Source organism: Enterobacter sp. 186315 (assembly GCF_053290175.1).
The window spans coordinates 1-115,343 of record NZ_JBPTTK010000012.1 but is presented as its reverse complement, the minus strand read 5'-3'; the positions used below and the strand labels follow the sequence as shown (position 1 = coordinate 115,343).

At 56.9% G+C, this 115,343-nt stretch carries 102 protein-coding genes and 1 tRNA gene (1 of these 103 running past the window's edge); 73 read left to right on the top strand and 30 right to left on the bottom strand.

Translation table 11 applies throughout. The features are described 5' to 3' along the window. A protein-coding gene (alaC, locus tag ACSVHP_RS14945) for an alanine transaminase (protein ID WP_234675370.1) crosses the window boundary here: on the top strand, positions 1 to 702 show its 3' portion. The gene continues 522 nt to the left of window position 1, outside the view; only the last 702 of its 1,224 coding nucleotides appear in the window; its start codon lies off the left edge, out of view; the stop codon is at positions 700 to 702. 59 nt (positions 703 to 761) lie between these two features. On the opposite strand, the gene ypdK is transcribed toward alaC, so the two are convergent. The 4 genes from ypdK to ACSVHP_RS14925 all read right to left on the bottom strand — a co-directional run bounded on the left by ypdK (position 762) and on the right by ACSVHP_RS14925 (position 3,480). Beyond that, on the bottom strand, positions 762 to 833 hold the full coding sequence (ypdK, locus tag ACSVHP_RS14940; protein WP_099458937.1) for a membrane protein YpdK: 72 nt from the start codon (positions 831 to 833) through the stop codon (positions 762 to 764). A gap of 333 nt (positions 834 to 1,166) precedes the next feature. Further along, positions 1,167 to 2,084, bottom strand: coding sequence for a kdo(2)-lipid IV(A) palmitoleoyltransferase (gene lpxP, locus ACSVHP_RS14935; protein ID WP_265178234.1), 918 nt, complete (start codon positions 2,082 to 2,084; stop codon positions 1,167 to 1,169). Between the two features lie 319 nt (positions 2,085 to 2,403). Continuing rightward, positions 2,404 to 2,475 (bottom strand) — tRNA-Arg (locus ACSVHP_RS14930). Positions 2,476 to 2,550: 75 nt separating this feature from the next. Then, entirely contained in the window at positions 2,551 to 3,480 is a 930-nt protein-coding gene (locus tag ACSVHP_RS14925; protein WP_447552298.1) for a formate/nitrite transporter family protein, read from the bottom strand. Positions 3,481 to 3,796: 316 nt separating this feature from the next. On the opposite strand from ACSVHP_RS14925, the gene mlaA reads away from it, so the two are divergent. Continuing rightward, positions 3,797 to 4,549, top strand: a complete 753-nt coding sequence (mlaA, locus tag ACSVHP_RS14920) for a phospholipid-binding lipoprotein MlaA (protein ID WP_234675372.1) — start codon at positions 3,797 to 3,799, stop codon at positions 4,547 to 4,549. Between the two features lie 44 nt (positions 4,550 to 4,593). Here the strand turns inward: mlaA and fadL are convergent, their stop codons facing one another. After that, positions 4,594 to 5,940, bottom strand: coding sequence for a long-chain fatty acid transporter FadL (gene fadL / locus ACSVHP_RS14915; RefSeq protein WP_447552297.1), 1,347 nt, complete (start codon positions 5,938 to 5,940; stop codon positions 4,594 to 4,596). A 371-nt stretch (positions 5,941 to 6,311) separates the two neighbouring features. On the opposite strand from fadL, the gene ACSVHP_RS14910 reads away from it, so the two are divergent. From ACSVHP_RS14910 to sixA, 4 genes are all read left to right on the top strand, one after another. Further along, complete coding sequence (locus ACSVHP_RS14910; RefSeq protein ID WP_234675374.1) at positions 6,312 to 6,596, top strand: YfcZ/YiiS family protein; 285 nt, start codon at positions 6,312 to 6,314, stop codon at positions 6,594 to 6,596. 228 nt (positions 6,597 to 6,824) lie between these two features. Then, a complete protein-coding gene (gene fadI / locus ACSVHP_RS14905) occupies positions 6,825 to 8,135 on the top strand; it encodes an acetyl-CoA C-acyltransferase FadI (protein ID WP_447552296.1) in 1,311 nt (436 codons plus the stop codon). Then, on the top strand, positions 8,135 to 10,282 hold the full coding sequence (fadJ, locus tag ACSVHP_RS14900; RefSeq protein ID WP_447552295.1) for a fatty acid oxidation complex subunit alpha FadJ: 2,148 nt from the start codon (positions 8,135 to 8,137) through the stop codon (positions 10,280 to 10,282). The genes fadI and fadJ overlap by 1 nt, the downstream gene beginning before the upstream one ends. 209 nt (positions 10,283 to 10,491) lie before the next feature. Continuing rightward, positions 10,492 to 10,977: a phosphohistidine phosphatase SixA gene (sixA, locus tag ACSVHP_RS14895; protein ID WP_234675377.1), complete on the top strand. Its 486-nt coding sequence runs from the start codon at positions 10,492 to 10,494 to the stop codon at positions 10,975 to 10,977. 36 nt (positions 10,978 to 11,013) lie between these two features. Here the strand turns inward: sixA and smrB are convergent, their stop codons facing one another. After that, positions 11,014 to 11,565, bottom strand: coding sequence for an endonuclease SmrB (gene smrB, locus ACSVHP_RS14890; protein ID WP_447552294.1), 552 nt, complete (start codon positions 11,563 to 11,565; stop codon positions 11,014 to 11,016). A gap of 145 nt (positions 11,566 to 11,710) precedes the next feature. Between smrB and prmB the strand changes: the two genes are divergently transcribed. From prmB to ACSVHP_RS14860, 6 genes are read left to right on the top strand one after another with little or no spacing between them, the layout of a single operon-like run. Continuing rightward, positions 11,711 to 12,643, top strand: a complete 933-nt coding sequence (prmB, locus tag ACSVHP_RS14885) for a 50S ribosomal protein L3 N(5)-glutamine methyltransferase (protein WP_010433217.1) — start codon at positions 11,711 to 11,713, stop codon at positions 12,641 to 12,643. 60 nt (positions 12,644 to 12,703) lie between these two features. Beyond that, positions 12,704 to 13,789 (top strand): chorismate synthase, encoded by a 1,086-nt coding sequence (aroC, locus tag ACSVHP_RS14880; RefSeq protein ID WP_447552293.1) that lies wholly within the window; start codon positions 12,704 to 12,706, stop codon positions 13,787 to 13,789. Between the two features lie 2 nt (positions 13,790 to 13,791). Beyond that, complete coding sequence (gene mepA, locus ACSVHP_RS14875) at positions 13,792 to 14,616, top strand: penicillin-insensitive murein endopeptidase (RefSeq protein WP_447552291.1); 825 nt, start codon at positions 13,792 to 13,794, stop codon at positions 14,614 to 14,616. After that, positions 14,616 to 15,425, top strand: coding sequence for a sulfite exporter TauE/SafE family protein (locus tag ACSVHP_RS14870; protein ID WP_447552290.1), 810 nt, complete (start codon positions 14,616 to 14,618; stop codon positions 15,423 to 15,425). The genes mepA and ACSVHP_RS14870 overlap by 1 nt, the downstream gene beginning before the upstream one ends. Beyond that, the gene (locus tag ACSVHP_RS14865) at positions 15,425 to 15,970 is read left to right on the top strand and encodes an elongation factor P hydroxylase (protein ID WP_234675382.1); all 546 of its coding nucleotides are present in this window, start codon (positions 15,425 to 15,427) and stop codon (positions 15,968 to 15,970) included. The genes ACSVHP_RS14870 and ACSVHP_RS14865 overlap by 1 nt, the downstream gene beginning before the upstream one ends. 13 nt (positions 15,971 to 15,983) lie before the next feature. Beyond that, positions 15,984 to 16,262, top strand: coding sequence for a YfcL family protein (locus ACSVHP_RS14860; protein ID WP_417315264.1), 279 nt, complete (start codon positions 15,984 to 15,986; stop codon positions 16,260 to 16,262). Between the two features lie 58 nt (positions 16,263 to 16,320). Here the strand turns inward: ACSVHP_RS14860 and mnmC are convergent, their stop codons facing one another. Further along, positions 16,321 to 18,318, bottom strand: a complete 1,998-nt coding sequence (gene mnmC / locus ACSVHP_RS14855; protein ID WP_447552289.1) for a bifunctional tRNA (5-methylaminomethyl-2-thiouridine)(34)-methyltransferase MnmD/FAD-dependent 5-carboxymethylaminomethyl-2-thiouridine(34) oxidoreductase MnmC — start codon at positions 18,316 to 18,318, stop codon at positions 16,321 to 16,323. 157 nt (positions 18,319 to 18,475) lie between these two features. On the opposite strand from mnmC, the gene fabB reads away from it, so the two are divergent. Together fabB and ACSVHP_RS14845 are read left to right on the top strand one after the other, a co-directional pair. Then, entirely contained in the window at positions 18,476 to 19,693 is a 1,218-nt protein-coding gene (fabB, locus tag ACSVHP_RS14850) for a beta-ketoacyl-ACP synthase I (protein ID WP_447552288.1), read from the top strand. Positions 19,694 to 19,760: 67 nt separating this feature from the next. Beyond that, positions 19,761 to 20,939, top strand: coding sequence for an MFS transporter (locus ACSVHP_RS14845; protein ID WP_417315260.1), 1,179 nt, complete (start codon positions 19,761 to 19,763; stop codon positions 20,937 to 20,939). A 90-nt stretch (positions 20,940 to 21,029) separates the two neighbouring features. On the opposite strand, the gene flk is transcribed toward ACSVHP_RS14845, so the two are convergent. Continuing rightward, positions 21,030 to 22,034, bottom strand: a complete 1,005-nt coding sequence (gene flk / locus ACSVHP_RS14840; protein WP_234675453.1) for a flagella biosynthesis regulator Flk — start codon at positions 22,032 to 22,034, stop codon at positions 21,030 to 21,032. A 113-nt stretch (positions 22,035 to 22,147) separates the two neighbouring features. Between flk and pdxB the strand changes: the two genes are divergently transcribed. The 15 genes from pdxB (at position 22,148) to hisP (ending at position 36,243) form a co-directional block, all read left to right on the top strand. Then, positions 22,148 to 23,284 carry a 4-phosphoerythronate dehydrogenase PdxB gene (gene pdxB, locus ACSVHP_RS14835; RefSeq protein WP_447552287.1) on the top strand — a complete coding sequence of 379 codons (1,137 nt, stop codon included), beginning with the start codon at positions 22,148 to 22,150 and terminating at the stop codon, positions 23,282 to 23,284. 67 nt (positions 23,285 to 23,351) lie between these two features. Further along, positions 23,352 to 24,365: an aspartate-semialdehyde dehydrogenase gene (locus ACSVHP_RS14830; protein WP_447552286.1), complete on the top strand. Its 1,014-nt coding sequence runs from the start codon at positions 23,352 to 23,354 to the stop codon at positions 24,363 to 24,365. Then, complete coding sequence (gene truA, locus ACSVHP_RS14825; RefSeq protein WP_447552285.1) at positions 24,365 to 25,177, top strand: tRNA pseudouridine(38-40) synthase TruA; 813 nt, start codon at positions 24,365 to 24,367, stop codon at positions 25,175 to 25,177. The genes ACSVHP_RS14830 and truA overlap by 1 nt, the downstream gene beginning before the upstream one ends. Before the next feature lie 28 nt (positions 25,178 to 25,205). Further along, positions 25,206 to 25,865 (top strand): DedA family protein, encoded by a 660-nt coding sequence (locus ACSVHP_RS14820; RefSeq protein ID WP_234675390.1) that lies wholly within the window; start codon positions 25,206 to 25,208, stop codon positions 25,863 to 25,865. A 154-nt stretch (positions 25,866 to 26,019) separates the two neighbouring features. Next, positions 26,020 to 26,925, top strand: a complete 906-nt coding sequence (gene accD / locus ACSVHP_RS14815; RefSeq protein WP_063145400.1) for an acetyl-CoA carboxylase, carboxyltransferase subunit beta — start codon at positions 26,020 to 26,022, stop codon at positions 26,923 to 26,925. 69 nt (positions 26,926 to 26,994) lie between these two features. After that, positions 26,995 to 28,263, top strand: coding sequence for a bifunctional tetrahydrofolate synthase/dihydrofolate synthase (gene folC / locus ACSVHP_RS14810; RefSeq protein WP_447552284.1), 1,269 nt, complete (start codon positions 26,995 to 26,997; stop codon positions 28,261 to 28,263). Further along, a complete protein-coding gene (dedD, locus tag ACSVHP_RS14805) occupies positions 28,253 to 28,948 on the top strand; it encodes a cell division protein DedD (protein ID WP_447552283.1) in 696 nt (231 codons plus the stop codon). The genes folC and dedD overlap by 11 nt, the downstream gene beginning before the upstream one ends. Positions 28,949 to 29,199: 251 nt before the next feature. Further along, complete coding sequence (gene cvpA / locus ACSVHP_RS14800) at positions 29,200 to 29,688, top strand: colicin V production protein (protein WP_045327894.1); 489 nt, start codon at positions 29,200 to 29,202, stop codon at positions 29,686 to 29,688. Between the two features lie 14 nt (positions 29,689 to 29,702). Next, positions 29,703 to 31,220, top strand: a complete 1,518-nt coding sequence (gene purF, locus ACSVHP_RS14795) for an amidophosphoribosyltransferase (protein ID WP_417315248.1) — start codon at positions 29,703 to 29,705, stop codon at positions 31,218 to 31,220. 89 nt (positions 31,221 to 31,309) lie between these two features. Then, a complete protein-coding gene (locus tag ACSVHP_RS14790) occupies positions 31,310 to 31,879 on the top strand; it encodes a UbiX family flavin prenyltransferase (protein WP_234675394.1) in 570 nt (189 codons plus the stop codon). A 290-nt stretch (positions 31,880 to 32,169) separates the two neighbouring features. Continuing rightward, on the top strand, positions 32,170 to 32,952 hold the full coding sequence (gene argT, locus ACSVHP_RS14785; protein ID WP_447552282.1) for a lysine/arginine/ornithine ABC transporter substrate-binding protein ArgT: 783 nt from the start codon (positions 32,170 to 32,172) through the stop codon (positions 32,950 to 32,952). A gap of 241 nt (positions 32,953 to 33,193) precedes the next feature. Continuing rightward, positions 33,194 to 33,976 (top strand): histidine ABC transporter substrate-binding protein HisJ, encoded by a 783-nt coding sequence (gene hisJ / locus ACSVHP_RS14780; protein ID WP_447552281.1) that lies wholly within the window; start codon positions 33,194 to 33,196, stop codon positions 33,974 to 33,976. Between the two features lie 88 nt (positions 33,977 to 34,064). After that, the gene (locus ACSVHP_RS14775; protein WP_234675397.1) at positions 34,065 to 34,751 is read left to right on the top strand and encodes a histidine ABC transporter permease HisQ; all 687 of its coding nucleotides are present in this window, start codon (positions 34,065 to 34,067) and stop codon (positions 34,749 to 34,751) included. Continuing rightward, the gene (locus ACSVHP_RS14770; protein WP_447552280.1) at positions 34,748 to 35,461 is read left to right on the top strand and encodes an ABC transporter permease; all 714 of its coding nucleotides are present in this window, start codon (positions 34,748 to 34,750) and stop codon (positions 35,459 to 35,461) included. Before ACSVHP_RS14775 ends, ACSVHP_RS14770 begins: the two co-directional genes overlap by 4 nt. Before the next feature lie 8 nt (positions 35,462 to 35,469). After that, positions 35,470 to 36,243 carry a histidine ABC transporter ATP-binding protein HisP gene (gene hisP / locus ACSVHP_RS14765; protein WP_028016220.1) on the top strand — a complete coding sequence of 258 codons (774 nt, stop codon included), beginning with the start codon at positions 35,470 to 35,472 and terminating at the stop codon, positions 36,241 to 36,243. A gap of 118 nt (positions 36,244 to 36,361) precedes the next feature. Here hisP and ACSVHP_RS14760 read toward each other — a convergent pair whose 3' ends face one another. From ACSVHP_RS14760 to yfcG, 4 genes are all read right to left on the bottom strand, one after another. Further along, the gene (locus ACSVHP_RS14760) at positions 36,362 to 36,871 is read right to left on the bottom strand and encodes a GNAT family N-acetyltransferase (RefSeq protein ID WP_234675399.1); all 510 of its coding nucleotides are present in this window, start codon (positions 36,869 to 36,871) and stop codon (positions 36,362 to 36,364) included. Positions 36,872 to 36,918: 47 nt separating this feature from the next. Further along, the gene (locus tag ACSVHP_RS14755) at positions 36,919 to 37,812 is read right to left on the bottom strand and encodes a TIGR01777 family oxidoreductase (protein ID WP_417315245.1); all 894 of its coding nucleotides are present in this window, start codon (positions 37,810 to 37,812) and stop codon (positions 36,919 to 36,921) included. A 12-nt stretch (positions 37,813 to 37,824) separates the two neighbouring features. Next, positions 37,825 to 38,193 (bottom strand): dihydroneopterin triphosphate 2'-epimerase, encoded by a 369-nt coding sequence (gene folX / locus ACSVHP_RS14750; RefSeq protein WP_234675401.1) that lies wholly within the window; start codon positions 38,191 to 38,193, stop codon positions 37,825 to 37,827. 73 nt (positions 38,194 to 38,266) lie between these two features. Further along, positions 38,267 to 38,896: a GSH-dependent disulfide bond oxidoreductase gene (yfcG, locus tag ACSVHP_RS14745; protein ID WP_234675402.1), complete on the bottom strand. Its 630-nt coding sequence runs from the start codon at positions 38,894 to 38,896 to the stop codon at positions 38,267 to 38,269. A 139-nt stretch (positions 38,897 to 39,035) separates the two neighbouring features. Between yfcG and yfcF the strand changes: the two genes are divergently transcribed. The 3 genes from yfcF to yfcD are packed head-to-tail and all read left to right on the top strand — an operon-like array spanning position 39,036 to position 40,910. Beyond that, on the top strand, positions 39,036 to 39,680 hold the full coding sequence (gene yfcF / locus ACSVHP_RS14740; RefSeq protein WP_447552279.1) for a glutathione transferase: 645 nt from the start codon (positions 39,036 to 39,038) through the stop codon (positions 39,678 to 39,680). Positions 39,681 to 39,736: 56 nt separating this feature from the next. Beyond that, the gene (gene yfcE, locus ACSVHP_RS14735) at positions 39,737 to 40,288 is read left to right on the top strand and encodes a phosphodiesterase (RefSeq protein ID WP_447552278.1); all 552 of its coding nucleotides are present in this window, start codon (positions 39,737 to 39,739) and stop codon (positions 40,286 to 40,288) included. Positions 40,289 to 40,343: 55 nt separating this feature from the next. Next, a complete protein-coding gene (gene yfcD, locus ACSVHP_RS14730) occupies positions 40,344 to 40,910 on the top strand; it encodes an NUDIX hydrolase YfcD (protein ID WP_234675405.1) in 567 nt (188 codons plus the stop codon). Between the two features lie 84 nt (positions 40,911 to 40,994). Here the strand turns inward: yfcD and pta are convergent, their stop codons facing one another. After that, positions 40,995 to 43,136, bottom strand: coding sequence for a phosphate acetyltransferase (pta, locus tag ACSVHP_RS14725; RefSeq protein ID WP_234675406.1), 2,142 nt, complete (start codon positions 43,134 to 43,136; stop codon positions 40,995 to 40,997). Positions 43,137 to 43,212: 76 nt separating this feature from the next. Beyond that, positions 43,213 to 44,415 (bottom strand): acetate kinase, encoded by a 1,203-nt coding sequence (gene ackA / locus ACSVHP_RS14720; protein WP_214605674.1) that lies wholly within the window; start codon positions 44,413 to 44,415, stop codon positions 43,213 to 43,215. A gap of 337 nt (positions 44,416 to 44,752) precedes the next feature. Between ackA and yfbV the strand changes: the two genes are divergently transcribed. The 4 genes from yfbV (at position 44,753) to ACSVHP_RS14700 (ending at position 48,382) form a co-directional block, all read left to right on the top strand. Then, entirely contained in the window at positions 44,753 to 45,208 is a 456-nt protein-coding gene (gene yfbV, locus ACSVHP_RS14715) for a terminus macrodomain insulation protein YfbV (RefSeq protein WP_234675407.1), read from the top strand. A 92-nt stretch (positions 45,209 to 45,300) separates the two neighbouring features. Further along, the gene (locus ACSVHP_RS14710; protein WP_447552277.1) at positions 45,301 to 45,795 is read left to right on the top strand and encodes a YfbU family protein; all 495 of its coding nucleotides are present in this window, start codon (positions 45,301 to 45,303) and stop codon (positions 45,793 to 45,795) included. A gap of 11 nt (positions 45,796 to 45,806) precedes the next feature. Further along, entirely contained in the window at positions 45,807 to 46,466 is a 660-nt protein-coding gene (locus ACSVHP_RS14705; RefSeq protein ID WP_447552276.1) for a sugar phosphatase, read from the top strand. Positions 46,467 to 46,549: 83 nt separating this feature from the next. After that, entirely contained in the window at positions 46,550 to 48,382 is a 1,833-nt protein-coding gene (locus tag ACSVHP_RS14700; protein ID WP_417315237.1) for an SLC13 family permease, read from the top strand. Between the two features lie 80 nt (positions 48,383 to 48,462). On the opposite strand, the gene yfbR is transcribed toward ACSVHP_RS14700, so the two are convergent. Then, complete coding sequence (yfbR, locus tag ACSVHP_RS14695; protein WP_234675410.1) at positions 48,463 to 49,062, bottom strand: 5'-deoxynucleotidase; 600 nt, start codon at positions 49,060 to 49,062, stop codon at positions 48,463 to 48,465. A gap of 115 nt (positions 49,063 to 49,177) precedes the next feature. Then, positions 49,178 to 50,392, bottom strand: coding sequence for an alanine transaminase AlaA (gene alaA, locus ACSVHP_RS14690; RefSeq protein WP_417315235.1), 1,215 nt, complete (start codon positions 50,390 to 50,392; stop codon positions 49,178 to 49,180). A gap of 937 nt (positions 50,393 to 51,329) precedes the next feature. On the opposite strand from alaA, the gene lrhA reads away from it, so the two are divergent. From lrhA to nuoN, 14 genes are all read left to right on the top strand, one after another. Continuing rightward, positions 51,330 to 52,268, top strand: coding sequence for a transcriptional regulator LrhA (gene lrhA / locus ACSVHP_RS14685; protein WP_234675412.1), 939 nt, complete (start codon positions 51,330 to 51,332; stop codon positions 52,266 to 52,268). A gap of 630 nt (positions 52,269 to 52,898) precedes the next feature. Next, positions 52,899 to 53,339: an NADH-quinone oxidoreductase subunit NuoA gene (gene nuoA / locus ACSVHP_RS14680; RefSeq protein WP_234675413.1), complete on the top strand. Its 441-nt coding sequence runs from the start codon at positions 52,899 to 52,901 to the stop codon at positions 53,337 to 53,339. Positions 53,340 to 53,354: 15 nt separating this feature from the next. Then, the gene (gene nuoB, locus ACSVHP_RS14675; protein WP_003861482.1) at positions 53,355 to 54,029 is read left to right on the top strand and encodes an NADH-quinone oxidoreductase subunit NuoB; all 675 of its coding nucleotides are present in this window, start codon (positions 53,355 to 53,357) and stop codon (positions 54,027 to 54,029) included. Positions 54,030 to 54,118: 89 nt separating this feature from the next. After that, positions 54,119 to 55,921 carry an NADH-quinone oxidoreductase subunit C/D gene (gene nuoC / locus ACSVHP_RS14670; protein ID WP_234675414.1) on the top strand — a complete coding sequence of 601 codons (1,803 nt, stop codon included), beginning with the start codon at positions 54,119 to 54,121 and terminating at the stop codon, positions 55,919 to 55,921. 2 nt (positions 55,922 to 55,923) lie between these two features. Further along, positions 55,924 to 56,424, top strand: coding sequence for an NADH-quinone oxidoreductase subunit NuoE (gene nuoE / locus ACSVHP_RS14665; RefSeq protein ID WP_119937089.1), 501 nt, complete (start codon positions 55,924 to 55,926; stop codon positions 56,422 to 56,424). After that, positions 56,421 to 57,758, top strand: coding sequence for an NADH-quinone oxidoreductase subunit NuoF (gene nuoF / locus ACSVHP_RS14660; RefSeq protein ID WP_343645728.1), 1,338 nt, complete (start codon positions 56,421 to 56,423; stop codon positions 57,756 to 57,758). The genes nuoE and nuoF overlap by 4 nt, the downstream gene beginning before the upstream one ends. Positions 57,759 to 57,812: 54 nt before the next feature. After that, the gene (gene nuoG / locus ACSVHP_RS14655) at positions 57,813 to 60,536 is read left to right on the top strand and encodes an NADH-quinone oxidoreductase subunit NuoG (protein ID WP_447552275.1); all 2,724 of its coding nucleotides are present in this window, start codon (positions 57,813 to 57,815) and stop codon (positions 60,534 to 60,536) included. After that, positions 60,533 to 61,510, top strand: coding sequence for an NADH-quinone oxidoreductase subunit NuoH (gene nuoH, locus ACSVHP_RS14650; protein WP_234675417.1), 978 nt, complete (start codon positions 60,533 to 60,535; stop codon positions 61,508 to 61,510). Before nuoG ends, nuoH begins: the two co-directional genes overlap by 4 nt. Positions 61,511 to 61,524: 14 nt before the next feature. Beyond that, positions 61,525 to 62,067: an NADH-quinone oxidoreductase subunit NuoI gene (gene nuoI, locus ACSVHP_RS14645; RefSeq protein ID WP_003861491.1), complete on the top strand. Its 543-nt coding sequence runs from the start codon at positions 61,525 to 61,527 to the stop codon at positions 62,065 to 62,067. A gap of 11 nt (positions 62,068 to 62,078) precedes the next feature. Next, entirely contained in the window at positions 62,079 to 62,633 is a 555-nt protein-coding gene (gene nuoJ, locus ACSVHP_RS14640; RefSeq protein ID WP_003861493.1) for an NADH-quinone oxidoreductase subunit J, read from the top strand. Further along, positions 62,630 to 62,932, top strand: coding sequence for an NADH-quinone oxidoreductase subunit NuoK (nuoK, locus tag ACSVHP_RS14635; protein WP_003861496.1), 303 nt, complete (start codon positions 62,630 to 62,632; stop codon positions 62,930 to 62,932). The genes nuoJ and nuoK overlap by 4 nt, the downstream gene beginning before the upstream one ends. After that, a complete protein-coding gene (nuoL, locus tag ACSVHP_RS14630; protein ID WP_447552274.1) occupies positions 62,929 to 64,770 on the top strand; it encodes an NADH-quinone oxidoreductase subunit L in 1,842 nt (613 codons plus the stop codon). The genes nuoK and nuoL overlap by 4 nt, the downstream gene beginning before the upstream one ends. Before the next feature lie 159 nt (positions 64,771 to 64,929). Then, the gene (gene nuoM, locus ACSVHP_RS14625) at positions 64,930 to 66,459 is read left to right on the top strand and encodes an NADH-quinone oxidoreductase subunit M (RefSeq protein ID WP_234675419.1); all 1,530 of its coding nucleotides are present in this window, start codon (positions 64,930 to 64,932) and stop codon (positions 66,457 to 66,459) included. Positions 66,460 to 66,465: 6 nt separating this feature from the next. Further along, positions 66,466 to 67,923, top strand: coding sequence for an NADH-quinone oxidoreductase subunit NuoN (nuoN, locus tag ACSVHP_RS14620; RefSeq protein WP_447552273.1), 1,458 nt, complete (start codon positions 66,466 to 66,468; stop codon positions 67,921 to 67,923). 89 nt (positions 67,924 to 68,012) lie between these two features. Here the strand turns inward: nuoN and ACSVHP_RS14615 are convergent, their stop codons facing one another. Together ACSVHP_RS14615 and rnz are read right to left on the bottom strand one after the other, a co-directional pair. Further along, on the bottom strand, positions 68,013 to 69,017 hold the full coding sequence (locus tag ACSVHP_RS14615; RefSeq protein ID WP_447552272.1) for a chemotaxis protein: 1,005 nt from the start codon (positions 69,015 to 69,017) through the stop codon (positions 68,013 to 68,015). 64 nt (positions 69,018 to 69,081) lie between these two features. Further along, on the bottom strand, positions 69,082 to 69,999 hold the full coding sequence (rnz, locus tag ACSVHP_RS14610) for a ribonuclease Z (RefSeq protein ID WP_447552271.1): 918 nt from the start codon (positions 69,997 to 69,999) through the stop codon (positions 69,082 to 69,084). A gap of 72 nt (positions 70,000 to 70,071) precedes the next feature. On the opposite strand from rnz, the gene ACSVHP_RS14605 reads away from it, so the two are divergent. The 10 genes from ACSVHP_RS14605 to ACSVHP_RS14560 all read left to right on the top strand — a co-directional run bounded on the left by ACSVHP_RS14605 (position 70,072) and on the right by ACSVHP_RS14560 (position 80,404). Continuing rightward, positions 70,072 to 70,533 (top strand): GNAT family N-acetyltransferase, encoded by a 462-nt coding sequence (locus ACSVHP_RS14605; RefSeq protein WP_447552270.1) that lies wholly within the window; start codon positions 70,072 to 70,074, stop codon positions 70,531 to 70,533. A 53-nt stretch (positions 70,534 to 70,586) separates the two neighbouring features. Then, complete coding sequence (elaB, locus tag ACSVHP_RS14600) at positions 70,587 to 70,892, top strand: stress response protein ElaB (RefSeq protein WP_234675424.1); 306 nt, start codon at positions 70,587 to 70,589, stop codon at positions 70,890 to 70,892. A 95-nt stretch (positions 70,893 to 70,987) separates the two neighbouring features. Continuing rightward, a complete protein-coding gene (gene menF / locus ACSVHP_RS14595) occupies positions 70,988 to 72,283 on the top strand; it encodes an isochorismate synthase MenF (protein ID WP_447552269.1) in 1,296 nt (431 codons plus the stop codon). 88 nt (positions 72,284 to 72,371) lie between these two features. Next, positions 72,372 to 74,042 carry a 2-succinyl-5-enolpyruvyl-6-hydroxy-3-cyclohexene-1-carboxylic-acid synthase gene (gene menD / locus ACSVHP_RS14590; RefSeq protein WP_447552268.1) on the top strand — a complete coding sequence of 557 codons (1,671 nt, stop codon included), beginning with the start codon at positions 72,372 to 72,374 and terminating at the stop codon, positions 74,040 to 74,042. After that, positions 74,039 to 74,815, top strand: a complete 777-nt coding sequence (gene menH, locus ACSVHP_RS14585; protein WP_447552267.1) for a 2-succinyl-6-hydroxy-2,4-cyclohexadiene-1-carboxylate synthase — start codon at positions 74,039 to 74,041, stop codon at positions 74,813 to 74,815. Before menD ends, menH begins: the two co-directional genes overlap by 4 nt. After that, complete coding sequence (menB, locus tag ACSVHP_RS14580) at positions 74,812 to 75,669, top strand: 1,4-dihydroxy-2-naphthoyl-CoA synthase (protein ID WP_014832749.1); 858 nt, start codon at positions 74,812 to 74,814, stop codon at positions 75,667 to 75,669. The genes menH and menB overlap by 4 nt, the downstream gene beginning before the upstream one ends. After that, positions 75,669 to 76,634, top strand: coding sequence for an o-succinylbenzoate synthase (gene menC, locus ACSVHP_RS14575; RefSeq protein WP_447552266.1), 966 nt, complete (start codon positions 75,669 to 75,671; stop codon positions 76,632 to 76,634). The genes menB and menC overlap by 1 nt, the downstream gene beginning before the upstream one ends. Then, positions 76,631 to 77,992 (top strand): o-succinylbenzoate--CoA ligase, encoded by a 1,362-nt coding sequence (menE, locus tag ACSVHP_RS14570; RefSeq protein WP_447552265.1) that lies wholly within the window; start codon positions 76,631 to 76,633, stop codon positions 77,990 to 77,992. The genes menC and menE overlap by 4 nt, the downstream gene beginning before the upstream one ends. Positions 77,993 to 78,125: 133 nt before the next feature. Further along, positions 78,126 to 78,665 carry a YfaZ family outer membrane protein gene (locus ACSVHP_RS14565; protein WP_417315823.1) on the top strand — a complete coding sequence of 180 codons (540 nt, stop codon included), beginning with the start codon at positions 78,126 to 78,128 and terminating at the stop codon, positions 78,663 to 78,665. Between the two features lie 539 nt (positions 78,666 to 79,204). Continuing rightward, positions 79,205 to 80,404, top strand: coding sequence for a nicotinamide mononucleotide deamidase-related protein YfaY (locus ACSVHP_RS14560; protein ID WP_447552264.1), 1,200 nt, complete (start codon positions 79,205 to 79,207; stop codon positions 80,402 to 80,404). 32 nt (positions 80,405 to 80,436) lie between these two features. Here the strand turns inward: ACSVHP_RS14560 and glpC are convergent, their stop codons facing one another. From glpC to glpA, 3 genes are read right to left on the bottom strand one after another with little or no spacing between them, the layout of a single operon-like run. Continuing rightward, positions 80,437 to 81,627 carry an anaerobic glycerol-3-phosphate dehydrogenase subunit GlpC gene (gene glpC, locus ACSVHP_RS14555; RefSeq protein WP_447552263.1) on the bottom strand — a complete coding sequence of 397 codons (1,191 nt, stop codon included), beginning with the start codon at positions 81,625 to 81,627 and terminating at the stop codon, positions 80,437 to 80,439. Further along, complete coding sequence (gene glpB, locus ACSVHP_RS14550; protein ID WP_447552262.1) at positions 81,624 to 82,874, bottom strand: glycerol-3-phosphate dehydrogenase subunit GlpB; 1,251 nt, start codon at positions 82,872 to 82,874, stop codon at positions 81,624 to 81,626. The genes glpC and glpB overlap by 4 nt, the downstream gene beginning before the upstream one ends. Further along, on the bottom strand, positions 82,864 to 84,489 hold the full coding sequence (gene glpA, locus ACSVHP_RS14545; protein WP_447552261.1) for an anaerobic glycerol-3-phosphate dehydrogenase subunit A: 1,626 nt from the start codon (positions 84,487 to 84,489) through the stop codon (positions 82,864 to 82,866). Before glpA ends, glpB begins: the two co-directional genes overlap by 11 nt. A gap of 250 nt (positions 84,490 to 84,739) precedes the next feature. On the opposite strand from glpA, the gene glpT reads away from it, so the two are divergent. Together glpT and glpQ are read left to right on the top strand one after the other, a co-directional pair. Next, complete coding sequence (gene glpT, locus ACSVHP_RS14540; protein ID WP_234675434.1) at positions 84,740 to 86,092, top strand: glycerol-3-phosphate transporter; 1,353 nt, start codon at positions 84,740 to 84,742, stop codon at positions 86,090 to 86,092. A gap of 11 nt (positions 86,093 to 86,103) precedes the next feature. Further along, positions 86,104 to 87,162 (top strand): glycerophosphodiester phosphodiesterase, encoded by a 1,059-nt coding sequence (gene glpQ / locus ACSVHP_RS14535; RefSeq protein ID WP_447552260.1) that lies wholly within the window; start codon positions 86,104 to 86,106, stop codon positions 87,160 to 87,162. A 103-nt stretch (positions 87,163 to 87,265) separates the two neighbouring features. Here glpQ and yfaE read toward each other — a convergent pair whose 3' ends face one another. From yfaE to ubiG, 4 genes are all read right to left on the bottom strand, one after another. Next, positions 87,266 to 87,520 (bottom strand): class I ribonucleotide reductase maintenance protein YfaE, encoded by a 255-nt coding sequence (yfaE, locus tag ACSVHP_RS14530; protein ID WP_234675436.1) that lies wholly within the window; start codon positions 87,518 to 87,520, stop codon positions 87,266 to 87,268. Continuing rightward, on the bottom strand, positions 87,520 to 88,650 hold the full coding sequence (gene nrdB / locus ACSVHP_RS14525; RefSeq protein ID WP_234675437.1) for a class Ia ribonucleoside-diphosphate reductase subunit beta: 1,131 nt from the start codon (positions 88,648 to 88,650) through the stop codon (positions 87,520 to 87,522). The genes yfaE and nrdB overlap by 1 nt, the downstream gene beginning before the upstream one ends. An 81-nt stretch (positions 88,651 to 88,731) precedes the next feature. Continuing rightward, complete coding sequence (gene nrdA / locus ACSVHP_RS14520; protein WP_234675438.1) at positions 88,732 to 91,017, bottom strand: class 1a ribonucleoside-diphosphate reductase subunit alpha; 2,286 nt, start codon at positions 91,015 to 91,017, stop codon at positions 88,732 to 88,734. A gap of 348 nt (positions 91,018 to 91,365) precedes the next feature. Continuing rightward, positions 91,366 to 92,094: a bifunctional 2-polyprenyl-6-hydroxyphenol methylase/3-demethylubiquinol 3-O-methyltransferase UbiG gene (gene ubiG / locus ACSVHP_RS14515; protein WP_234675439.1), complete on the bottom strand. Its 729-nt coding sequence runs from the start codon at positions 92,092 to 92,094 to the stop codon at positions 91,366 to 91,368. Positions 92,095 to 92,227: 133 nt separating this feature from the next. On the opposite strand from ubiG, the gene gyrA reads away from it, so the two are divergent. Next, positions 92,228 to 94,864 carry a DNA topoisomerase (ATP-hydrolyzing) subunit A gene (gene gyrA / locus ACSVHP_RS14510; protein WP_234675440.1) on the top strand — a complete coding sequence of 879 codons (2,637 nt, stop codon included), beginning with the start codon at positions 92,228 to 92,230 and terminating at the stop codon, positions 94,862 to 94,864. 137 nt (positions 94,865 to 95,001) lie between these two features. Then, positions 95,002 to 97,848 carry a two-component system sensor histidine kinase RcsC gene (gene rcsC / locus ACSVHP_RS14505; protein ID WP_447552259.1) on the top strand — a complete coding sequence of 949 codons (2,847 nt, stop codon included), beginning with the start codon at positions 95,002 to 95,004 and terminating at the stop codon, positions 97,846 to 97,848. 89 nt (positions 97,849 to 97,937) lie between these two features. Here the strand turns inward: rcsC and rcsB are convergent, their stop codons facing one another. Next, complete coding sequence (gene rcsB, locus ACSVHP_RS14500) at positions 97,938 to 98,588, bottom strand: response regulator transcription factor RcsB (protein ID WP_003859405.1); 651 nt, start codon at positions 98,586 to 98,588, stop codon at positions 97,938 to 97,940. Positions 98,589 to 98,604: 16 nt separating this feature from the next. Then, positions 98,605 to 101,277: a phosphotransferase RcsD gene (gene rcsD, locus ACSVHP_RS14495; protein ID WP_447552258.1), complete on the bottom strand. Its 2,673-nt coding sequence runs from the start codon at positions 101,275 to 101,277 to the stop codon at positions 98,605 to 98,607. A gap of 729 nt (positions 101,278 to 102,006) precedes the next feature. On the opposite strand from rcsD, the gene ACSVHP_RS14490 reads away from it, so the two are divergent. From ACSVHP_RS14490 to mgtE, 6 genes are all read left to right on the top strand, one after another. After that, positions 102,007 to 103,137, top strand: a complete 1,131-nt coding sequence (locus ACSVHP_RS14490) for a porin OmpC (RefSeq protein ID WP_447552257.1) — start codon at positions 102,007 to 102,009, stop codon at positions 103,135 to 103,137. 117 nt (positions 103,138 to 103,254) lie between these two features. Next, entirely contained in the window at positions 103,255 to 104,310 is a 1,056-nt protein-coding gene (gene apbE / locus ACSVHP_RS14485; protein ID WP_447552256.1) for an FAD:protein FMN transferase ApbE, read from the top strand. A 72-nt stretch (positions 104,311 to 104,382) separates the two neighbouring features. After that, entirely contained in the window at positions 104,383 to 105,441 is a 1,059-nt protein-coding gene (gene ada, locus ACSVHP_RS14480; RefSeq protein WP_447552255.1) for a bifunctional DNA-binding transcriptional regulator/O6-methylguanine-DNA methyltransferase Ada, read from the top strand. Continuing rightward, positions 105,441 to 106,091: a DNA oxidative demethylase AlkB gene (alkB, locus tag ACSVHP_RS14475; RefSeq protein WP_447552254.1), complete on the top strand. Its 651-nt coding sequence runs from the start codon at positions 105,441 to 105,443 to the stop codon at positions 106,089 to 106,091. Before ada ends, alkB begins: the two co-directional genes overlap by 1 nt. Before the next feature lie 76 nt (positions 106,092 to 106,167). Further along, positions 106,168 to 107,811, top strand: coding sequence for a multidrug ABC transporter permease/ATP-binding protein (locus ACSVHP_RS14470; protein WP_417314881.1), 1,644 nt, complete (start codon positions 106,168 to 106,170; stop codon positions 107,809 to 107,811). Positions 107,812 to 108,003: 192 nt separating this feature from the next. Continuing rightward, complete coding sequence (mgtE, locus tag ACSVHP_RS14465; RefSeq protein ID WP_417314880.1) at positions 108,004 to 109,440, top strand: magnesium transporter; 1,437 nt, start codon at positions 108,004 to 108,006, stop codon at positions 109,438 to 109,440. Here mgtE and ACSVHP_RS14460 read toward each other — a convergent pair. After that, positions 109,403 to 110,698, bottom strand: a complete 1,296-nt coding sequence (locus ACSVHP_RS14460) for a SulP family inorganic anion transporter (protein WP_447552304.1) — start codon at positions 110,696 to 110,698, stop codon at positions 109,403 to 109,405. The genes mgtE and ACSVHP_RS14460 overlap by 38 nt on opposite strands. 187 nt (positions 110,699 to 110,885) lie before the next feature. Here ACSVHP_RS14460 and mqo point away from each other — a divergent pair, with 187 nt between their 5' ends. Continuing rightward, positions 110,886 to 112,535 (top strand): malate dehydrogenase (quinone), encoded by a 1,650-nt coding sequence (gene mqo, locus ACSVHP_RS14455; protein WP_447552253.1) that lies wholly within the window; start codon positions 110,886 to 110,888, stop codon positions 112,533 to 112,535. An 86-nt stretch (positions 112,536 to 112,621) separates the two neighbouring features. On the opposite strand, the gene eco is transcribed toward mqo, so the two are convergent. Further along, entirely contained in the window at positions 112,622 to 113,125 is a 504-nt protein-coding gene (gene eco, locus ACSVHP_RS14450; protein WP_447552252.1) for a serine protease inhibitor ecotin, read from the bottom strand. A gap of 207 nt (positions 113,126 to 113,332) precedes the next feature. Between eco and ACSVHP_RS14445 the strand changes: the two genes are divergently transcribed. Together ACSVHP_RS14445 and ACSVHP_RS14440 are read left to right on the top strand one after the other, a co-directional pair. Beyond that, positions 113,333 to 113,590 (top strand): DUF2534 family protein, encoded by a 258-nt coding sequence (locus ACSVHP_RS14445; RefSeq protein ID WP_447552251.1) that lies wholly within the window; start codon positions 113,333 to 113,335, stop codon positions 113,588 to 113,590. Between the two features lie 339 nt (positions 113,591 to 113,929). Further along, the gene (locus ACSVHP_RS14440) at positions 113,930 to 114,304 is read left to right on the top strand and encodes a hypothetical protein (protein ID WP_447552250.1); all 375 of its coding nucleotides are present in this window, start codon (positions 113,930 to 113,932) and stop codon (positions 114,302 to 114,304) included. On the opposite strand, the gene ACSVHP_RS14435 is transcribed toward ACSVHP_RS14440, so the two are convergent. Then, complete coding sequence (locus ACSVHP_RS14435; RefSeq protein WP_447552249.1) at positions 114,301 to 115,146, bottom strand: DUF4225 domain-containing protein; 846 nt, start codon at positions 115,144 to 115,146, stop codon at positions 114,301 to 114,303. The genes ACSVHP_RS14440 and ACSVHP_RS14435 overlap by 4 nt on opposite strands. Positions 115,147 to 115,343 lie beyond the last annotated feature (197 nt).

The window sequence follows — 115,343 nt, the reverse complement described above, 5'->3', positions numbered from 1 at the left end:
ATGATCCTCGGCTTCCCGTCAAACCCGACGGCCCAGTGCGTGGAGCTCGATTTCTTCGAGAAGGTCGTCGCGCTGGCTAAGCGCTACGACGTGCTGGTGGTTCACGATCTGGCCTATGCCGACATCGTGTATGACGGCTGGAAAGCCCCGTCGATTATGCAGGTTCCCGGCGCGCGGGATGTGGCGGTGGAGTTCTTTACGCTCTCCAAAAGCTACAACATGGCCGGCTGGCGCATTGGCTTTATGGTGGGTAACAAAACGCTGGTGAGCGCACTGGCGCGTATTAAGAGTTACCACGATTACGGCACATTCACCCCGTTGCAGGTGGCGGCTATCGCGGCGCTGGAGGGGGATCAGCAGTGCGTGAAGGATATCGCCGCGCAGTATAAGCGTCGTCGCGACGTGCTGGTGAAAGGGCTGCATGAAGCGGGCTGGATGGTCGAGATGCCGAAGGCGTCGATGTACGTGTGGGCGAAAATTCCCGAGCAGTACGCGCACATGGGGTCGCTGGAGTTTGCGAAAAAGCTGCTTCAGGACGCGAAGGTGTGTGTCTCGCCGGGCGTCGGCTTTGGCGAATATGGTGATACCCACGTGCGCTTTGCGCTGATCGAAAACAGCGATCGTATTCGCCAGGCGGTGCGCGGCATCAAGAGCATGTTCCGTGCCGATGGGCTGCTGGCATCGAAAAGCAACACGGAGTAATCCCGGAAAGCGGAAAAAAAACAGGAGCCAATGGCTCCTGTTTTTTTTGTTTCTCTCGACTAAATCATGAGAGCAAAGGTTCCGGCCCAGACTAAAACAATCACCGAAATGCCCATAAAGAAATATTTCACGTTTCATCGCTCCGCGTATCTTGTGGTACGCATTAAAAAACAGAGTCCACCTGATGATAGAGAACTGAAATCGGGCTTTTCACCGCTAACTTCAGCTCAGAATTCTGTGCTTTCCTGTTGCCAGACGGCGCTAATGTACGCCTAAAAAACAGGGGTGACAAGCGGCATTTTCTTAAATCATTTTAGTAACTTACGAGTGTCGGGGAACGGCGACAGTTTGATTTCAAGCCGCAATAAATTCCCGTTGAGCGACGGTTAGAAAAAGGTTTCACAAGGTAATGACAGGTGATTGAAAAGGTTAGTTTCTTAGCGAAACTAACCTTTAAAAGAGGCTTAGATATAGAGTGAGGCTTCGCCGAGAGGGCGGGTTTTGAAGCGGCGGTGCATCCACAGATACTGCTCCGGCGCACGCATGATTTCCGTTTCGATTACTTTATTGATGAACGCAGCGGCTTCGCACTCTTTTTCCGGGTAGTTAGCCATCTCAGGGGAGATATGCAGACGGTAGCCCGATTTATCCGCTTTTCGCACCATGGTCACGGTTAGCATCGCCGCACCGGACAGGCGAGAAATCACGAAGGTACCGTTAGTCGTGGCAACGTTCTGAACCGCAAAGAACGGGGCGAAGCTGCTGCCTTTACGGCCATAATCCTGATCGGGCGCAAACCAGACGGCTTCGCCTTTTTTCAGCGCACCGACCATGCCGCGCAGGTTGTTGCGGCTGATCATCGCTTTGTTGGAACGCATGCGCCCGCGCGTTTGCACCCACTCCATCACCGGGCTGTTATGCGGGCGATAGGTTGCCATCATTGGCTGGCACAGCCCCATGACGCGACCGCCCAACTCCAGCGACATAAAGTGAACGCCGACAACCATCACGCCACGGTTTTGCATCTGCGCGCGTTTCAGGTTTTCCAGACCCTCAACATCAAACCATTTACGTACGCGCTCGTCTGGCCAGAACCAGGCCATACCGGTTTCGAGTAAAGCCATTCCGATAGATTTGAAGTTCTCGGAAATGAGTTTTTCACGCTGCTGCTCGTTGTACTGCGGGAAGCAAAGCTCAAGATTTTTACGGGCGATAGATTCACGACGCTTGAGGAAGTGGCGAGACGCGCTGCCGAGCTTCGAACCCAGCAAACGCAATACCGGATAAGGAAGTTGTACTAACAGCCAGAGAACGCCAAGACCAAACCAGGTAAACCAGTAACGCGGGTGAAGAAACGAACGTTTAAAATTGGATTCAGACAAAATAGAGAACCTTTGTAAAGCCTGTTAACGTAGCGCACATTCGCACTACTACATGCCACTAAGACCGGAGAACGAGGTCAGGGTTGCAGGCTTTACCGATCTTTACGGCCTTGCCTGTCCACTGCTGACGTTGGGTGGGCGCGATAATGTAGCACCGTTACTATTGCTGTGCTATGACGTGAATTGACTAAAAAAGCTACAGTGGTGCAGGTGCTTGATTTGCATAAGATTGAACTTTGAATATCCACAAAAAATTCTTATTTTTCAGATAATTTAAAGGTCTTGAGAAAGAAAAGAGGGGGGTTAAGCGCGTGGAAAGTGTCCCCTGCAGGAATCGAACCTGCAACTAGCCCTTAGGAGGGGCTCGTTATATCCATTTAACTAAGGGGACGAAGCGGCACGAGTATAGCCTTATTTACACTTAGCGTTAAGCTCAATGCCGCCTGACTGCTCAAAGAGTCATCACTCAGGCCGATTTTTTTGTCGATTTTTCATCGTTTTCCTTCGCCTTGAGTTCAGCTTTGCGCTTGTTGGACATGTCGTTGCGGATTTGCGCGTGGCTCAGCAGGGCGAAAATAAAGGTCCCGCCGATGATATTTCCCGCAAGCGTGGGTATGGCGAATGGCCAGAAGAAATCGCTCCAGTGCAGCGTACCGTTAAAGACTAAATAAAGAATTTCAACGGTGCCGACAACGATGTGGGTGGTGTCCGCCAGCGCGATAAGCCAGGTCATCAGGATGATCACCACGATTTTTGCGCTGCCCGCGGATGGGAACATCCATACCATGGTCGCGATAATCCAGCCTGAAATAATCGCGTTTGAGAACATCTCAAGCGGCGTGTTTTCCATCACATCCATGCCAATTTTCACGAACGCATCACGGGTGGGTTCATCAAATATTGGCATATATTCGAATGCCCAGGCCGCAATCCCAGTCCCTATCAGGTTACCCAGCAATACCACGCCCCACAGGCGCAGCAATAAGCCGACGTTACCGAGGGTCGGGTTTTGCATTACCGGCAGTACGGCGGTGACGGTGTTTTCCGTAAACAGCTGCTGGCGCGCCATAATGACGATGACAAAGCCAAACGTGTACCCAAGGCTCTCTAGTAAAAAACCGCCGGGTACCCCTTCCAGATGAACGTGAAAAATCCCTTTCGCCAGCAGCGACGCGCCCATCGATAAGCCAGCGGCAATCGCGGACCACAGCAGCGCCATGGCGTCGCGCTCCATCTCCTTTTCCCCATCCTGGCGAATATGTTCGTGGATTGCCATCGCCCGCGAGGGCAGACGTTCCTCATCCACTTCTATTTTTTCGCCCCGGCTATTCTCCTCGCTTTCCACTTCATGCTCGTCTTCATTGTCACCAATTGTTTCTTTACTGATTTCCTTCATAACTGCTCCGGGCTGGGTGATCCTGCTATTAAGCGTAGCGGCTTTTCGCGCGTTCCCCGTCGGGATGCTCTGAAATTCCTGACAAAGGCAATAAAGGCGATACATCTCTTTCAAAGCCAATATAAAATTGCCGGCGAAACGAAAAGATAAAGCCAGGCTATGCTGAAATAACTGCGGCGGTGATTACCGTTCGCCATTGTGTGCGTAGACATCGCTAAACGTGCTGATACAATCGCTTACACGTTTACAGACGGGGCGTCAGTCGCTCCGTTACGGATGGCAATCAACGATAGCCATACTGAACAGGGAGATAATTATGAAACTTCGGCTGTCGGCGCTTGCGCTGGGCACCACGTTGCTCGTGGGCTGCGCAAGCTCGGGCGAGCAAACAGGGCGCTCCGATCCCTTAGAAGGGTTCAACCGCACCATGTATGACTTCAACTATAACGTGCTGGATCCTTATCTGGTTCGTCCGGTCGCGGTGGCGTGGCGCGACTATGTTCCCCAGCCAGCCCGTAACGGGTTAAGCAACTTCACCAGCAACCTCGAAGAGCCAGCGGTAATGGTGAACTATTTCCTGCAAGGCGATCCGTATCAGGGGATGGTGCACTTTACGCGCTTCTTCCTGAACACCCTGCTGGGGATGGGCGGCTTTATTGACGTTGCCGGAATGTCCAACCAGAAATTACAGCGCGAACAGCCGCACCGTTTCGGTAGCACTCTGGGCAGCTATGGCGTGGGTTATGGCCCGTATGTACACCTGCCGTTCTATGGTAGCTTTACGGTTCGTGATGACGGCGGCGATATGGTCGATACGCTCTATCCGGTGCTGTCATGGCTGACGTGGCCGCTGTCGATTGGTAAGTGGACGGTAGAAGGGATTGAAACGCGCGCACAGCTGCTGGATTCCGACGGTCTGCTGCGTCAGTCTTCCGATCCTTACATTATGGTGCGTGAAGCTTACTTCCAGAACCACGACTTTATCGCCAACGGCGGTAAGCTGAAGCCGGAAGACAATCCGAACGCGAAGGCTATCGAAAACGAATTAAAAGATATCGATTCGGAATAAATAAAAAAGGTGAGCAATGCTCACCTTTTTTAATATCTGCGCGATTAGAACGCGTAGTTGAAGTTTGTCCCGAACAGCCAGGCTTTACCGTCAGAATGGAAGGTATATGCCGCCGGGCCTTCACCCTCGGTGAAGCTCACGTTCTGACCGTGCATGTAAGATGCACCTACGTCGATTGAGGCGTCTTCGTTAAATGCGTAGGTCATACCGGCGCTCAGCCACAGACGGTCCTGATCCGGAATGGAGATGGAGCGCTTGTCGGCCGGAACCGGGCTGTCATCAAAGGCGATACCGGTACGGAAGGTCCAGTTCTTATCGTAGTAGTAGGTTGTACCCAGTGCGATACGATAAGCATCTTTGAAGCTTTCATCTTTATAGAACAGCGTCTGGCCATTATCGCCCGTCGCTTTCAGCTCCTGGAACTGACTCCAGCTGGTGTAGGTTAGGCTATAGTGAACGGCCCATTGTGGCGCAACGCGGTTATAGCCGGACACTTCCCACATTTCTGGCAGATGCAGAGACAGAGAGCCATTCTCCGTTCTGCCGCCAGTGCCTGCTGGCAGACCGGCCAGACCCATATTACCCAGAATGGTGCTCAGGTTTGGGTTAATGGAGCTTTTATAATCGCCGTCAAAGTCGATTTTCACTTCTGAACGGTAGGTCAGACCCCAACGGTTATTTTTATCCAGCTCATAAAGGATGCCGGCGTTCCAGCCGAAGCCCCATTCATCACCTTTCAGATGAGCAATCTGGTCATCAGCGGAATCAATCCCTTCGAGATAGGAAGGCGGCACCGCACCGGAGAGCTGACCTGCCAACATTGGGCCGAGTGAACCGGCATAACGCTCGATTTTCGCTTTCGCGTAAACGGCATCAAACCCTAAGCCGAAGCTCCAGTTGCTGTCCAGACGGTATGCACCGCTCAGGTTCAGGTTCAGGGTTTGCAGGTCGGTTTTACCGCCGTAGATCCCTGCTTCGTAGTTATTACCAAATTCCGTTGCCAGACCGTAGTTAGAGGTAACAGATGCACCCCAACCAAACTGATCGTTGATAGGCATAACAAAGTGCATGTTCGGCACCCATGCGCTTGGCGCGATGTTGTCCTGGTCTGCACTCTGCCCGGTTAAGGAGGATTTGCCGGTGATGTTGACATCAGGATCAATGTAAACAGCACCGATGGAAAAGGTAGGGCGATCAAACATTGTGATCAGTGCCGGGTTGCGGCTTGCATTGCCTGCGTCATCGGCAATGGCACCTTCCCCGGAATATGCGCGGCCAAGGCCAGAGGAAGAAAATTCGTTAAGCTGGAAGCCCGCGGACCAGGCGGACGTAGAGACTATTGCCACTGCAACTGCTAATGCAGTCTTGTTAAACAGGGTTTTCTGGCTCATGACCATAACCTCATTGAGTTATTTTTATTCAATAATTGTTACATACCGTAACAGGAGCGCGAAGTGTAGGGTCTGCGGTATGACATACAAATCAGACCAGTGGCGAGAGTATAGGTCTGACCAGATATGATGTTGCAAGTTTGTTTATTAATATTTTCAAACATGTTTCACGAAACGGGATCTGGGTGGCAAATTTGTGACCAGTGCGGCTCACCCAGAAAGGTGATTTTTGTTCTGGATCATTTTTAAGTGTGATATTGGTCACTTCTCTCACTTTGCGCCATTAACGACTGGAGCCCCATTTCATCGGGGCGTAAAATATCGGCAACGTGTTTATCTCGCGCTCGTCGCAATCAGAGAGGAAAATGAATATGAGTAAATGCAGTGCTGATGAAACCCCGGTTTGCTGCTGTATGGATGTTGGCACCATTATGGACAACACCGATTGCACCGCCTCTTACAGCCGCGTGTTCACCAACCGTGCAGAAGCGGAAGAGACCCTGGCCGCACTGAGCAAGCGCGCGCGTGACGTTGAATCCGATCCGTGCGATATCAAACCAACCTTCACCGACGTGGATGGCGGCGTGAAGCTGGATATCGACTTTGTTTTCGCCTGTGAAGCCGAAACGCTGATTTTCCAGCTGGGCCTGCGTTGATTTCTGCGGCCTGAAGAGATTCTCTTTCGTAGGCCGGGTAAGGCAACGCCGCCACCCGGCAACATACCGCACAAATGCCTCTGCCATGCAGGGGCATTTTCTTTTTTTTCTCTGTGTTTTACCTCGCAATTTTTTGTTTCCCCGATTGGCTCAATGTAAAAAAATGGTTAAGACTGTTATCAGGTCAGACCACTTTATGTTCTGAGTATTTATTTACAGGGGAGAGTTATGAGTCAGGCATTACCGCTTATCACCCGGCAGGGCGATCGCATCGCTATCGTCAGCGGATTGCGCACGCCGTTTGCGCGTCAGGCGACGGCCTATCACGGCATACCTGCGGTCGATCTGGGAAAAATGGTGGTGGGGGAGATGCTGGCCCGCAGCGAAATTCCGCCGGAGGTCATTGAACAGCTGGTGTTTGGCCAGGTAGTTCAGATGCCGGAAGCGCCCAACATCGCCCGAGAAATTGTTCTCGGTACCGGCATGAACGTGCATACCGATGCCTACAGCGTGAGCCGCGCCTGTGCAACCAGCTTCCAGGCGGTGGCAAACGTCGCGGAAAGCCTGATGGCGGGCACCATCCGCGCCGGGATCGCTGGCGGCGCAGACTCCTCCTCCGTCCTGCCGATTGGCGTGAGCAAAAAGCTCGCGCGCATTCTTGTGGACGTTAATAAAGCGCGTACCACGGGCCAACGCCTCAAGCTCTTCTCGCGCCTGCGCTTGCGCGATCTGATGCCCGTCCCGCCCGCGGTGGCTGAATACTCCACCGGCCTGCGCATGGGCGACACCGCCGAGCAGATGGCGAAAACCTACGCCATCACCCGCGAGCAGCAGGATGCGCTGGCGCACCGCTCGCATCAGCTTGCCGCAAAAGCCTGGGCCGAAGGCAAACTTACTGATGAAGTCATGACGGCCTACGTTCCCCCGTACCGTGAGCCGCTGGTGGAAGATAACAACATTCGCGGCAGCTCGACGCTTGCTGATTATGCGAAGCTGCGCCCGGCGTTTGACCGCAAGCACGGTACGGTGACGGCGGCGAACAGTACGCCGCTGACCGACGGTGCCGCGGCGGTGATCCTGATGACCGAATCCCGCGCGAAAGAGCTGGGCATTACGCCGCTGGGCTATCTGCGCAGCTACGCCTTTACGGCGATTGACGTCTGGCAGGACATGCTGTTAGGGCCAGCCTGGTCCACGCCCCTGGCGCTGGAGCGTGCGGGCTTAACCCTTGCCGATTTAACCCTGATTGATATGCACGAAGCCTTTGCCGCGCAGACGCTGGCAAACGTTCAGCTGCTGGCAAGCGACAAATTTGCCCGCGAGGTGTTAGGACGCGCTCATGCGACGGGCGAGGTGGACGAGAGCAAATTCAACGTGCTGGGCGGCTCCATCGCTTACGGTCACCCGTTTGCGGCTACCGGCGCGCGCATGATCGCTCAAACGCTGCATGAATTACGTCGTCGCGGCGGCGGCTTTGGGCTGGTAACCGCCTGTGCGGCGGGTGGGCTGGGTGCGGCAATGGTTCTGGAGGCGGAATAATGGAAATGACATCAGCATTCACCCTGACGATTCGCCCGGACAACGTGGCGGTGGTCACCATTGATGTGCCTGGCGAAAAGATGAATACCCTAAAGGCCGAGTTCGGCGTTCAGGTGCGGGCAATCTTGAAGCAGATCCGCGAGGACAAAACGCTTAAAGGGCTGGTGTTTATCTCCGCCAAGCCCGACAACTTTATCGCCGGGGCGGATATCAACATGATCGCCCGGGCGCAAAGCGCGCAGGAAGCTGAAGATCTGGCGCGTCAGGGCCAGCAGGTGATGGCGGAGATCAACGGCTTATCGATCCCGGTTATCGCGGCGATCCACGGTGCCTGCCTTGGCGGCGGGCTGGAGCTGGCGCTGGCCTGTCACCGCAGGATTTGCACCGACGACGCAAAAACCGTTTTAGGCTTACCCGAGGTGCAGCTGGGGCTTTTGCCCGGCTCCGGCGGGACGCAGCGCCTGCCGCGTCTGGTGGGGGTCAGCACGGCGCTGGAGATGATCTTAACCGGCAAACAGCTTCGCCCTCGTCAGGCGCTGAAGGCCGGTCTGGTCGATGACGTGGTCGCACCGTCTATACTGCTGGACGCCGCCGCCGAACTGGCGCTGAAAGGTCGTCAGGCAAAACGTCCTTTGCCGGTGCGGGAGCGCATCCTTGCCGGGCCGCTGGGCCGGGCGCTGCTGTTCAGGATGGTGGGTAAAAAAACAGAGCACAAGACCAAAGGTAACTATCCGGCGGCGAACCGCATTCTGGAGGTTATCGAAACCGGACTGGCCCAGGGCAGCAGCAGCGGTTACGCCGCAGAAGCCAGAGCCTTTGGCGAGCTGGCGATGACGCCGCAGTCGCAGGCGCTTCGCAGCATCTTCTTCGCTAGTACGGAGGTCAAAAAAGATCCGGGCAGCGACGCCCCTCCTGCGCCGCTGCGTTCGGCGGGCGTGCTCGGGGGCGGTCTGATGGGCGGCGGCATTGCGTTTGTCACCGCCAGCAAAGGCAAATTGCCCGTGCGAATCAAAGACATCAACCCGAAAGGCATTAACCACGCCCTGCAATACAGCTGGCAGCTCCTTGATCAAAAGGTAAAACGCCGCCATATCAAGGCCAGCGAGCGTGACAAAGTGCTGTCGATGATTTCAGGCACTACCGATTACAGCGGCTTTAGCCATCGCGACATTGTGATTGAAGCGGTGTTTGAGGACTTAGCCCTTAAGCAAAAGATGGTGGCGGAAGTGGAGGCGAACTGCGCGCCGCACACTATTTTCGCCTCTAACACCTCGTCATTGCCGATTGGGGATATCGCCGCCGAGGCCGCGCGTCCTGAGCAGGTGATTGGCCTGCACTTCTTCAGCCCGGTCGAGAAAATGCCGCTGGTGGAAGTGATCCCGCACGTTGCAACCAGCCCGCAGACCGTGGCCACCGTGGTGAAGCTTGCCAAAATGCAGGGCAAAACGCCGATTGTGGTGGCGGACAAAGCCGGTTTTTACGTCAACCGCATTCTAGCGCCCTATATCAACGAGGCGATGCGGCTGCTGACGGAAGGCGAGAAGATCGAACACGTTGATGAGGCGCTGGTGAAGTTTGGTTTCCCGGTCGGCCCAATCCAACTTTTGGATGAGGTGGGAATTGATACCGGCACTAAAATTATACCTGTGCTCGAAGCCGCGTATGGCGATCGTTTCAGCCCGCCTGCAAACATTGTTTCAGCAATTTTGAAGGACGATCGCAAAGGCAGAAAAAATCAGCGCGGTTTCTATCTTTACGCGGCGAAAGGGCGTAAAAGCAAGAAACAGGTCGACCCTTCAGTTTATGGGCTTATTTCCGCAAGCGGGCAGGGAAAACTGTTGGCACTTCAGTGTGCTGAACGCTGCGTGATGATGATGCTTAACGAAGCGGCGCGCTGCTACGGTGAGCAGGTGATTAAAAGCGCGCGCGATGGCGACATCGGTGCGGTATTTGGTATTGGTTTCCCGCCGTTCCTTGGCGGCCCGTTCCGCTATATGGACACCCTCGGACCGGATGAAGTGGTTGCTATCCTGCAACGTCTTGCCACGCAGTACGGGTCGCGGTTTACACCTTGTGACCTTTTATTGCAGATGGCGGAACGCGGTCAAACATTTTGGTCCGCAAGGGAAACTGACCCTGTAAGTTAAGGTCAAAGAAGCGTAAATCCCGAGGTGAATGAACCTGTTCTGGCGAAATTGTAAACAGAGATTGACTATACTTACGCCATTGAGGTAAAAAACAGCGTTTCATTCACCGAATGGATCAGGCACAATGCCCGGCCACCAGGTTCCTGCCTCCCGGATGTTTTTCGCGGGCAGCCAGCGCTGGTGCTTCTGGTTAACAAAAGCGGTGCAATATGCAAGTTTTTATCATGCGTCACGGCGACGCGGCACTCGATGCCGCCAGTGACTCAGTACGTCCTTTAACCGTGTGTGGCTGCGACGAATCTCGTCAGATGGCGACCTGGCTCAAAGGCCAAAAAGTGGACATCGAACGCGTCCTGGTGAGTCCGTTCCTGCGTGCGGAACAGACGCTGGACGTGGTAGGGGAGTGTATGAACCTGCCGACCAGCGTGGATGTCCTTCCGGAACTCACGCCGTGCGGCGATGTGGGCCTTGTCAGCGCATACCTTCAGGCGCTGTGCAACGAAGGTGTCTCCTCGGCGCTGGTGATTTCGCACCTGCCGCTGGTGGGGTATCTGGTCTCTGAGCTGTGCCCGAGCGAAACGCCACCGATGTTTACGACCTCTGCCATTGCTAACGTCACCCTCGACGAAACGGGCAAAGGGGTATTTAACTGGCAAATGAGTCCGTGCAACCTGAAGATGGCAAAAGCCATTTGACGTGACGCGCTGCTGGCGGGGTTCCCCACCAGTCTGTCAGGGCAGCTCTGGCGGCTGCCACTCTTCTACTTCAATCAGCACCAGTAATGCGGCATCTCCGCCGTACTCTTTGGGTGCCTGATGAAACGCCATCACGTGCGGGTGCTGCGCCAGCCACAGCGGGGTCTGTTGCTTGAGAATATGTTTCCCGTGGCCGTGCATCACGCAGGCGCAAAAGACATGTTCACGGCGACAGGCGGCAATCAATGCCCCCAATTCCTGTTTCGCCTGCATCTGCGTTAAGCCGTGCAGATCGAGAAACAGCTCCGGCGAATAATCCCCCCGGCGTAATTTCTTCAGCTCAAAATGGCTGACGTCTTCGCGCACGTACTTCACCGCGCCCTGAGTATTGAGCAGCGGCTGAAATTCGTCCGAAAAATAGTGGCTGTTATCGGCCTGTTCCTGCAATAAGCGTTTAACCGGGACTTCGGACACTTTCTTGCGAATCGGGCGGTGGACGAGGGTGTCCTGCTTGATTTCACGCGTTCCGGTCATGAGCTGACGGAAGAGCGCCTGATCCTCCTGGCTGAGCGTGGTTTTCTTTTTCATTAGCCTGTCTCATCTCTGATTTCCGCTAGTGTACCTGACTAAATGCATTTTTTAACCTCAAGCGGTACGCGTCATTGCTGATTTATCGGCGTCTTCATGGCAAACTAGCCGCCGAAAATTATGCGAGCGTGCCCTGGAGGAAAGAGTGGATAAAATTTTTGTCGATGAAGCAGTAAACGAGCTGCACACCATACAGGACATGTTGCGCTGGTCCGTTAGCCGCTTCAGCGCCGCCAATATCTGGTACGGACACGGCACGGATAACCCGTGGGATGAGGCCGTTCAGCTGGTTCTGCCCTCGCTCTATCTGCCTCTCGATATTCCTGAAGATATGCGCACCGCGCGCCTGACCTCCAGCGAAAAACACCGCATCGTCGAGCGAGTGATCCGCCGCGTCAACGAGCGTATTCCGGTCGCCTATCTGACCAACAAAGCCTGGTTCTGCGGCCACGAATTCTACGTGGACGAGCGCGTGCTGGTGCCGCGTTCACCGATTGGTGAGCTGATCAACAATCACTTCGACGGCCTGATTAACCATCAGCCGCAGCACATTCTGGATATGTGTACCGGCAGCGGCTGCATCGCCATTGCCTGCGCCTACGCCTTCCCGGAGGCCGAAGTTGATGCCGTAGATATCTCCACCGACGCGCTGGCGGTAACCGAGCACAACATCGAAGAGCACGGCCTGATCCATCACGTGACGCCAATCCGCTCTGACCTGTTCCGCGACCTGCCGACGCTGCAATACGATCTGATCGTTACCAATCCGCCGTATGTGGATGCAGAAGACATGTCGGATTTGCCAAACGAATATCGTCATGAGCCGGAGCTGGGCCTGGCCTCGGGTTCCGATGGCCTGAAGCTGACGCGCCGCATTCTGGCCTGCGCGCCGGACTACCTGACCGATGACGGCGTTCTGATTTGTGAAGTCGGCAACAGCATGGTACATCTGATAGAGCAGTACCCGGATGTGCCGTTCACCTGGCTTGAGTTCGATAACGGCGGTGACGGCGTCTTTATGCTGACCAAAGCGCAGCTTCTCGACGCGCGTGAACATTTCAGCATCTATAAAGATTAATCCAGCGGGCTTCGGCCCGTTTCACAACGCTCAAACACAAATAACGACAGCGGAGCCGTGATGGCAGGAAACAGTATTGGACAATTATTCCGCGTGACCACGTTCGGTGAGTCGCACGGGCTGGCGCTGGGCTGCATCGTTGATGGCGTCCCGCCAGGCATCGAACTGACCGAAGCCGATTTACAGCACGATCTTGACCGCCGCCGCCCCGGCACCTCTCGCTACACCACGCAGCGTCGCGAGCCGGACCAGGTCAAAATTCTCTCCGGCGTTTTTGAAGGCCGCACCACCGGCACCAGCATTGGTTTGCTGATTGAAAACACCGACCAGCGTTCCCAGGATTACGGCGCCATTAAAGATGTGTTCCGCCCGGGTCACGCCGATTACACCTACGAGCAAAAATACGGTTTTCGCGACTATCGCGGCGGCGGACGTTCCTCCGCGCGCGAAACCGCGATGCGCGTGGCGGCAGGTGCTATCGCCAAAAAATATCTGGCACAGAAATTTGGCATCGTTATTCGCGGCTGTCTGACCCAGATGGGCGACATTCCGCTGGCGATCAAAGACTGGGAACAGGTTGAACAAAACCCGTTCTTCTGCGCCGATGCCGATAAGCTTGAAGCGCTCGACGAACTGATGCGCGGCCTGAAAAAAGAGGGCGACTCCATCGGTGCGAAAGTGACCGTCGTCGCCGACGGCGTGCCGGCAGGCTGGGGCGAGCCGGTATTTGACCGTCTGGACGCCGACATTGCCCACGCGCTGATGAGCATCAACGCGGTGAAGGGCGTAGAAATCGGCGATGGTTTTGACGTGGTCGCGCTGCGCGGCAGTCAGAATCGCGACGAGATTACCACTCAGGGCTTCCAGAGCAACCACGCGGGCGGCATTCTTGGCGGCATCAGCAGCGGGCAGCAAATTGTCGCCAATATCGCGCTGAAACCGACCTCAAGCATTACCGTGCCGGGCCACACGATTAACCGCGCGGGCGAAGAAGTTGAGATGATCACCAAAGGACGTCACGATCCGTGCGTGGGGATCCGCGCCGTGCCGATCGCCGAAGCGATGCTGGCGATCGTGCTGATGGATCACTTCCTGCGCCAGCGCGCGCAGAATGCGGATGTGACGACCACCATTCCACGCTGGTAAACATGAAAAAAACCGCAATTGCTCTGCTGGCGCTGCTCGCCAGCGGAGCCAGTCAGGCCGCCACCCCGTGGCAAAAAATCACCCATCCTGTGGCGGGGAGCGCGCAGTCGATTGGCGCGTTCTCGAACGGCTGTATCGTGGGCGCTCAGGATCTGCCGCTCCAGTCCGATACCTATCAGGTGATGCGTACCGATCAGCGTCGCTACTTCGGCCACCCGGATCTGGTGCTGTTCATCCAGCGTCTGGGTAACCAGGTCCACAATCTGGGGCTGGGCACCATGCTGATTGGCGATATGGGGATGCCTGCGGGCGGGCGCTTCAACGGTGGGCACGCCAGCCACCAGACCGGACTGGACGTTGATATCTTCCTGCAACTGCCTAAAAACCGCTGGAGTGCTTCGCAACTGCTGAGGCCGCAGGCGCTAGATTTGGTTTCCCGCGACGGCAAAAGCGTAGTGCAGACGCTCTGGACGCAGGATGTCTCCAGCATGATCAAGCTGGCGGCAAAAGATAACGACGTGACGCGCATTTTTGTGAACCCGGCCATCAAGCAGCAGCTCTGCCTGGATGCGGGCACCGATCGCGACTGGCTGCGTAAAGTGCGCCCGTGGTTCCAGCATCGTGCGCATATGCACGTTCGCCTGCGTTGTCCGGCGAACAGCCTGGAGTGCGAAGATCAGCCGTTACCGCCGCCGGGCGATGGCTGCGGCGCTGAGCTGCAAAGCTGGTTTGAACCCGCTAAACCTGGAACCTCTAAGCCTGAGAAGAAGACACCGCCTCCGTTGCCGCCTTCCTGCCAGGCGCTACTGGATGAGCATGTACTCTGATGGATAACTTCGTCGATCTGTTTATGGTGTCACCGATGCTGCTGGTGGTGCTGTTTTTTGTTGCCATGCTTGCCGGTTTCATTGACGCGCTGGCGGGCGGGGGCGGTTTACTGACCGTCCCGGCGCTGCTGGCGGCGGGTATGAGCCCGGCGCAGGCGCTGGCCACCAACAAGCTTCAGGCATGCGGGGGATCGCTCTCCGCATCGCTCTACTTTATCCGCCGCAAGGTGGTGAACCTCGCCGATCAAAAGCTCAATATCCTGATGACCTTCATCGGTTCCACCTCGGGTGCGCTGCTGGTGCAGCACGTCCAGTCGGATATTTTGCGCCAGATCCTGCCGATTCTGGTGATCTGCATTGGCCTCTATTTCCTGCTGATGCCTAAGCTGGGTGAAGAAGACCGTCAGCATCGTCTGTACGGCCTGCCGTTTGCGCTTATTGCGGGCGGCTGCGTGGGCTTTTACGACGGTTTCTTCGGCCCGGGCGCGGGCTCGTTTTATGCGCTGGCCTTTGTGACGCTGGCCGGGTTCAACCTCGCGAAATCCACCGCCCATGCCAAAGTGCTGAACGCCACGTCCAACGTCGGCGGCCTGCTGCTGTTTATCATTGGCGGCAAGGTTATCTGGGCGACCGGATTTGTGATGATGGCAGGACAGTTTTTGGGCGCGCGCGCGGGCTCGCGTCTGGTATTGAGCAAGGGGCAAAAGCTGATCCGCCCGATGATCGTTATCGTATCGGCGGTGATGAGTGCCAAGCTACTTTATGACAGCCACGGACAGGAGATCCTCCACTGGTTGGGGATGAACTAATGAACAGTACGCATAAATACGAACAGCTGGTTGAGATCTTCGACGGCTGCTTTGCTGATGATTTTAATACCCGTCTGATTAAAGGCGACGACGAACCGATCTATCTTCCTGCTGATGCGGACGTTCCCTACAACCGCATCGTGTTTGCGCACGGCTTTTACGCCAGCGCGCTGCACGAGATTTCGCACTGGTGTATCGCCGGAAAAGCCCGTCGCGAGCTGGTGGACTTTGGATACTGGTACTGCCCGGACGGGCGCGACGCGGCGACGCAGGGGCAGTTTGAGGACGTTGAGGTTAAACCTCAGGCCTTTGACTGGCTATTCTGCGTGGCGGCCGGGTATCCGTTTAACGTCAGCTGCGACAACCTTGAAGGCGATTTCGAGCCGGACCGTATCGTGTTTCAGCGCCGCGTTCACGCGCAGGTGATGGAGTATCTTGAGAAGGGCATCCCGGAACGTCCGGCGCGCTTTATCAAGGCCTTACAGAATTATTATCACACGCCGGAGATCACGGCGGAATGCTTCCCGTGGCCGGAAGATATTTAACAGAGGAAAGAAGATGATCGCAGAATTTGAATCGCGCATTCTGGCGTTAATTGATGACATGGTGGAACACGCCAGTGATGATGAGCTGTTCGCCAGCGGTTATCTGCGTGGTCACCTGACGCTGGCGGTTGCCGAGCTGGAAGCGGGTGACGATCACTCTGCCCAGGCCGTGCACGACGAAGTTACCCGCAGCCTGGAGAAAGCGATTCAGGCAGGCGAGCTTTCGCCGCGTGACCAGACCTTAGTGCTGGGCATGTGGGACAATTTGTTCCAGCAGGCGAAAGCGAAGTAAGTGTCTTATCCCCCTCTCCCTGTGGGAGAGGGCCGGGGTGAGGGCTACAGGCCGCACCCTACTTAACCCTTTTCCCTTTCAGCAGTTTCCGCACCCACAGGCGATTCGGATTCAGCCCCGCCAGCGTCACCCTGTCCAGCGGGATCGGCTCATCGCTCATTTGCGCGGCTAACACTTCAGCCAGCAGCGGCGCCGAACACAGCCCACGCGAACCTAAACCGCCCAGCATGTACAGTTCCGGATAAACCGGCGCAGAAACCGCGCTGTCTTTATTGTCGACCAGATCCTGATAGGCCGAAAGCGTAGCCTCGTAGTCCGGCACGCTGCCCGACATCGGCAGATGATCGCGGGTCGCGCAGCGAACGCCGCAGCGGGCCTCTCCCGCGCTGATATCCACCTCTTTTGCCCACTCCGCCTGCGGGAAACAGTCCAGCAAGCGCTGGCGATTCTGCTGCTGATCCTCTTCGCGATACTGCGTGTCCGTTTCACCGCGATGGTAGCTCGCGCCGATGCAGTGATGGCCGTTGGACGGGTTTTGCGGGGTCAGATAGCCGTCGTAGCAGAGCACCTGCTTAAGCTTGCTGAGCTGCGGCGCGCCCGGAACATGGCTCACCTGACCACCCACCGGAGAGACCGGCAGTTTTTCCGTCTGGGCAAACTGATTGATGCTATGCCCGTTTGCCAGCACCACGCAGTCGTGCTGCGCCCGTGTGCCGTCGGCAAAGGTTAACGTCCACTGCGTTTCTTGCGAGAGAGAGGCGACCTCGCGACCGTAATGCACCGTCAGCCCGCGCGTTTGCGCCAGCGCAATAGCGCCCGCCGTGAGCTCCGCCGGGCACAGCCAGCCGCCGAGCGGGTACTGAATGCCGTCGCAGCCGGTGTCGACGCCGGTTGAGGCGAGTATCTCCTGCGCATTCGCCGCGCGGGCAATCTCCGGCGGCAGACCGAGCGAGAGCATCTGCGCGATCTTATGCTGGCTCTTTTTATCCCAGCCGAGCTGCGTCACGCCGCACCAGTCACGATCGAACGCGACCGGCAGCGAATCGTACAGGCGACGGGCGAAGGTGAACGCCGCCGGGAAGAACTGGCTCAGCGCCGGATCCTGCGCGCTTAACAGCGGATAGAGCGCCCCCTGACGGTTGCCGGACGCGCCCGTGGCGGGGGCATCGTCGGCGCAGTAAAGGGTTACCTGCCAGCCGCGATGGACAAGGGCGAGGGAGAGCAGGGCGCTGGCAACGCCGCCGCCGATAATCGCCGCTTCACGGGAGGCGCTGGCAGTACGGGCAAACCATGGGGTTTGCGCGGGCGTATCCAGCGCGTTTTCCATTACCCCAACCAGCATGTCGCGCTTGCGGCCAAAACCTTTGGTTTTTTGCATGGTAAAGCCCGCTTCCTGCAACCCACGGCGCACGAAGCCTGCCGAGGTAAAGGTCGCAAGCGTCGCCCCAGGACGCGCCAGTCGCGCCATCGCGTTGAAAAGATGCTGGCTCCACATGTCCGGGTTTTTGGCGGGGGCGAAACCGTCCAGGAACCACGCATCCACCTTCTGCCGCATCGAATCATCGAGCTTATCGGTGAGGTCGTTGATATCCCCGAGCCATAAGTCGAGGGTTACGCGCCCGCCGTCCAGCACCAGACGATAGCAGCCGCCGAGTGCGGGCGGCCACTGGGCCTGAAGCTGCTCTGCCCAGGGGGCAAGCTCCGGCCAGCGCTGGTGCGCCAGCTTCAGGTCGTGGGCGGTGAGCGGGAATTTCTCAAAACTGATGAAATGTAATCGTTGAAGCGTTGCCTCAGGCTGTTGTGCGCAAAAACGATCGAATGCCTGCCAGAGGGTCAGGAAATTCAGGCCGGTGCCAAACCCGCTTTCACCCACCACGAAAAGGTTGCGCGGATGGTCCGGAAAACGGGCGCTGAGGTGGTTTCCTTCAAGGAAAACATAACGCGTTTCTTCAAGTCCGTTATCATTAGAAAAGTAGACATCATCGAAATCTCGGGAAACAGGTGTACCCTCAGCGTTGAATTCGAGGTTGGCGGGTTGTATAGCGTTTTGTTTCACGTAAGTTACTCGTCTGGCAGGCAGTGGCACGATCTTAACGATGTGCGTCCGCTGGCGCAAATTTCCGCAGAAAATCGCTGATCGGACTTGTTCGGCGTACAAGTGTACGCTATTGTGCGACTCGAAACTTATTTAGTGCGACTTACAGAGGTATTGAATGAAACGTGCAGTGATTACTGGCCTGGGCATTGTTTCCAGCATCGGTAATAACCAGCAGGAAGTCCTGGCATCTCTGCGTGAAGGACGCTCCGGGATCACTTTCTCTGAAGAGTTTAAAGATTCAGGTATGCGTAGCCACGTATGGGGTAACGTCAAACTGGACACCACCGGTTTGATTGACCGTAAAGTGGTTCGTTTCATGAACGATGCCTCTATTTATGCTTACCTCTCCATGCAGGAAGCGATTGCTGACGCTGGTTTGACCGCTGAGGTTTACCAGAACAACCCGCGTGTAGGCCTGATTGCAGGTTCCGGCGGCTCGTCTAAAGCACAGGTTTTCGGTGCTGATGCAATGCGTAGCCCGCGTGGTCTGAAAGCTGTAGGTCCGTACGTTGTGACGAAAGCAATGGGCTCAGCGGTTTCCGCGTGCCTGGCGACGCCGTTCAAAATCCACGGCGTGAACTACTCCATCAGCTCCGCCTGTGCGACCTCCGCACACTGTATCGGTAACGCGGTTGAGCAGATCCAGTTGGGTAAACAGGACATCGTATTTGCTGGCGGCGGCGAAGAGCTGGGCTGGGAAATGGCCTGTGAGTTCGACGCGATGGGCGCTCTGTCCACCAAATACAACGAAACCCCGGAAAAAGCCTCCCGTACCTATGACGCACACCGTGACGGCTTCGTCATCGCTGGCGGCGGCGGTATGGTTGTGGTTGAAGAGCTGGAACACGCTCTGGCCCGTGGCGCACACATCTACGCTGAGATCGTTGGCTACGGCGCAACCTCTGACGGCGCAGACATGGTTGCTCCATCAGGTGAAGGCGCGGTTCGCTGCATGAAGATGGCGATGCAGGGCGTTGATACCCCAATCGACTACCTGAACTCCCACGGTACCTCTACTCCGGTAGGCGACGTGAAAGAGCTGGGCGCAATCTGCGAAGTGTTTGGCGACAACAGCCCGGCAATCTCTGCAACCAAAGCCATGACCGGTCACTCTCTGGGTGCGGCTGGCGTGCAGGAAGCGATCTACTCTCTGCTGATGCTGGAACACGGCTTTATCGCCCCAAGCATCAACGTTGAAGAGCTGGACGAGCAGGCGGCTGGCCTGAACATCGTCACCAAACCAACCGACGCGACGCTGACCACGGTCATGTCCAACAGCTTCGGTTTTGGCGGCACCAACGCCACGCTGGTGATGCGTAAGCTGAAAGCTTAAGTTTTTGAATGTATAGTAGAAGGGAGCCTGATGGCTCCCTTTTTTTATGCCTTTATCCGGAGTTTGCATGACTGTCGCTACTTCTGCCGAGAACGCCTCTTCTGCGAATGTCTCGCTGTTTCGTATCGCGTTTGCGGTATTCCTGACCTACATGACCGTTGGCCTGCCGCTGCCGGTTATCCCGCTGTTTGTGCACCAGGAGCTGGGCTACGGCAACACGCTGGTCGGCGTGGCGGTGGGGATCCAGTTTCTGGCGACCGTCTTAACGCGCGGCTATGCGGGGCGGCTGGCGGATCAGCACGGCGCGAAACGTTCGGCTCTACAGGGAATGTTTGCCTGCGCGCTGGCGGGCGGGGCGTGGCTCCTGGCCGCGCTGCTGCCGGTCGATGCTATCTATAAATTTGCACTGCTGATTGTCGGGCGGCTGATTCTGGGCTTTGGCGAAAGCCAGCTTCTGACCGGGACGCTGACCTGGGGAATGGGGCTGGTTGGCCCGGCGCGTTCCGGCAAGGTGATGTCCTGGAACGGGATGGCGATTTACGGCGCGCTGGCCGCCGGTGCGCCGCTGGGATTGGTGATCCACAGCCACTTTGGGTTTGCCGCCCTTGCCGCAACCACCATGGTGCTGCCGCTGGTGGCCTGGGCGTTTAACGGCACGGTGCGAAAAGTTCCGGCCCATAAAGGCGAACGTCCGTCGCTGCTGAGCGTGGTGGGTAAAATCTGGCAGCCGGGCCTGGGTCTGGCGTTACAGGGCGTGGGCTTTGCGGTCATTGGTACGTTTGTGTCGCTCTACTTTATGAGCCGCGGCTGGGCGATGGCGGGCTTTACGCTGACCGCGTTCGGCGGCGCGTTTGTGCTGATGCGCGTGCTGTTCGGCTGGATGCCGGATCGCTACGGCGGCGTGAAGGTGGCGGTGGCCTCGCTGGCGATCGAAACGGCCGGGCTGGTGCTGCTCTGGCAGGCGCCCGTGGCGTCCATCGCGTTACTTGGCGCGGCGCTGACCGGGTGCGGCTGTTCGTTGATCTTCCCGGCGCTTGGGGTTGAGGTGGTTAAACGCGTACCGCCGCAGGTGCGCGGCACGGCGCTGGGCGGGTACGCCGCGTTTCAGGACATCTCGTACGGGATCACCGGGCCGCTGGCTGGAGTCTTAGCCACCTCGTTTGGCTATCCGTCGGTCTTTCTCGCCGGTGCGGTTTCCGCGGTCGTGGGGATTGTGGTGACACTGGTGGCGTTTCGCAGAGCCTGAGCCGTTGTTGCCGGGTGGCGGCTGCGCCTTACCCGGCCTACGTTTCAAGCTGTTGTAGGCCCGGTAAGCGCAGCGCCACCGGGCAAAATATCACGCAACCAGCCAGAAAAGCGCCAGCGCAACCATCAGCGCAATAAACATCAATCCCGGTCGCGCAGACAGATTTCTGAAGGTTTCCACAACGGGCGCAAACAGCGGGCTGTAGATCGGCTGGATATTGCGCACGTCCGGCACGCCGCCTTCGCGCTCGGCGCGGCGCACGAATATCTGATTGAGCACATCCTGCACCTGCGCGGTCGTCAGCACCGTCTGCGGCGTTGCCTGCCAGGTCTGCTGCGCATAATCCCTCACGGCTTCAAACTCATGCGGCTCCAGCGGCTGTTTAAGCGCCGCCTGCACCGAATGCAGCGTCGGCGCGGTCTGGGTGCTCAGCGTCTGGCGCGCCTGAAGCCAGGTCACCAGATGGGTAAACTGTTTGGCCGGGATCAGCTCGCCCGCCTTCACGCCGGATAACTCCAGCATCGACTGCCAGATCAGTTTTGACGATTCGCCCGTTGCCGCGGCGAGTTTGGTCACCATCTGATTCAGCGTGTTGTGCTCGGCGGGCAGCAGCGAGCGTTCGGTTGCCGGGCGCTGCTGCGGCTGAGGGATGGCCAGCTGATTGGTCTGAAGCAGCGTCAGCACGGTTTTAAGCTGCTCCGGCGTCAGCTGGCTGAGGGCGGTTTGCCCGTACTGCTGGCGAATAAAATCGCTCGCCGCCTGACGGTTATTGCCTTGCCCTAACAGCTCGGTCAGCTGGGAGATCATCTGGCGAGTGGTGTGATTCTGCTGCGCGTTATTCAGGCGCTGATTCAGGTTTTGCTCGGCGGCAGGAAAGTGGCGCGACTGTAACGGCGCATCGTTCCTTACCCCTAAATCATGCTTCACCCCGGCCCAGACCTCCGCGTTCTGCTGCGAGGTGAGGGCTATCAGGCGCGTGATCAGACGCTCCAGCACGGTGCGCTGTTGCGTGGAGAGCGGCTGTTCGCCTGCGGCATTGGGGGTAGCGGGGCCTTCACCCGGAGGGCGTGGCGGCGTACCTGAAATGGGCTGCATCATCAAAAATCCTTAAAGTCATTACTCGCCGTAAACCAGGTTTTCATATATGCCTGGCGGCGAGATTATGGCACACTTGACGGGTTTTCTTCCTCTCAAACAGGTACTCAGACGTGAAAATCCTCGTTGATGAAAATATGCCTTACGCCCGTGAGCTGTTCAGCCGCCTGGGTGACGTTAAGGCTGTCCCGGGTCGCCCGATCCCAGTCGATGAACTGGACGATGCCGACGCGCTGATGGTGCGTTCGGTGACCAAAGTAAATGAGGCGCTGCTCGCCGGCAAAGCGGTTAAATTTGTCGGCACGGCAACGGCCGGGACCGATCATGTGGATGACCGCGGGCTCAGCCAGGCGGGGATTGGTTTTTCTGCCGCCCCGGGCTGCAACGCGATTGCCGTGGTGGAGTACGTTTTCTCTTCCCTGCTGATGCTGGCCGAGCGCGACGGTTTTGCCCTGAAAGACCGCACGGTGGGCATTGTTGGCGTGGGCAACGTGGGCGGACGCCTGCAAAAGCGTCTGGAGGCCCTGGGCATCCGCACGCTGCTGTGCGATCCGCCGCGCAAGGATAAGGGCGATGCGGGCGATTTCCGCTCCCTCGACGAGCTGGTCGAGCAGTGCGACGTCCTGACCTTCCATACGCCGCTGTTCAAAGACGGCCCGTATAAATCGCTGCACCTGGCCGATGAAGCCCTGATCCGCCGCCTGAAGGCGGGCACGATCCTGATTAACGCCTGCCGTGGCCCGGTGGTGGACAACGCCGCGCTGCTGAAATGCCTGGAAGAAGGGCAGACGCTGAGCGTAGTGCTGGACGTCTGGGAGCCAGAGCCGGATCTTAACGTCGCGCTTCTCAATAAAGTGGACGTTGCCACCGCGCATATCGCCGGGTATACACTGGAAGGGAAGGCGCGCGGCACCACCCAGGTCTTCGAGGCCTACAGCGCGTTTATCGGCAAGCCGCAGCAGGTGGCGCTGGATACGCTGCTGCCCGCCCCGGAATTTGGGCGCATTACGCTGCACGGCCCGCTCGATCAGGCTACGCTCAAAAGGCTGGTGCATTTAGTGTATGATGTGCGCCGCGATGACGCGCTGCTGCGAAAAGTGGCGGCTGTTCCGGGTGAGTTTGACAAGCTGCGCAAAAATTATCTTGAGCGTCGCGAATGGTCTTCCCTGTACGTGATGTGCGATGACGCCGACGCGGCGACGCTGCTGCATCAGCTCGGGTTTAACGCCGTTCATCATCCGGCGCGTTAATGTCTTCTTAATGCTCCCTGTCGGACACGCCGGCAGGGACGCTTTTTTATTTCTGGAGTAAACCACCATGTCTGAAGGCTGGAACATTGCCATTTTGGGTGCCACTGGCGCCGTGGGCGAAGCCCTGCTTGAAACCCTTGCTGAGCGTCAGTTCCCGGTGGGCGATATTTATGCGCTGGCTCGTAACGAGAGCGCGGGCGAGCATCTGCGTTTTGCCGGTAAATCGGTGATGGTTCAGGATGCCGCTGAGTTTGACTGGACGCAGGCGCAGCTGGCGTTCTTCGCCGCGGGCGTTGAAGCCTCGGCCTCTTACGCGGAAGAAGCCACTAACGCCGGGTGCCTGGTCATCGACCTGAGCGGCCTGTTTGCGCTGGAGCCGGACGTGCCGCTGGTGGTGCCGGACGTGAACCCGTTCGTGCTGGCGGATTACCGCAACCGTAACATTATCGCCGTGCCGGACAGCCTGACCAGCCAGCTGCTGACCGCCCTGAAACCGCTGATCGACGACGGCGGCCTGTCCCGTATCAACGTCACCAGCCTGCTCTCCGTATCTGCTCGCGGTAAAAAAGCGGTCGATGCGCTGGCCGGGCAAAGCGCGAAGCTGCTGAACGGTATTCCCGTCGACGAAGATGACTTTTTTGGCCGCCAGCTGGCGTTCAACATGCTGCCGCTGCTGCCGGATCGTGAAGGCTCAGTGCGTCAGGAGCGCCGCATCGTCGATGAAGTGCGCAAAATCATGCAGGACGAAGGCCTGATGATCTCCGCGAGCGTTGTGCAGTCGCCGGTCTTCTACGGCCACGCGCAGATGGTTGGTTTTGAAGCGCTGCGTCCGCTGGCGGCGGAAGAGGCGCGTGACGCCTTTGGTCGCGGTGAAGATATCGTGCTGTCCGAAGAGAGCGAATTCCCGACGCAGGTAGGCGATGCGACAGGCAACGCGCACCTTTCCGTTGGCTGCGTGCGTAACGACTACGGTATGCCGGAGCAGGTGCAGTTCTGGTCGGTTGCCGATAACGTTCGCTTTGGCGGGGCGCTGATGGCGGTCAAAATCGCCGAAAAACTGGTGCAGGAGTATCTGTACTGATGTCAGAAGTGGAACAAAAGCCGGTCCATAGAATTGCCCTCGGCATTGAGTACGACGGCAGTAGATACTATGGCTGGCAGCGTCAGAACGAGGTGCGCAGCGTCCAGGAAAAGCTGGAGAAAGCGCTCTCTCAGGTGGCGAACGAGCCGATCAACGTGCTGTGCGCGGGCCGTACCGATGCCGGCGTTCACGGTACGGGGCAGGTGGTGCATTTTGAAACCACCGCCGTGCGTAAAGATGCCGCCTGGACATTAGGCGTAAATGCGAATTTGCCTGGAGACATTGCCGTTCGCTGGGTGAAAGCTGTGCCGGATGATTTTCACGCGCGTTTCAGCGCCACCGCGCGCCGCTACCGCTACGTCATCTATAATCAGCGCCTGCGCCCGGCGGTACTGGGCCAGGGCGTGACGCATTTTTATGAACCGCTGGATGCAGAGCGTATGCATCGCGCGGCGCAGTCCCTGCTGGGTGAAAATGACTTTACGTCGTTTCGTGCGGTGCAGTGTCAGTCCCGCACGCCGTGGCGTAACGTCATGCACATTAACGTTAGCCGTCACGGCGCGTATGTGGTGGTCGATATCAAAGCCAACGCCTTCGTACATCATATGGTGCGGAATATTGTGGGCAGCCTGATGGAAGTAGGCGCCGGACACCAGCCGGAGAGCTGGATTGCAGAACTGCTGGCGGCGAAGGACAGAACGCTTGCGGCAGCAACGGCGAAAGCAGAAGGGCTGTATCTGGTATCGGTTGATTATCCGGAACGCTTCGACCTGCCTAAACCTCCAATGGGTCCGCTGTTTTTAGCGGACTAAACAAAGGTGCAATTAAGGCTTATAACACATGGACTTAATACGTTTTCTCATTGATTTCATTTTGCATATTGATGTTCACCTGGCGGAGCTGGTCGCGCAGTACGGCGTCTGGGTCTATGCCATTCTGTTCCTGATCCTGTTCTGCGAAACCGGGCTGGTGGTCACGCCGTTCCTGCCGGGCGATTCTCTGCTGTTCGTGGCCGGGGCGCTCTCCGCGCTGCCGACTAACGATCTCAACGTGCATCTGATGGTGATGCTGATGATTATTGCGGCGATTGTCGGGGATGCGGTCAACTACACCATTGGACGCGTATTCGGCGAGCGATTATTCAGTAATCCAGATTCCAGAATTTTCCGCCGCAGCTATTTAGACAAGACCCACGCGTTCTATGAACGTCACGGTGGAAAAACCATTATCCTTGCGCGTTTTGTGCCTATTGTGCGTACATTTGCACCGTTTGTGGCGGGAATGGGGCATATGTCCTATCGTCATTTTGCGCTGTATAACGTTGCTGGCGCGCTGCTGTGGGTTCTGCTGTTTACCTATGCAGGCTACCTGTTTGGCGATCTTCCGGTCGTGCAGGAAAACCTTAAGTTGCTGATTGTAGCCATTATTGTGCTCTCAATCCTGCCGGGAGTGATTGAAATCATTCGTCATAAGCGCGCGGCGGCAAAGCAAGCGAAGTAACAGCACATTAGCGGTTCGACCACTTTTTTATCCAAAGTTTCGGGCTGTTATGTTTTAATGTGCAACATTCATGGTCTGTTGGAGGCAAAAATGGCATTATTCGCCTCTTATAGCAAAACTGGCATACGACCAGGTTCAGGCAGAAAGGTTATCAATGAGCTGGATTGAACGAATTAAAAGCAACATTACCCCAACGCGCAAAGCGAGCATTCCTGAAGGGGTATGGACAAAATGTGACAGCTGCGGCCAGGTCCTGTATCGCGCTGAGCTGGAACGCAACCTCGAAGTGTGTCCAAAGTGTGACCACCACATGCGTATGTCGGCGCGCAACCGCCTGCATAGCCTGCTGGACGAAGGTTCTCTGGTAGAACTGGGCAGCGAGCTTGAGCCAAAAGACGTGCTGAAGTTCCGCGACTCCAAAAAATACAAAGATCGTCTGGCCTCTGCACAGAAAGAGACCGGCGAGAAAGACGCGCTGATCGTCATGAAAGGCACCCTGCACGAGATGCCGGTTGTGGCTGCCGCGTTTGAGTTTGCCTTTATGGGCGGCTCAATGGGCTCTGTTGTCGGTGCGCGTTTCGTGCGTGCCGTTGAGCAGGCGCTGGAAGACAACTGTCCGCTGATCTGCTTCTCCGCCTCCGGTGGCGCGCGTATGCAGGAAGCGCTGATGTCTCTGATGCAGATGGCGAAAACCTCTGCCGCGCTGGCTAAAATGCAGGAACGCGGTCTGCCGTACATCTCTGTACTGACCGACCCAACCATGGGTGGCGTATCCGCAAGCTTCGCGATGCTGGGCGATCTGAACATCGCTGAGCCAAAAGCGCTGATCGGCTTTGCCGGTCCACGCGTTATCGAACAAACCGTACGTGAAAAGCTGCCGCCGGGCTTCCAGCGCAGTGAGTTCCTCATCGAGAAAGGCGCAATCGACATGATCGTTCGCCGCCCGGAAATGCGCCTGAAACTGGCAAGCGTCCTGGCGAAGCTGATGAATCTGCCCGCGCCTAACCCGGATGAGCCGCGCGAAGGCGTGGTCGTACCGGATCAGGAACCCGAGGCCTGATAACTGAAAAGGGCAGGGCCGGTTGGCGCTGCCCTTTTTCTTTCTAACCGTTAATGACAGCCGGGCATCATGGAAAATAAACGCATTCCCCAAGCCACGTCGCCCCTGGTCGCGTGGCTTTCTTATCTGGAAAACCTGCACAGTAAAACCATCGATATGGGGCTTGAGCGCGTAAGCCAGGTCGCCGCGCGTCTGGACGTGTTGAAACCTGCTCCTTTCGTTTTTACCGTGGCGGGAACCAACGGTAAAGGCACGACCTGCCGCACGCTGGAATCGGTGCTGATGGCCGCCGGTTACAAGGTTGGCGTGTACAGCTCGCCGCATCTGGTGCGCTATACCGAGCGCGTACGCATTCAGAACGGTGAGCTGCCGGAATCTGCGCATACGGCCTCCTTTGCGGAAATCGAAGCGGCGCGCGGTGAGACTTCATTAACCTATTTCGAGTACGGCACGCTGTCGGCGCTGTGGCTGTTCAAGCAGGCGCAGCTCGATGTGGTGATCCTTGAAGTGGGTCTGGGCGGGCGTCTGGATGCCACGAACATGGTGGATGCCGACGTGGCGGTTGTCACCAGCATCGCGCTGGATCACACCGACTGGCTGGGGCCGGATCGCGAAAGCATTGGCCGTGAAAAAGCCGGGATTTTCCGCGCCGGTCGTCCTGCCGTCGCTGGCGAGCCGGACATGCCGCACACCATCGCCGATGTCGCCCAGGAGAAGGGCGCACGGCTGCTGCGTCGCGACGTTGACTGGCGTTATGAGGTGAAGGCTGATAGCTGGCGCTTTAGCGATGCGCAGGGCGCGCTCGACAACCTGCCGCTGCCGCAGGTGCCGCAGCCTAACGCGGCGACCGCGCTGGCGGCGCTGCGTGCCAGCGGTCTGGACGTGAGCGAGCAGGCGATCCGCGACGGTATTAAGAATGCGATTTTGCCGGGCCGTTTCCAGATTGTCAGCGAGTCACCGCGCGTGATCCTCGACGTGGCGCACAACCCGCACGCGGCGGCCTATCTTGCCGGACGTCTTAAATCGTTATCTAAAACCGGGCGCGTGCTGGCGGTAATCGGTATGCTGCATGATAAAGATATCGCGGGGACGCTGGCCTGCATGGAGACTGTGGTCGATTGCTGGTATTGTGCTCCTCTGGAAGGGCCACGCGGCGCTACGGCTGAGCAGTTGATGGAACATCTCGGCAAAGGCGAAATCTATACCAGCGTGGCGCAGGCCTGGCACGCTGCGATGGCGGATGCTAAACCAGAAGATACCGTGCTGGTGTGTGGTTCGTTCCACACCGTTGCACATGTCATGGAAGTTATGGACGCGGGGAGAACCGGTGGCGAGTAAGTTTCAGAACCGTTTAACAGGAACCATTGTGCTGGTTGCGCTCGGGGTGATTATTCTCCCCGGTTTGCTCGACGGGCAAAAAAAGCATTATCAGGACGAATTTGCCGCGATCCCGCTGGTGCCTAAACCTGGCGATCGCGACGAGCCTGACATGTCGCCTGCGGCGACCCAGGCGCTGCCTGCGCAGCCTCCGGAAGGGGCGGCAGAAGAGGTGCGGGCAGGGGATGCCGCGGCGCCTTCGCTGGATCCTTCTCGTCTGGCGATAAGCACCAGCAGCGATATCGATCCTGTTCCGGTGCCGGTCGAACAGCCAAAACCTGTCGAAAAACCAAAAGCCGTTGATAAGCCGAAACCGCAGCGCGATAAAACCGCCGATCAGCTCGCGGCGGCGTCAGAAACGCCACCTCCGGCCAAACCTGCCCAGCAGGATGCGGCACCTACAGGGAAAGCCTATGTGGTGCAGCTCGGCGCGTTAAAAAATGCTGAAAAAGTCAACGAGGTGGTGAGTAAACTGCGCGGCGCGGGATATCGTGTTTACACTTCACCTTCCACGCCGGTGCAGGGTAAAATCACCCGCATCCTGGTCGGGCCTGAAGCATCGAAAGATAAGCTTAAAGGGTCGCTGGGTGAGCTGAAGCAGATCTCCGGTCTGAGCGGTGTGGTGATGAACTACAGCGCGAACTGATAATAATACCCCTCACCCCGGCCCTCTCCCCTGAGGGGAGAGGGTGAAAATCGCCTCGAGCGAGTTTGTAACATACTGCATCGTACAGTTCCCTCTCCCCTCCGGGGAGAGGGTTAGGGTGAGGGGCGTTGAACATTTTTTCAGCGCCTTTTTTATTTACGCGTGGAAAGGAAATCCCTGCGCAAACGTTTTCTTTTTCTGTTAGAATTCGCCCCGAACTGGATGACAGGGCGTTTAATCGTGGGACACATATGGTCTGGATTGATTACGCCATCATTGCGGTGATTGGTTTTTCCTGTCTGGTAAGCCTGATCCGTGGCTTTGTTCGTGAAGCGTTATCGCTGGTGACATGGGGTTGTGCTTTCTTTGTTGCCAGTCATTACTACACTTACCTGTCTGTCTGGTTCACGGGCTTTGAAGATGAACTGGTCCGAAATGGAATCGCGATTGCGGTGCTGTTTATCGCAACGCTGATTGTCGGCGCTATCGTGAACTTTGTGATAGGTCAGCTGGTCGAGAAAACCGGTCTGTCAGGGACGGACAGGGTGCTCGGGATCTGTTTCGGCGCGCTGCGAGGCGTGTTGATTGTAGCCGCGATACTGTTCTTCCTTGATACCTTTACCGGGTTCTCAAAAAGTGAAGACTGGCAAAAATCGCAGCTCATTCCTGAGTTCAGCTTCATCATCAGATGGTTCTTTGACTATCTGCAAAGCTCGTCGAGTTTCTTGCCCAGAGCTTAACGAGGAAAAGACGAATGTGCGGTATTGTCGGTATCGCCGGTTTCATGCCGGTTAACCAATCTATTTATGACGCGTTATCGGTGCTTCAGCACCGTGGTCAGGATGCTGCGGGTATCATCACCATTGATGCACACAACTGCTTCCGTTTACGCAAGGCAAACGGCCTGGTAAACGATGTGTTTGAAGCCCGCCACATGCAGCGTCTGCAAGGTAATATGGGGATTGGTCACGTTCGTTATCCTACTGCTGGCAGCTCCAGCGCCTCCGAGGCTCAGCCTTTCTACGTCAACTCACCGTATGGCATCACGCTTGCCCACAATGGCAACCTGACCAACGCCCATGAGCTGCGTAAAAAGCTGTTCGAAGAGAAGCGCCGCCACATTAACACCACGTCTGATTCTGAAATCCTGCTCAACATCTTCGCGAGCGAGCTGGATAACTTCCGCCACTATCCGCTGGAAGCCGACAACATCTTCGCCGCCGTAGCCGCGACTAATCGCCTGATCCGCGGCGCGTATGCCTGCGTGGCGATGATTATCGGTCACGGGATGGTTGCCTTCCGCGACCCGAACGGCATCCGTCCGCTGGTGCTCGGCAAGCGCGATCTGGGCGACGGTCGTACCGAATACATGGTTGCCTCTGAAAGCGTGGCGCTGGATACCCTGGGCTTTGAGTTCCTGCGCGACGTCGCGCCGGGTGAAGCGGTCTACATCACCGAGAAGGGCCAGCTGTTTACCCGCCAGTGCGCGGATAACCCGGTCAGCAACCCGTGCCTGTTCGAATACGTTTACTTTGCCCGTCCGGACTCCTTCATCGACAAGATTTCCGTGTACAGCGCGCGCGTGAACATGGGCACTAAGCTTGGCGAGAAGATTGCCCGCGAGTGGGACGATCTGGATATCGACGTGGTCATTCCTATTCCGGAAACCTCCTGCGATATCGCGCTGGAAATCGCCCGCATTCTGGATAAACCGTACCGTCAGGGCTTCGTGAAGAACCGCTACGTTGGCCGTACCTTTATCATGCCGGGCCAGCAGCTGCGCCGTAAGTCCGTGCGCCGCAAGCTCAACGCCAACCGCGCGGAGTTCCGCGACAAGAACGTGCTGCTGGTGGACGACTCTATCGTGCGCGGCACCACCTCTGAGCAGATTATCGAGATGGCGCGCGAGGCCGGTGCGAAGAAGGTCTACCTGGCGTCTGCGGCACCGGAAATTCGCTTCCCGAACGTGTACGGCATCGATATGCCAACCGCTAACGAGCTTATCGCTCACGGTCGCGAAGTGGATGAAATTCGCCAGATCATCGGCGCGGACGGCCTGATTTTCCAGGATCTGAACGATCTGATCGACGCGGTGCGCGCCGAGAACCCGGACATTCAGCAGTTCGAATGCTCGGTGTTTAACGGGGTGTACGTCACCAAAGACGTCGACCAGCAGTATCTTGACTATCTGGACTCGCTGCGTAACGACGATGCTAAAGCCGTTCAGCTGCAAAACGATCTCGAAAGTTTAGAGATGCACAACGAAGGGTGATCCTGCCGCAGGTGAGGGCGCATGCCCTCACTTGCAACTCCCCGTAAAATCCTGCACAGTCAGCCCTGAAATCAGTAAGGGCGAGAATCATGAAACGACTCATAGTAGGGCTTAGCGGTGCCAGCGGCGCGATTTACGGCGTGCGCCTGTTACAGATTTTGCGCGACGTCGCCGGGGTGGAAACCCATCTGGTGATGAGCCAGGCGGCGCGCCAGACGCTCTCTCTGGAAACCGATCTGTCTCTGCGCGACGTGCAGGCTCTGGCCGACGTGGTTCACGATGCCCGTGATATCGCCGCCAGCATCTCGTCAGGCTCGTTTAAAACCGCTGGCATGGTAATCCTGCCGTGTTCCATCAAAACGCTCTCCGGCATTGTGAACAGCTATACCGACACCCTGGTGACCCGCGCGGCGGATGTGGTGCTAAAAGAGCGCCGTCCGCTGGTGCTGTGCGTGCGTGAAACGCCGCTGCATCTGGGGCATCTGCGCTTAATGACCCAGGCGGCGGAGCTGGGCGCGGTGATCATGCCGCCGGTTCCCGCGTTTTATCATCGCCCGCAGTCGCTCGATGACGTGATTAACCAGACGGTTAACCGCGTGCTGGATCAGTTCGATATCGACCTGCCTGAAGATCTCTTCACCCGCTGGCAGGGCGCATGACGTTATGCACGCTTAGCGTGCATGATAAGGCACGTTGCCCTGTTTCAGGGCAATTATGCAACCGCGATCATATCCTCGACATTTAATTCGTTTTTTCCCTTTTTCTCTCTGCGGTTCGTTCGGCAGACCTGCTATCTTTCACCATTAAGGCAATATCGCAACGTTTTATTAACATATTTAACGTCGAATTTTCGACCCGACGGCAATGTGGCATAAGACCTGCAAGAGAAGCCTGCAACACAACACACAACACAATACATAATAAAATCACGGTTCTTGAGGGTAAATGTATGAAGAAGACGGTTCTGGCTCTGTCTTTACTCGTGGGGTTAAGTGCAGCAGCAGGTAGCTATGCGGCGCTTCCACAGACGGTTCGTATCGGTACAGACGCAACCTACGCGCCATTCTCCTCGAAAGATGCGAAAGGCGAGTTCGTAGGGTTTGATATCGATCTGGGAAATGAGATGTGCAAACGCATGGAGGTGAAGTGCACATGGGTGGGCAGCGACTTCGACGCGCTGATCCCGTCGCTGAAAGCCAAGAAAATTGACGCCATTATCTCCTCACTCTCAATCACCGAAAAACGCCAGCAGGAGATTGCCTTCTCTGAGAAGCTCTACGCGGCGGACTCGCGTTTGATTGCGGCGAAAGGCTCCCCAATCAAGCCAACCATCGACTCGCTGAAAGGCAAGCATGTGGGCGTGCTGCAAGGTTCAACGCAGGAAGGTTACGCGAATGCGAACTGGCGCGAGAAGGGCGTCGACGTGGTGGCGTACCAGAACCAGGATCTGATTTATTCCGATCTGGCGGCCGGACGCCTGGACGCGGCGTTCCAGGATGAAGTCGCGGCGAGCGAAGGCTTCCTGAAACAGCCTGCGGGCAAAGAGTACGCCTTTGCGGGCCCGTCCGTTAAGGACAAAAAATACTTTGGCGACGGCACCGGTATTGGCCTGCGCAAAGATGATACCGAGCTGAAAGCGGCGTTCGATAAAGCCTTTACCGAGCTGCGCAAAGACGGTACCTACGACAAACTGGCGAAGAAATACTTCGATTTTAACGTCTACGGCGACTGATCGTTACGGACGGGGCTGCACCATGGCGGGGAGCCGTCATGGTGCGTTACGGGTGTTATCTCACCATTATGGTGCATTCGTGCTTAATTAACGCTCAGGGAGTGCATAGTTAAGCATTCAGGGTGCAAATATTCCCATCGTTGAGGCATTATCTTTTGCCTTAACCATGGGATTGATGGCACATTAACGCCACCCCGTCGTTGTAAAAATCCCGTAAGAATCCAGTCTGTTGAGGATAGATATGAAAAAACTGATGTTGTCCCTTTCTCTGGTGCTGGCCGTTTCCAGCGCGAGCGCGGCTTTTGCTGCCATTCCACAAAAAATTCGTATTGGTACCGATCCGACCTATGCTCCATTCGAATCGAAGAATGCGAAGGGCGAACTGGTTGGTTTTGACATCGATCTGGCTAACGAGCTGTGCAAACGTATCAAAGCGCAATGTACCTACGTTGAAAACCCGCTGGATGCGCTGATCCCGTCGCTGAAAGCTAAAAAAATCGACGTGATTATGTCTTCTCTCTCCATCACCGAAAAACGCCAGCAGGAGATTGCCTTCACCGACAAACTCTACGCGGCGGACTCTCGTCTGGTGGTGGCAAAATCTTCTGATATCCAGCCAACCCTCGACTCCCTGAAGGGCAAGCGCGTAGGCGTGTTGCAGGGGACGACGCAGGAAACTTACGGCAACGAACACTGGGCGCCGAAGGGCATCGAAATTGTCTCTTATCAGGGCCAGGAAAATATCTACGCTGACCTGACCGCAGGCCGTATTGATGCAGCGTTCCAGGATGAAGTCGCGGCGAGCGAAGGCTTCCTGAAACAGCCTGTGGGCAAAGATTACAAGTTTGGCGGTCCGTCCATTAAGGACGAAAAACTCTTTGGCGTTGGCACCGGTATGGGGCTGCGTAAAGAGGACAACGAACTGCGCGAAGCGCTGAACAAAGCCTTTGGCGAAATGCGTGCTGACGGCACGTATGAAAAGCTCGCGAAAAAGTATTTTGATTTCAACGTATACGGCGGCTAATCGCCCCGTCTAATAACGTGCGGCCCCTCCCGTGAAGGGAGGGGAAAAGACACGGTTTCACTACTCACGATACGACAGGGCACGCGGTATGCTGTACGGATTTTCTGGCGTTATTTTACAAGGCGCGCTGGTCACCCTTGAGCTGGCATTAAGCTCCGTGGTGCTGGCCGTGCTGATAGGTCTGGCAGGCGCGGGTGCGAAGCTGTCGGCCAACAAACCGCTGGCGCTGATTTTTGAAGGCTACACCACGCTTATTCGCGGCGTGCCCGATCTGGTGCTGATGCTGCTGATTTTCTACGGCCTGCAAATTGCCCTCAACGGCGTAACTGACGCGATTGGTATGAGCCAGATTGATATCGATCCGATGGTGGCCGGTATCATCACGCTGGGCTTTATCTACGGCGCGTACTTCACCGAAACCTTCCGTGGCGCCTATATGGCCGTCCCGAGAGGCCATATTGAAGCGGCGACCGCCTTCGGTTTTACCTCCTCACAGACGTTTCGTCGGATCATGTTCCCGGCGATGATGCGCTTCGCGCTGCCGGGTATTGGTAACAACTGGCAGGTTATCCTTAAAGCCACCGCGCTGGTTTCGCTGCTTGGCCTGGAAGATGTGGTGAAAGCCACCCAGCTTGCCGGAAAGAGCACCTGGGAGCCGTTCTACTTTGCCGTGGTGTGCGGCGTGATTTATCTGGTCTTTACGACTGTCTCCAATGGTGTGCTGCTTCTGCTCGAACGTCGCTACTCCGTGGGTGTGAAGAGGGCTGACCTGTGATTGATATTCTTCAGGAATACTGGAAATCGCTGCTGTGGACGGACGGCTACCGCTACACCGGCGTGGCCATTACGCTGTGGCTGTTAATTTCTTCCGTGGTGATGGGCGGCGTGCTGGCGGTGTTTCTCGCCATCGGCCGCGTGTCGAACAACAAATTTATCCGCTTCCCGATCTGGCTGTTCACCTATGTGTTTCGCGGAACGCCGCTGTACGTGCAGCTTCTGGTGTTTTACTCCGGGATGTACACCCTGGAGATCGTGAAAGGCACCGAGATGCTCAACGCCTTCTTCCGCAGCGGGCTGAACTGTACGGTGCTGGCGCTTACGCTCAACACCTGCGCCTATACCACCGAGATTTTCGCGGGTGCCATTCGCTCCGTGCCGTACGGTGAGATTGAGGCCGCGCGCGCGTATGGCTTCTCCTCGGTGAAGCTCTACCGCTGCATTATTCTGCCGCCGGCCCTGCGTATCGCGCTGCCTGCCTACAGCAACGAAGTGATTTTGATGCTGCACTCCACCGCGCTGGCCTTTACCGCCACGGTGCCGGATCTGCTCAAAATCGCCCGAGATATTAACTCAGCGACCTACCAGCCATTTACCGCGTTTGGCATTGCGGCAGTGCTGTATTTGATTATTTCGTATGTCCTGATTAGCCTGTTCCGCAAGGCTGAAAAACGCTGGTTGCAGCATGTAAAACCTTCGACGCACTGAGAATGTATATGGCTGAGAACAAATTAAACGTTATCGATTTGCACAAGCGCTACGGCGAACATGAAGTGCTGAAAGGGGTTTCGCTTCAGGCGAATGCAGGCGATGTAATCAGTATTATCGGCTCCTCCGGATCGGGTAAAAGCACCTTCCTGCGCTGCATTAACTTCCTCGAAAAGCCGAGCGAAGGCTCGATTGTAGTGAGCGGTCAGAACATCAACCTGGTGCGCGATAAAGACGGCCAGCTGAAGGTGGCGGACAAAAACCAGCTGCGCCTGCTGCGCACCCGTCTGACGATGGTATTCCAGCACTTTAACCTCTGGAGCCACATGACGGTGCTGGAGAACGTGATGGAAGCGCCGGTTCAGGTGCTGGGCCTGAGCAAGCAGGAAGCCCGCGAGCGCGCGGTGAAGTACCTTGCGAAAGTGGGGATCGACGAGCGTCAGCAGATGAAGTACCCGGTGCATCTCTCCGGCGGCCAGCAGCAGCGCGTCTCCATCGCCCGCGCGCTGGCGATGGAGCCGGAAGTGCTGCTGTTTGATGAACCCACCTCGGCGCTTGACCCTGAGCTTGTTGGCGAAGTGCTGCGCATCATGCAGAAGCTGGCCGAAGAGGGCAAAACCATGGTGGTGGTGACGCACGAAATGGGCTTCGCCCGTAACGTTTCCAACCACGTGATTTTCCTGCATCAGGGGAAAATCGAAGAGCAGGGGCACCCGGACGAGGTGCTGGCGAACCCGCAAAGCCCGCGCTTGCAGCAGTTTTTGAAAGGGTCGTTGAAGTAGTTTTTGCCCTTCTCCCTCTCCCTGTGGGAGAGGGTGGGGTGAGGGCATCAGGCCGCAGTGCCGCCCAATCGACCGGGTGTTCACCCTCTCCCTGTGGGAGAGGGACGGGGTGAGGGCATCAAGCCGCACTACACTCCAGCCGATACACCCAGTCGTCATACCGCACGCCGTTAATCTCGTATGCCTTTTCCAGCACCTGGGTGCGCACAAACCCGGCCTTCTCCAGCACCCGTACCGACCCGCCGTTATCCGCCAGCACGTAGGCGTTAATCGCCTTCACGCCCGTCCGGGTAAACGCGTAATCACACACCGCGTGCAGCGCCTCGCTGGCGATACCTTTTCCCTGAGCGGCAGGCACCACCGTATAGCCGATATCCGCCTCTTCGGGATTTTCCGCGCTGATTTGCAGGCCAATATCACCAAGCGGTGTATCATCCCCATGAAGACGGATCACAAAAACATGCGCAGCGGTCAGCCTTGCGGCAAACACGCGGCGAGTCTCTTTTTCTGACGCGATAGCCGCCATATAACGCATGATGTCGGGGTCTTCACGCAGCGTGCGGAAGAACGCCCAGTCGGAGGGTTCAAAAGGAGTGAGATGAAGCCGGGGAGTAGTGATCGTTGCCATAGTGACGCTGCCCTGCGAAAGAGTTCTGGCGTATCACCTTAACATATTCACCGCACTACATCCGCCAGCGCTTCTTCTAAATCATACCAGCGGAAGGCAAACCCGGAGGCTTCGAGCCGTTTCGGCAGCGCGCGCTGCCCGCCCAGCACCAGCACCGAGGATTCCCCCATCAGTAAGCGAATGGCGGCGGCCGGGACGCGTAACACCGCCGGGCGATGCAGCGCGTGGCCGAGCGCGTGGGCGAACTGCTCGTTGCGCACCGGATAGGGCGATACCATGTTAAACGGCCCGCGCAGATCGTTATCCAGCAGCCAGAGAATACCGTTGATCATATCTTCAATGTGGATCCACGCCAGATACTGCCGCCCGCTGCCAATCGGCCCGCCAAGACCGAGGCGGAACGGCGGGAGCATCTTCGCCAGAATGCCGCCCTTCGGCGCGAGCACCACGCCGGTGCGCAGCAGGCAGACGCGGGTGGCGTCGCTCTGTGCGCCGCAGGCGATACGCTCCCACTGGGCGCAGAGCTTATGGGTAAATTCATTGTGCGGAGGCTCTTCTTCGGTCACGACGACTTCACCCAGATCGCCGTAGTAGCCCGCCGCAGAGCCGGAAATGAACACCGACGGCGGATTACTGCTGCTTTGAAAAAGCGCGACCAGCCGCTCGGTGATCGCCCAGCGGCTGTTGCACAACCGCTGTTTTTGCTCCTGGGTCCAGCGCTTGTCGGCAATCGGCTCGCCCGCGAGGTTAATCACCGCGTCGAAGCCGTCGAGATTTTGCTGCCCGTCCAGACCTTTCCAGAGGTCGACGCCGGGGCCGAGCGCCTGACGCGCCTTTTCCGGGCTGCGGGTGACCACGGTGACGTCATGGTGCAACGCTTGCAGGCGTGGAACGAGATGACGACCAATCAGGCCGGTGCCGCCGGTCAGCAAAATCTTCATACAACCTCCAGATTAGTCCTCGCGCTGCCAGCTTAGCGTCATGGAGACCGAGTCGGCGTAGCGCAGGGCGTGAAGTTTATCGATCTCCACTTCAGCATACGTGACCCAGTGATGTTCCCGTGCGATATCGAGCACATCCTGGGTTAATTTTTCCAGTAACGAGAAGCGGTTGCTTTCAACGTACTGGATGATGCTTTTGGTGATGGTGCGGTAGTTCAGCGCGTCGTTAATGTCTTCACTGGCGCGCGCCTTGTCCGCCGGGTAGTGGATAACCACATTCACAACGATATCCTGGCGGTTGGCAATTTCTTCTTCCTTGATACCGATAAACGTGCGTAAGCGTAAGTTTTTAATACGAATAATAGCGTCATGCTGCGACATTGCAGGTCTTCTCCGTGTCGTTATTTCCTCCATGATACATGAGGAGATAACGCGCGCCCAACCGGGCACACGGTTAAATCTGCTGGGCTTTTTGCAGGGCGCGTTCGGTGGCCGGGCGCGTGCGGATGCGCTCAAACCAGTTATTCACCGCCGGGAAGCTGGCTAAATCAATCCGGTGGCGCTCGTGCGTGTTGATCCACGGCCAGCAGGCGATATCCGCAATGCTGTAATGGTCGCCACCGAGCCACGGGGATTTCTCCAGCCGGCGGTTTAGCACGCCGTACAGCCGCTGCGTTTCCACCTGATAGCGCTCGATGGCGTAGGGAATGAGCTGGGGCGCATACGAATTAAAGTGGTGATTCTGCCCAAGCATTGGCCCCAGCCCGCTCGACTGCCAGAACAGCCATTGCAGCGTGTGGTGGCGCTCGCGCAGCTCGCCGCTGAGCAGCTGCCCGGTTTTTTCCGCCAGATAGAGCAAAATCTCGCCCGATTCAAACAGGCTCAGCGGCCTGCCGCCGTCGGCGGGGGCGTTATCGACAATCGCGGGAATTTTATTGTTGGGTGAAATCGCCAGGAAATCCGGCCTGAACTGATCCCCCTTACTGATATCAACCCGAATGATTCTGTAATCAAGCTTAGCTTCTTCCAGAAAGAGGGCGATCTTGTGGCCGTTCGGCGTAGGGGCATAGTAGAGGTCTATCATTCTTATCTCCTGAGCGTGCAAATGTTGAGGGGATAAAATTGAGTATAGGTGCTTGTTGTAAATCGTGAGTTTTCATCAAGTGACAGCGACGCAAAGAGATTATATGTTGAGTGAAAACCCGCCAGTCGATGAGGAAATCATGAACCAACCCGCAATAGCGCTGTGGTCCGACAGCAATTATTTTTCGCCTTATGTCATGAGCGTGTACGTTGCCTTAGCCGAAAAAGGGCTGTCATTTACGCTGAAAACCGTGGATTTGGACAGCGGCGCGCACCTGAAGCCGGACTGGCAGGGCTACGCGCTGACACGTCGGGTGCCGGTGCTGGAAATCGACGGCTTTGAGCTGAGCGAATCCTCGGCGATCGCGGAGTATCTCGAAGAGCGATTCTCGCCGCCGGAGTGGGAGCGCATCTATCCTCACGATCTGCAAAAGCGCGCGCGTGCGCGTCAAATCCAGGCGTGGCTGCGCAGCGATCTGGTGCCGATCCGCGTCGAGCGTTCAACGGACGTGGTATTCGCCGGCGTGAAAAAGCCGCCGCTCAGCGAAGAGGGGCTGGCCAGCGCGCGCAAGCTTATCGATACCGCCTCCTTGCTGCTCGCTCACGGCAACCCGAACCTGTTTGGTGAATGGTGTATCGCCGATGCCGATCTGGCGCTGATGCTCAACCGCCTGGTCCTTAACGGCGATGACGTGCCGCAGCTGCTGGTGGATTACGCCACCTTCCAGTGGCAGCGCGCGTCGGTGCAGCGTTATGTGGCGCTTTCCGCCCGGCGTGCGGGCTGATAAGCGCAGCCGCTTGAGGTATCATAAGGGCAGTCTGATTTTCGAAGGAGTAACTGATGAAACTGATGTTTGCATCGGATATCCACGGGTCGCTGCCCGCGACGGAGCGCGTGTTGTCTCTGTTTGCACAAAGCGGCGCGCGGTGGCTGGTGATTCTGGGGGATGTGCTAAATCACGGCCCGCGCAACGCGCTGCCGGAAGGCTATGCCCCGGCGCAGGTGGCGGAAAGGCTCAACGCGGTAGCGGATAAAATCATTGCGGTGCGCGGGAACTGCGACAGCGAGGTCGATCAGATGCTGCTGCATTTCCCGATTACCGCCCCGTGGCAGCAGGTGCTGCTCGACAGCGGTCGCCTGTTTTTGACCCACGGTCATCTTTTTAGCCCGGATAATCTCCCGGCGCTGGCGACTGGCGATGTCCTGGTTTACGGTCATACTCATATTCCGGTTGCTGAAAAATGCGGGGCGATTTATCACTTTAACCCTGGCTCGGTGAGCATCCCGAAAGGGGGATATTCCGCCAGCTACGGAATGCTTATCGATAATACCTTAAGCGTAATCGCACTTAATGATCAGCAAGTTATTGCGCAGGTAACGATTAATCCGTAAGTTACACCACAACTGTAAACGCGCCGAGAGAGCGCTTAAACGAGAAGGTTTCCCGATGGTGGAGCAGAGTCATTTGGCAAGTACAGAATGGGTAGATATTGTCAGCGAAGACAATGAAGTGATCGCGCAGGCCAGCCGCGAGCAGATGCGCGCAGAGCGCCTGCGTCACCGTGCAACCTATATCGTTGTTCATGACGGCATGGGCAAAATTCTGGTTCAGCGACGCACGGACACTAAAGATTTTCTGCCCGGAATGCTGGATGCCACCGCAGGCGGCGTGGTGCAGGCAGATGAAGTGCTGCTGGATTCCGCCCGCCGTGAAGCGGAAGAAGAGTTAGGTATTGCCGGCGTGCCGTTTGCCGAGCACGGGCAGTTCTACTTTGAAGATGAACACTGCCGCGTCTGGGGCGGGCTGTTCAGCTGCGTTTCCCACGGGCCGTTTGCGTTGCAGGAAGAAGAGGTCAGTGAAGTCAGCTGGATGACGCCGGAAGAGATCACCGCCCGCTGCGATGAGTTCACGCCGGATTCCCTGAAGGCGCTGGCGCTGTGGATGACCCGGAACGCGAAGAACGAATCGGCTAAACCTGAAGTGAAAGCGGAAAAAGAGGAAGAGGCCGAGTAGGTCTTTTCAGCATTAAAAAAGGCGACTAGTAAGTCGCCTTTTTTGTTGGCCCGGTAAGCGTTAACGCCACCGGGCTTTTTAGCATTACTGCTGCTGCGAAGACTGGATCGCCGTCAGCGCGATGGTGTAGACGATATCGTCAACCAGCGCACCACGGGACAGGTCGTTCACAGGTTTGCGCATACCCTGAAGCATTGGCCCGATGGAGATCAGGTCAGCAGAACGCTGTACCGCTTTGTAGGTGGTGTTACCGGTGTTCAGATCCGGGAAGATGAACACGGTAGCGCGACCTGCAACCGGAGAGTTCGGCGCTTTGGATTTCGCAACGTCAGCCATCACGGCGGCGTCGTATTGCAGCGGGCCGTCGATCATCAGGTCAGGACGTTTTTCCTGCGCCAGACGCGTCGCTTCACGCACTTTCTCTACGTCGCTACCTGCACCAGAGGTACCGGTGGAGTAGGAGAGCATCGCCACGCGAGGTTCGATACCGAAGGCAATCGCGGAGTCCGCAGACTGGATTGCGATTTCAGCCAGCTGTTCTGCGGTTGGATCCGGGTTGATCGCGCAGTCGCCGTAAACGTAAACCTGTTCAGGCAGCAGCATGAAGAACACGGAAGAGACCAGAGAGCTGCCCGGTGCAGTTTTGATCAGCTGCAACGGTGGACGAATGGTGTTCGCGGTGGTGTGAACGGCACCGGAAACCAGACCGTCAACTTCGTCCTGCTCCAGCATCAGCGTGCCCAGCACTACGTTGTCTTCCAGCTGCTCGCGCGCAACCGCTTCGGTCATGCCTTTGCTCTTACGCAGCTCAACCAGACGGGCAACGTAGCTTTCGCGAACCACTTCAGGGTCAACGATTTCGATGCCTGCGCCCAGCTCAACGCCCTGAGACGCCGCCACGCGGTTGATCTCGTCAGGGTTACCGAGCAGCACACAGGTCGCGATGCCGCGCTCTGCACAGATAGCTGCCGCTTTAACGGTACGTGGTTCGTCGCCTTCTGGCAGAACAACGCGTTTGCCCGCTTTACGCGCCAGCTCGGTCAGCTGGTAACGGAAGGCTGGCGGAGACAGACGACGGCTACGCTCGGAGGTTGCGGTCAGGGATTCGATCCAGTCTGCGTTGATGTAGCCCGCAACGTATTCCTGAACTTTCTCGATACGCTCGTGGTCGTCAACCGGCACTTCCAGGTTGAAGCTTTGCAGGCTCAGAGAGGTCTGCCAGGTGTTAGTGTTTACCATGAAGACCGGCAGGCCAGTGGCGAACGCGCGTTCGCACAGCTTGCTGACGCGTGGGTCCATCTCGTAAGCACCGGTCAGCAGGATCGCACCGATTTCCACGCCGTTCATCGCGGCCAGGCAGGCTGCAACCAGCACGTCTGGACGGTCTGCGGAGGTCACCAGCAGGGAGCCTGCGCGGAAGTGTTCCAGCATGTGCGGAATGCTACGCGCACAGAAGGTCACGGACTTCACGCGACGGGTGTTGATGTCGCCTTCGTTAACGATGGTCGCGTTCAGGTGGCGCGCCATGTCGATTGCGCGGGTGGCAATCAGATCGAAGCTCCACGGCACCGCGCCCAGCACTGGCAGCGGGCTGGAATCCTGCAATTTAGCCGGATCCACTTTAACCACTTTCGCTTTAGAGGAGTCGTCGAAGATTTCAGACAGGTCAGGGCGAGTACGGCCCTGCTCATCAACCGGTGCGTTCAGTTTGTTAACGATAACGCCGGTGATGTTGCTGTTTTTCGCGCCGCCAAAGCTGCTGCGGGTCAGTTCGATACGCTCTTTCAGCTGCTCTGGGGTGTCGGTACCCTGAGACATCACGAAGACGATTTCCGCGTTCAGCGTTTTCGCGATTTCGAAGTTCAGAGACTGGGCGAACTGATGTTTACGCGTTGGCACCAGGCCTTCAACCAGTACCACTTCCGCGTCCTGCGCGTTAGCGTGGTAGTTGGCGATGATCTCTTCCATCAGCACGTCTTTCTGGTTGCTGGAGAGCAGAGACTCAACGTGGCTCATCTTCAGCGGTTCAGCCGCTGGCAGATTGGAGTTCTTGCGAACGATGCTGGTGGTCTGGTCTGGCGCATCGCCACCGGCACGAGGCTGGGCGATTGGCTTAAAGACGCTCAGACGAACGCCTTTGCGTTCCATAGCACGGATCACGCCAAGGCTGACGCTGGTCAGGCCGACGCTGGTTCCGGTAGGGATCAGCATAATAGTACGGGACACGGTTTATCCTCTTTCGTTACCGCCGACATGTGGCGGGTTACAAAACAGCACCGCCAGCTAGGCTGGCGGTGTGGAATCAGGCAGTCAGACGGTTCGCGTCTTGCGCGATGACCAGCTCTTCGTTAGTTGGAATAACGATAGCAGGGCGGGTGCCTTCTTTGTTGATGAAGCCAGACTTGCCGAAACGGGCAGCCAGGTTACGCTCGTGATCAACTTCGAAGCCCAGAACGCCCAGTTTGCCCAGAGACAGTTCACGCACCATCGCTGCGTTTTCACCGATACCACCGGTGAAGATAACCGCGTCCAGACGACCGTCCATCAGCGCAGTGTAAGAGCCGATGTATTTCGCCAGACGGTGGCAGTAAACGTCCATTGCACGTTTAGCGTCAGCTTTTTCCGCGTAGTTGTCTTCAACATAACGGCAGTCGCTGGTGACTTCGGTCAGACCCAGCAGGCCAGACTCTTTGGTCAGCATTTTGTTGATGTCATCAACGCTCATGCCCAGGGTGTCGTGCAGGTGGAAGATAATCGCCGGGTCGATGTCACCGGAACGGGTACCCATCACCAGACCTTCCAGCGGGGTCAGACCCATAGAAGTATCAACACATTTACCGTTACGGATAGCGGAAACAGAACCACCGTTGCCCAGATGGCAGGTGATGATGTTCACTTCTTCAACCGGCTTGTTCAGCACTTTTGCCGCTTCCTGAGTCACGTAGAAGTGGCTGGTCCCGTGTGCGCCGTAACGACGAACACCGTGCTCTTTGTACAGGCTGTACGGCAGGGCGTAGAGGTAAGACTCTTCCGGCATGGTCTGATGGAACGCGGTGTCGAACACGGCCACGTTTTTGTCTTTCAGATTCGGGAAGGATTTCAGTGCTTCGGCGATACCGATCAGGTGAGCCGGGTTGTGCAGCGGTGCGAAGGACGCAGAGTCTTTGATGCCCTGAATCACAGATTCGTCGATCACGACGGAACTGGTGTATTTTTCGCCGCCGTGGACGATACGATGACCAATCGCAGTCAGCTGAGCAGACAGTTCTGGTTTTTGTGCCAGAATAGTGTTAACGATAAAGTTCAGCGCTTCACTGTGAGCGGCGCCTGCACCTAAAGCCGCTTCTTGTTTGCTACCGTCCATCTTCCACTTGATACGTGCTTCTGGAAGGTGGAAACATTCGGCCAAACCAGAGAGGTACTCGTCACCGTTGAGCGCATCGATGATGGCGAATTTCAGTGAGGAGCTACCGCAGTTCAGAACCAGTACTAACTTACTCGACATGGAAGTACCTATTATTGATACGTGGCTAAAAAAACGTCAGTGAGTCGTGAAGCGTAACGCAAGCAGACCCGGACGTTTATGATTAACATCATGCCGAACGAACATTCTGGCATGATGGAAGAAATATCTATGATTTTATGCCATTTTGAACATTTTTCAGGCAATGGCATAATATGCAATAATTTGACGATTGAATGATTGTCGTCTAAGGCCCTATCAGGCTGGCACAGAATACCTGATACGGGGTAGCGATGACAAAATATTTTGAACGTTGTCATAGCTTGTTGTGGTTTTGCACGAAAATTTTAATTTTTATATGTGAAGTTGAGGTACAGCCATGTCGACACCAGAAATCCCCTCCGTAAGCTTTTTCAGCCTGTTTCGTCGGGGGCAGCATTACGCTAAGACGTGGCCGATGGAAAAGCGCCTTGCGCCTATGTTTATTGAGAATCGCACCATCCGCGCCACGCGCTATGCGATTCGCTTTATGCCGCCGGTGGCTATCTTCACGCTCTGCTGGCAGATCGCCCTGGGCGGGCAGCTTGGCCCGGCCGTTGCCACCGCGCTGTTTGCGCTCAGCCTTCCCATGCAGGGGCTGTGGTGGCTAGGCAAGCGTTCGGTGACGCCGCTGCCACCAACAATTTTACACTGGTTTTATGAAGTGCGTGGAAAACTTGAAGAGGCCGGGCAGGCGCTGGCACCTGTCGAAGGCAAGCCGGATTACCAGGCGCTGGCCGATACCCTCAAGCGGGCATTTAAACAACTTGATAAAACATTCCTCGATGATTTGTGATTGATCATCGAAACGACTATTAAAAGAAGGCACAGTAACGCGCAGTTACCGTGTCTTTTTTTTCAAGTGCTACGCGCTACAGGAGTCGAAAGATGGAAATGACCCATGCTCAACGTCTGATTTTGTCTAACCAGTACAAAATGATGACAATGCTTGATCCCGACAACGCTGCGCGCTACAGCCGCTTGCAGACTATCGTCGAACGTGGATTTGGTTTGCAGATGCGCGAACTGGACCGCGAGTTCGGCGAGCTTAAGGAAGAAACCTGCCGCATCGTGATCGACATTATGGAGATGTATCACGCGCTGCACGTCTCCTGGACCAACCTCAAAGATCGGCAGTCCATCGACGAGCGCCGCGTGACTTTCCTCGGCTTCGACGCCGCAACGGAAGCGCGCTATCTGAGCTACGTCCGCTTTATGGTCAACACTGAAGGGCGTTACACCCACTTCGATGCAGGCACGCACGGTTTCAACGCGCAAACCCCAATGTGGGAAAAATACCAGCGCATGCTGGGCGTATGGCACTCCTGCCCGCGCCAGTACCATTTAAGCAGCAACGAAATTCAACAAATCATTAATGCCTGACGGAGGTGCGTGTGCAGTGTAAAGGTTTTCTGTTTGATCTGGACGGTACGCTGGTGGATTCGCTGCCGGTTGTGGAGCGCTCGTGGTGCCATTGGGCCGACAGGCACGGCATTGACCATCAGGACGTATTAGATTTCATCCATGGCAAACAGGCCATTACCTCTTTACGCCACTTCATGGCGGGAAGCACAGAGGATGCGATCCAGGCCGAGTTCAAATACCTTGAGCAGATTGAAGCGACCGACACCGACGGCATCACCGCGCTGCCCGGCGCGCGCGAACTGCTTAAGCATCTGAACGAGGCGCAGATCCCGTGGGCGATTGTCACCTCCGGCTCTGTTCCCGTTGCTCATGCCCGCCACAAGGCTGCGGGCTTGCCTACGCCGGACGTCTTTATTACCGCCGAACGCGTTAAGCGCGGAAAGCCAGAACCTGACGCGTTTTTACTGGGCGCTGAACTGCTGGGGCTGGCGCCTGAAGAGTGCGTGGTGGTTGAAGACGCGGCGGCCGGCGTGCTGGCCGGGTTAAACGCGGGCAGCCATGTGATTGCCGTGAACGTGCCCGCCGACTCACCCCGGCTGAACGAGGCCGATTTTGTGCTGGACTCGCTCACGGCGCTTGAGGTGTCGAAAGCGCCAGACGGAAGCGTAACCGTCTCGCTAAAAAAGTAATCCTATGATTTAGCCCCACTTTGTTGGGGCTTTTTTATGGCACACTCTTTTCTCATCCCTGATTTCTCTGACAAGGAAATGTTGTGAACGGTGAACTGATTTGGGTACTGAGCCTGCTTTTTATCGCCATTATTCTTTTTGCTACAGGCAAGGTCCGCATGGATGCGGTGGCCCTGTTTGTCATCGTCGCCTTCGTGCTGAGCGGTACGCTCACCCTTCCGGAAGCCTTCTCCGGTTTTAGCGATCCTAACGTTATCCTGATTGCCGCGCTGTTTATTATCGGCGACGGGCTGGTGCGCACGGGCGTGGCGACCATCATGGGATCGTGGCTGGTAAAAGTCGCGGGCAGCAGCGAAACCAAAATGCTGATCTACCTGATGCTGACCGTCGCCGGGCTGGGGGCGTTTATGAGCTCCACCGGCGTGGTCGCGATCTTTATTCCGGTGGTGCTCAGCGTTTCCATGCGGATGCAGACCTCGCCGTCGCGCCTGATGATGCCGCTGAGCTTCGCCGGTCTTATCAGCGGCATGATGACCCTGGTCGCCACGCCGCCTAACCTGGTGGTTAACAGTGAACTGATCCGCGAGGGGCTGGAGGGGTTTAGCTTTTTCAGCGTGACGCCGCTTGGGCTGGTGATCCTGGTGCTGGGGGTGATTTACATGCTCCTCACCCGCTTTGCGCTGAAGGGCGAAAAGCAGGATAAATCGAAAGACGGCTGGAAGCGGCGCACCTTCCGCGATCTGATCAAAGAGTACCGCTTAACCGGGCGGGCGCGTCGGCTGGCGATTCGTCCCGGCTCGCCGATGGTCGGCCAGCGTCTGGACGATCTCAAGCTGCGCGAGCGCTACGGCGCGAACGTGATCGGCGTGGAGCGCTGGCGCCGTTTCCGCCGGGTGATCGTTAACGTGAACGGGGTGTCTGAATTTCGCGCGCGGGACGTGCTGCTGATTGATATGTCCACCGCCGACGTTGACCTGCGCGAGTTTTGCAGCGAACAGCTGCTGGAGCCGATGGTGCTGCGCGGGGAGTATTTCTCCGACCAGGCGCTGGACGTTGGCATGGCGGAAGTCTCTCTGATCCCGGAATCGGAGCTGCTGGGCAAAACGGTGCGTGAAATCGGCTTTCGAACCCGCTACGGCCTGAACGTGGTCGGCCTCAAGCGCGACGGCGTGGCGCTGGAAGGGGCGGTGGTGGATGAGCCTATCCTGCTCGGAGATATTTTCCTGGTGGTGGGCAACTGGAAGCTGATCGGCCAGCTGGGGCAAAAGGGGCGCGATTTTGTGGTGCTCAATATGCCGGTTGAGGAGAGCGACGCCTCCCCGGCACACAGCCAGGCACCGCACGCTATCTTCTGTCTGGTGCTGATGGTGGCGCTGATGCTGACCGACGAAATCCCTAATCCCATTGCCGCGATTATTGCCTGTCTGCTGATGGGAAAATTCCGCTGCATTGACGCCCAGAGCGCCTACAAGGCGATCCACTGGCCGAGCATCATTCTTATCGTCGGGATGATGCCCTTTGCGCTGGCGCTGCAAAAGACCGGCGGGGTGGATCTGGTGGTCAAAGGACTGATGGACATCGGCGGCGGCTATGGCCCGTATATGATGCTGGTCTGTTTGTTCGTGATGTGCGCGTCGATTGGCCTGTTCATTTCAAACACCGCGACCGCCGTGCTGATGGCGCCTATTGCGCTGGCGATGGCGAAATCGATGGGCGTTTCCCCGTACCCGTTTGCGATGATGGTGGCGATGGCGGCCTCCGCGGCCTTTATGACGCCGGTTTCATCCCCGGTGAACACGCTGGTGCTGGGGCCGGGGAACTATACCTTCAGTGACTTCGTTAAGATCGGCGTGCCCTTCACCGTGCTGGTGATGGTGGTATGCGTGGTGTTGATCCCCGTGTTGTTCCCGTTCTGAGGACGTTGCCGGGTGGCGGCTGCGCCTTACCCGGCCTACCTTCCCGTAGGCCCTGCAAGCGCAGCGCCGCCGGGCGACAGTCAGAGGGGCGAATCCTGGCTAATCTCATCCAGCGATAAATGGAAGCTCGGCACAAACACCTGCATAAAATAGTCCATCTCTTCGCTGCGGCGGGATTCCAGCGTTTTTTCCAGACGCGTTTTCGCCAGTAAGAATTCGTTATTTCCGGCAGAGAGCTCTTCCAGGCATTTCAGGTAAGCGCACAGCGCGTCGGCCTGCTTGACCAGCGACGTTTCATCTTCCGTGTATTGATGCTCATCGATGAGGGGTTCGAAGATATCGCGCAGTTCGTCCGGGACCATCTCAATCAGTTTCTGCTGGGCAATCTTCTCGATCGCCTTATATTCCTGCGCAATCTGCGAGTTGAAGTATTTCACCGGGGTCGGCAGATCGCCGGTCAGCACTTCTGATGCATCGTGGTACATCGCCAGCAGGGCGATACGTTCCGGGTTCACCTGGCCGTTAAATTTGCGGTTTTTGATCGCCGCCAGCGCGTGAGCGACCATCGCGACCTGGAGGCTGTGTTCGGACACGTTTTCCGTGCGTACGTTCCGCATCAGCGGCCAGCGGTTAATCAGCTTCAGGCGGGAGAGGTGGGCAAAAAAATGGCTCTGACTCATAGGTTACCTTTTGTCTTCACTGCGACGGACTTTATTGTGGGGGGAGGGGAGGGAAGATGCAAATCTAGGAGTGGGGAAGCCGGGCAGGCGCAGCGCCGCCCGGCGACAAAAGCGGTTACTGGTGATACCCGGACAGGAAACGCCCGAAGCGGCTGATGGCCATTTCAAGATCGTCTTCACGCGGCAGGGTCACGATACGCACGTGATCCGGCCACGGCCAGTTAAACGCCGTCCCCTGAACCAGCAGCACTTTCTCCTGAAGCAGGAAATCGAGCACCATTTTCTGGTCATCGTGGATATTGAAGCGTTTGGCATCAATTTTCGGGAACATATAAAGTGCGCCGTTTGGCTTCACGCAGGAAACGCCCGGAATATCGTTGATTAACTCCCACGCGCGGTTGCGCTGCTCATACAAACGTCCGCCCGGGGTGATAAATTCGCTGATGCTCTGATAACCGCCCAGCGCGGTCTGGATCGCATGCTGCGCCGGAACGTTGGCGCACAGGCGCATCGAGGCCAGCATTTCCAGCCCTTCGATATAGCCCTTAGCGTGTTTTTTCGGGCCGTTCAGTACCATCCAGCCCTGACGGAAGCCCGCCACGCGGTAGGTTTTGGACAGGCCGTTAAACGTGACGGTCAGCAGATCCGGGGCAAGAGCGGCGATGGAGTGGTGCTGCGCGGCGTCGTAGAGGATCTTGTCGTAAATCTCGTCGGCGTAAATGATCAGGTTGTGCTGACGAGCGATCTCCACGATCTCCAGCAGCAGCTCTTTCGAGTACACTGCACCGGTCGGGTTGTTCGGGTTGATGATCACGATACCGCGCGTGCGCGGGGTGATTTTGGCGCGGATATCGTCCAGATCCGGGAACCAGCCGGACGATTCATCGCACAGGTAATGTACCGCTTTGCCGCTGGACAGAGACACGGCGGCCGTCCACAGCGGGTAATCCGGTGCCGGAACCAGCATTTCATCGCCGCTGTTCAGCAGCGCCTGCATCGCCTGCACGATCAGCTCGGACACGCCGTTACCGATATAAATATCTTCTACCGTAACGTCACGCATTCCACGCGCCTGGTAGTGCTGCATGATGGCTTTACGGGCTGAGTAGAGTCCTTTGGAGTCGCAATAACCCTGGGCGGTTGGCAGGTTGCGGATCACATCAACCAGGATTTCATCCGGCGCTTCAAAACCAAACGGCGCGGGGTTACCAATGTTGAGTTTCAGAACCTTGTTGCCTTCTTCTTCAAGGCGTTTGGCCTCTTTGAGAACCGGGCCGCGGATGTCGTAACAGACGTTATCTAGTTTGCTGGATTTTTCGATAGGGGACATGAACCTTTAACCTTTTGCTATTATTGCCACTCCCTGCCGTGGAAGTCAGCACGGAACAATGTACTCCCACCTCGCTGCGTTTTGAAGGGCGAGCAGAAGAAGATTTTGTGCAATACCTTAAAATCTTTGTATTCTATTTATCTACACCCCGGCGATTTACCTGCTTTAAAGTAATGCAGATAACGCGGCTTTAGGTTTATTGTGCTACGGTGTGCTGGCTTTATTGAATTTTGTGCTGAACTAAATAGAATGACCTCCAGCACGAATGGATGATGAGGCAGCCGTTGCCTTTAGTGACTTTTCGAAAAATCTGAGTTCTCTGTTATACATTTGGCAAATAATTCATCCGTGATAAAAGTTGCCCATGTAAATTTAATGTTAAGTGTTATTAATGTATACACTTAATCTAAATTAAACTTTATTTATTATTAACGACGAAATTGCAACTTTCGTTAATTTTAATAAAATGAATTTAGCTGCTTATCAACACCGCTAAATGTTTAATATTGCAATAAGACTTATAAATAAAGTGGATTTGGGTTAAGATGTTGTTCAGAAAAGCCGACCAAAGTGGTATATCTGCACCGTCTTTTCTGCATTAATTGATTGTTATTGTTAGACTTATCGCTTGCGTGAATGTGTTAGGTACATTCTGACAGGCTGGTAACGCTGCGATAAAGATGGCGGATTATTGTCATTCCTTTAATGGAATTTACATACGATCTGTTTTCATCTAAATATCCTGAACGTTTTAGAGAATAAAAATATCGTCATGAAACGTGATTTCTGACCGTAGATATTCAGCAGCACAATAACTATCTGTCAGGCAGTCTGCCGGGCCGGGATGCGAGGGAACTCCTTCAGAAGGAATTGTTTAACTGTTACACACAGCTTCAACCCGGGCAGCTCCGCACGAGCAACCTGTAAGTGAAAAGATATGATAAATGCAAATCGTCCGATAATGAATCTCGACCTCGATCTGCTGAGAACGTTTGTTGCGGTCGCCGATCTCAACACTTTTGCAGCAGCTGCTGCCGCAGTTTGCCGGACCCAGTCCGCCGTTAGCCAACAAATGCAACGGCTGGAGCAGCTGGTCGGTAAAGAGTTATTTGCCCGACACGGGCGCAATAAGCTATTGACGGAACACGGCATTCAGCTTTTAGGGTATGCCAGAAAAATTCTGCGCTTTAATGATGAAGCATGTATGTCCTTAATGTTTAGCAACCTTCAGGGGGTGTTAACCTTAGGGGCATCTGATGAATCGGCGGATACCATATTGCCGTTCCTTCTTAATCGAATTAGTTCGGTTTATCCGAAACTTGCGTTGGATGTGAGCGTTAAGCGTAATGCCTTTATGGTCGACATGCTGAGCGAGAATGAGGTGGATCTGGTGGTCACCACGCACCGTCCTGGGCAGTTTGACTGCCTGACGCTGCGAACGTCGCCGACGCACTGGTATTGCGCGGCAGAATACGTGCTGCAAAAAGGCGAGCCGATCCCACTGGTGCTGCTCGACGATCCCAGCCCGTTCCGCGATATGGTGATCACCGCGCTGAACGAAGCCAACATTCCGTGGCGTCTGGCCTATGTGGCCTCGACGCTGCCCGCCGTTCGTGCCGCCGTTAAGGCCGGTTTAGGGGTCACTGCCCGTCCGGTTGAGATGATGAGCCCGGATCTGCGCGTTTTGGGTCATGCAGACGGTCTTCCCGCGCTGCCGGATACCGAGTACCTGCTCTGCCATAACTCAGCAAGCAATAACGAGCTGGCAAAAGTGGTGTTCGAGGCGATGGAGAATTACCACAATCCGTGGCAGTACGAGCACGTTACTCCGGAAGGGGGGGATGACTCCCTGGTGGTTGAAGGTGATTTTGAGTGATCAAACGCTCAAAAAACTGGTAACAATTTGTAAGTGTAAAAAGAGGCCACTCGCGCGAATTTTTCGCGGAGTGGTTTTTTTTTGCCACTCATAACCATCATGGATACAGGGATACCAGAAATACCCTATATTTATCATCGAAGTAGATAGTTTGGTATAAAAATTGAACGATTCCACTTCTCAACGGCCACGCGTGCCGCTCATGTTAATAAAACGGCAAATATGTTGCCGTTTTTTTGATTGAATTAACAAAAGCGTGTCTCAGATCAAGAAAATACTCCTATTTGGGGGGAGGAATCGTTGGCGAATCCTGTCAAAATAGGAGGGTTATTTTTTTTACTTCCAAAACGGACACGATTCAACAACATGCATTTGACGTAAAGTCAGACACCCGCCAGGGTTAAAGGGCATGAATTGTTAATGAGAATCGCTCGATGTAATTTAATGTGAAGAAACCTTTGTTAAAGTTGACAAAAGGTTATAGAAAGGAGTAAAAAACCACATCATTTTGCTGTCTATGTCCCATTTCCGACAGTTAGTGTAAGGTTATTTGTTCCTCCCCATGAATCGATGTGATGTCCATCTGCCAGCAAGAGCAGTGTCGTAGATATCACTTTTGATGAGTAAGCAATGAGTATGTCAACATCCACAGAAGTCATCGCTCATCACTGGGCATTCGCAATCTTTCTTATTGTAGCCATTGGCCTGTGCTGCCTGATGTTAATCGGCGGCTGGTTCCTGGGCGGTCGCGCCCGCGCAAGGCACAAAAACACACCTTTCGAATCAGGTATTGATTCAGTAGGTACCGCTCGCTTACGCCTGTCTGCCAAGTTCTATCTGGTAGCCATGTTCTTCGTCATCTTCGACGTGGAAGCGCTTTACCTCTTCGCATGGTCAACGTCCATTCGCGAAAGTGGTTGGGTGGGCTTTGTCGAGGCCGCAATTTTCATTTTAGTGTTACTGGCCGGTCTGGTTTATCTGGTGCGTATTGGCGCGCTGGACTGGACACCTGTGCGTTCACGCCGTGAACACATCAACCCGGAAAACAGTATCTCTAATCGTCAGCAGTAACAGCGAGGCAATAAGATGGATTATACGCTCACCCGCATAGATCCTAACGGTGAGAATGACCGTTACCCCCTGCAAAAACAGGAGATCGTAACCGACCCCCTGGAGCAAGAAGTCAACAAAAGCGTGTACATGGGCAAGCTCGAACATGCCATGCACGATATGGTCAACTGGGGTCGTAAGAACTCCATCTGGCCTTACAACTTTGGCCTTTCTTGCTGCTACGTTGAAATGGTGACGTCATTCACTGCGGTGCATGACGTTGCGCGTTTTGGGGCAGAGGTACTGCGTGCTTCCCCGCGTCAGGCTGACCTGATGGTGGTGGCCGGAACCTGCTTCACCAAAATGGCGCCGGTTATCCAGCGTCTGTATGACCAGATGCTTGAGCCAAAATGGGTGATTTCCATGGGCGCTTGTGCAAACTCCGGCGGGATGTACGACATTTATTCCGTTGTGCAGGGCGTTGATAAGTTCATTCCGGTGGATGTTTACATCCCGGGCTGCCCGCCGCGTCCAGAAGCCTACATGCAGGCGCTGATGCTGCTGCAAGAGTCTATCGGCAAAGAGCGCCGTCCGCTCTCATGGGTGGTGGGCGATCAGGGCGTTTATCGCGCGAACATGCAGTCAGAACGCGAGCGTAAACGCGGTGAACGTATTGCAGTAACCAATCTGCGTACCCCTGACGAAATTTAATTTGCGCCTGTGGGCATGGAGTAAACCTTCGCATATCACTATTCAAATAGCGCGAAGCCACGCCCGACAGTCACCACGGACCATTTGCAATGGTGAACAATATGACCGACTTAACCGCGCAAGAAGCCGCCTGGCAGACACGGGATCATCTGGATGACCCCGTCATTGGCGAACTGCGCAACCGTTTTGGGCCGGATGCCTTTACCGTTCAGGCTACCCGCACCGGGGTACCCGTTGTTTGGGTGAAGCGTGAGCAACTACTGGAAGTGGTCGATTTCTTAAAGAAATTGCCTAAACCTTACGTCATGCTGTTTGACTTACACGGCATGGACGAACGTCTGCGTACCCACCGCCAGGGTCTCCCTGCTGCGGATTTTTCCGTTTTCTACCACCTGATCTCAATAGACCGCAACACGGATATCATGCTCAAGGTGGCCTTGTCTGAAAACGACATGCACCTGCCGACGATCACGAAACTTTTCCCGAACGCGAACTGGTACGAGCGCGAAACCTGGGAAATGTTCGGCATGACCTTCGACGGCCACCCGCACCTGACGCGCATCATGATGCCGCAGACATGGACCGGCCACCCGCTGCGTAAAGACTACCCGGCACGCGCCACCGAATTCGATCCGTTTGAGCTGACCAAAGCCAAGCAGGATCTGGAGATGGAAGCGCTTACCTTCAAGCCGGAAGACTGGGGCATGAAGCGCAGCACCGAAAACGAGGACTTCATGTTCCTCAACCTCGGCCCGAACCACCCGTCTGCGCACGGTGCCTTCCGTATTATTCTTCAGCTTGATGGCGAAGAGATTGTCGACTGCGTTCCGGATATCGGCTACCACCACCGTGGTGCCGAGAAGATGGGCGAGCGTCAGTCCTGGCACAGCTACATTCCGTACACCGACCGTATCGAGTACCTCGGCGGCTGCGTGAACGAAATGCCTTACGTGCTGGCCGTTGAGAAGCTGGCGGGTATCGTTACTCCGGATCGCGTTAACGTAATCCGCGTGATGCTGTCAGAACTGTTCCGTATTAACAGCCACCTGCTGTACATCTCCACGTTCATTCAGGACGTCGGCGCGATGACCCCGGTCTTCTTCGCCTTTACCGATCGTCAGAAAATCTACGATCTGGTGGAAGCGATTACCGGTTTCCGTATGCACCCGGCCTGGTTCCGTATCGGCGGTGTGGCACACGATCTGCCGCGCGGCTGGGACCGTCTGCTGCGTGAGTTCCTCGACTGGATGCCAAAACGTCTGGCCTCTTACGAGAAAGCCGCGCTGCGCAACACCATCCTGAAAGGCCGTTCCCAGGGCGTTGCAGCCTATGGCGCGAAAGAGGCGCTGGAGTGGGGGACAACGGGTGCTGGCCTGCGTGCAACCGGTATTGATTTCGACGTGCGTAAAGCCCGTCCTTACTCTGGCTACGAGAACTTCGACTTTGAAGTCCCGGTTGGCGGCGGCGTTTCCGACTGCTACACCCGCGTGATGCTGAAAGTGGAAGAGCTGCGCCAGAGTCTGCGCATCCTTGAGCAGTGCCTCAACAACATGCCGGAAGGCCCGTTCAAAGCGGATCACCCGCTGACCACGCCGCCGCCGAAAGAGCGCACGCTGCAACATATCGAAACCCTGATCACCCACTTCTTGCAGGTTTCCTGGGGCCCGGTCATGCCGGCGCAAGAATCCTTCCAGATGATTGAAGCGACCAAGGGTATCAACAGTTACTACCTGACCAGCGACGGCAGCACCATGAGCTACCGTACCCGCGTGCGTACGCCAAGCTTCGCGCACCTGCAACAGATCCCGGCCGCCATTCGCGGCAGTCTGGTCTCTGACCTGATTGTGTATCTGGGTAGTATCGATTTTGTTATGTCAGACGTGGACCGCTAATTATGCACGAGAATCAACAACCACAAACCGAGGCTTTTGAGCTGAGTGAAGCAGAGCGTGCCGCCATTGAGCACGAGATGCACCACTACGAAGACCCGCGTGCGGCGTCCATTGAAGCGCTGAAAATCGTTCAGAAACAGCGTGGTTGGGTGCCGGATGGGGCGATCTATGAGATCGCAAAAGTGCTGGGTATTCCGGCAAGTGACGTTGAAGGGGTGGCGACATTCTACAGCCAGATCTTCCGTCAGCCGGTGGGCCGCCATGTGATCCGCTACTGTGACAGCGTTGTCTGCCACATCACCGGGTATCAGGGCATTCAGGCTGCGATTGAGCAGAAGCTCAACATCAAGCCGGGCCAGACCACTTTTGATGGTCGCTTTACTCTGCTGCCAACCTGCTGCCTGGGTAACTGCGACAAGGGGCCGACCATGATGATTGATGAGGACACTCACAGCCATCTGACGCCGGAAGCGATTCCTGACCTGCTGGAGCAGTACAAATGAAAACGGTAATTCGTACTGCTGAGACGCATCCGCTGACCTGGCGTCTGCGCGATGACAAACAGCCGGTATGGCTTGAAGAATACGAAAGCAAAAACGGCTACGCCGGGGCGCGTAAAGCGCTCAGCGGCATGGCGCCGGACGAAATCGTCAACGCGGTAAAAGACGCTGGCCTGAAAGGGCGCGGCGGCGCGGGCTTTTCCACCGGTCTTAAGTGGAGCCTGATGCCAAAAGACGAATCCATGAACATCCGTTACCTGCTGTGTAACGCCGATGAGATGGAGCCGGGCACCTATAAAGACCGCCTGCTGATGGAGCAGCTGCCGCACCTGCTGGTGGAAGGCATGCTGATCTCCGCGTTTGCGCTGAAAGCCTACCGTGGCTACATCTTCCTGCGCGGTGAGTACATTGAAGCGGCAGAAAACCTGCGTCGCGCGATTGCGGAAGCCACCGAAGCGGGCCTGCTCGGTAAAAACATCCTGGGCACCGGTTTTGACTTCGAGCTGTTCGTCCACACCGGGGCAGGGCGTTATATCTGCGGCGAAGAGACCGCGCTGATTAACTCCCTCGAAGGCCGTCGTGCGAACCCGCGTTCCAAGCCACCGTTCCCGGCAAGCTCCGGCGTGTGGGGTAAACCGACCTGCGTAAACAACGTCGAAACCCTGTGTAACGTCCCGGCGATTCTTGCCAACGGCGTGGAGTGGTATCAGGGCATCTCTTCGAGCAAAGATGCCGGTACCAAGCTGATGGGCTTCTCCGGTCGCGTTAAAAATCCTGGCGTCTGGGAACTGCCGTTTGGTACCACCGCGCGTGAAATCCTTGAAGACTACGCGGGCGGTATGCGCGACGGTCTGAAATTCAAAGCCTGGCAGCCGGGTGGGGCAGGGACAGACTTCCTGACCGAAGCCCACCTCGATCTGCCAATGGAATTCGAAAGCATTGGTAAAGCGGGCAGCCGTCTGGGTACGGCGCTGGCGATGGCCGTCGACCACGAGATCGGCATGGTATCGCTGGTGCGTAACCTGGAAGAGTTCTTTGCCCGCGAGTCCTGCGGCTGGTGTACGCCGTGCCGTGACGGTCTGCCGTGGAGCGTGAAGATCCTGCGCGCCATCGAACGTGGCGAAGGCCAACCTGGCGATATCGAGACACTTGAGCAACTGTGTCGATTCCTGGGCCCGGGTAAAACCTTCTGTGCCCACGCACCGGGCGCCGTCGAGCCACTGCAAAGCGCGATTAAATATTTCCGCGACGAATTCGAAGCAGGCATCAAGCAGCCGTTCAGCAATACCCATTCCATTAATGGTATTCAGCCGAACCTGCTGAAAGCACGCTGGTAAAAACAGAATTTTGATTAACGCTCGAAGCAATTCGAGCCAACTGGAAGCATGCTAATGGCTACGATTCATGTAGACGGCAAAGAATACGAGGTCAACGGGGCGGACAACCTGCTGGAAGCTTGTCTGTCGCTCGGCCTTGATATTCCGTATTTTTGCTGGCATCCGGCGCTGGGCAGCGTCGGTGCTTGCCGCCAGTGTGCGGTGAAGCAATATCAAAACGCGGAAGACACGCGTGGTCGCCTGGTGATGTCCTGTATGACGCCAGCCACCGAAGGCACCTTTATTTCGATTGATGACGAAGAAGCCAAACAGTTCCGCGAAAGCGTTGTGGAGTGGTTGATGACCAACCACCCGCACGACTGTCCGGTTTGTGAAGAGGGCGGTAACTGCCACCTCCAGGATATGACCGTCATGACCGGTCACAGCTTCCGTCGCTATCGCTTTACCAAACGTACCCACCGCAACCAGGACCTGGGGCCGTTCATCTCTCACGAAATGAACCGCTGCATCGCCTGCTACCGCTGCGTGCGTTACTACAAAGATTACGCAGACGGTCAGGATCTGGGCGTGTATGGCGCGCACGACAACGTCTACTTTGGTCGTCCGGAAGACGGTACGCTGGAAAGCGAATTCTCCGGTAACCTGGTAGAAATCTGCCCGACCGGCGTGTTCACGGATAAAACGCACTCCGAGCGCTACAACCGTAAGTGGGACATGCAGTTTGCGCCAAGCATCTGCCAGCAGTGTTCCCTCGGCTGTAACACCAGCCCGGGCGAGCGCTACGGCGAGCTGCGTCGTATCGAAAACCGTTATAACGGTACCGTTAACCACTACTTCCTCTGCGACCGTGGTCGTTTCGGCTATGGCTATGTGAACCTGAAAGACCGTCCGCGTCAGCCGGTTCAGCGCCGTGGCGACGACGTTATCACCCTGAACGCCGAACAGGCGATGCAGGGCGCGGCGGATATTCTGCGCCAGTCGAAGAAAGTGATCGGTATCGGCTCCCCGCGTGCCAGCGTTGAAAGCAACTTCGCGCTGCGTGAGCTGGTTGGGGCGGAAAACTTCTACACCGGTATCGCCCAGGGCGAGCAGGAACGTCTGCAACTGGTGCTGAAAGTGCTGCGCGAAGGCGGTGTTCACACCCCGGCGCTGCGCGAAATCGAATCCTACGATGCGGTTCTGGTGCTGGGCGAAGATTTAACCCAGACCGGCGCCCGTGCGGCCCTGGCAGTGCGTCAGGCGGTGAAGGGTAAAGCACGTGAAATGGCGGCAGCCCAGAAAGTGGCTGACTGGCAGATTGCGGCAATCCTTAACATCGGTCAGCGCGCGAAGCATCCTCTGTTTGTGACTAACGTCGACAATACCCGTCTGGACGATATCGCGGCGTGGACCTACTGCGCACCGGTTGAAGATCAGGCGCGCCTCGGCTTCGCTATCGCCCATGCGCTGGACAACACCTCTCCGGCCGTTGAACTGGATCGCGACCTGCAAAACAAGGTCGACGTGATTGTTCAGGCGCTGGCGGGTGCGAAAAAACCGCTGATTATCTCCGGCACCAACGCCGGCAGCACAGAAATCATCCAGGCTGCGGCTAACGTGGCGAAAGCCCTGAAAGGCCGCGGTGCTGACGTGGGCGTCACCATGATTGCCCGTGCGGTGAACAGCATCGGTCTGGGCATGATTGGCGGCGGTTCGCTGGAAGAGGCGTTAAGCGAGCTGGAATCCGGCTCTGCGGACGCGGTTGTGGTGCTGGAAAACGACCTGCATCGCCATGCTTCTGCGGCACGCGTTGACGCTGCGCTCTCTAAAGCGCCGCTGGTGATGGTCATTGACCATCAGCGCACCGCGATTATGGATAAAGCGCACCTGGTGCTCTCTGCGGCAAGCTTCGCTGAAAGCGACGGTACGGTTATCAACAACGAAGGCCGCGCGCAGCGCTTCTTCCAGGTTTACGACCCGGCCTATTACGACAGCAACACCCTGATGCTGGAAAGCTGGCGCTGGCTGCACTCCCTGCACAGCACCGTGCAGAGCCGTGAGGTGGACTGGACGCAGCTTGACCACGTTATCGACGCGGTGGTGGAAAAACTGCCTCAGTTGGCGGGCATCAAAGATGCTGCACCTGACGCAAGCTTCCGTATTCGCGGCCAGAAACTGGCGCGTGAACCGCACCGTTACAGCGGTCGTACCGCGATGCGTGCCAACATCAGCGTACACGAACCTCGTCAGCCGCAGGATAAAGACACGATGTTTGCCTTCTCGATGGAAGGGAACAACCAGCCGTCTGCGCCGCGCTCTCAGGTTCCGTTCGCATGGGCACCAGGCTGGAACTCCCCGCAGGCATGGAACAAATTCCAGGCCGAAGTGGGCGGTTCTCTGCGTCACGGTGACCCGGGCGTGCGTCTGATTGAAGCGTCTGAGACCGGTCTGGACTTCTTTACCGCGGTTCCGGCACGTTTCGAAGCGCAGGACGGCAACTGGCGTATCGCGCCTTACTACCATCTGTTTGGTAGCGACGAGCTGTCCCAGCGTTCACCGGTCTTCCAGACCCGTATGCCGCAGCCGTACATCAAGCTCAACCCGGCTGACGCCGCGAAGCTTGGCGTGAACGCGGGTGCGAACATCGCCTTTAGCTATGAAGGCCAGACGATCAGCCTGCCGCTGATTATCTCTGAAGGTCTGAGCGCAGGGCAGGTCGGTCTGCCGATGGGTATGCCGGGCATCGCGCCGGTTCTCGCGGGTGCGCGTCTTGATAACTTGCAGGAGGCAAAAGCATGAGTTGGTTAACGCCGGATCTTATCGACATTCTGCTTAGCATTCTCAAGGCAATCGTCATCCTGCTGGTGGTGGTCACCTGCGGCGCGTTCATGAGCTTTGGTGAACGTCGTCTGCTCGGTCTGTTCCAGAACCGTTACGGACCGAACCGCGTGGGCTGGGGTGGTTCACTCCAGCTGGTCGCGGACATGATCAAGATGTTCTTTAAAGAGGACTGGGTTCCGCGCTTCTCGGATCGCGTGATCTTTACTCTGGCACCGATGATCGCCTTCACCTCGCTGCTGCTGGCGTTTGCTATCGTTCCGGTCAGCCCGACCTGGGTGGTCGCTGACCTGAACATCGGCATTCTGTTCTTCCTGATGATGGCAGGCCTCGCGGTTTACGCGGTGCTGTTCGCAGGCTGGTCCAGTAACAACAAATACTCCCTGCTGGGTGCGATGCGTGCGTCTGCGCAGACCCTGAGCTACGAGGTGTTCCTGGGTCTCTCCCTGATGGGCGTGGTGGCGCAGGCCGGTTCATTTAACATGACCGACATCGTCAACAACCAGGCCGACATCTGGAACGTTATCCCGCAGTTCTTTGGGTTTGTGACCTTTGCTATCGCGGGCGTGGCGGTGTGTCACCGTCACCCGTTTGACCAGCCAGAAGCCGAACAGGAACTGGCCGACGGTTACCACATTGAATATTCCGGTATGAAATTCGGTCTGTTCTTCGTGGGCGAGTACATCGGTATCGTCACCATTTCCGCGTTGATGGTTACGCTGTTCTTTGGTGGCTGGCATGGCCCGTTCTTACCGCCGTTCATCTGGTTCGCGCTGAAAACCGCGTTCTTCATGATGATGTTCATTTTGATTCGTGCGTCGTTACCGCGTCCTCGTTATGACCAGGTAATGTCCTTCGGCTGGAAAGTGTGCCTGCCGCTGACGCTCGTCAATTTGTTGGTAACGGCGGCTGTCATTCTCTGGCAGCAGCCATAAGGGGCTTTGAGATCATGACCTTAAAAGAATTATTGGTAGGTTTCGGCACCCAGGTACGCAGTATCTGGATGATCGGCCTGCACGCGTTTGCCAAACGCGAAACCCGGATGTATCCGGAAGAGCCGGTATATCTGCCGCCGCGCTACCGTGGCCGTATCGTGCTGACGCGCGACCCGGACGGTTCCGAGCGCTGCGTGGCCTGTAACCTGTGTGCGGTAGCCTGTCCTGTTGGCTGTATCTCGCTGCAAAAAGCAGAGACAGTTGACGGCCGCTGGTACCCGGAGTTCTTCCGCATTAACTTCTCACGCTGCATCTTCTGCGGTCTGTGTGAAGAAGCGTGCCCAACCACGGCGATTCAGCTGACTCCAGACTTCGAGCTGGGTGAGTACAAGCGTCAGGATCTGGTGTACGAAAAAGAGGATCTGCTGATTTCCGGTCCGGGCAAATACCCGGAATATAACTTCTACCGGATGGCGGGTATGGCAATCGACGGCAAAGATAAGGGCGAAGCAGAGAACGAAGCTAAGCCTATCGACGTCAAGAGCCTGTTACCGTAAGGAGAGGGGCAATGGAATTCGCTTTTTATATCTGTGGCCTGATCGCCATCCTGGCTACGCTGCGAGTGATTACGCACACCAACCCGGTGCATGCGCTGCTCTATTTAATCATTTCGCTGCTGGCTATTTCCGGGGTGTTCTTTGCGCTGGGCGCACACTTTGCGGGTGCGCTTGAAATCATCGTCTACGCCGGGGCCATCATGGTGCTGTTCGTCTTCGTGGTGATGATGCTGAACCTGGGCGGCTCCGAAATCGAGCAGGAACGTCAGTGGTTAAAACCGCAGGTGTGGATCGGCCCGGCCATTTTGTCAGCCATCATGCTGGCGGTGATTGTGTACGCCATTCTGGGCGTGAACGATCAGGGCATCGACGGGACGCCAATCAGCGCGAAAGCAGTGGGTATTACCCTGTTTGGGCCATACGTTCTGGCGGTAGAACTGGCGTCTATGCTGCTGCTGGCAGGTCTGGTTGTTGCTTTCCACGTCGGCCGCGAAGAGCGCGTCGGCGAGGTGCTGAGCAACCGCACTGACGACCGCGCGAAAAGAAAAACGGAGGAACGCGCATGATCCCCTTAACACATGGACTGATCCTCGCTGCGATTTTATTCGTTCTGGGCTTAACCGGTCTGGTTATCCGCCGCAATCTGCTGTTTATGCTGATCGGTCTGGAAATCATGATTAACGCCTCCGCGCTGGCCTTTGTGGTCGCCGGGAGCTACTGGGGCCAGACGGATGGTCAGGTGATGTACATCCTTGCTATCAGCCTTGCGGCTGCCGAAGCGAGTATTGGCCTGGCGCTGTTGCTACAGCTCCATCGTCGCCGCCAGAACCTGAACATCGATTCAGTAAGTGAGTTGCGTGGATGAACATGCTTGCCTTAACCATTATTTTTCCGCTGATTGGCTTCGTGCTGCTGGCGTTTTCTCGCGGCCGCTGGTCTGAGAATCTGTCTGCGACCGTCGGCATTGGCTCTATCGGTCTGGCTGCGCTGGTCACGGCGTATGCGGGTATCGACTTCTTCAACAACGGCCGCCAGCCTTTCAGCGTCCCGCTGTGGACCTGGATGTCGGTGGGTGATTTCAATATCGGTTTCAACCTGGTGCTGGATGGTCTGTCCCTGACCATGCTTTCCGTGGTGACCGGCGTGGGCTTCCTGATCCACATGTTCGCCTCCTGGTATATGCGCGGTGAAGAGGGTTACTCCCGCTTCTTCGCCTACACCAACCTGTTTATCGCGAGCATGGTGGTGCTGGTGCTGGCCGATAACCTCCTGCTGATGTATCTGGGCTGGGAAGGCGTAGGTCTGTGTTCTTACCTGCTGATCGGTTTCTACTACACCGATCCGAAGAATGGCGCAGCGGCCATGAAAGCGTTCGTCGTGACCCGCGTGGGTGACGTGTTCCTCGCTTTCGCGCTGTTCATTCTTTACAACGAACTGGGCACGCTGAACTTCCGCGAAATGGTGGAACTGGCGCCGGCGCACTTCGAAGCAGGCAATAACATGCTGTGGTGGGCGACGCTGATGCTGCTGGGTGGTGCCGTGGGTAAATCCGCGCAGCTGCCGTTGCAGACCTGGCTTGCCGACGCGATGGCGGGTCCAACGCCTGTCTCCGCGCTGATCCACGCCGCGACCATGGTGACCGCAGGTGTTTACCTGATAGCGCGTACCCACGGTCTGTTCCTGATGACCCCGGAAATTCTGCATCTGGTGGGTATCGTTGGTGCGGTAACGCTGGTGCTGGCAGGCTTTGCCGCGCTGGTGCAAACCGACATCAAACGCGTTCTCGCGTACTCCACCATGAGCCAGATTGGTTACATGTTCCTGGCGCTGGGCGTTCAGGCATGGGACGCCGCGATTTTCCACCTGATGACGCACGCGTTCTTTAAAGCGCTGCTGTTCCTCTCATCCGGTTCGGTTATCCTGGCCTGCCACCACGAGCAGAACATCTTCAAAATGGGCGGACTGCGTAAGTCCATCCCGCTGGTGTATGTCTGCTTCCTGGTGGGCGGCGCGGCGCTGTCGGCGCTGCCGCTGATTACCGCAGGCTTCTTCAGTAAGGACGAAATCCTTGCGGGTGCCATGGCGAATGGTCATATCAATCTGATGGTTGCGGGTCTAGTCGGTGCGTTCATGACCTCCCTGTATACCTTCCGAATGATTTTCATCGTATTCCACGGTAAAGAACAAATTCACGCTCACGCAGGGAAGGGGATTACCCACCACCTGCCGCTGATTGTGCTGCTGGTTCTGTCCACCTTCGTTGGCGCAATGATTGTGCCGCCGTTGCAGGGCGTACTGCCAGCCACCACCGAGCTTGAGCACGGTCGCGTTCTGACGCTCGAAATCACCTCCGGCGTGGTCGCTATCGCGGGCATCCTGATTGCTGCATGGCTGTGGCTGGGTAAACGTACGCTGGTAACTGCCGTTGCCAACAGTGCACCGGGCCGTCTGCTGGGCACATGGTGGTACAACGCGTGGGGCTTCGACTGGCTGTACGACATGATCTTCGTTAAGCCGTTCCTGGGCATTGCGTGGCTGCTGAAGCGCGACCCACTGAACAGCCTGATGAATATCCCGGCGATACTCTCCCGCTTCGCAGGTAAAGGCCTGCTGCTGAGCGAGAACGGTTATCTGCGCTGGTATGTGGCGTCCATGAGCATCGGTGCGGTTGTCGTACTGGCGCTGCTGATGGTGTTGCGATAGTGGTTTTGCCCGGTGGCGCTGCGCTTACCGGGCCTACGAGACCGTAGGTCGGGTCAGCGTGAGCGCCACCCGACACCACAAACCGCACTAACGCGTGAATTTTGTTGAATTCGTTGAAAATCGGTCCCTTAGGGACTTTAACAAGGAATAAAAATCGCCATGTTACTACCCTGGCTAATATTAATTCCCTTCATCGGCGGCTTCCTGTGCTGGCAGACTGAACGCTTTGGCGTGAAGATGCCGCGCTGGATCGCGCTGATCACCATGGGATTGACGCTCGCGCTTGGTCTGCAACTGTGGTTGCAGGGTGGCTACTCTCTGACCCAGGCTACGGGCGTTCCGCAGTGGCAGGACGAGTTCATTCTGCCGTGGATCCCGCGTTTTGGTATCACCATTCACCTGGCGATTGATGGTCTGTCGCTGCTGATGGTTGTGCTGACCGGCCTGCTCGGCGTTCTGGCGGTACTGTGCTCCTGGCGAGAAATCGAAAAATACCAGGGCTTCTTCCACCTGAACCTGATGTGGATCCTGGGCGGCGTTATCGGCGTGTTCCTTGCCATCGACATGTTCCTGTTCTTCTTCTTCTGGGAGATGATGCTGGTGCCGATGTACTTCCTGATCGCGCTGTGGGGCCATAAGGCGTCCGACGGTAAAACGCGTATCACGGCGGCAACCAAGTTCTTCATCTATACCCAGGCGAGCGGTCTGGTGATGCTGATTGCCATCCTGGCGCTGGTGTTCGTGCATTACAACGCGACCGGCGTCTGGACCTTCAACTACGAAGAGCTGCTGAAGACTCCAATGTCTCACGGCGTGGAATACCTGCTGATGCTCGGCTTCTTCATCGCCTTCGCGGTGAAAATGCCGGTGGTTCCGCTGCACGGCTGGCTGCCGGACGCCCACTCCCAGGCACCAACGGCGGGTTCCGTTGACCTGGCGGGTATCTTGCTGAAAACCGCGGCCTACGGTCTGCTGCGTTTCGCACTGCCGCTGTTCCCGAACGCCTCCGCCGAGTTTGCGCCAATTGCCATGTGGCTGGGCGTGATCGGTATCTTCTACGGCGCGTGGATGGCCTTCACCCAGTACGACATCAAACGTCTGATTGCCTACACCTCCGTGTCCCACATGGGCTTCGTGCTGATTGCTATCTACACCGGCAGCCAGCTGGCGTACCAGGGCGCGGTTATCCAGATGATTGCGCACGGTCTGTCCGCAGCGGGTCTGTTCATCCTGTGTGGTCAGCTGTACGAACGTCTGCACACCCGCGACATGCGTATGATGGGCGGCCTGTGGGGCAAGATGAAATGGCTGCCAGCGCTGTCGATGTTCTTCGCGGTGGCGACGCTGGGTATGCCGGGCACCGGTAACTTCGTCGGCGAATTTATGATTCTGTTCGGCAGCTTCAAAGTGGTGCCGACGATCACCGTCATCTCCACCTTTGGTCTGGTGTTCGCTTCCGTCTACTCCCTGGCGATGCTGCATCGCGCCTACTTCGGTAAAGCGAAGAGCGAAATTGCTGCACAACAACTGCCTGGGATGTCAATGCGTGAGCTGTTCATCATCCTGCTGCTGGTCGTACTGCTGGTGCTGTTGGGCTTCTATCCACAGCCGATTCTGGATACCTCGCACTCCGCGATGGGTAATATCCAGCAGTGGTTTGTTAATTCTGCTTCTACTACAAGGCCGTAATTCGCCATGACAATAACTCCACAACAACTGATCGCGCTGCTACCGCTGCTGATCGTCGGATTGACGGTGGTGGTTGTGATGCTCTCCATTGCGTGGCGACGCAATCACTTCCTGAATGCCACGCTGTCGGTCATTGGACTGAACGCCGCGTTAGTCTCCCTCTGGTTTGTTGGCCAAGCGGGCGCGATGGACGTCACCCCGCTGATGCGCGTTGACGGCTATGCCATGCTGTATACGGGTCTGGTTCTGCTGGCGAGTCTGGCAACCTGTACCTTTGCGTACCCGTGGCTCGAAGGCTACAACGACAACAAAGAAGAGTTTTACCTGCTGGTTCTGATTGCCGCACTGGGCGGCATTCTGCTGGCGAATGCGAACCACCTGGCCGCGCTGTTCCTCGGTATTGAGCTTATCTCTCTGCCGCTGTTCGGCCTGATCGGTTACGCCTTCCGCCAGAAGCGTTCTCTGGAAGCGAGTATCAAGTACACCATTCTGTCAGCGGCGGCGTCCTCGTTCCTGCTGTTTGGTATCGCGCTCCTGTACGCGCAGTCCGGTAACCTCTCTTTCGTGGCGCTCGGCAAGAGCCTCGGCGACGGGATGCTGCACGAGCCGCTGCTGCTGGCGGGTCTGGGCATGATGATCGTCGGCCTCGGCTTTAAGCTCTCTCTGGTGCCGTTCCACCTGTGGACGCCAGACGTCTACCAGGGCGCGCCAGCTCCGGTCTCCACTTTCCTTGCGACGGCGAGCAAAATCGCCATCTTCGGCGTGGTGATGCGTCTGTTCCTGTACGCGCCGGTGGGTGACAGCGAAGCGGTCCGCGTGGTGCTCGGCATCATCGCGTTCGTGTCCATCATCTTCGGTAACCTGATGGCGCTGAGCCAGACCAACATCAAACGTCTGTTGGGCTACTCGTCTATCTCCCATCTGGGCTATCTGCTGGTGGCATTGATCGCGCTGCAAAGCGGTGAGATGTCGATGGAAGCCGTAGGCGTGTATCTGGCTGGCTACCTGTTCAGCAGCCTCGGCGCGTTCGGCGTGGTGAGCCTGATGTCCAGCCCGTACCGTGGTCCGGATGCAGATTCTCTGTTCTCCTACCGTGGTCTGTTCTGGCACCGTCCGATCCTGTCCGCGGTAATGACCGTGATGATGCTGTCGCTGGCGGGTATCCCGATGACGCTGGGCTTTATCGGTAAGTTCTACGTGCTGGCCGTGGGTGTGCAGGCGGGTCTGTGGTGGCTGACGGCGGGCGTCGTGATCGGCTCCGCGATTGGTTTGTACTACTACCTGCGCGTTGCCGTGAGCCTGTACCTGAGCGCCCCGTCGCAGCTCAACCGTGATGCGCCGCGCAACTGGCAGTACAGCGCGGGCGGTATTGTGGTGCTGATTTCAGCCCTGCTGGTATTGATCTTCGGTATCTATCCGCAGCCGCTCATCACCATTGTGCAACACGCAATGCCAATTATGTAAAAGCAAAAACCCGCCTCGGCGGGTTTTTTTATGTTTGCGCCCTCTCCCCGTGGGAGAGGGAAGGGGTGAGGGCACCAGCCCGCACTGAACTAGGCCAGCTGCTTCCTGCTAATCAACGGCCCGTCATTCTTCTTCATCGACCGGTCCAGCACTTCCTCAATCACCGACGACAGCTCGTTCAGCTCAAATTTCGCCACGTAGCCGTCGGCCTTCACCTTGCGAATATGGTCTTCGTTCGCGTTCCCGGACAGGGAAGAGTGGATCACCACCGGAATATCCTTCAGGAACGGGTCGGTTTTGATTTTGCGCGTCAGCGTAAAGCCGTCCATCTCCGGCATTTCCAGGTCGGTCAGCACCAGCGCGATCTTATCGGTGATCGGCACGCCCTCGGCCTGCGCCTGCATCGCCAGCACGCCAATCTTCTCCCACGCGTCTTTCCCGGTGATATGCAGCTGCGCCGGGATCTCCATTGCCTGCAATCCCTTCTCCAGCATCGAACGCGCCACTTTAGAATCCTCCGCGACAATCGCAACGGAGCCTGGCTTGATGTTGAACTTGGTGGTTTTCAGGTTGGTGGCGTGCAGGTCGTGGTTCGCCGGGGTGATGTCATAGAGGATCTGCTCAACGTCCAGCACCATCGCCAGATCGTTGGTATCGGTCTTCTCGTCCAGACAGGCGATGCTGGTGATGTAGCGCCCGCTGACGGCGGTCTCTGCGGCGTGAACCTGTTTCCAGTCCAGACGCATAATGTTCTCAACGGACTCCACGGCAAACGCCTGCACGCTGCGGGCGTACTCGGTGATCAGCAAAATATTCAGCCCGGTCGTTGGCTTACAGCCCGCCACCGCCGCCAGATCGATAACCGGGATCACCTGGTCGCGAATGTTCACCATCCCCATCAGCGGTGACTTCATCCCCGCCGGTTTGGTGAATTCCGGCATCGGCACGATTTCGCGCAGCTTAAAGACGTTAATGCCAAACAGCTCGGATTTATTGTCGTTTAAAGAGGTGCCAAGACGGAACAGCAACAGTTCAAAACGGTTCGACAGGGTGAGATTCGCCCTGTCATCAATATCTTTCTGGAAATTATCCATTCTACCCTCAAGAGAAATGCTGACCTTTTAATCGTTATCGGCATCCTGAGGGAAAAGTGAAGGACTAAACGCTAACCTGGGCGAAATCTTCCGCCAGCTCGCAGCTGGCGAACACCTCGCGGCACTCTGCCAGCAGGCGGGCGCAGCCTGCGGCGTCGTAGCGCGAGCTGACGTGGGTGATGATTAACTTCCCGGCGTTTGCGTCACGGGCGAGCTGCGCCGCCTGACGCGTGGAGCTGTGGCCCCGGCCGTTGGCTTTCTCTTCCATTGCCGCTTCAAGCGTGGCTTCATGCACCATCACGTCTACCCCTTGGGCCAGGCGCAGCGCACCGTCGCACGGTGAGGTATCCCCGAAGATCGCGAGCGTCTTGCCCGGCTGCGGGGCGGAAAGATAGCGCTGCCCGTTAATCTCGCGCCCGTCTTCCAGCGTCACGGTCTCGCCCTGTTTCAGGCGCTGGAACAGCGGCCCCGGCTTCACGCCGTCGGCAATCAGCGCGGCGGCGTCGAGCGCGCCGGGTTTATCGTGCGCTTCAATCCGATAGCCGTAGCACTCCAGCGGATGCGCGAGCGGGTGGGCGCTGACCCTGAAGTCGCCGTCATCGAACAGCTCGCCTTCGGTTATCTCTACCACCTCAAGAGGGAAGTCGGTCCAGGAGCCGCTCAGGCGCAGCGTGGTTTCGACAAACTCCGCTATACCTGCTGGCCCGTAAATCGTCAGCGGATTAGGGTTTCCGGCCATCGAGCGGCTGCACAGCAGGCCGGGCAGGCCAAACAGATGATCGCCGTGCAGGTGGGTAATAAAGATTTTATCCAGCTTGCCCGGATGGTACGCGGTGCGTAACAGCTGGTGCTGAGTGCCTTCGCCGCAGTCAAACAGCCAAAGCCCGCTGCGGGTCGGTTGCTGCAAATCCAGCAGAATTGCCGTCACATTTCGTGAGCGGGTTGGCACGCCCGCAGAAGTACCAAGAAAAATCAGTTCCATAACGCAATCAGCCCTTTGCTGAACGGGAAGGTGTTTAGTATAACGTCATGAACCCCCAGGAAGGAGACAGACATGATCCAGTGGCAAGATTTACACCATAGCGAGCTGACCGTGAGTTCGCTTTACGCGCTGCTTAAACTGCGCTGTGAAGTATTCGTCGTCGAACAAACCTGCCCGTACCAGGATATCGACGGAGATGACCTGGTGGGGGAGAACCGCCACATCCTCGGCTGGAAAGATAACGAGCTAGTGGCGTATGCGAGGATTCTGAAAAGCGACGACGAATTCGAGCCGGTTGCGATTGGTCGCGTCATCGTCAGCGGCAGCGCGCGCGGTGAAAAACTGGGCTACCGCCTGATGGAGCAAACCCTGGCGTCGTGCGAAAAACAGTGGCCTGACAAGGCGTTATACCTCGGCGCGCAGGCGCATCTTCAGCCGTTTTATGCCCACTTCGGCTTTGCCCCGGTCACGGAGGTGTACGACGAAGACGGCATTCCCCACATCGGGATGGCGCGGGAAGCGAAACAGGCGTAGTGGCACGTCGTTGTCTATAGTTATCGGACTGATGCAAAAACATGGAGATAAATATGTCTTATCAATCCTGGGATACCCGTATCGATGACGACCTCGCTCTGCTGAGCGAAACGCTGGAAGAGGTATTACGCTCCTCCGGCGATCCTGCCGATCAGAAATATATCGAGCTGAAAGCCCGCGCCGAGCAGGCGCTGCATGAGGTCAAAAACCGCGTCAGCCACGCGTCTGACAACTACTACTACCGCGCCAAGCAGGCGGTTTATCGTGCCGATGACTACGTGCATGAAAAACCGTGGCAGGGTATCGGCGTCGGCGCCGCGGTCGGTCTGGTATTTGGGCTGCTGTTAGCCCGTCGTTAATCGTTGCTCAACGGTTAACCACTCCCTAAACGTGGGTACTGCTTTTTAGGAGCAGTACCCCGTATAATGCGAGGTTTTAACAGGGAGAGGCACGCGTGCAATCACTATTCCTCGCGCTGGAACGTCTTCGTACCCAGCTTGCACAACCATTACCGGCAGCGCCCGGCCTGCGTCATTTCGATGTCTCTTTCCCGTTAAACGATGCCTTCGATCCCCTTGCCTGGCTTGGCTCCCAGGTCTGTTATCCCCAATTCTACTGGCAGCAGCGTAACGGCGATGAAGAACTTGCCGCGCTGGGTGCGGTTGTTCATTTCTCAACGGCTGGTGCCGCCACGCGGTTTTTAAACGCTCAGGATGCGCCCGTCTCGACCCGTATCTGCGGTCTTAACGCGTTTAACCCGGAGCAGGGCAACCTGTTCCTGCCGCGCCTGCTCTGGCTGCGCAACGGCGGTATCGCCACGCTGCGCCTTCAGCTCTGGAGTGATTCTTCCCTTCAGGACGACGCGCATCGGGCGCAGGCCTTTCTACAGCAGCTGAATGGCTCACGACCGATCGCCAGGCTGTCGGTGCAGATCCAGAGCGAAACCCATCACCCGGACCGCCCCGAATGGCTGCGCCTTGTGCGCCTGGCAACGGACACCATCGCCCGCGGGGAGTTTGACAAAGTGGTGCTCGCCCGGGCAACGGATGTGCAGTTTACCCGTCCGGTGGATGCCATCGCGGTGATGGCCGCCAGCCGGGCGCTCAATTTACGCTGCTACCACTTCTGCATGGTCTTTGACGCTAACAACGCGTTTTTAGGCTCCTCTCCCGAGCGCCTGTGGCGACGCCGGGGCGATCTCCTGCGCACCGAGGCGCTGGCCGGGACGGTCGCCAGCCACGCCGACGATAAACAGGCGCAGCGCCTGGGCGAGTGGCTGATGAATGACGACAAAAATCAGCGGGAAAATATGCTGGTGGTAGAGGATATCTGCCAGCGTCTGCAACGCCACACCCAGACCCTGGAGGTGCTGCCCGCGCAGATTGTTCGCCTGCGTAAGGTGCAGCATCTGCGTCGCTGCATCTGGACGAAGCTAAAACAGCCCGATGACGAGCAGTGCCTGCATATCCTACAGCCCACCGCAGCGGTGGCGGGTTTACCGCGTCAGGCCGCCCGGACGTTTATCCAGAAGAATGAGCCGTTCGATCGCGAGTGGTATGCCGGCTCGGCCGGATATCTGTCGCGTGAGCAGAGCGAGTTCTGCGTGGCGCTGCGCTCGGCGCGCGTGCAAAACGCGTCCCTGAGGCTCTACGCCGGGGCCGGGATTGTCAGCGGCTCTGACCCGGAGCAGGAGTGGCTGGAGATAGAAAACAAAGCCGCCGGGCTGCGCTCTCTCCTCCTTAGGGATTAATACTGAGTCGCGCATTCCCGATTCATATCAAAATCTCATCTTTTTCTATTATTTATACTGTGTCGCAATATTGATACCGGACAATCTCATGTCAGTAAGTTCTTTTAACCGACGCTGGGCGACGGTAATCCTTGAAGCCCTGACCCGCCACGGCGTCAGGCACGTGTGTATTGCACCCGGCTCTCGCTCCACGCCGCTCACCCTGGCGGCGGCTGAAAACCGATCGTTTATTCATCACACCCATTTCGATGAACGCGGTTTAGGCCATCTGGCGCTCGGGCTGGCAAAGGTCAGCAAAGAGCCCGTGGCGGTGATTGTCACGTCCGGTACGGCGGTGGCGAACCTCTATCCGGCGATTATTGAAGCCGGACTCACCGGGGAAAAACTGATCCTGCTGACGGCAGACCGCCCGCCGGAGCTTATCGACTGCGGCGCGAATCAGGCGATCCGCCAGACGGGCATCTTCGCTTCCCACCCTTCTCAAACCATTTCTCTGCCGCGCCCGACGCAGGATATCCCCGCAAGCTGGCTGGTATCGACCCTCGATCACGCGATGGGCACGCTTCGAAGCGGGGCGCTGCACATCAACTGCCCGTTTGCCGAGCCGCTGTATGGCGAGCTGGACGACACCGGGCTGGCGTGGCAGCAAACCCTGGGCGACTGGTGGAACAGCGAAAAAACCTGGCTGCGTGAACAGACGCATCTGGAAAGCGCAAAGCAGCGCGACTGGTTCTTCTGGCGTCAGAAGCGCGGCGTGGTGCTGGCCGGGCGCATGAGCGCCGCCGAGGGCAAGCTGGTGGCGGAGTGGGCGAATACCCTCGGCTGGCCGCTGATTGGCGACGTGCTGTCGCAAACCGGGCAGCCGCTGCCGTGCGCCGATCTGTGGCTCGGCAACGCGAAGGCGGTTACCGAGCTGGCGCAGGCGCAGATCGTGGTGCAGATTGGCGCAAGCCTGACCGGAAAACGCCTCCTGCAATGGCAGGCCACCTGCACGCCGGAAGAGTACTGGCTGGTGGATCCGCTCGAAGGACGCCTCGACCCGGCGCACCATCGCGGCCGCCGTCTGGTGAGCGACGTTGGCGCCTGGCTTGCGCTGCATCCCGCCGAAAAACGCAAGCCCTGGGCGGTAGAGATCCCCGAGCTGTCGCGTCAGGCGTGGGAACTTACCCGGCAGCAGTGCGAAAGTTTTAGCGAGGCCGGGCTGGCCCATCGTATTCGTCAGTACCTGCCCGAGCAGGGGCAGCTCTTTGTCGGCAACAGCCTCGTGGTGCGCCTGATTGACGCCTTTTCCCGGCTGCCTGCCGGGTATCCGGTCTACAGCAACCGCGGCGCGAGCGGCATCGACGGGCTGATTTCAACCGCGGCGGGGGTGCAGCGCGCCAGCGCGAAATCGACGCTGGCGATCGTCGGCGATCTCTCCGCGCTTTACGATCTCAACGCGCTGGCGCTGCTGCGTCAGGCCTCCGCGCCGTTCGTGCTGATTGTGGTCAATAACAACGGCGGGCAGATTTTCTCCCTGCTGCCGACGCCGCAGAGCGAACGCGAGCAGTTCTATCTGATGCCGCAAAACGTGCAGTTTGAGCACGCGGCTGCGATGTTCAGCCTCACATACCATCGCCCGGAAAGCTGGGCCGACCTGGAAACGGCGCTAAGTACCGCCTGGCGACAGCCGGGCGCGACGCTGATTGAGCTGGTGGTGAACGACTCCGACGGCGCGCAGAAGCTGCAACATCTGCTGGCGCAGGTAAGCCACCTGTGATCCTCTCAGGCGTGCAGCAGGCCGGAAAGCCAGGCACACCCTGGCTGGTCTTTTTGCACGGTTTTTCCGGCGATTGCCGCGAATGGCAGACGGTCGGGGCGGCGCTCAGCGACTATCCCCGGCTGTATCTCGACCTGCCCGGGCACGGTGCTTCCGCGTCGATCGGCGTGGCGGATTTCCACGCGGTCAACGCGCTGCTCGAAAAAACGCTGCTTAGTTACAACATACTTAACTACTGGCTGGTGGGGTACTCCCTCGGCGGCCGCATTGCGATGTTCCATGCCTGCCAGCGCCCGACGGGGCTGTGCGGGTTAATTGTCGAAGGGGGACATCCCGGACTGCAAACTGCCGCCGGGCGCGACGCGCGTCGTCAGTCCGACTGGCGCTGGAGCGAGCGTTTTCGCCATCAGCCGCTGGAAGAAGTCTTTGCCGACTGGTATCAGCAGCCCGTTTTTGCCTCCCTGACCGACGCCCAGCGCCGTGAGCTGATTGCCCTGCGCAGCCAGAATAGCGGCGTGCGTCTGGCCGATATGCTGGAGGCCACCTCGCTTGCGGTGCAGCCCGATCTGCGGGCAGACCTTCGCGCAAGCTCAATCCCTTTTTACTATTTATACGGTGAACGTGATGACAAGTTCGCAGCCATTGCCCGCGAACTTCATGCCGATTGCCATGCGATCCCTCATGCCGGACACAATGCCCACCGGGAAAACCCGGCTGCGGTGGCGGCGAGTCTGGCACAGATACTGCGTCTTCGAACTAAGGACACTCTATGATCTATCCTGATGAAAACATGCTTTACGCGCCGGTTGAATGGCAGGACTGCTCCGAAGGTTACACGGACATTCGCTACCACAAGTCCACCGACGGCATTGCTAAAATCACCATCAACCGCCCTCAGGTACGCAACGCGTTCCGCCCGTTAACCGTCAAAGAGATGATCCAGGCGCTGGCGGATGCGCGCTATGACGACAACATCGGCGTGATTGTGCTGACCGGCGAAGGCGAGAAAGCGTTCTGCTCCGGCGGCGATCAGAAAGTGCGCGGCGACTACGGCGGATACCAGGATGACGCGGGTACGCATCACCTGAACGTGCTCGACTTCCAGCGCCAGATCCGCACCTGTCCAAAACCGGTGGTAGCGATGGTGGCAGGCTATTCCATCGGCGGCGGCCACGTTCTGCACATGATGTGCGATCTGACCATCGCGGCGGAAAACGCCATCTTCGGCCAGACCGGCCCGAAAGTCGGCTCCTTCGACGGCGGCTGGGGCGCATCCTACATGGCGCGCATCGTCGGGCAGAAGAAAGCCCGCGAAATCTGGTTCCTGTGCCGCCAGTACAACGCCCAGGAAGCGCTGGACATGGGGCTGGTCAACACCGTGGTGCCGATTGCCGATCTTGAAAAAGAGACCGTGCGCTGGTGTCGCGAAATGCTGCAAAACAGCCCGATGGCGCTGCGCTGCCTGAAAGCCGCCCTGAACGCCGACTGCGACGGTCAGGCGGGTCTTCAGGAGCTGGCAGGTAACGCCACCATGCTGTTCTACATGACCGAAGAGGGTCAGGAAGGACGCAACGCGTTTAACGAAAAACGCCAGCCGGACTTCAGCAAATACAAACGGAACCCGTAATGCGCCGCGCCCAGGTTTACCGCTGGCAGATACCGATGGACGCGGGCGTGGTACTGCGCGAGCGGCGGTTAAAAACCCGCGACGGACTGTTTGTCCATCTGCAACGGGGCGTGGGCGAAGGCTGGGGCGAAATCTCGCCCCTTCCGGGCTTTAGCCTGGAGTCGCTCGATGACGCGCAGGCTGCGCTACTGGCCTGGGCGAGCGCGTGGCGCGACGGCGCCGATCCCGCGCTGCCGGACGTTCCCTCTGTCGCCTTCGGCATTAGCTGTGCGCTGGCGGAGCTTGACGGCACGCTGCCCGCTGACGCCAACACCCGCACGGCGCCGCTCTGCACCGGCGATCCGGATGAACTCTTCGCGCTGCTCTCCGCCATGCCGGGCGAGAAGGTCGCCAAAATCAAGGTCGGCCTGTACGAAGCCGTTCGCGACGGCATGGTGGCGAACCTGCTGCTGGAGGCGATCCCGGATCTGCATCTTCGTCTGGACGCGAACCGCGCCTGGACGCCGCTCAGGGCGCAGCAGTTTGCCAAATACGTTAATCCCGCCTGGCGCAGCCGCATCGCCTTTATTGAAGAGCCGTGCAAAACCCGCGACGATTCCCGCGCGTTTGCCCGTGAAACCGGGATTGCCATCGCCTGGGATGAGAGCCTGCGCGAGGCCGATTTTGCCTTTGTCGCCGAGCCGGGCGTGAGCGCCGTGGTAATCAAGCCCACCCTTACCGGAAGCCTTGAGAAGGTGCGCGGGCAGGTGGCGGCGGCGCACGCGGCGGGCATGACGGCGGTGATCAGCTCCTCAATTGAATCCAGCCTCGGCCTGACGCAGCTTGCGCGCATCGCCGCCTGGCTGACGCCGGACACGGTACCTGGTCTGGACACGCTGAACCTGATGCAGGCGCAGCTTATCCGCGAATGGCCGCAGAGCACGCTGCCGTGCCTCGGCGTTGAGGCGCTGGAGCCGCTGCTATGAGTTTTCCCGACTGGCCGTGGCGGCACTGGCGCGCGCAGTTTGCCGACAAACCGGCGCTGCGCGTTGACGATCGGACCCTAAGCTGGGAAACCCTGTGCGGGGAAATCGACCGCCTCGCCACCGGGTTTTATCAGCAGGGGGTGAAAGAGGGCGATGGCGTAATGCTGCTGGCCCATAACCACCCGCAAACCCTGCTGGCGTGGCTGGCGCTGCTGCAATGCGGCGCGCGCATTTTGCCCGTCAATCCCCAGCTGCCGCGCCCGCTGCTGGACGTGCTGATCCCGCAGATGACGCTGCGTTTCGCGCTGGTGCTGAACGGGGCGTTTGACGGGCTGCCGGCCCTGACGATGGACGCCGTGCCGGGGCATCATGCGGCGTCGTGGCAGCCTGAACGGCTGGCCTCTATGACGCTCACCTCCGGCTCCACCGGGCTGCCGAAAGCGGCGGTGCATACCTGCGGCGCGCACCTTGCCAGCGCGCGAGGCGTGCTGTCGTTAATGCCCTACGGCGGCGATGACGACTGGCTGCTGTCGCTACCGCTCTTTCATGTCTCCGGTCAGGGGATTTTATGGCGCTGGCTGCTGGCGGGCGCGCGCTTAACCGTGCGCGAAAAACAGCCCCTGGAGCAGGCGCTGCAAGGCTGTACCCACGCCTCGCTGGTGCCGACCCAGCTCTGGCGGCTGCTCAATGGCGACAGCCCGATGGCGCTTAACGCGGTGCTGCTGGGCGGCGCGGCCATTCCCGTTGAGCTGACGCAACAGGCGCGCGAGCAGGGCGTGCGCACCTTCTGCGGCTACGGGCTAACCGAATTTGCCTCCACCGTCTGTGCCAAAGAGGCTGACGGCGAGGCGGACGTGGGGCGTGCGCTGCCGGGCAGGGAAGTGCGGGTCGTGGACGGCGAAGTGTGGCTGCGCGCGCAGAGCATGGCGTCGGGCTACTGGCGGGACGGCGCGCTCATTCCGCTGGTGAACGCGCAGGGCTGGTTTGCCACCCGCGATCGCGGCGAGCTGCACAACGGTTGCCTCACCGTTCTGGGGCGCATGGATAACCTCTTTTTCAGCGGCGGAGAGGGCGTACAGCCTGAATCGCTGGAGCGGGTTATCGCCACCCATCCGCAGATTTCACAGGTGTTTGTCGTTCCGCTGGATGACGCCGAGTTTGGTCAGCGCCCGGTGGCGGTGGTCGAGTGCGAGCCGGGAACGGACATTACGCAGTTCCCTGAATGGGTTCGCGACAGGCTGGCGCGCTTTGAGCAGCCGGTTCACTGGCTGGTCCTGCCCGCAGAGCTTAAAAACGGCGGTATCAAAGTCTCGCGCAGGGCGCTACAGCAGTGGGTCAACGCCGCGCTCAAGCGTTAACGCGATTTTGCGTAAGTTTCATATCGTTACAAACTAATCGCCGCGGATACGCTCATAACGTTGATCCCTCGCAGTCTCAGGTTAAAATCTCGCGGTTTTGGGACATCTCATAAAATTGTGCGGGATCACGACAATGAAAAAAGTGGCATTACTGGGCTTAGGCCTGATGGTTGTATCTGCGGCGGCTAACGCTATCAGCTTTAACGGCTCGGCGGGTCAGGATTACACCCATCTGGGCTTTGGCCTGGGTACGGACAGCGCAGGCCTGGCGATGACCGGCGGCTGGACGCATAACGACGACGACGGCGATGCGGCGAGCCTGGGTCTCGGTTTTAACGTTCCTCTTGGCCCGTTCCTCGCCACCGTGGGCGGCAAAGGCATCTACACCAACCCGAACGACGGTGACGAAGGCTACGCGGCGGCAGTCGGCGGCGGCCTGCAATGGAAAATCGGCGACAGCTTTGCGCTGTTCGGCGAGTACTACTACTCCCCGGATTCCCTCTCCAGCGGTATCGACAGCTATGAAGAAGCCAACGCCGGCGGGCGCTGGACCATCATGCGTCCAATTACCATTGAAGCGGGCTATCGCTACCTGAACCTCGCCGGTAAAGACGGCAATCGCGACAACGCACTGGCCGACGGCCCTTACGTGGGCGTCAGCGCAGGTTTCTAATCTGCCCGGCGCGGCGTCCTGCCGCGCCAGTTTCTCTCTCTCCCATACCTCCCGAAAAATCCTTTCGTAATACTTACTTCCCACAGCGATGGGTAAATTACCGACAAGTGAAAAAATTACAGCGACACCCTGTTCCGGCTGTAAATCGCCGAAGCGTTTCCGTAAGGCCGGGGCGAGGCGCATGGACGCGCCGAGAGGGCATAGCCTGCATGGATGCAGGCTGGTGCCCGACACGATAGCCTGAAGGAATAAGCTGAGGGTCACCGCGAAGCGGCGATTTTCTTGCCGGGAGCCCGGGTGGTCAGGGAGGCGGCGGTGAGCCTCCCTGACACGTTCACAAGTAGTGTGGTGACAGAGAAGCAAGGAACGTGAGGTGAACGGAATGACCACCGGAGCCGTATGTTCCCCCTCACCCCATCCCTCTCCCTCGAGGGAGAGGGGGTTGTCCGTGCCCCCCATATTTTGTTTGAGCCTAATCCTCAGCCCATCCCCCGCCTGATTGCGCTATAGTGTCTCCACCATACAAGCGGGAGAACACAATGATAAACGTGGAGATGTTATCCACCGGCGACGAAGTGCTGCATGGTCAAATTACCGATACCAATGCCGCCTGGCTGGCCGATTATTTCTTTGAGCAGGGATTGCCGTTAACCCGGCGCAATACCGTAGGCGACAACCTTGAGTCGCTGGTCAACATTTTGCGCGAGCGCAGCGAACACGCGGACGTGCTGATCGTAAACGGCGGACTTGGCCCCACCAGCGATGATTTAAGCGCGCTGGCCGCCGCAACCGCAAAAGGGGAAGGGCTGGTGTTGCACGAAGAGTGGCTCACGCAGATGGAGCGCTTTTTCAGCGATCGCGGTCGCGTGATGGCCCCGAGCAACCGCAAGCAGGCCGAAATCCCTGCCAGCGCCGAGCTGGTGGATAACCCGGTCGGCACCGCCTGCGGGTTTGCCCTCCAGCTTAACCGCTGCCTGATGTTCTTCACCCCCGGCGTTCCTTCTGAATTTAAAGTGATGGTTGAGCAGCAGATCGTGCCGCGCCTGCGCGCGCGTTTTACCCTGCCTGAACCGCCGCTGTGCCTGCGCCTGACCACCTTTGGTCGTTCCGAAAGCGACCTCGCCCAGAGCCTTGATCACCTGCAACTGCCGCCGGGCGTGTCGATGGGCTATCGCTCTTCGATGCCGATCATCGAACTCAAGCTGACCGGCCCGGCAACGCAGAAAGCCGCGATGCTGGCGCTGTGGCCCGAAGTGCAGCGCGTGGCGGGCGAAAGCCTGATCTTCGAGGGAACCGAAGGGTTGCCCGCGCAGATCGTGCGCCAGTTGCAGGCGCGTCAGCTGAGCCTTACCTTAAGCGAGCAGTTCACCGGCGGACTGCTGGCGTTGCAGCTTTCCAGAGCCTGCGCGCCGCTGCTGGCAAGCGAAGTGGTGCCGTTCCAGCAGGAAACGCTGGCGCAGACGGCGCGCTGGGCCTCCGAGCGCCGGGTAAACCATTTTGCCGGGCTGGCCCTTGCCGTGGGGGGCGTGGATGATGAACATCTCAACTTCGCGCTTGCCACGCCGGAAGGCACCCACGCGCTGCGGGTGAAAATGAGCATTACCCGCCACAGCGTGGCGGTGCGTCAGGAAGTGTGTGCCATGATGGCGCTCAACATGCTGCGCCGCTGGCTGAACGGCAAAGAGGTGGCCAGCGAGCACGGCTGGATCAACGTCGTCGAGTCGATGTTTATCGAATAAGACGTTGCCGGGGCGCTTCTGCCCCGGCAGGTTTACCCCAGCGCCCGCGCGAGCAGGGTGACAGGATGTTCGCAGCGCTTGCTGGTGGACATCTCAATCTGCCATTTACAGGTTTCACAGTCGGTCACCACCAGATCCGCGCCGCTCTCCTCTATCTGGCGGAAAAGCGGGGCGCCAATCGCCTGCGAGGTGCCGTAGTTTTCACGCTTAAAGCCGTACGTCCCCGCAATGCCGCAGCAGCGCGAATCCAGCACCGTCAGCTCAAGCCCCGGAATAAGGCGCAGCAGCTCCAGCGTATACAGCGACCAGCCCATTTTCTCCATATGACAGGGCGTGTGATACACCACTTTCAGCGGCAGCTTGCCCAGCGGCAGCGTTTTGCCGTCGTCGAGCTTACGCCACAGAAAGCGGGTTGCCAGCTCGATGTGCTCGCGCAGGCCGCTATTGTCAACGTCCAGCAGGTGCGGATACTCGTCGCGCAGGGTAAAGGTGCAGGTGGACGAGGTCGCCAGCACCGGTATGCCTTTGTCGACGATGGCTTCACGCAGCGAGGTAACGTTGCTTTTTGCCTGCCTGCGCGCCTTGTCGGTAAAGCCGTTGGCGATCAGCGGCACGCCGCAGCACTTCTCTTTGCTTAACAGCTGCACGCCGATGCCCAGGGCGTTCAACACCTTCAGCAGATCTTTGCCTAGCTGCGGGTGGTTGTAATTCACGTAGCAGCCGTGGAAAAACGCCACCTGGTCGGCGTACTGCGCCTGCTCTTCCGCCACCGATTTATACCAGCGGCGGAAGGTGCCGTGAGAGTATTTCGGCAGGCTGCGGTGATGGTCAATTTTGAGCGTGGCGTCCAGCAGCTGGCGCACCGGTTTTAGCGAGGTCGCGGCGTTCACCAGCGGGGCGAACGGCGTTGAGACCGTGCCCATCAGATCCGTATGGCTGAGGATCGCATCGCGCAGGGAGGGTTTCTGGCGGCCGTAACGCGCCCGCGCCCGCTGGATGATATCGCCAATCTTAACGTCAGACGGGCAGGCCACCTCGCAGCGCTTGCAGTTGATGCAGTATTTCAGCGCGTCGTCGTAGAGCGCGCCATCCTTGAGGCGCAGGCGCTCGCCGTCAGGCCCGGCCTGTTTCGGGCCAGGATAGGCAGGATTAACGCCGCTGACCGGGCAGACCGTGGTGCAGACGGTGCATTTAATGCAGCTTTCAAAACGGGTGTCGTTCATGGTTGTGCTCCCGGCCGTGTGCCAATCTGCTCTGCCACGCAAAGGGCTGTTACCGCGCATACGCCGCCCCCGCAGCCCAGCGCGATGGGATCGTATCCTCCCAGGATCGACCCGATGGCGTAGAGGTTATCGATACACACTCCGTCGATGTGCGGGCAAAGGCGGCTATCGACGATAACGCCGAACTGCTGCCAGGGCTGCGGGGTGAAGAAATCGCTCTGATACCAGTCGGCGCGCGAGGACGGTTGCCGCACGTCCAGCCCGAGAATGGCCTCGCGCACGCCGGTGCGGCTGCTTATCAGACCGTTGCTGAAGAAACTGCCGCTGGCGATCACCGCAGCGCGGGGGCGCAGCGGGATATCCCCGTGGTTGCGCGTCCAGATCTCAGTGACCTTGCCGTCAGAGAGGCTGATTTTTTTTACCTCGTCACCCGCCATCCAGACGCCACCCTGGGCGATAAACTGACGCTGAAGCTGATGATGCAGGCGAATGCCGGGCACCGACGGCGGAAGCGTGGGAAGCAGGCCAATGGTGCAACTCAGTTTGTCCGACAGCCAGCGCCAGCGCCGGTTATCGCTCAACCCAAAGCAGGCGGGCATCAGCAGGGTATCGCAGCGCCCGGCGAGCGGTTTTAGCGCCTCGTACAGCGCCGGCCCGTTTTCGTCACGATCCAGCAGGCGGGCGATATTCACTGCCCGAAATTCGCCGGGGTTCTCGCGCAGCGGGTTGAGCTCCGGCAGCGCGATGTCCGCCGCCTCCGCGCTGATGCCGCGCTGGCAGAGCGAGGCGGCCGCCAGATGGGGCTGGAAATCGAGGAAACCTTCTATCCCCACCACCAGCACCCGCCCGGCGCTAACGGGCGCCACGGGCACCTCTTCCGGGCTGAGCCAGGCGGAACGCAGTGTCCCAAGCGGCGTGACCCGCTGGTGGTTACGCTGCGCGCTGCCCTGCAAGCGCGCGCCGCAGGCCGCCAGCAGCGCTTCGGTGTCATAAGCAAAGCGGGCAACGTTTTCCGCGCCGATCAGGGTGTAGGGATGTTCCGGCGGCAGCGCGTCAAGCGCCGTCAGCGGGGAGGCGACCCGGGTGCCGTCCGGCAGTGCGCCCAGCAGATCCAGCGAGCCTGACGAGAAGTGCAGGGCGCTCTGGCCCCGGGTGACGATGGCGCAGCGCAGCCCCAACTGGGTGAGTTTAATTCCGCAGAGCAGGCCCGCCAGTCCGCCGCCGATGATGGCCGTATCAAATTTCATCCTGATGCTCCTCCAGACCGCACAGCCCCTGATAGACCCAGCGGGTAAATTCGCTTTCGCGCAGGGCATCGCCCCAGGCGATGGGCTGAATGCCTTTCCAGCGCTCGTTAAGAAACTCACTGAGCTGGCTCAGCGACTGGGTGGCGGTCGTGGCGTGAAAACGTTGCAGCAGCCCGGCGGCGCGACAGGCGCACAGTTCGCCCTGGCAGGTGCCCATCCCCACGCGCGTTCGACGACGCAGATCGAGCAAGTTATTGACCGTCAAATTTTCAACCGCGTACTGCACTTCCCCTGCGGTAACGGCCTCGCATTCGCAGACCAGGCTGCGGCTAAGACGTCCTTCGCCGAGCCAGACGGGCGTGCGATCCCCGTGACGATAGATAGCCGAACCGCGCAGCGGGGCGGGCAGGGAGATGATTTTTTGCAGCGTCTTTTCGGTCGATTGCCGCGAGCCGGGAAGCGCTTTTTCAGCCGTCACGCAGGGCTGCGCGTTGCCGAGCTTGCGGCACACGGCGTCGGTCGCCATCTCGGCCATCAGGCGGTAGGTCATCAGCTTGCCGCCGGTGATGGTGATAAAGCCCTCCAGGCCGTCGCGCGCGGCGTGGTCGAACAGCACAATGCCCCGGCTAACGTTGCGCCCGCTCGGATCGTCATCGCTGGCGACCAGCGGACGCACCCCCGCGTAGGCGCGTAAAATGCGGGTCCGGGCCATCACCGGGGCCAGCTTTTCCCCTTCGCGCAGCAGGATATCCACCTCGTCGGCGGTGACCCGGTTGTCGTCTATGTCTTTGTAATCAATGTGGGTTGAGGTGGTGCCAATCAGCGAAATAGTATCGCCGGGTACCAGAATATCGGCGTCAGAGGGTTTGCGGCAGCGGTTGATGACGTGGTTATTAATGCGGTGATCGAGGATCAGCAGCGAGCCTTTCGCCGGGAACATGCGAACGTTAAGGTCGGCATATTCCGCAATGCGCTGCCCCCAGATCCCCGCCGCGTTCACCACCACCGAGGCGTACAGCTCGCTGTGTTCACCGTACTGCGGGTCGAACACCCGCACGCCGCGCACGGTATCGCCCTCGCGGATTAGCCCGGTGACCTCATGCCCGGTGAGGATGCGCGCCCCGTGCTCGCGCGCGTCCAGCATGTTGGCGGCGGTGAGGCGGAAAGGATCGACGGTGCCGTCCGGGACGTTTACCACGCCGACAAGCGACGGGTTAACGGACGGCTCCAGGCGACGCGCCTCGGCAGGATCGAGCGCCTCGGCAGTAATCCCCGCCGCGGTACAGGCGCGGATAAAGGTTTGCTGGAACGCGAGGTCATCTTCGGGAAGGGTGATAAACAGGCCGTTAGTCTGTTCCACGCAGTGGCGGGCGATGCGCCTGAGGATCTGGTTTTCAGCGATGCATTCGCGGGCGGATTCGCCGTCGGTCACCGCGTAGCGCGCGCCGCTGTGCAGCAGGCCGTGGTTGCGCCCGGTCGCGCCGGTGGCGATATCGTGACGCTCCAGCAGCGTGACCGACAGCCCGCGCAGGGCGCAGTCGCGCGCGATTCCCGCCCCTGTTGCGCCGCCGCCAATGATAATCACATCGCTATAGCGGGGGTCGTGAATTGTCATTGTCTTCCCTCGTGTTCGTTTTTTACCATTTAGCCACATCAATAGTGTGGTTTGTTTGATTTCGAACATAAACGAGCGAAAATCGAAAGTGAAACGTGATTCCATGCGCTTTTTTGCGCATTCTGTCATATTTCTGTAACAATCTGTGCGTTGATTCACAGTAACAATCACCGTGATTTCTTAACATCGCCGCCTCTCTGGAGTGGGGACGTTACCCTCTGAACATTAAAACAGGGCCACGGAGGCTGTCATGCTGAGTATTTTCAAACCTGCGCCGCATCGGGCGCGTCTGCCAGAGGCAGAGATCGACCCGCTTTACCGCCGTCTGCGTTGGCAAATTTTCCTCGGGATTTTCTTCGGCTATGCGGCCTACTACCTGGTGCGCAAGAACTTCGCGCTGGCGATGCCGTATCTGGTGGAGCAGGGCTTTTCGCGCGGAGATTTAGGCTTCGCGCTGTCGGGGATCTCTATCGCCTATGGCTTTTCAAAATTCATCATGGGGTCGGTGTCGGATCGCTCGAATCCGCGCGTGTTTCTGCCCGCGGGGCTGATTCTGGCGGCGGCGGTGATGCTGTTTATGGGCTTTGTGCCGTGGGCAACCTCCAGCATCGCGATTATGTTCGTGCTGCTGTTCCTCTGCGGCTGGTTCCAGGGGATGGGGTGGCCGCCGTGCGGACGTACCATGGTTCACTGGTGGTCGCAGAAGGAGCGCGGCGGCATCGTGTCGGTGTGGAACTGCGCGCATAACGTCGGCGGCGGTATTCCACCGCTGCTGTTCCTGCTGGGGATGGCGTGGTTCAACGACTGGCACGCTGCGCTCTATATGCCCGCGTTCGGTGCCATTTTGGTGGCGATTATTGCCTTCGCCCTGATGCGCGATACGCCGCAGTCCTGCGGCCTGCCGCCGATTGAAGAGTATAAAAACGACTATCCGGACGATTACAGCGAGCAGCACGAAGAGGAGCTGACGGCGAAGCAGATCTTCATGAAGTACGTGCTGCCGAACAGGCTGCTGTGGTACATCGCGGTGGCGAACGTGTTTGTTTACCTGCTGCGTTACGGCATCCTCGACTGGTCGCCAACCTATCTGAAAGAGGTGAAGCACTTCGCGCTGGATAAATCCTCCTGGGCCTACTTCCTGTATGAATACGCGGGTATTCCCGGCACGCTGATCTGCGGCTGGATGTCGGACAAAGTGTTCAAAGGCAACCGCGGCGCGACGGGCGTGTTCTTTATGACGCTGGTGACCATCGCGACGGTCGTTTACTGGCTCAACCCGCCGGGCAACCCATCGGTAGATATGGCCTGTATGATCGTTATCGGCTTCCTGATTTACGGCCCGGTGATGCTGATTGGTCTGCACGCGCTGGAGCTGGCACCGAAAAAAGCGGCGGGGACGGCGGCGGGCTTTACCGGCCTGTTCGGCTACCTGGGCGGCTCGGTCGCGGCAAGCGCCATCGTGGGCTATACCGTTGACTTCTTCGGCTGGGACGGCGGCTTTATGGTGATGATCGGCGGCAGCGTGCTGGCCGTGCTGCTGCTGATTGTGGTGATGATCGGCGAAAAACGTCATCACGCGGAAGTTCAGGCGCGTCGTCAATAAGGAGCAATGCCATGAAACTGACTCAACTGGCCACCGGTCTGCTGCTGGCGGGCTTAATGACAGGCTCTGCGCTGGCGGCCGAAAAAATAGTGATTGCCCATCGCGGCGCCAGCGGCTATCTGCCGGAGCACACGCTCCCGGCAAAAGCGATGGCCTACGCGCAGGGTGCGGATTATCTGGAGCAGGATCTGGTGATGACGAAGGACGATCGGCTGGTCGTTCTGCATGACCACTATCTCGACCGCGTGACGGACGTGGCGGAACGCTTCCCGGATCGCGCCCGGAAGGACGGGCGTTACTACGCCATAGATTTCACGCTGGCGGAGATCCGCTCGCTGAAATTTACCGAAGGCTTCGAGATTGAAAACGGCAAGAAGGTACAGGTCTATCCGGGACGCTTCCCGATGGGCAAATCTGATTTCCGCATTCATACCTTTGAGGAAGAGATTGAGTTCGTTCAGGGTCTGAACCACTCAACCGGCAAAAATATCGGTATCTATCCGGAAATCAAAGCGCCGTGGTTCCATCATCAGGAAGGAAAGGACATCGCCGCGAAAACGCTGGAGGTGCTGAAGAAATATGGCTACACCAGCAAGCAGGATAAGGTCTATCTCCAGTGTTTTGATGCCGCCGAGCTGAAGCGCATTAAGAACGAGCTGGAGCCGAAGATGGGGATGAACCTCAACCTGGTGCAGCTGATTGCCTATACCGACTGGAATGAAACCCAGGAGAAGCAGCCGGACGGCAGGTGGGTGAACTACAGCTATGACTGGATGTTTAAGCCGGGCGCGATGAAGCAGATTGCGCAGTACGCCGACGGGATTGGGCCGGACTACCACATGCTGGTGGCGGACGGCTCAACGCCGGGTCACGTAAAACTGACGGCGATGGTGAAAGAGGCGCATGCCAGCAGGATGCAGCTTCACCCGTACACGGTGCGAGCGGACCAGCTGCCGGACTATGCGACGGACGTGAATCAGCTTTATGAGGTGTTGTACAACCAGGCGGGCGTGGACGGACTGTTTACGGATTTCCCGGATAAAGCGGTCGAATTCATTCACCGGAAGTAGGTTTTGTAGGTCGGGTAAGGCGAAGCCGCCACCCGACAATCAGGCTCTGCGGCCTGATGCCCTCACCCCAACCCTCTCCCACAGGGAGAGGGAACCAGGGCAATCACATCTCGATCTCAATATCCCCTTTTGCCCGGCAGCAGCAGGGCAAAATTTCCCCTTCGTTGATAAAGGCCAGCGGCTGGGTCAGCCAGTCAACCTGGCCTGCTACCAGACGGCAGCGGCAGGAGCCGCAATAGCCTTCACGACACTGATACTCAACTTCCACCTTGTGCGCTTCCAGCGCCACCAGCAGAGAAGGGTGCTCTTCGAGGCACAGCACTTCTGTGCCGGAAAGGCGAAGGGTTACGCGCGTCATCAGAGCTGGAAGTCGCTCAGGTCGTCGGTGTTGACTTCAGAGTCAATCTGACCGACCAGGTAAGAGCTCACTTCCACTTCCTGCGGCGCGACCTGCACGTTATCGGACACCAGCCAGGTGTTGATCCACGGGATCGGGTTGGAGCGGGTCTGGAACGGCAGCTCCAGGCCGACAGCCTGCATACGGATGTTGGTGATGTACTCAACGTACTGGCACAGAATGTCTTTGTTCAGGCCAATCATGGAGCCGTCGCGGAACAGGTAGTCTGCCCACTCTTTCTCCTGCTGCGCTGCCAGCACGAACAGGTCGTAGCACTCCTGCTTGCACTCTTCGGCGATTTCCGCCATCTCCGGGTCGTCCGCGCCGCTGCGCAGCAGGTTCAGCATGTGCTGGGTGCCGGTCAGGTGCAGGGCTTCGTCACGGGCGATCAGACGGATGATTTTGGCGTTGCCTTCCATCAGCTTGCGCTCGGCAAAGGCGAAGGAGCAGGCGAAGCTCACGTAGAAGCGGATAGCTTCCAGCGCGTTGACGCTCATCAGGCACAGGTAGAGCTGTTTTTTCAGCGCGCGCAGGTTAACGGTAATCGTTCTGCCGTTCACGTTGTGGGTGCCTTCGCCCAGCAGATGCCAGTAGCTGGTCATCTCGATCAGCTCGTCGTAGTAGTGGGCAATGCCTTCCGCGCGCTTCTGGATCTGCTCGTTGGTGACGATATCGTCAAACACCACCGCTGGATCGTTCACGATGTTGCGGATGATATGGGTGTATGAGCGCGAGTGGATTGTTTCAGAAAACGCCCAGGTTTCAACCCAGGTTTCCAGCTCCGGAATGGAGATCAGCGGCAGCAGCGCCACGTTCGGGCTGCGGCCCTGAATAGAGTCCAGCAGCGTCTGATACTTCAGGTTGCTTAAGAAGATATGCTTTTCGTGATCCGGCAACGCCTGGAAATCAATACGGTCGCGGGATACGTCCACTTCTTCCGGGCGCCAGAAGAAGGAGAGTTGCTTTTCAATCAGCTTTTCGAAGATGTCATATTTTTGCTGATCGTAGCGTGCCACGTTGACCGGCTGGCCGAAGAACATCGGCTCTTTGAGCTGGTCGTTTTTCGTCTGTGAAAAGGTGGTATATGCCATGAGTGTGTCCTGTGAGAAATTTTGTCGGCCGGGCCGACAAAATCGTAGGCCGGGTAAGCGAAGCGCCACCCGGCATTGACATTAAATCTTACATGCGCCGCTTTCGCAGCCATCGTCCTGAATGGATGGAACCATGTCGTCCTGCGCGTCTTCCGCACCATCACGGGTGTTGTGATAGTACAGGGTTTTCACGCCAAACTTGTAGGCGGTGAGCAGGTCTTTCAGCAGCTGCTGCATCGGCACCTTGCCAGACGGGAAGCGCGTTGGATCGTAGTTGGTATTGGCAGAGATCGACTGGTCGATAAACTTCTGCATGATACCTACCAGTTGCAGGTAGCCGTCGTTGTTCGGCATTTCCCACAGCAGTTCGTAATTGTTCCCCAGCGTTTCGTAGTCCGGAACAACCTGACGCAGCACGCCGTCTTTAGACGCTTTAATGCTGACGTGGCCGCGCGGTGGCTCGATACCGTTGGTGGCGTTAGAGATCTGCGAAGAGGTCTCGGACGGCATCAGGGCTGAGAGCGTGGAGTTACGCAGGCCGTGAGTCTTGATGGACTCGCGCAGCCCTTCCCAGTCGAGGTGCAGCGGCTCGCTGACGATCCCGTCCAGGTCTTTTTTGTAGGTATCGATCGGCAGAATACCTTTCGCGTAGGTGGTTTCGTTGAACCACGGGCACGCGCCTTGCTCTTTCGCCAGCTCGTTGGAGGCTTTCATCAGGTAATACTGAATCGCTTCGAACGTCTGGTGAGTCAGGTTGTTCGCGCTGCCGTCGGAGTAACGCTTGCCGTTTTTCGCCAGCCAGTAGGCGAAGTTGATCACGCCAATACCCAGGGTACGACGGCCCATTGCACCGCGTTTGGCCGCCGGGATTGGGTAATCCTGGTAATCCAGCAGGGCGTCGAGGGCGCGAACGGCCAGTACCGCCAGCTCTTCCAGCTCGTCCAGGCTCTTAATCGCGCCCAGGTTGAACGCGGACAGCGTACACAGCGCGATTTCGCCGTTTTCGTCGTTCACATCGTCCAGCGGTTTGGTTGGCAGAGCGATTTCCAGGCACAGGTTGGACTGGCGAACCGGCGCCACAACCGGATCGAACGGGCTGTGGGTGTTGCAGTGGTCAACGTTCTGAATGTAGATACGGCCGGTAGAGGCACGTTCCTGCATCATCAGAGAGAACAGATCCACGGCTTTCACGCGCTGCTTGCGGATGCTGTCGTCTTTTTCGTATTTGGTGTACAGACGCTCGAACTCGTCCTGATCGGCAAAGAACGCGTCGTACAGGCCCGGCACGTCGGACGGGCTGAACAGGGTGATCTCTTCACCTTTCAGCAGACGGGTGTACATCAGCTTGTTGATCTGCACGCCGTAGTCCATGTGGCGAACGCGGTTGCCTTCCACGCCACGGTTGTTTTTCAGCACCAGCAGGCTTTCCACTTCCAGGTGCCACATCGGGTAGAACAGGGTTGCTGCACCACCGCGCACGCCGCCCTGAGAGCAGGATTTCACTGCGGTCTGGAAGTGTTTATAGAACGGGATACAGCCGGTATGGAACGCTTCACCGCCGCGAATCGGGCTGCCCAGCGCACGAATACGACCGGCGTTGATACCGATGCCAGCACGCTGGGACACGTATTTCACAATGGCGCTGGAGGTGGCGTTGATGGAGTCCAGGCTGTCGCCGCACTCGATCAGCACGCAAGAGCTGAACTGGCGGGTTGGGGTGCGCACGCCAGACATGATTGGCGTAGGCAGAGAAATTTTGAACGTTGAAACCGCGTCGTAGAAGCGCTTCACGTAGCTCAGACGGGTTTCACGCGGATAGTTAGAGAACAGGCAGGCCGCCACCAGAATATACAGGAACTGGGCGCTCTCGTAGATTTCGCCGGTGACACGGTTCTGAACCAGGTATTTACCTTCGAGCTGCTTCACCGCCGCGTAGGAGAAGTTCATGTCGCGCCAGTGGTCGATAAACCCGTCCATCTGCTTGAACTCTTCTTCCGTGTAGTCTTCCAGCAGATGCGTGTCGTACTTACCTAACTCCACCATTTTGACAACGTGGTCGTACAGCGCCGGCGGCTCAAACTGGCCGTAGGCTTTTTTACGCAGGTGGAAAATGGCCAGACGGGCGGCGAGGTACTGATAATCCGGTGCGTCGCGGGAGATCAAATCCGCCGCGGCTTTAATAATGGTTTCGTGGATATCAGACGTTTTGATGCCGTCATAGAACTGAATATGAGAACGCAGTTCAACCTGAGAGATAGATACGTTATTCAGCCCTTCTGCTGCCCAGTCGAGAACTCGATGGATTTTGTCCAGATTGATACGCTCGGTAGTACCGTCGCGCTTTGTCACCAGCAGACTCTGATTCATGTGGGTTTTTACCTGTCCGTGAAATAAAAAATATCCCCCGTTTATCCACAGATCCGTCTTGTGACTAACTCTGTGGATAAATACTACATATAGGGGGTTTGCGATAAGAGAAACGCTATATGGTGAGTATTCTAGTATCGATTCATTTCAGCACAAGGGTTGATTTTGACGTTAAATTGAGGTTGTCAAAGGGTGAAAAAGGCTAAGTCCTCGTGCTGTAAGGCCTGGAAGAGATGTCAATATTCCAGAAAAAAAATACAAAATTTGATCGAGTGCTGATTTCTTCAACGGGAGGGCAGGATTGCGCAACGTGATGTCGCGCAACCTTTATAAGATTATTCGATGACGTTAGTCGTTTTTAGCGGTTGTGTGCAACATATAATTAACATCCACGCCCGGTCCGAGCTTGAATTTGTCCAGCACCGGATTGTAGTGCAGGCCGGTGATGTGCTGCTCTTTAAGCCACGTCTGGTCAACCCAGCTCAGTAATTCAGCAGGCTTAATGAATTTCTTCACGTCGTGCGTCCCTTTCGGCACCATGCGCAGCACGTATTCCGCGCCTACCACCGCCATTAGCCAGGCTTTGCCGTTGCGGTTAATCGTAGAGAAGAAGACCTGACCGCCCGGTTTCACCAGTTTTGCACAGGCGTTGACCACGGACTGCGGATCGGGGACGTGTTCGAGCATCTCCATACAGGTGACAACATCGTATTGATGGGCGTGTTTGGCCGCGTGCTCTTCAACGGTTTCCTGAACATAGTCCACCTGTACGCCGGATTCGAGCGCGTGCAGCCGTGCAACCTGTAGCGGTTCAAAGCCCATGTCCAGGCCCGTCACGGTCGCGCCTTCGCGGGCCATGCTCTCCGCCAGGATGCCGCCGCCGCAGCCGACGTCGAGCACCTTTTTACCGAACAGACCGCCGGAACGCTCCGCGATATAGCCCAGACGCAGCGGATTAATGCGGTGCAGGGGTTTGAACTCACCTTCGAGATCCCACCAGCGGGACGCCACCGCTTCAAACTTGGCAATCTCTTCGTGGTCAACGTTGTGAGCCACCGGGGATTTTTCGGCATTCATGGACGCGTTTACTCCGTAATTTAAAGACGGTCAAAGTATATCAGGATAATAAACCAAATTGGTTTATAACCCTCCGGCTGTGTTATAATTTGCGACCTTTGAATCCGGGATACAGTAGAGGGATAGCGGTTAGATGAGCGACCTTGCGAGAGAAATTACACCGGTCAACATCGAGGAAGAGCTGAAGAGCTCCTATCTGGACTATGCGATGTCGGTCATTGTTGGCCGTGCGCTGCCGGACGTCCGCGATGGCCTGAAGCCGGTACACCGTCGCGTACTATACGCCATGAACGTATTGGGCAATGACTGGAATAAAGCCTATAAAAAATCTGCCCGTGTCGTTGGTGACGTAATCGGTAAATACCATCCACATGGTGATTCCGCGGTGTACGACACCATCGTCCGTATGGCGCAGCCATTCTCGCTGCGCTACATGCTGGTAGATGGTCAGGGTAACTTCGGTTCTATCGACGGCGACTCCGCCGCGGCAATGCGTTATACGGAAATCCGTCTGGCGAAAATTGCCCATGAACTGATGGCCGACCTGGAAAAAGAAACGGTTGATTTCGTTGATAACTATGACGGCACGGAAAAAATCCCTGACGTGATGCCAACGAAAATCCCTAACCTGCTGGTGAACGGTTCGTCCGGTATCGCCGTAGGTATGGCCACCAACATTCCACCGCACAACATCACGGAAGTGATCAACGGCTGCCTGGCCTATATCGACGATGAAGACATCAGCATTGAAGGGCTGATGGAACACATCCCGGGCCCGGACTTCCCGACGGCGGCAATCATCAACGGTCGTCGCGGTATCGAAGAAGCGTACCGCACGGGCCGCGGCAAAATTTATATCCGCGCCCGCGCGGAGGTGGAAGCGGACGCTAAAACCGGCCGTGAAACCATCATTGTTCACGAGATCCCGTATCAGGTGAACAAAGCCCGTCTGATTGAAAAAATCGCCGAGCTGGTTAAAGAAAAACGTGTTGAAGGTATCAGCGCGCTGCGTGACGAGTCTGATAAAGACGGGATGCGCATCGTCATTGAAATCAAACGCGACGCGGTGGGCGAGGTTGTGCTGAACAACCTGTACTCCCAGACTCAGCTTCAGGTCTCCTTCGGTATCAACATGGTTGCGCTGCACCACGGTCAGCCGAAGATCATGAACCTGAAAGAGATCCTGAGCGCGTTTGTGCGTCACCGCCGTGAAGTGGTGACTCGCCGTACTATCTTTGAATTGCGTAAAGCGCGCGACCGTGCCCATATCCTCGAAGCACTGGCCGTGGCGCTGGCTAACATCGATCCAATCATTGAGCTCATCCGCCGCGCGCCGACCCCGGCCGAAGCGAAAGCAGGATTGGTCGCTCAGCCTTGGGCGCTGGGTAACGTAGCGGCAATGCTGGAACGTGCTGGCGATGACGCGGCGCGTCCAGAGTGGCTGGAGCCGGAGTTCGGCGTGCGTGACGGTCAGTACTATCTGACTGAACAGCAGGCCCAGGCGATTCTGGATCTGCGTTTGCAGAAACTGACCGGCCTTGAGCACGAAAAACTGCTCGACGAGTACAAAGAGCTGCTGGAACAGATTGCCGAGCTGCTGCATATCCTGGGTAGCGCAGATCGCCTGATGGAAGTGATTCGTGAAGAGCTGGAGCTGGTCCGCGATCAGTTCGGCGACGAGCGTCGCACCGAAATCACCGCGAACACCTCTGATATCAACATTGAAGACCTGATCAACCGTGAAGACGTGGTTGTGACCCTGTCTCACCAGGGCTATGTGAAGTATCAGCCGTTGACCGACTACGAAGCACAGCGTCGTGGCGGTAAAGGGAAATCGGCGGCACGTATTAAAGAAGAAGACTTTATCGACCGCCTGCTGGTGGCGAACACCCACGACACGATCCTCTGCTTCTCAAGCCGTGGTCGTCTGTACTGGATGAAAGTCTATCAGCTGCCGGAAGCGAGCCGTGGCGCGCGTGGTCGTCCAATCGTTAACCTGCTGCCGCTGGAAGCGAACGAACGTATCACCGCAATTCTGCCGGTACGCGAATACGAAGAAGGCGTGAACGTCTTCATGGCGACCGCCAGCGGTACGGTGAAGAAAACCGCGCTGACCGAGTTCAGCCGTCCACGCTCTGCCGGTATTATCGCGGTGAACCTGAACGAAGGCGACGAGCTGATTGGCGTTGACCTGACTTCCGGTACTGATGAAGTCATGCTGTTCTCTGCGGCCGGTAAAGTGGTGCGCTTCAAAGAGAACGCGGTACGTGCGATGGGTCGTACGGCGACCGGCGTTCGCGGTATCAAGCTGGCGGGCGAAGACGCGGTCGTTTCCCTGATCGTTCCGCGCGGTGAGGGTGCAATCCTTACCGTGACGCAGAACGGTTACGGTAAACGTACCGCAGAAAGCGAGTACCCGACCAAGTCCCGCGGAACGCAGGGCGTTATCTCTATCAAAGTGACCGAGCGCAACGGTTCCGTTGTGGGCGCGGTGCAGGTAGACGATACCGACCAGATCATGATGATCACCGATGCCGGTACGCTGGTGCGTACGCGCGTGTCCGAGATCAGCGTGGTTGGCCGTAACACCCAGGGCGTGATCCTCATCCGTACTGCGGAAGATGAAAACGTGGTGGGCTTGCAGCGCGTGGCTGAACCTGTAGACGACGAAGAGCTTGACTCTATCGACGGCAGCGTGGCGGAAGGCGATGATGAAATCGCGCCGGAAGCGGACACTGACGACGATGCAGCGGATGACGCTGACGAGTAATGTCTCCTGACGCAAAAAAGGGCCGGATTCCGGCCCTTTTCTTTTTCAGTTGCAGACAAGTGAACGTTGCGACATGGCGCGTTTACCGCTACCTTAAACCTCATTCTTTTTGACCCCGACGGCGGAGCCTCGCCCCTTTGAAATACCTCGTTTCTTTTCGTACCACGCTAAAAGTTTCTCGCTATCTTTTTCGGGCGCTGGCGCTACTGCTTTGGCTGCTGGTGGCGCTGTTTTCGGTGTTTTACATCGTCAACGCGCTCCATCAGAAAGAGTCTGAGATCCGCCAGGAGTTTAACCTCAGCTCCGATCAGGCCCAGCGCTACATTCAGCGCACCTCGGATGTGATGAAAGAGCTGAAGTACATCGCGGAAAACCGTCTGACGGCGGAAAACGGGGTGCTTGCCACGCGCGGTCGGAACGACAGGGCGGAAGTGCCGGATTTCGAGCCGCTGTTCCCCGATTCCGACTGTTCGGCAATGGGCAGTACCTGGCGCGGATCGCTGGAGTCACTCGCCTGGTTTATGCGCTACTGGCGCGATAATTTCTCTGCCGCCTACGATCTCAACCGCGTGTTCCTGATTGGCAGTGAAAATCTGTGCATGGCTGACTTCGGCCTGCGGGATATCCCGGTTGAGCGCGACGATGCCCTGAAAAGCCTGCACGAACGTATCGTGAAGTACCGCAACGCGCCGCAGGACGAGCGCGGCAACAATATCTTCTGGATAAGCCAGGGGCCGCGCATGGGCGTGGGTTATTTCTATGCCCTGACGCCGGTCTATCTGGGCAATCGCCTGCAAGCGCTGCTGGGCATCGAACAAACCATCCGCATGGAAAACTTCTTCACCCCGGGCAGCCTGCCGATGGGGGTGACCGTTCTCGATGAAAACGGGCATACGCTGATTTCGCTCACCGGGCCGGAAAACCGCCTGAAAGTAGATCCGCGCTGGATGCAGGAGCGCTCATGGTTTGGCTATACCTCCGGCTTCCGCGAGCTGGTGCTGAAGAAAAGCCTACCGCCGTCCTCGCTGAGCATCGTCTATTCGGTGCCGGTGGACGTCGTGCTGGAGCGGATCCGCATCCTGATCCTGAACGCCATTATTCTCAACGTGCTGGTCGGCATTGCGCTGTTTACCCTGGCACGCATGTACGAGCGAAGGATCTTTATTCCTGCGGAAGTGGATGCCCAGCGCCTGGAAGAGCACGAGCAGTTTAACCGCAAGATTGTGGCCTCCGCGCCCGTCGGGATCTGCATTTTGCGCACCCAGGACGGCACCAATATTCTGAGTAACGAGCTGGCGCATAACTATCTGAACATGCTGACGCACGAAGACCGGCAGCGGCTGACGCAAATTATCTGCGGTCAGCAGGTTAACTTCGTTGACGTGTTGACCAGCACCCATACCAATCTGCAAATCAGCTTCGTTCATTCCCGCTATCGTAACGAAAACGTGGCGATTTGCGTGCTGGTGGATGTTTCCGCGCGCGTGAAGATGGAAGAGTCGTTGCAGGAAATGGCGCAGGCGGCGGAGCAGGCCAGCCAGTCGAAATCCATGTTCCTTGCCACCGTCAGCCACGAGCTGCGCACGCCGCTGTACGGGATCATCGGTAACCTTGACCTGCTGCAAACTAAAGAGCTGCCGAACGGCGTTGAGCGTCTGGTTACCGCCATGAATAACTCGTCGAGCCTGCTGCTGAAAATCATCAGCGACATTCTCGATTTCTCCAAAATTGAGTCCGAGCAGCTGAAAATCGAGCCGCGCGAGTTCTCGCCGCGTGAGGTGATGAACCACATCAGCGCCAACTATCTGCCGCTGGTGGTACGTAAACAGCTGGGCCTGTACTGCTTCATTGAGCCTGACGTGCCGCTGACGCTGCACGGGGATCCGATGCGCTTGCAGCAGGTCATTTCTAACCTGCTGAGTAACGCCATCAAATTTACCGATATCGGCTGTATCGTCCTGCACGTTTGTCGGGCAGGGGACTACCTCAGCATTCGCGTGCGTGATACGGGCGTGGGGATCCCGGCGAAAGAGGTGGTGCGCCTGTTTGACCCGTTCTTCCAGGTGGGTACCGGCGTCCAGCGTAACTTCCAGGGCACCGGACTGGGTCTGGCGATCTGTGAAAAGCTGATCAGCATGATGGACGGGGATATTTCCGTTGATACCGAGCCCGGCATGGGAAGCCAGTTCACCATTCGTATTCCGCTCTATTCGGCCCAGTATCCGGCGAAGTCCACCCTCGACGGGCTGAGCGATAAACGCTGCTGGCTGGCGGTGCATAACGCCTCGCTGAATGATTTCCTCATGTCTCTGCTCGGCAACGGTGGGATACGCGTGTCGCGCTACGAGGGGCAGACGCCTGACGTGGAAGATGTGCTGATCACCGACGGCGAACTTGAGCAGCCGTGGGCGGGAAGGGGCGTGGTGACCTTCTGCCGTCGTCATATCGGGATCCCGCTGGAGCGTGCTCCGGGGCAATGGGTACACAGCGTTGCCACCCCGCATGAGATTATGGCGCTGCTGGCGCGGATTTATCGCGTGGAGCTGGAAGAGAACGGCGGCACTTCGGCGCTGCCTTCGGCGGATTCACTGGCGTCGATGAACGACGATATGATGATTCTGGTGGTTGATGACCATCCGATTAACCGCCGGCTGCTGGCCGACCAGCTCGGTTCGCTGGGCTATCAGTGTAAAACCGCCAACGACGGCGTGGACGCGCTGAACGTATTAAGTAAAAACCATATCGATATCGTGCTGAGCGACGTGAACATGCCAAACATGGACGGCTATCGTCTGACGCAGCGTATTCGCCAGCTGGGGCTGACGCTGCCGGTGGTGGGCGTGACGGCGAACGCGCTGGCAGAAGAGAAGCAGCGCTGTCTGGAGTCGGGAATGGACAGCTGTCTGTCGAAGCCGGTGACGCTGGACGTGCTGAAGCAGACGCTGTCGGTCTATGCCGAGCGGGTCAGGAAAACGAGAGTATAAAAAAGGCCCGTAAGGGCCTTTTATGTTATCACCCTCTCCCTGTGGGAGAGGGCCGGGGTGAGGGCATCAGGCCGCACACCCGTCTGAGATCAGTCCTTGTCCGTCGCGCTCAGCGTAACGGAAGAGAGGTAGTTCAGCAGCGCGATATCGTTATCCACGCCCAGTTTCATCATTGCTGACTTCTTCTGGCTACTGATGGTTTTAATACTGCGGTTCAGCTTCTTGGCAATTTCCGTTACCAGGAAACCTTCTGCAAACAGACGCAGCACTTCACTCTCTTTCGGAGACAGACGCTTGTCGCCGTAACCGCCCGCGCTGATTTTCTCCAGCAGACGGGAAACGCTTTCTGGCGTGAACTTCTTGCCTTTTTGCAGGGCCGCCAGCGCTTTTGGCAGGTCGGTTGGTGCGCCCTGTTTCAGGACGATCCCTTCGATATCCAGATCCAGCACGGCGCTTAGAATGGCCGGGTTGTTGTTCATGGTCAGAACGATAATCGAAATATCCGGGAAGTGACGTTTAATGTATTTGATGAGGGTGATCCCATCACCGTATTTATCTCCCGGCATGGAGAGATCGGTAATGAGCACGTGCGCATCAAGTTTAGGAAGGTTATTGATCAGTGCTGTGGAATCTTCAAATTCACCGACTACATTCACCCACTCGATCTGTTCAAGTGATTTGCGAATACCGAACAGTACAATCGGATGGTCATCGGCAATAATTACGTTCATATTGTTCATGTATAAGGCTACCTTGCTACAGCAAGCTCTTGACGTAAGCGTCAATGTCGCTGATGTATTTTTCAATGCCAGAGGCATCTTTCTCACGAATTAGATGTTCCAGCGTTCCACATAACTGCTTGCCGGGAACCAGATTAAGCATGGCAAACACCCCTTTAAGCCGGTGTGCTGTCTGCGCCAGCGCTGCGAAATCCTTCGCAGCGGACTCAGTATACAACCGCTTAACATCATCTGGTACTGTATCAACAAAGAGTGAATAGTAGCCGCTGGCATGGAGTTCGGCATTTTCGTCACCGCCCAGAGGGGACTCCAGGATCTCTTCTTGTGCCAGCTGTTCTTCTATAAGTTGTAATACAGCTTCCTGCATCGCGTTGCTCATATTAAAGTTGACGCGCACCTGGCCTGGGCCGATTTTTCGCACGCCTGGCTCATCATCGCTTAAAAGCAAGCCCGAGGCAGTAAGATTAGACGGATTATCAGTTAAAAAGAGATCAAATTCTTGACTCGTCAGCCTTTCATCCGGGGTGATGCAGGACGCGCCCCAGTTTTCTAACTGTCGCACCACGATATTACGGATCTCGTTTGAGGTCACATCCACCATCACCGTCACGTCGTCCAGCAGGCGCTCTTCATCTTCTTCCTGCGGATTAGCCGCCATTTTCACGTGCAGAGAATAGCGGGTGCCGAGGGAGTCGCGCGCTTTGATATTCAGGTGGCCGCCGAGCTTGCGCGCCAGCTGATCGCAGAGCCAGAAGGTGAGGGCGTTGGCTTTACCGTAATGATCGCCCTGCGTGTCGTTCAGGAACGGGAAGTGCAGATTATCGATTTCGCTGGTTGTGACCCCTTCACCGGTATCCAGAATGCGGAACGTCAGGCGATCGTCCCCGGATTCATCGGTGCTGACTTCAAGTGTCACTTTGCCAATCTGCGTGGTGGTGACGGAATACTGGATCAGCATCAGCAGGATGCGGCGCAGCGCTTCACGGTCGCCGTGGCGTTCGTCGTTAGCGGGTAAGCGGTTGTTGATCAGCAGCTGAAGCCCTTTGCGTTTGATCACCGGCAGCACTTCAGGCACCACTTCGTCGATCAAATCCTGAGTGGAGAAGAGGGTAGAGCCGCCTTTCCAGGTGTCATTTTCCAGCATATTCGCCAGCTGAATTTCATCTACCAGACGCACCAGCGTATCGGCCCTGCTGGCCAGCTGATGGCTTTCCGGCGTGCTGATGGCCGCGGCCTGGCTTGCCAGGGATTTCAACGGCTGCTTAAACGCCTCGCCGATGTTCTGCATAAAGGCGGCGCGGCCCTGCTGGTTTTTCTCATACAGCCGCTGAGCCTGTTTGAGCTTTTTGTTTACCAGCACCTCGCGATCCTGATCGCGAATAACAAAGATTTGCGTGCGGGAGGCCACCTGGCTGCGGAACTGTCGGATTTCGTACAGCTCGTTGTTGATGGTCGCCTGAATCACCCCCTGGTGCTGATCCGCCATGCTGGTGATGTTTTGCAGGTTCAGGTGCGGCAGCAGGTGATCGGCAATCTTGTTGCTCATCACCGTGCGGTTCGCCTCCTGGTCGTGAACCAGCACGCCCAGCGGCAGAACGGAAATAATCTCTTCATTTAAGGCGCGCAGGACGCGCAGCTCGTTGCTGGTGCCGGCGGACACGGATGACGTTTCACTCGGGCGCCCAGGCTGGAAGCGGAAGGTGCTGTAGCCGAACAGCGCCAGCGCCAGCAGACCAATGTTAAGCAAAAGCGGCAGCAGGATGTTTTGCAGCGTGTCGAGCAGCAGCGTACCAAAAGGCACCTGCCACACCAGGCGCATCCCGGTGGAGTTCAGTGCGGAGGCAATTTCAATCTTCGCCCCGTTGAAGGAGATCGCCACGCTTTCGGCGCCCTCTTTATCGGACGGGTTACGCATGTTTTGCGTGCTGTTGTCCGGATCCAGGCGGAAGCTGTCCAGCGCCATATCGGGCGGGATAAGGTCGTTGATAGGCAGATCGAAGGCCACCACAGTTGCCAGATGTCCTGGCTGATTAAAGGTGGTACGCAGAGTGAAGTAGTGGCCGTTTTGCCAGGCCAGGCGACGCAGGGCGGAGAAACTTTCGCGCTCATCCAGCGCGTTGGCCTGCTGCAACATTTCGGCACGACGGGAATCCACGATGCTGCCCACGGTGGTCTCTTTAAAACCGGAGGAGAGATCTTTCAGCGGCAGAGTGGAGATCAGGATCATGCTGTTGTCCTGACCGTTCAGATAGTACATCGACCAGGGCACGGTTTCGGCGCCCCAGAGGGTATCCAGATACGATGAGATCCGCTGGGTCATTTCAAGCGTGGCGCTGTCGTGCGAGCCGAAAATGAGCGCTTCGGTTTTACGCTGCGGCTTTTCCAGGTAGTAAACGTCCTGCTTCAGGCGCGTTTCTTGTAATCCTTCGCCCGAGGAGGTCGACGGCGCGGCGGCGATATTGTCGTAGATTTGCCAGGTCGCATAGCGCCAGGTATCAATGCGCTTATGCACCGCATGGGTGATATCGACAATCTGGTAGCTTTTATCCTTGAGCCAGGCGTTGACCGCGCTTTGCACCATCACGCCCATCGTGACCAGCAGCACGACTATCAATAAAAGAAAGAAACGGGTGATGCTCCCGGGCAGAAGGGAAAATTTACTCGGAGCGGAAGTTTCTGACTGACTCATTGATATGTTAACCCATTGTGGCCGCACTATAAGGACGATAGGGCAGTATAAAGGGTAATAACCGAATTTCCAGCGCCGAGCCTGTGAATGAGTCACTTTTTCCCGCCGCGATATCGATTTGTACCGTTGCGTTAAAGATGTACATCCTGACGCTGATTGTACAATTAAAGGCCAGTTGTACCCGAGGAATAGCACGAATTAACAAGAAATTATGATTTGCAGTAATTTTGAAGGCGGAAAGATGATTGCAGAGGAATTTAATTAATAGTCGTTATGATTTCCAGGCAGTAGCACAAAAAAAGCATAATTACGTAAAGAAAGGTAAAAAAAAACCGAATGCGTTGCATCCGGTTCAATAAGGGATAAACAGACATTCAAAGCTGAATGACGGTAATAAATAAAGTTAATGATGATAGCGAGGATTATTTTAGTGAGATCGCTGAAATTTGTTTTGTCATTCAGTGCTGTAAGGTTTATTCGCTCAACTTATTGATTTTGTTTGTTTTATATTATTTTTTGATTATCCGTGCTCTATTTTTAAGCTTTACGTGCTTTGTAAAAGTTCCTCTTTATTTACAAAATGAAACATCTTCAAAGTTTTCGTATCATATTCGCATTGGATTATTCTGCATTTTTAAGGAGAATGAAATTGCCGACTGGTTAAGAGGGTTAACCGGTAAGCAGTGGTAATAATAAGCATATAAAGGCATATAACAGAGGGTTAATAACATGAAAGTTAAAGTACTGTCCCTCCTGGTACCAGCACTGCTGGTAGCGGGCGCAGCAAATGCGGCTGAAATTTATAACAAAGACGGCAACAAATTAGATCTGTACGGCAAAGTAGACGGTCTGCACTATTTCTCCGATGACGACGGCGCTGACGGCGACCAGACCTACGTTCGTCTTGGCTTCAAAGGCGAAACTCAGGTTAACGATCAGATTTCCGGCTACGGCCAGTGGGAATACAACGTTCAGGCGAACGACACCGAAAGCAGCAGCAACCAGTCATGGACGCGTGTGGCCTTCGCGGGTCTGAAATTCGCTGACGCAGGTTCTTTCGACTACGGTCGTAACTACGGCGTGATCTACGACGTAACTTCATGGACTGACGTACTGCCAGAATTTGGCGGTGACACCTACGGTTCTGACAACTTCCTGCAATCCCGCGCTAACGGCGTTGCGACCTACCGTAACCAGGACTTCTTCGGTCTGGTTGACGGCCTGAACTTTGCTCTGCAATACCAGGGTAAAAACGGCAGCGTAAGCGGCGAAAACGACACCGGTCGTAGCACGCTGAAACAGAACGGTGACGGCTACGGCGCATCTCTGACCTATAACCTGGGTGAAGGCTTCAGCATCGGTGGTGCGATGTCTTCTTCCAAGCGTACTGCTGACCAGAACGCAAGCCAGATTACTAACCCGGGTCTGAAAGGTAACGGCGATAACGCAGAAGTCTACTCTGGCGGCCTGAAATATGATGCGAACAACATCTATCTGGCAGCGCAGTACTCCCAGACCTATAACGCAACCCGTTTCGGTGATTCCAAGTCTGACGACGATGATGCCGTTTACGGATTCGCGAACAAAGCGCAGAACTTCGAAGTGGTTGCTCAGTACCAGTTCGATTTCGGCCTGCGTCCTTCCGTGGCTTACCTCCAGTCTAAAGGTAAGGACATCGAAGGCTACGGCGACCAGGATCTGCTGAAATATGTTGATGTGGGCGCGACTTACTACTTCAACAAAAACATGTCTACCTACGTGGACTACAAAATCAACCTGCTGGATGACAACACCTTCACCAAAAACGCAGGTATCGGTACTGATGACATCGTAGCGCTGGGTCTGGTTTACCAGTTCTAATCGCCAGTCAGTATTGCTAAGGGGGCCATGCGGCCCCCTTTTTTGTCACTTTTTGGGATCTTACAAACCCGTCTTTTTGGTGTACTCTTGCCGCCCTGGCATGAGGATAATAATGAAATGGATATGACTTTTTTACGCGCCAGCTTTCTGGCTAGCCTTTTTTTCCTGACAGCATGTGACTCTTCCACCCCCGTGGCGAAACCTGACGCGCCTGCGGCAACGGTTCTGGAAGGCAAAACCATGGGCACCTTCTGGCGCGTTAGCGTGATGAATATCGACAGCGCCCGCGCCGATGAACTTCGCGGCAAAATCCAGTCACAGCTGGATGCAGACGATCAGCTGCTCTCAACCTATAAAAATGACTCCGCGCTGATGCGCTTTAACCTGTCCAAAAGCACCTCGCTATGGCCGGTCAGCGAGGCGATGGCTGATATCGTGACCGAATCCATTCGCGTGGGCTATAAAACCAACGGTGCGATGGACGTTACCGTCGGGCCGCTGGTGAATTTGTGGGGATTTGGCCCTAACAAAGAGCCGGTGCAAACCCCCGACCAAACCGCGATTGACGATGCCCGCGCGCGTACCGGATTACAGCACCTGACGGTCATCAACCAGTACGGTCAGCAGTATCTGCAAAAGGACATTCCGGATCTGTTTGTCGATCTCTCGACGGTGGGTGAGGGCTATGCGGCCGATCACCTGGCGGCGCTGATGGCTCAGGAGGGCATTCCGCGCTATCTGGTTTCCGTCGGCGGCGCGCTGGTCAGCCGGGGCATGAACGCCAGCGGCAAGCCGTGGCGGGTGGCGATCCAGAAGCCAACCGACCGTCAAAACGCGGTGCAGGCGGTGGTGGATATCAACGGTCACGGGATTAGCACCTCCGGTAGCTACCGCAACTATTACGAACTCGACGGTAAACGCATCTCCCACGTGATCGATCCGCAGACGGGCCGTCCGATCGAACACAACCTGGTCTCCGTGACGGTGATCGCCCCGACCGCGCTGGAGGCCGATGCCTGGGACACCGGGCTGATGGTGCTTGGCACGGAAAAGGCCAAAGAAGTGGTGCGTCAGGAGGGCCTTGCCGTTTACATGATCACCAAAGAGGGCGACGGGTTTAAAACCTGGAGCTCGCCGCAGTTTCAGAGCTTCCTGGTGAGCGAACAACATTAAAAAGCAAGGTTGCGGGTTTTTGTTGAGTGGCGCTCGGGCAAGGTATAAGTATGCTTGTAAGAGGAGCCGATGATGAAAAACCCAACCTTCACTACCGATGACGATCGCTGGCAGGCCGTGCTTGCCCGCGATCCGCACGCCGATAATCAGTTTGTCTTTGCCGTGCAGACGACCGGTATCTTTTGCCGTCCCTCCTGCCGCGCGCGCCATGCGCTGCGTAAAAACGTCCGTTTCTATCCCGATGCTGAGCACGCCGCGCAGGACGGCTTTCGCCCCTGCAAGCGCTGCATGCCGGATAAGCCCGATCCGCAGGCGCAAAAGCGTGAGAAGGTCGAAAAAGCCTGTCGTCTGCTCGAGCAGGAAGCGCCGATAACCCTCGACGCGCTGGCGCAGCAGGTGGCAATGAGCCCGTTTCATTTTCATCGGCTGTTTAAATCGGTCACCGGCATGACGCCTAAAGCCTGGCAGCAGGCCGCGCGGGAGCGTCGTCTGCGCAATGCCCTGGTTCAGGGAGATAAAATCACCGATGCGGTGCTGGCCGCCGGTTTCCCGGACAGCAGCACCTTCTACCGCAAAGCCGATCGGGCGCTGGGCATGACCGCAAAACAGTACCGCAACGGTGACGCCCCGGTTCACTACGCTATCGGGGAGTGCTCGTTAGGCCGCTGTCTGGTGGCAGAGAGCGAGCGGGGGATCTGCGCGATCCTGCTGGGCGATGACGATCGGGCGCTTGCCGATGAGCTGCTCTCTATGTTTCCGCAGGCGCGTCCGGAACCGGTGGACGGGGGGTTTTCCCTGCGCGTGCGCCAGGTGATCAACGCCATTGAAGACAACGATGTACCGCTGGCTCTGCCGCTGGATATTCGCGGTACGGCTTTCCAGCAGCAGGTCTGGCAGGCGCTGCGGGCCATCCCCCGCGGTGAAACCGCGAGCTACCAGCAGGTGGCGAACGCCATCGGTAAACCGAATGCCGTGCGCGCCGTGGCGGGCGCCTGCGCGGCCAATAAGCTTGCTATCGTGATCCCGTGTCACCGCGTGGTGCGCCACGACGGCGGGCTGTCCGGCTACCGCTGGGGGACAGGACGTAAATCGCTGTTGCTCAAACGTGAAACGAAAACCGAGGAGGTGTAATGCTCGATCTGTTTGCTGAGGCTGAACCCTGGCAGGAGCCGCTGGGGCCGGGCGCGACCATTTTGCGCCGCTTCGCGCTGGCCCGCGCCGACGCGCTGCTGGCTGGCATCGCTGACGTGGCGGCACGCTCCCCGTTTCGCCATATGGTCACGCCGGGCGGCTACACCATGTCGGTGGCGATGACCAACTGCGGCAATCTGGGCTGGGCCACCAACGCGCGCGGCTATCTGTATGCCACACGCGACCCAATCACCGACAGCCCGTGGCCGCCGATGCCCGACGCGTTTCAGACTCTGTGCCACGAGGCTGCCGTGGCGGCAGGGTATCCTGATTTTACCCCGGACGCCTGCCTGATAAACCGCTACGCCGTGGGCGCGAAGCTGTCGCTGCATCAGGATAAGGACGAGCCGGATCTGCGTGCGCCCATTGTCTCTATCTCGTTAGGGCTGCCCGCCGTCTTTCAGTTTGGCGGATTACGCCGTAACGATCCGCTTAAACGCCTGCTCCTGGAGCACGGTGACGTGGTGGTGTGGGGCGGTGAATCACGCCTCTACTACCACGGCATCCAGCCCCTGAAACCGGGGTTTCATCCGCAGACGCAGGAATTTCGCTATAACCTGACGTTCCGCCATGCATCGTATAGCGAATAAAAATAAGAATTATTCTTGATGTGAGCGAAAGGCAGTTTAAACTGCTGGCTGATTTTTATTGCCTGGATTGCTTTTCATGCAGCTACTTCTTCTCGTCTGGCGTCAGTACCGCTGGCCCTTTATTGCCGTCATGGCGTTAAGCCTTGCCAGCGCCGCGCTGGGCATTGGCCTGATCGCGTTTATCAACGTGCGTTTGATCGAGATGGTCGACACCTCGCTATCGGTGCTGCCGGAGTTTCTCGGCCTGCTGCTGCTGTTAATGGCGGTCACGCTTGGCTCGCAGCTGGCGCTAACCATGCTTGGACACCACTTCGTTTATCGCCTGCGCAGCGAATTCATCAAGCGGATCCTCGACACCCAGGTGGAGCGCGTTGAACAGCTGGGGAGCGCCTCGCTGCTGGCCGGGCTGACCAGCGACGTCCGGGCAATTACCATCGCCTTTGTGCGCCTGCCGGAACTGGTGCAGGGCATTATTCTGACCTTTGGCTCGGCGGCCTATCTCGCCTGGCTCTCCACCAAAATGCTGGCGGTAACGGCGCTGTGGATCGTGATTACCATCTGGGGCGGGTTCCTGCTGGTATCACGCGTTTACAAGCACATGGCGGTGCTGCGCGAAACCGAAGATAAGCTCTATAACGACTATCAGACGGTGCTGGAAGGGCGCAAAGAGCTGACGCTGAACCGCGAACGCGCCGAGCACATTTTTAACAACCTCTACATTCCGGACGCCCGCGAGTATCGCCACCATATTATCCGCGCCGACACCTTCCACCTGAGCGCGGTGAACTGGTCGAACATTATGATGCTGGGCGCGATTGGCCTGGTATTCTGGATGGCAAACAGCCTCGGCTGGGCCGACACCAACGTGGCGGCAACCTACTCGCTGACGCTGCTGTTCCTGCGCACGCCGCTGCTCTCCGCGGTCGGCGCGCTGCCTACCCTGCTGAGCGCCCAGGTGGCCTTCAACAAGCTCAAAAAATTCGACCTCGCACCGTTTAAAGCGGCGTTCCCGCGCCCGCAGGCCTTCCCGAACTGGAAAACGCTGGAGCTGCGTAACGTGACGTTCCGCTATCAGGACAACGCGTTCTCCGTGGGGCCGGTGAACCTGACGATCCATCGCGGCGAGCTGCTGTTCCTGATTGGCGGCAACGGCAGCGGAAAATCGACGCTGGCGATGCTGCTGACCGGCCTGTATCAGCCGCAGTCCGGCGAGATCCTGCTGGACGGTAAGGCGCTCAGCGCGGAAAAACCGGAAGACTATCGCAAGCTGTTCTCGGCGGTATTTACGGACGTCTGGCTGTTCGACCAGCTGCTGGGGCCGGAGGGCAAACAGGCCGACCCGGCGCTGGTGGAGAAGTGGCTGGCGCATTTGCAGATGTCGCACAAGCTGGAGCTGAAGGATGGCAAGATCCTCAACCTGAAGCTCTCGAAAGGGCAGAAAAAGCGCGTGGCGCTGCTGCTGGCGCTGGCGGAAGAGCGCGACATCATTCTGCTCGACGAGTGGGCGGCGGATCAGGATCCGCATTTCCGCCGCGAGTTTTATCAGGTGCTGCTGCCGCTGATGCAGGAGATGGGCAAGACCATTTTTGCTATCAGCCATGACGATCACTACTTCATTCATGCCGACCGTCTGCTGGAGATGCGCGACGGCAGGCTGAGCGAGCTAACCGGGGACGAGCGCGATGCGGCGTCCCGTGACGCGGTGGCGCGCACGGCGTAATGCCAATGTGCCGGGTGGCGGCTTCGCCTTACCCGGCCTACAAAATTGTAGGCCCGTGCAAGCGTAGCGCCGCCGGGCACAAGGATATTGCACAATATGCCGCTTTTTTATCCATCCCGCCCCGTTGTTTATTCTTATTTACATATCCCCGCGCTATGCTTAAAGCCAACTAATTCCACGGATTTATGATTAATGTCGGTATTAAAGAAAAACAGCGCAAGGCAGCGTGACCAGGAGCGTGCGCGGCTCATCTGGCTCCTCACGACCGATAAAGCGGTCACCTCGACGCTTCTGGGCAAGCTGACCCTGGCTGAGCAATATGATGTCGGCACGTTAGCCGACGATATTGCTGAGGTAGGTGCGCTGGTTGCCCATCTTCCCCCGCCGGATCTCGCGGATACCCTCGAAGCGCTCCCCTCGGAAGAACGCCATGCCCTGTGGCGGCTGGTACAAGACCACGAGCGCGGGCAGGTTCTGCTGGAGGCATCGGAAAACGTCTGGGACGATCTGATCGACGAGATGAGCGACCGGGACATTCTGGACGCCGTGCAAACGCTGGATATCGACGAGCAGATTTACCTTGTTCAGCACCTGCCGCGAAACCTGACCGGACGCCTGCTGGCCTCGATGCCGGCCGAGGAGCGCGCCCGCGTGCGTCAGGTGATGCACTACGACAAAAATAGCGTCGGCGCGATTATGGAATTTGGCGTGATCATGGTGCGCCCGGACGTGACGCTCGGCACCGTGCAGCGCTATCTTCGCCGTCTGGGCAGTATGCCGGACAACACCGATAAACTGTTCGTCACTTCCAGAGACAAAACCCTGCTCGGCGAGCTTGAGCTGAAAACCATCCTGCTCAACAGCACCCAAAAAAAGGTGAGCGAGGTGATGGAAACCGAGCCGATGGTCTTCTCGCCGGAAGATGACGCGGAAAAAGCGGCGCGTACCTTCGAACGTGACGACCTCGTCAGCGCGGCGGTGGTGGATTCTGTCGGTAAGCTGATGGGGCGTCTGACCATCGATGAGATCGTTGACGTGGTTTACGAAGAGACCGACAACGACCTGCGTGCGTTAGGCGGGATCAGCGCCGAAGATGACGTTCATGCCTCGGTCGGCAAGGCGGTGAAAACCCGCTGGGCGTGGCTCGCCATTAACCTCTGCACCGCGTTTATCGCCTCCCGCGTAATCGACGGCTTTGAACACACCATTTCCCAGCTGGTGGCGCTGGCCTCCCTGATGCCCATAGTGGCGGGGATCGGCGGCAACACCGGTAACCAGACCATCACCATGATCGTGCGCGCGCTGGCGCTGGAGAATATTCAGCCGGGCAACTTCACGTTTCTCATTCTAAGAGAGATGGGGGTGGCGCTGATTAACGGTCTGGTGTGGGGCGGGATTATGGGCGGCATTACCTGGTGGCTTTATGACGATATGGCCCTGGGCGGCGTCATGATGCTGGCAATGGTGCTGAATCTGCTCGTGGCCTCGATGATGGGAGTGATTATCCCGCTGACCATGACCAAGCTGGGGCGCGACCCCGCGGTGGGGTCGAGCGTCATGATCACCGCCATCACCGATACCGGCGGCTTCTTTATTTTTCTTGGGCTGGCGACGATTTTTCTGATGTAAGTTCATGCCTGCGCTTCAGACGCGCGGGCACGAGCACCATCACGATAATGCCGCCGAGCACGCCAATCGCCAGGTTGCCCGTATACACCGTTGCTGCCACGGTCACCAGCATCACCACCGTTTCTGCGATGGGAGCCGTTTTCAGCGTAGCAGGCTGAATGCTGTGCCAGCTAAAGGTTTTCACGGCCACAATCGCCATGATCCCGGCCAGTACCGCCATCGGGATTTTTGCCATCACCTCGCTGAGCGCGGTGACCAGCACCAGCAGGACCAGGCCCGCAGCTATAGTCGAAATGCGGCTGCGGCCTTTGCCCATCTCAACGTTGACGATGGTTTGCCCGATCATCGCGCAGCCCGCGATCCCGCCATAGAACCCGGCCATGATGTTACCCACGCCCAGGCCGATGCTCTCCCGGCGCTTGCTTGACGGGGTGACGGTGAGCTCATCCACCAGCTTCGCCGTCAGCAGCGATTCCAGCAGGCCAACGAAGGCAATACTTAACGCGCACGGCCAGATAATGCTTAGCGTCTGCCAGTTAAGCGGCACCAGCAGCTGCGTAAAGCCGGGCAGGCCGCCGCTCATGGAGCCTTCATCGCCCACGGTCGGCAGGATCTGCCCGCTGGTGACGGTGAACAGGGTAAGCAGCACGATGGCAATCAGCGGCGAGGGAATGCTCTTAATCACGCGCGGCACCCCCAGGACGATCAGCAGCGTCAGCACGAACAGCCCGACAATCAGCGGGCTTTTGCTCCAGAAGTGGGGCACCTGGGCGAAGAAAATCAGTATGCCGAGGGCGTTAACAAAACCGGTCATCACCGACTGCGGGATAAACCGCATCAGCCGGGCCATGCCGAGCACGCCGAAGAGAATTTGAATAATACCCGCCATAATCACGGCGGGCAGAATGTACTGTACACCGTGCTGATGCACCATCGGGCCAATCACCAGAGCCACCGAACCCGCCGCTGCGGTCACCATCGCCGGACGACCGCCCAGCACGGACAGCACCAGGCACAGCACCACGGAGGCGATCAGGCTGACTTTCGGGTCAACGCCCGCCACCACGGAAAAGGAGATCACTTCGGGGATCAGCGCCAGCGCGGTAATCACGCCCGCCAGGGTTTCGCGCATCAGCTGTTTCGGCGAGCGTAAGACCGTGGCGACGTGGCCTTCATGGGGTAGAGAAGAGTGTGGTAATGACATAACAGTTCGCTGGTTAGGGCAGGCTTCCGTGCGCGCGATCACAAAGTGCAGCATAGTAGCCACTATTGCCTGGCTTTGCCAGTCGTGACGCTAATCCCATACAAACAATCCATCATTAAATTTCACAATTACAATAATTTCGTAACCTTTAAACAATATTTAAAAGTTGCTACCGTTCCCCCGCAGTTTTTTTCACCTGCATTTTCCACGTATAAAGCACAAATAACCTAAGGCATTAATTATGAAAAAAATGACTGCCATGCTCTTTTCTCTGGTGGTGGGGCTGAACGCTGTCTCAACGGCGGCGCAGGCAGATGCACCCAAAGAGCAGGAAACGGACGTCCTTTTAATTGGTGGCGGCATCATGAGCGCCACGCTGGGAACCTATCTGCAAGAGCTACAGCCGGACTGGTCGATGACCATGGTCGAGCGTCTGGACGGTGTGGCGCAGGAAAGCTCAAACGGCTGGAACAATGCCGGAACAGGGCATTCGGCACTTATGGAACTGAACTATACGCCGCAGAAAAAGGACGGTTCCATTAGTATCGAGAAGGCGGTAGAGATCAACGAGGCCTTCCAGATCTCCCGTCAGTTCTGGTCACACCAGGTCAACAGCGGCGTGATGCACGATCCGCACTCCTTCATTAATACCGTGCCGCACATGAGCTTTGTGTGGGGCGATCAAAACGTTAACTTCCTGCGCGCGCGTTACGCTGCGTTACAGCAGAGCACCCTGTTCCGCGGCATGAAATATTCAGAAGATCATGCGCAGATCAAAGAGTGGGCGCCGCTGGTAATGGAAGGGCGTGACCCGAACCAGAAGGTGGCTGCGACCCGCACCGAAATCGGCACCGACGTAAACTACGGTGAAATCACCCGTCAGCTGGTGGGCGCGCTGAAGAAGAAAGAGAACTTCAACCTGCAACTGAGCACCGAAGTGCGCGGCTTTAAGCGCAACGCGGACAACAGCTGGAGCGTGACCGTTGCCGATCTGAAAAACAACGACGCAGAGCACGTCATCAAAGCGAAGTTCGTGTTCATCGGCGCGGGCGGCGCGGCGCTGAAGCTGTTACAGGAGTCCGGCATTCCGGAAGCGGATGACTACGCGGGCTTCCCGGTGGGCGGCCAGTTCCTGGTTTCCGAGAACCCGGAAGTGGTGAATCGCCATCTGGCAAAAGTGTACGGCCAGGCCTCCGTTGGCGCACCGCCAATGTCGGTTCCGCACATCGACACCCGTATGCTTGACGGTAAGCGCGTGGTGCTGTTCGGGCCGTTCGCAACCTTCTCTACCAAGTTCCTGAAAAACGGCTCCCTGTGGGATCTGCTGAGCGCAACCACCACGTCAAACGTGAAGCCGATGATGGACGTTGGGCTGGATAACTTCGATCTGGTGAAATACCTGATTAGCCAGGTGATGCTCTCCGATGACGATCGTTTTGAAGCGCTGAAAGAGTACTATCCGCAGGCGAAGAAAGAAGACTGGCGTCTGTGGCAGGCCGGACAGCGCGTGCAGATCATCAAACGCGATCCGAAAGAGGGCGGGGTACTGCGCCTGGGTACGGAAGTGGTGAGTGATAAAGAAGGCACCATTGCTGCGCTGCTGGGGGCTTCTCCGGGTGCATCCACGGCGGCACCTATCATGCTGCACCTGATGGAAAAAGTGTTTAAAGATAAGGTCGCCAGCCCGGAATGGCAGGCGAAGCTGAAAACCATCATTCCATCTTACGGTACGAAGCTGAACGGCAACGTTGCGGCGACCGAACAGGAGCTGGAATACACCAGCCGCGTTCTGCAACTGCAATACAACAAACCGCAGGCCGCTGAAAAAGCACCTGAGGCAGAGCTGAAGCCGCAGCCGGAAAACAAACCGGTCGCAGATATCGCGCTGTAAGGTAAAAGCAAAACGGTAACAGACGTTACCGTTTTTCGTGTTTCCCCCCTCTTCCGGTGGGAGAGGGTTGTAGTGTCCTGCTGTTTTTAACGTACTGCCGCTTGTTCAACGTTCTCGTCTGCCTTCCACACGCGATACTTCACGTCGATGTTTTCCGGCGTATACACCACAATCGGCAGCTTGCTGTTGTAGCGTAACAGGCTGTTATCGCCCAGATACGCGGTCACAAACTTTTTCTCTTTCTTGCCGTCCGGGCACGCCATCATGGTGGAGACCGGAGAGGTCACTTTATCGAAGACGTAGTAGTCATAACCCCAGCCTTCCAGCGTTTTGCTTTCAAGCTGGCCGCCCAGGCGATGCTGGTTGCAATCGACTTCCAGCGTCTGGCCAATTAACAGCTCAACTTTGAAATTCGCTTCATCCTGCTGAACGGGTAACTGAATTACCTGACGCTTCATCCCTTTTTCCGTTTGCGGATAAGGCGCCACTTTTTCCAGAGGCTGCTCTTTTGGGGTGTCGCTGGCGAAAGCGCTGGCGCTCATGCAGGCTGCGGCAATCAGGGCAATTGCAAATTTAGGTGCGTTTTTCACTGTCATTCCTTTATGTCAAAACGTTCCTGCGCAGATTAGCATAGCGCTCGTGAATGATTGGAGTGATTTACTTACATTTTCATTTCAATCAGTTTAATGAACTGCGTTTTAGGAGTAATTATGGTTGAAAATGCTGGTGTGGAGTCGCAGGGCAGATCGTGTTAGTGTTAGCGCTTAATAATGTTATTTATCTGTAAAGGAAGAGATATGGTTCGCGCAAAACTGAAAACACCTGAAGGGCGGAAGTTTTTACTAGCTCTGTTCGTTGTGTTTATGATTGCCGCCGCATGCGTCGGGCGAGCAACCATTGTCGGCGTTATCGAACAGTACAACATTCCGCTTTCACAGTGGACCACCAGCATGTACGTGCTGCAATCCGCGATGATCTTCGTTTACAGCCTGGTGTTTACCGTACTGCTGGCTATTCCGTTGGGGATTTTCTTCCTTGGCGGGCGAGAGAAGTAGTCGGCGGGAAGATGTTTAGTATGGGGAATGTGCTGGCATTCCCTGATTCAGAACCGTCAAAGAAACGACAATTCTTAGGAACATACGCGAATCGTACAGAAACTCTTTTTCTCAATTATGTATACAGTAGATGAGAAGATTTTATTTTATATAAGCTGTCATTGAATTAATTATAGCTCCATCTTATAAAACCTATTCATTTTTAAACTGTAACTCTTTAACTTATTTCTTTTGTGAATAATTATTTAACCCAAAAAATTCCCAGTCACAATATTGATATCTGATTTCTGTTAATGTATCTTTCCTGCCCACAGGATCTATATAATTAGAGGTATTCAGGTGAAACCATCAAAAATGAAGATCAGAAACAAAATTAAAACAAATGGATTCACAAAAAAAGAACTTTTTAGTTTTAGAGAAGATTATAATGATGTTAAAAGAACATTCCATCCAAAACTGACAAAAGATTTCGCTCTACAGGATGTGATATATAAACAAGCAAAAGAGTCTTTTTCCCCTCTAAAGTTGTTTTTGTCAGTAGCATTATTTTTTCTGATCCTGTCTTTTTTCTTTAATGCTCATGGTAATTTATTTATGGCGGCATCGTTTGCTTTGTTTGCATTTTGGGAAGTTTTTGCAACAGCAAAAAGCTACAAGCTAACTTTTATCAATCAGCTAAAATTAATAAAGTTAGCTATTAGAATTATGTTCTAATTATATTTATTCTCAAATTTATACTTTTCATCCCAAAAGAGCAGTTTTGCTTTATAGCCTGTGTAACCCAAGAACCATAATCTCATTATGGTGCTTTTATTATCCCAAGATGGGATGTAATCGGAATGTATGTTTCTGAAAAGTCTGCCTGTCCCAGGAGTCTCACCGATAAGTTTGTCGGCGAGTCTTTTTGAGTGTTGTGTTACAATTGGCTTACGAATTCCTGCATATATTGATAAAGATAATTCACCAAAGCTGTAAGCATAGTCTCCTTGATCTTTATCGAACCCAAAAACCTCTGCAATTTCTCGATAAAATATTCTTACAGCCCCTGGTGAGGAGTGTTCAAATATTACAGGTGTCATCGCTTCATAAATATTGTTTGCTCCATAGGCTACAAAAACAATCGCCACTCCTCGAAAACGTCTAATATTTAATGTGCTGCTTATTTTATAAAAGTAATGTGCAGCAAATAACTCTAAAGTGCCAGCAACAACACCCCCTGCAATCTTGCTGTATTTTATAACGCCCTGATCTTCAAATATATCGGTGACGTAATAAGTTACATGATCATTCGTTCTTAATATTTTATATTCTTTATTGGCTAATTCGACTTCTCTTTTAAGTTCAAAAACGATTTCTCTTTGGATATAAGGATTGCGCTCATTATTAAATCTTGTTTCATAATCAAAAATATCATTCTCTATATCATTCAAATACTGCATTTTGGTAATATCGCTTTTCATCAAGAAAGTCGCTGCAAGATTTGATATTCGACGTAATTCTACAATGTAGTTGTTCAGATCATAGCGAAGATTTGTCAGAGCAGAGTTGTAAGCCATAGGTATCATCCATGATGAATTATTAATTTAAGTTACTTAGTTGATATAAACGTTTTTGCCTTTGATGTTGGCCGGTCCGCTGGCACTAAAATCCAACTCCGTACCCGCGATCTTTATTTTCCCGCTGCTTTCGACCGTGATGGAGCTGGCCCCGCAGATCAGCTGGATTTTGTCGCCCGAGGTAATGCAGGTGGCGT

What these genes read in the sequence shown, in the direction of transcription:
- ACSVHP_RS14925 (WP_447552298.1), bottom strand. Translation starts at nt 3,480, where the DNA reads ATGAAGGAAATCAGTAAAGAAACAATTGGTGACAATGAAGACGAGCAT.
- mlaA (WP_234675372.1), top strand. Translation starts at nt 3,797, where the DNA reads ATGAAACTTCGGCTGTCGGCGCTTGCGCTGGGCACCACGTTGCTCGTG.
- fadL (WP_447552297.1), bottom strand. Translation starts at nt 5,940, where the DNA reads ATGAGCCAGAAAACCCTGTTTAACAAGACTGCATTAGCAGTTGCAGTG.
- ACSVHP_RS14910 (WP_234675374.1), top strand. Translation starts at nt 6,312, where the DNA reads ATGAGTAAATGCAGTGCTGATGAAACCCCGGTTTGCTGCTGTATGGAT.
- fadI (WP_447552296.1), top strand. Translation starts at nt 6,825, where the DNA reads ATGAGTCAGGCATTACCGCTTATCACCCGGCAGGGCGATCGCATCGCT.
- fadJ (WP_447552295.1), top strand. Translation starts at nt 8,135, where the DNA reads ATGGAAATGACATCAGCATTCACCCTGACGATTCGCCCGGACAACGTG.
- sixA (WP_234675377.1), top strand. Translation starts at nt 10,492, where the DNA reads ATGCAAGTTTTTATCATGCGTCACGGCGACGCGGCACTCGATGCCGCC.
- smrB (WP_447552294.1), bottom strand. Translation starts at nt 11,565, where the DNA reads ATGAAAAAGAAAACCACGCTCAGCCAGGAGGATCAGGCGCTCTTCCGT.
- aroC (WP_447552293.1), top strand. Translation starts at nt 12,704, where the DNA reads ATGGCAGGAAACAGTATTGGACAATTATTCCGCGTGACCACGTTCGGT.
- mepA (WP_447552291.1), top strand. Translation starts at nt 13,792, where the DNA reads ATGAAAAAAACCGCAATTGCTCTGCTGGCGCTGCTCGCCAGCGGAGCC.
- ACSVHP_RS14870 (WP_447552290.1), top strand. Translation starts at nt 14,616, where the DNA reads ATGGATAACTTCGTCGATCTGTTTATGGTGTCACCGATGCTGCTGGTG.
- ACSVHP_RS14865 (WP_234675382.1), top strand. Translation starts at nt 15,425, where the DNA reads ATGAACAGTACGCATAAATACGAACAGCTGGTTGAGATCTTCGACGGC.
- ACSVHP_RS14860 (WP_417315264.1), top strand. Translation starts at nt 15,984, where the DNA reads ATGATCGCAGAATTTGAATCGCGCATTCTGGCGTTAATTGATGACATG.
- fabB (WP_447552288.1), top strand. Translation starts at nt 18,476, where the DNA reads ATGAAACGTGCAGTGATTACTGGCCTGGGCATTGTTTCCAGCATCGGT.
- ACSVHP_RS14845 (WP_417315260.1), top strand. Translation starts at nt 19,761, where the DNA reads ATGACTGTCGCTACTTCTGCCGAGAACGCCTCTTCTGCGAATGTCTCG.
- flk (WP_234675453.1), bottom strand. Translation starts at nt 22,034, where the DNA reads ATGCAGCCCATTTCAGGTACGCCGCCACGCCCTCCGGGTGAAGGCCCC.
- ACSVHP_RS14830 (WP_447552286.1), top strand. Translation starts at nt 23,352, where the DNA reads ATGTCTGAAGGCTGGAACATTGCCATTTTGGGTGCCACTGGCGCCGTG.
- truA (WP_447552285.1), top strand. Translation starts at nt 24,365, where the DNA reads ATGTCAGAAGTGGAACAAAAGCCGGTCCATAGAATTGCCCTCGGCATT.
- ACSVHP_RS14820 (WP_234675390.1), top strand. Translation starts at nt 25,206, where the DNA reads ATGGACTTAATACGTTTTCTCATTGATTTCATTTTGCATATTGATGTT.
- accD (WP_063145400.1), top strand. Translation starts at nt 26,020, where the DNA reads ATGAGCTGGATTGAACGAATTAAAAGCAACATTACCCCAACGCGCAAA.
- folC (WP_447552284.1), top strand. Translation starts at nt 26,995, where the DNA reads ATGGAAAATAAACGCATTCCCCAAGCCACGTCGCCCCTGGTCGCGTGG.
- cvpA (WP_045327894.1), top strand. Translation starts at nt 29,200, where the DNA reads ATGGTCTGGATTGATTACGCCATCATTGCGGTGATTGGTTTTTCCTGT.
- purF (WP_417315248.1), top strand. Translation starts at nt 29,703, where the DNA reads ATGTGCGGTATTGTCGGTATCGCCGGTTTCATGCCGGTTAACCAATCT.
- ACSVHP_RS14790 (WP_234675394.1), top strand. Translation starts at nt 31,310, where the DNA reads ATGAAACGACTCATAGTAGGGCTTAGCGGTGCCAGCGGCGCGATTTAC.
- argT (WP_447552282.1), top strand. Translation starts at nt 32,170, where the DNA reads ATGAAGAAGACGGTTCTGGCTCTGTCTTTACTCGTGGGGTTAAGTGCA.
- hisJ (WP_447552281.1), top strand. Translation starts at nt 33,194, where the DNA reads ATGAAAAAACTGATGTTGTCCCTTTCTCTGGTGCTGGCCGTTTCCAGC.
- ACSVHP_RS14775 (WP_234675397.1), top strand. Translation starts at nt 34,065, where the DNA reads ATGCTGTACGGATTTTCTGGCGTTATTTTACAAGGCGCGCTGGTCACC.
- hisP (WP_028016220.1), top strand. Translation starts at nt 35,470, where the DNA reads ATGGCTGAGAACAAATTAAACGTTATCGATTTGCACAAGCGCTACGGC.
- ACSVHP_RS14760 (WP_234675399.1), bottom strand. Translation starts at nt 36,871, where the DNA reads ATGGCAACGATCACTACTCCCCGGCTTCATCTCACTCCTTTTGAACCC.
- ACSVHP_RS14755 (WP_417315245.1), bottom strand. Translation starts at nt 37,812, where the DNA reads ATGAAGATTTTGCTGACCGGCGGCACCGGCCTGATTGGTCGTCATCTC.
- folX (WP_234675401.1), bottom strand. Translation starts at nt 38,193, where the DNA reads ATGTCGCAGCATGACGCTATTATTCGTATTAAAAACTTACGCTTACGC.
- yfcG (WP_234675402.1), bottom strand. Translation starts at nt 38,896, where the DNA reads ATGATAGACCTCTACTATGCCCCTACGCCGAACGGCCACAAGATCGCC.
- yfcF (WP_447552279.1), top strand. Translation starts at nt 39,036, where the DNA reads ATGAACCAACCCGCAATAGCGCTGTGGTCCGACAGCAATTATTTTTCG.
- yfcE (WP_447552278.1), top strand. Translation starts at nt 39,737, where the DNA reads ATGAAACTGATGTTTGCATCGGATATCCACGGGTCGCTGCCCGCGACG.
- yfcD (WP_234675405.1), top strand. Translation starts at nt 40,344, where the DNA reads ATGGTGGAGCAGAGTCATTTGGCAAGTACAGAATGGGTAGATATTGTC.
- ackA (WP_214605674.1), bottom strand. Translation starts at nt 44,415, where the DNA reads ATGTCGAGTAAGTTAGTACTGGTTCTGAACTGCGGTAGCTCCTCACTG.
- yfbV (WP_234675407.1), top strand. Translation starts at nt 44,753, where the DNA reads ATGTCGACACCAGAAATCCCCTCCGTAAGCTTTTTCAGCCTGTTTCGT.
- ACSVHP_RS14710 (WP_447552277.1), top strand. Translation starts at nt 45,301, where the DNA reads ATGGAAATGACCCATGCTCAACGTCTGATTTTGTCTAACCAGTACAAA.
- yfbR (WP_234675410.1), bottom strand. Translation starts at nt 49,062, where the DNA reads ATGAGTCAGAGCCATTTTTTTGCCCACCTCTCCCGCCTGAAGCTGATT.
- alaA (WP_417315235.1), bottom strand. Translation starts at nt 50,392, where the DNA reads ATGTCCCCTATCGAAAAATCCAGCAAACTAGATAACGTCTGTTACGAC.
- lrhA (WP_234675412.1), top strand. Translation starts at nt 51,330, where the DNA reads ATGATAAATGCAAATCGTCCGATAATGAATCTCGACCTCGATCTGCTG.
- nuoA (WP_234675413.1), top strand. Translation starts at nt 52,899, where the DNA reads ATGAGTATGTCAACATCCACAGAAGTCATCGCTCATCACTGGGCATTC.
- nuoB (WP_003861482.1), top strand. Translation starts at nt 53,355, where the DNA reads ATGGATTATACGCTCACCCGCATAGATCCTAACGGTGAGAATGACCGT.
- nuoC (WP_234675414.1), top strand. Translation starts at nt 54,119, where the DNA reads ATGGTGAACAATATGACCGACTTAACCGCGCAAGAAGCCGCCTGGCAG.
- nuoE (WP_119937089.1), top strand. Translation starts at nt 55,924, where the DNA reads ATGCACGAGAATCAACAACCACAAACCGAGGCTTTTGAGCTGAGTGAA.
- nuoF (WP_343645728.1), top strand. Translation starts at nt 56,421, where the DNA reads ATGAAAACGGTAATTCGTACTGCTGAGACGCATCCGCTGACCTGGCGT.
- nuoG (WP_447552275.1), top strand. Translation starts at nt 57,813, where the DNA reads ATGGCTACGATTCATGTAGACGGCAAAGAATACGAGGTCAACGGGGCG.
- nuoH (WP_234675417.1), top strand. Translation starts at nt 60,533, where the DNA reads ATGAGTTGGTTAACGCCGGATCTTATCGACATTCTGCTTAGCATTCTC.
- nuoI (WP_003861491.1), top strand. Translation starts at nt 61,525, where the DNA reads ATGACCTTAAAAGAATTATTGGTAGGTTTCGGCACCCAGGTACGCAGT.
- nuoJ (WP_003861493.1), top strand. Translation starts at nt 62,079, where the DNA reads ATGGAATTCGCTTTTTATATCTGTGGCCTGATCGCCATCCTGGCTACG.
- nuoK (WP_003861496.1), top strand. Translation starts at nt 62,630, where the DNA reads ATGATCCCCTTAACACATGGACTGATCCTCGCTGCGATTTTATTCGTT.
- nuoL (WP_447552274.1), top strand. Translation starts at nt 62,929, where the DNA reads ATGAACATGCTTGCCTTAACCATTATTTTTCCGCTGATTGGCTTCGTG.
- nuoM (WP_234675419.1), top strand. Translation starts at nt 64,930, where the DNA reads ATGTTACTACCCTGGCTAATATTAATTCCCTTCATCGGCGGCTTCCTG.
- nuoN (WP_447552273.1), top strand. Translation starts at nt 66,466, where the DNA reads ATGACAATAACTCCACAACAACTGATCGCGCTGCTACCGCTGCTGATC.
- ACSVHP_RS14615 (WP_447552272.1), bottom strand. Translation starts at nt 69,017, where the DNA reads ATGGATAATTTCCAGAAAGATATTGATGACAGGGCGAATCTCACCCTG.
- rnz (WP_447552271.1), bottom strand. Translation starts at nt 69,999, where the DNA reads ATGGAACTGATTTTTCTTGGTACTTCTGCGGGCGTGCCAACCCGCTCA.
- ACSVHP_RS14605 (WP_447552270.1), top strand. Translation starts at nt 70,072, where the DNA reads ATGATCCAGTGGCAAGATTTACACCATAGCGAGCTGACCGTGAGTTCG.
- elaB (WP_234675424.1), top strand. Translation starts at nt 70,587, where the DNA reads ATGTCTTATCAATCCTGGGATACCCGTATCGATGACGACCTCGCTCTG.
- menD (WP_447552268.1), top strand. Translation starts at nt 72,372, where the DNA reads ATGTCAGTAAGTTCTTTTAACCGACGCTGGGCGACGGTAATCCTTGAA.
- menB (WP_014832749.1), top strand. Translation starts at nt 74,812, where the DNA reads ATGATCTATCCTGATGAAAACATGCTTTACGCGCCGGTTGAATGGCAG.
- menC (WP_447552266.1), top strand. Translation starts at nt 75,669, where the DNA reads ATGCGCCGCGCCCAGGTTTACCGCTGGCAGATACCGATGGACGCGGGC.
- menE (WP_447552265.1), top strand. Translation starts at nt 76,631, where the DNA reads ATGAGTTTTCCCGACTGGCCGTGGCGGCACTGGCGCGCGCAGTTTGCC.
- ACSVHP_RS14565 (WP_417315823.1), top strand. Translation starts at nt 78,126, where the DNA reads ATGAAAAAAGTGGCATTACTGGGCTTAGGCCTGATGGTTGTATCTGCG.
- ACSVHP_RS14560 (WP_447552264.1), top strand. Translation starts at nt 79,205, where the DNA reads ATGATAAACGTGGAGATGTTATCCACCGGCGACGAAGTGCTGCATGGT.
- glpC (WP_447552263.1), bottom strand. Translation starts at nt 81,627, where the DNA reads ATGAACGACACCCGTTTTGAAAGCTGCATTAAATGCACCGTCTGCACC.
- glpB (WP_447552262.1), bottom strand. Translation starts at nt 82,874, where the DNA reads ATGAAATTTGATACGGCCATCATCGGCGGCGGACTGGCGGGCCTGCTC.
- glpA (WP_447552261.1), bottom strand. Translation starts at nt 84,489, where the DNA reads ATGACAATTCACGACCCCCGCTATAGCGATGTGATTATCATTGGCGGC.
- glpT (WP_234675434.1), top strand. Translation starts at nt 84,740, where the DNA reads ATGCTGAGTATTTTCAAACCTGCGCCGCATCGGGCGCGTCTGCCAGAG.
- glpQ (WP_447552260.1), top strand. Translation starts at nt 86,104, where the DNA reads ATGAAACTGACTCAACTGGCCACCGGTCTGCTGCTGGCGGGCTTAATG.
- yfaE (WP_234675436.1), bottom strand. Translation starts at nt 87,520, where the DNA reads ATGACGCGCGTAACCCTTCGCCTTTCCGGCACAGAAGTGCTGTGCCTC.
- nrdB (WP_234675437.1), bottom strand. Translation starts at nt 88,650, where the DNA reads ATGGCATATACCACCTTTTCACAGACGAAAAACGACCAGCTCAAAGAG.
- nrdA (WP_234675438.1), bottom strand. Translation starts at nt 91,017, where the DNA reads ATGAATCAGAGTCTGCTGGTGACAAAGCGCGACGGTACTACCGAGCGT.
- ubiG (WP_234675439.1), bottom strand. Translation starts at nt 92,094, where the DNA reads ATGAATGCCGAAAAATCCCCGGTGGCTCACAACGTTGACCACGAAGAG.
- gyrA (WP_234675440.1), top strand. Translation starts at nt 92,228, where the DNA reads ATGAGCGACCTTGCGAGAGAAATTACACCGGTCAACATCGAGGAAGAG.
- rcsB (WP_003859405.1), bottom strand. Translation starts at nt 98,588, where the DNA reads ATGAACAATATGAACGTAATTATTGCCGATGACCATCCGATTGTACTG.
- rcsD (WP_447552258.1), bottom strand. Translation starts at nt 101,277, where the DNA reads ATGAGTCAGTCAGAAACTTCCGCTCCGAGTAAATTTTCCCTTCTGCCC.
- ACSVHP_RS14490 (WP_447552257.1), top strand. Translation starts at nt 102,007, where the DNA reads ATGAAAGTTAAAGTACTGTCCCTCCTGGTACCAGCACTGCTGGTAGCG.
- apbE (WP_447552256.1), top strand. Translation starts at nt 103,255, where the DNA reads ATGGATATGACTTTTTTACGCGCCAGCTTTCTGGCTAGCCTTTTTTTC.
- ada (WP_447552255.1), top strand. Translation starts at nt 104,383, where the DNA reads ATGAAAAACCCAACCTTCACTACCGATGACGATCGCTGGCAGGCCGTG.
- alkB (WP_447552254.1), top strand. Translation starts at nt 105,441, where the DNA reads ATGCTCGATCTGTTTGCTGAGGCTGAACCCTGGCAGGAGCCGCTGGGG.
- ACSVHP_RS14470 (WP_417314881.1), top strand. Translation starts at nt 106,168, where the DNA reads ATGCAGCTACTTCTTCTCGTCTGGCGTCAGTACCGCTGGCCCTTTATT.
- mgtE (WP_417314880.1), top strand. Translation starts at nt 108,004, where the DNA reads ATGTCGGTATTAAAGAAAAACAGCGCAAGGCAGCGTGACCAGGAGCGT.
- ACSVHP_RS14460 (WP_447552304.1), bottom strand. Translation starts at nt 110,698, where the DNA reads ATGCTGCACTTTGTGATCGCGCGCACGGAAGCCTGCCCTAACCAGCGA.
- mqo (WP_447552253.1), top strand. Translation starts at nt 110,886, where the DNA reads ATGAAAAAAATGACTGCCATGCTCTTTTCTCTGGTGGTGGGGCTGAAC.
- ACSVHP_RS14445 (WP_447552251.1), top strand. Translation starts at nt 113,333, where the DNA reads ATGGTTCGCGCAAAACTGAAAACACCTGAAGGGCGGAAGTTTTTACTA.
- ACSVHP_RS14435 (WP_447552249.1), bottom strand. Translation starts at nt 115,146, where the DNA reads ATGGCTTACAACTCTGCTCTGACAAATCTTCGCTATGATCTGAACAAC.